Raw genomic sequence first — 115,343 nt, 5'->3', positions numbered from 1 at the left:
ACGTTTAGGCTTAGGAGAATTAAAAAAGGCCATCGCTAACGTTGAGCAAGCGCAAGAGGCAGCGAGTTTTGAAACGATTAGCTCGAAAGTTGATACGGCGTATTTTGAGGAGTTAGCACAGGTGTCAACCCGCTTTACCGCGTACGAGCTTTGGCTCATGTTAACAAAGGGCTATTTAAGTCCTTTATCCGATGAGGAAAAAGTTAATTTAAGCGCGTTCAACGACGTGTCAAAACAAAAGAAATACCAGCATAAAGAAACCATTTATCGCTATCAAGAAATCAATGCGGTTTTAAAAAAATCGTATGAAATGGATGCGGCGAAAGCCACAGGGATGAGAGCAAAATTAGATGCTGTGTTTACACATAAAATCTTTGGATATCTATTTTTCTTCGGGTTGTTGTTAGTGATTTTTCAGTCTATTTTTAATTGGGCATCGGTACCGATGGATTGGATTGACGCTGCGTTTGCATCGCTAGCAGAACAGGCAAAATCAGCATTGCCAGAAGGAAAATTCACCGATTTATTGACCGATGGAATTATTCCAGGAATTGGAGGTGTCGTTATCTTTATTCCTCAAATTGCCATATTGTTTTTGTTTATAGCACTGCTCGAAGAATCGGGGTATATGAGTCGTGTGGTGTTTTTAATGGACAAAATTATGAGGCGTTTTGGAATGAGTGGAAAAAGTGTCATTCCGTTGATTTCAGGGACAGCCTGTGCCATTCCAGCAATTATGGCTACCAGAACCATTTCGAGTTGGAAGGAACGCCTGATAACCATCATGGTGACCCCTTTAACAACCTGTTCCGCGCGTTTACCTGTTTACGCTATTATTATTGCGTTGGTGATACCGGATAAAACGGTTTTTGGCGTGTTTAATTTGCAGGGGTTGAGTTTGTTGGTTCTGTATGTGCTCGGTTTCGGAACCGCAGTGCTTGCTGCTTATATCTTGCATAAAACACTTAAAATAAGAAACAATTCCTTCTTTGTGGTTGAAATGCCAGACTATAAAATACCTTCGGTAAAGAATGTAGGCTTGGATGTATTGGAAAAAACTAAAGCTTTTGTTTTCGATGCCGGTAAAATTATCTTATCCATATCGATAATTTTGTGGTTTTTAGCTTCTCACGGACCGAGTTCTTACGATAGTGTCGAGGCTGATTTGGCGACAAATCCGACATATGCAAACTTGTCAAAAGAGGAATTTTCTCAGAAAGTCGCTTCGTTAAAACTAGAAAAATCTTACGTTGGGATTATGGGGAAAACCATCGAGCCAGTAGTGGCCCCGTTAGGGTATGATTGGAAGATGGGAATTGGCTTAATAGCTTCCTTTGCGGCCCGAGAAGTATTTGTAGGAACCCTAGCCACCATCTACAGCGTGGAGGCCGATGATGAAGATACGTCAACCATTCGTGAAAAAATGGCTGCCGAAGTCAATGAACAAACTGGAGCAAAACGCTTTAATTTTGCAACGGGAATTTCACTGTTGTTATTCTACGCGTTTGCCATGCAGTGTATGGCCACCTTAGCCATTGTAAAAAGAGAGACGAAAAGCTGGAAATGGCCAATGATTCAGTTAGTAGGTATGGGGCTGTTGGCCTATGTTTCGGCGTTAATATCCTATCAAATTTTACGTTAATGCAAGATGTTTTAGCCTATAGTGTAGTTATCGCAGCAGTGTGTTACCTGGTTTGGAAGTTTTTTATTCCAAAACGAAAGAAAAAAGGATGTAATGACAATTGTCACTGCGGCTAATAAACTATTTTTGTCTGTACAGCGTTGTATGGATATGGTACGATTTTGGAAATTTTTAGGATGTTTCTTTGTGGTCTTGGTGACTCAGGCACAAACAGTTCCTAAAAAGTACCGAACAAAATTTTTGAAGGTAGTAAACGACACCCTTCAAGTTGATTCGTTGAGCATCAATCCTCAGTACTTTAAAGTTCGACTGCAAAACGGAGCGGTCCTAGCCCCCACTGAATATAAAGTGAACTTTGAAAAGGCTTTATTAATACTCGACAAAAAGCGCTTTCAGGAGGTTTCCGTAGAATACCTGCCCTATCCCAAATTTTTAACTCAAGTATATTCACCATTCGACGCCAAGCTCATTGTAGAGAGCACGGAAAATACAGGGAAACTGTATAGTGAAACAACGAACTTGACAGGCGTAGAGAGGCCCTTGTTTGACGGACTGAAAGCAAAGGGGTTTATTACGCGGGGACTTACCGGTGGAAACAATCAAAACGCTGTAACCAATTCCTCATTAGATTTAACCTTGGAAGGAAAGCTATCCGATAAAGTTTCGATTCGCGCGAATATTTTCGATACTAATTTTCCGCTACAGCAAAATGGATATTCACAAAATATTACCGATTTTGACAGGATTTTTGTGGAGCTATACAGTAAAAATTGGCGTGTAAAAGGAGGAGATATTAGCTTGCAAAACAAAGAGAGTTATTTCTTGAATTTTGAAAAACAAGTGTCGGGTATTGAGGTAGGGGCACAAGTGTCACCGAATACGAATGCCTTGGTTTCTGGTGCTGTCGTTCGCGGGAAGTTTGCCGTTAATAATTTTGTTGGGACGGAAGGAAATCAAGGACCCTACAAAATTGTCGGAACGAATAACGAACGCGCAATCATCATGGTCGAAGGCAGTGATCGGGTATTTGTCAACGGGGTGCTAGTGAAAAGAGGAGAGACCGCTGATTATGTGATTGATTACAACCTAGGAGAAATTCGTTTTACAACAACATATCCGATTACTAATGACATGCGTATCCGCGTAGAATTTCAATATGCGGAAAGAAACTATACCCGTTTTATTACATATGACAAAGCGAGCTATGCCGGCGAAAAATTTAAAATAGCTGGGTATTTTTACAGTGAAAATGATGCGAAAAATCAACCGGTACAACAAAGTTTGAGCGATGCACAAAAACGTTTGCTGTCTTTGGCAGGTGACAACACAGAGCTGATGGTCGCTCCCAGTGATTTTAAAGAACCGTTTTCGAGTAGTAAAATTCAGTACAAGAAAGCAACTGTAGGTACCCGACAGGTTTTTGAATACACGACGGATGCAACGGCGGAAGTATATGCAGTAACTTTTACCAATGTCGGCTTGAATAAAGGTGATTACAACATCGATAGAGTTATTGCCACAGGAACTATTTACAAATACGTGGGGGTGAATCTCGGGAGTTTTAATCCGGTAATCCAATTGGTAGCTCCAACCAAGCTTCAGGTAGCTGTGGTGCAATCGTCTTACCGTCCATCAGAGAAAGCGATCTTCGATGCTGAGGTGGCACTGAGCTCGAACGATCAAAACTTGTTCTCAACGCTCGATGATGGAAACAACCAAACCTTGGCTACAAAATTACGATGGAAACAACAACTAGCTTCAGGGGATTGGAAAGTACACAGTACGGCTAATTACAAGTTTATTCAAGATAATTTTACTACGGTACAACGCTTTCAATCCGTTGAGTTTAATAGGGATTGGAATATTGACAGTCGCTCGGGAGATCAACATGAATTGGGAGCCTTTTTAACGGCTGCGAATCAGAACCTACAATTGCGCTATGGATATCAGCTACTGCGTTTTTCTAACGGATTTTTAGGGAACAAGCACAGCGTGCAATCTGATTACACTACTAACAGTACCCGCTGGAGGACGAAAGGAAGTTGGCTGCGCAATTCAGGAGTAGCAACTGCAGCTGATTTTATAAGAGCTAACACTAATTTTCGTCAGCAACTCGGCAGCTATTGGTTAGGTACTAAACTCGGGCTGGAGAGCAATGCAAAAAAAGCGGTGACTACTGGGGTATTTGATACAAGGAGCCATCGTTTTCAAGAGTATGATGCCTATATCGGATACGGTGATACCACGAAAGTTTTTGTAAAGTTAGGAGCAAATTATCGAGTAAACGACAGTATTCGCAGCAATGCATTTCGACGCATTAACAATCGTAAAACACTCTATCTCGACAGTAAGTTAATCCACACGGCGCGTACTCAATTAGCAGCCTATGCCAACTATCGTTATACTACCAATACTTTTGAAGAGAACAGGAGTTCATTGAATTCGCGTTTGCGTTACCAACAGCGATTTTTTGGAAAGCTCTTGTTTGTTACGAGTTCCTACGAAACGGCTACAGGAACGTTAGCTCGACAGGAATACGTATATATCAAAACAGAGCCAGGACAAGGATTTTATACCTGGATTGACTATAACAATGACGGAGTTCAACAGTTTAACGAGTTCGAGGTGGCTCAGTTTCAAGATCAGGCGAATTACCTTCGTGTTCCGTTACCTAATATCAACTATGTTCCGACGCAAAAAGTTCGGTTTAAGCAATCGTTGACCCTAAATTTTAAACCTTGGGAAAGCCGAGGTAGCTTTTTAAAACTGCTGAGTAATTTTTACAATCAGAGCTATCTAAGTATTGATAATGAGCGTTTGCGAAGCGAGGGGTTTCACTGGAATCCTTTTAAGTTTGAAGAATCGGGGTTACTGGGCTTGGCGTACAACTTTCGAAACAGTTTTTACTTTAGGAGAAATCTCGAAAATTACAGCGCTATTTATACCTACGGGAATTCTAAAAACAAGCGCCAGTTTACCATCGGTAACCAAGAGAATACTACTAAAATTCACCAGCTAGCAGTATTGCATCGCTTTGGGACCTTTTGGTTGTTTGAAATGAAAGGTGCCCAATCTGTAAACGATTTGACAACCGAGAATTTAGCAAACAGAAATTATCGCATTCACAGTGAGGAATGGCAACCAAAGTTGTCATATATCTACGCTGCCAAACATCGATTGACAGGCTTTTTTATGCAGAAGAAAAAGCAAAATACTATTGGAGGTGCTGCCCTTTTGAATCAACAAAAGCTGGGAGTTTCTTATCGATATACAGGAGAAAAACAACAGCAAATAACTGCTGACTTCACGGTGTTTTTAAATGATTTTACTGGAAATGCTAACAGTCCCGTTGCTTTTCAGATGTTAGAGGGACTGCAGCCAGGAAGGAATTTTACCTGGAATCTTTTGTGGAATCAAAAACTGAATAGCATTCTTAATCTATCACTGAGTTATTTTGGAAGAAAGAGTGAAGATACCCGAGCAATTCACACAGGAGTGGTTCAGTTAAAAGCTATTTTTTAAGTACTTTTGTGGTACTATAATTGCATTACATTTAATATTATTTAACTAAAAATAAAGTTTACATGAAAAAATTAATGTTCGCCGCTGTGCTCTTCATGAGCTCCTTAGGCTACGCTCAACAAGAGGTGAAGATAGATATCGCAGATGCTTTGATTATGAAAACTATCGACGTGTCCTATGAGTATTACATCAGTGATCAGTCATCGGTAGGACTTTCTGCACTATTTAATTTTGAAAAAAAATCGGCAGATTTTAGATACAATGAGAACTCTATGATTTCACCGTATTTCCGCCATTATTTTACAACCAATAGAAATTGGAACCACTTTGGAGAAATCTTTTTAGGGATTAATTCAGGTGAGCGAAAGGTTGAAATCGCCGGAGGAAATCACGTGTATACCAAATATACGGATGCTGCTCTTGGGGTCGTGGTCGGAACCAAGTACATTTCTAATGGAGGATTTGTAGTAGGAGCTTATGCCGGATTAGGACGTAACATGTTTTCAAGTAATTCGTACGCGATAGTGCCGAGAGCTGGAGTAAATGTAGGATATCGTTTCTAAATCTTGGTTTAAAATATTATAAAAAAAGAGGAAGTGTCACTTCCTCTTTTTTTTATGTGTTGTCCCGTCTGAAATACGTTTTCAATTAGGGGTATTTTAAGACGACTCAAGGTTCGTTTTTCTGCTCAGCTCGTAGCAACTTACAAGGAGTAAACTGAGTACAGCTGGAAGCACCCATCCGAGGTGTTCTGCTGACATGGGAATATAGCTGCTGAGGGTACGCAACCAAGTTGGTTTGGTAATGGCTAATAAAAAATCGGGAATACTAAATACTAAGGTGGTCCCAACAACCCATCGAAAAGAGGTTTTAGTGCCCAATTGTTGTGGTAAGCAGTTGAGTACAATCAGTACTATGGTTACCGGATAAATCAACATCAGGGCCGGAATGGCAATTTGTACGATATACTTCACGTTGTACTGTCCGATAACGATTCCGAGCAAACAAGAAACAATCGCAGTAAGCAAATAGGCCTTGTCGGAGTTGTTAAACCTACTTTTAATAAAATCGGCGGTACCCGTAATAATCCCAACGGCGGTAGTAAAGCAGGCTAAAGCGACGAGTACTCCCAGAATCGTTCTTCCCCAGTGCCCCAGTGTGACCTCTGATAAAGAACCTAAAATTTCCGCTCTGGTAGCGTCGTTTGCACTTGCAGTGCTGTATAGGGCACCGTTGTAAATTAGCCCTATATAGATGGTGAGTAAGCCCAAACCAGCAATAATACCAGCCTTGGTAATCAGTGATTTTTTTGCCTGATAATCAGCTTTTGAATTCATGTTCATGGAAATCACCAATACCCCTCCCACTACAACGGCTCCAATGGCATCAAAGGTTTGATACCCTTCCAAAATTCCGTAGACAAATGGTGATTTAAGTTGGCTGGTGACTATGGTGTCTCCTCCAGCAAAAAGTCCGATACTGATAATGGCTAGGAGGATAAAGATGATTAGGGGAGTTAAGAATTTTCCCAATAAATCCAATACTTTTGAACGGTTCATTACGAAGATAAAGACCAAACTAAAGTAAATACTACTCGTTAACAAGGTGCCAGAAGTTGCATAGGGAGCGATGGCCATTTCATGGGTTACGGATGCTGTTCTAGGAGCAGGAAGCGCAATAGAAATGGCATAAACCGTATAACAGTATAAGGCACTAAATACGGGAGATACTTTTTTGGCAAAATCAAACATGGTCCCTTGAAGGCGGGCATGCGCATAGATTCCGAGTATGGGAATTACGACAGCCGTAATCATAAAGCCTGCGCTTACAAGTTCCCAGTTACTCCCTGAGTTCTTACCTAAAAAAGGAGGGAAAATGAGATTTCCAGCTCCAAAAAACATAGAAAATAAAGCAAATCCAGTAACGAGAATTTCTTTGGTTTTATGCATGATTTTAAAAAATTATCTTTGTCGAATATACACTAAAAATGATAGCGAGATATAAAGAGGCTGCGGTTTTTTATACGGTAACAGGTACGGGTGCTCCAGTGGTGCTATTGCACGGGTTTTTAGAGACTTCGTCAATGTGGCAAGAAGTAGTTCCGTATCTGTCAGCAAGCCATAGTGTGATTTGTATAGATCTTTTAGGCCATGGAAAGACCGAATGTGTTGGGTATGTCCATCGCATGGAAGAGATGGCGCAAGCCGTTTGTGCGGTATTGGATGTGTTGTCGATAGAGCGAGCAGCTTTTGTAGGACACTCGATGGGGGGCTATGTCGCTTTGGCCCTCGCTGCACTGAAACCGACAATGGTCACAGCACTTTGTTTGGTAAACTCAACCTCCTCACCTGATAGTGAGGCGCGAAAAAACGTGAGAGATAGAGCGAGTAAAACAGCAAAGAGGAATTATCCACTTTTGGTAAAAACTTCTATTGATCAGCTGTTTGATACTGCTGGTAAAAAACGGTTTAATGCACAAATACAGCAGCTCTGTAAAGAAGCACTCGATATGGGAGTTCGCGGATACATCGCAGCGAATGAAGGGATGAAATTACGAGAGAATACCAGTCGTGTTTTTAGTGAGGTCCCACGAAAACTAATGGTCTTTTCTAAAGCTGACACAGTGTTGTGTTCGAATAGATTGCAAGCAGAGGCTGCTGAGGTACAAGCTGCCGTTACCGAGTTGGAAGGGGGGCATATGAGTGTTATTGAACACCCCAAACTCATTACAGAGCTGATTTACAATTTTCTTAAATAAAATTTCTAGTAACTTTGCAGCACAAATTAATTATATGAAGGTACATCATTTGTCTGTAGAAAATTCTATAGTAAATAAATTTTTAGCTGAAATTAGATCGGTGGATATCCAAAAAGATGCCATGCGTTTTCGTAGGAACATCGAAAGAATTGGAGAAGTGTTGAGTTATGAATTGAGTAAAACACTCTCTTATGATTCTAGTGGAATTCAAACTCCTTTAGGAATTAAAGAAACCGCACTACCAAAGAGCGATGTAGTATTGTGTTCTATTTTGAGAGCGGGATTACCCTTGCACAATGGAGTGCTAAATTACTTCGATGACGCAGAGAATGCTTTTATCTCGGCTTACCGACATCACCCCAATAACGACGAGGCCTTTGAAATTGTTGTGGAGTACTTTGCTTCTCCTGATATCAATGATAAAAATCTTTTATTGATCGATCCGATGTTAGCAACTGGGAAGTCGTTAGTAGCGGTATACGAGGCAATAAAAAAATACGGGGCACCTAAGAAGATACACATCGTATCTGTAATTGGTTCGGAAGAAGGGGTAGCACTCATACGTGAGGCATTCCCTGAAGAAACAGAATTGTGGATTGCTGCTATTGACCCTGAATTGAATGACAAAGGGTATATAGTACCAGGATTAGGAGATGCTGGTGATTTGGCTTACGGGGTTAAGTTATAAGTACCTTTACAGTGAGATAGCCACGATGGAACCCACAATAAAAAGAATGATATAAAGGTCGGCCAACCATTTTCTTTGGATGAGTTCTAGGCCATTAGCTAATATAACAGAAGTCGGGAATAGGAGAAACAAAAACTCCATTCCCGTTTTTTTTGGAATCAATAGAAATACTATTCCAGCAATGGTGATATGGAGGAGTACCAAAATCCAATTTCGCCTAAACTTGTTGAGTACAGCCAAAGCTCTGGGGGTTTTCATAAACGTGGCAAATACGGTAAAAATGCCAATAAAAACCATCGTAAACAAGAAGGAGCTCGATTGGTATAAATGAAACTTAAGATTGAATGACCAAAAGAATAACTCCTGAAATACGCCTGTATTATCATACCAGAAATGATAAGTGAAATAGAGTAATACTGGCGGAATAAAACCTAAAACGGGGATGGTTAAGGTTTGAGGCGTTAAGCGGTGATGCAAATAAATAGAAGCGTATAACAACGGAGCAAATACGATGGTGGTAGGTTCGATAATAAAAGAAATTCCCAGCCATAAGCCACCGTCAAACAACTTGTGTATGATTTTTTTTCCCGTTTGTAAACTGTATACTTTTCTTAAAAAAAGTAAGGTTGTGATGTTGGCATAGAAGAGTGAATTGATTTGAATTTTCGTTAAGAAAAATCCCAATAAGAGCACGTAAAATAAAAATGCGTACGAATTGTCAAAGGTCACTTCGTTCTTTACTATGATAAAATTAACGATGGAAAACACGACGATAAACCAGAAAATTTCCTGGGTAATGCCTAAAACTCCAAGGTTTTTGCCGAATACAGTGATACAATAATAGCAAAGAAACACTAAAAAGAGCACTATAAAGTTTACCGGTTTAGATTTGCTGAAAAAATTGGCTAACATCGATTCTTTTTATATTTTTGCAAACGTAAAGATAATCAAGTTATGTTAGGATTAAATATTTTTAGATTAATTGGAGATTTATTTGAAGTAATATTAATGCCATTCCAGTATTTGCGTTTAACCGTAGCAAAGGCTGACGGAGGTTGGTGGACTTCAAATGCGTTGAACTGGATTTTCTTAATAGTTCTTATCGTTATTTTGGGATATTGGATGAACGAGTGTTTCCGATTTAAGAGAGAAGGAACAGAAGACAGAGCTTAATTCTACACATATTGGGAAGTAAAAATAAATTAAAACGTTTCAGAGAAAATGAGACGTTTAGTAACGTTATTCAACCCACTCGTGAAGAAGTTGTCGGCGATTTCAAGTACAAAGGAAAGTGGAATACTTTCTTTGGTAATGACAATCCGATAGTTTTGGAATTGGGGTGTGGTAAAGGAGAATATACGATTGCCTTAGCGGAAAAAAATCCAGACAAAAATTTTATTGGAATCGATATCAAAGGAGCTCGCTTTTGGAGAGGGGCCAAAACGGCTATCGAAAACGAAATGTCTAATGTGGCCTTTATTCGTACCCAAATAGAATTGATAGATTTTATTTTCGCAGAGAATGAGGTCTCAGATATTTGGATCACCTTCCCAGATCCTCAAATCAAATACAAAAGAACAAAACACCGTTTGACGAATTCTGAATTCTTAAAAAAATACCACGGTATTTTAAACGAAGAAGGAACGGTAAACTTAAAAACGGACAGTGAGTTTATGCATGGATATACTTTGGGCTTACTCCACGGAGAAGGTCATGAAATTTTACATGCAAATCACGATGTTTATAAAAATCACTACTCACCCGAAGAAGTGATCAATACACAAACTTTTTACGAATCGCAATACTTAGCGCAAGGAAAGCCAATTACCTACGTCAAATTTAGAGTAAAGTATTAAAAACGCTCATTATGATGTGGTCGCATTTGGTGTTAGGCTTTGTGACGTCTTATCTCGGATATTTACCTCCGAGCATGTTAAATATAACTGCGAGTAAACTCTGTATTAGTAAAAACAAAGGAGAAGCCCATAAATTTGTTTGGGGAGTATCGTTGGTGGTTTTACTGCAGGTGTTTACAGCTGTTTTTATTTCAGGTTTGCTACAGGAACAACAATTCTTATTGCGCGCATTGCAAAAAGTTGGGGTCCTTGTACTGGGGGTGATCTCAGTGCTTTTCTTGTACAAAGGATGGACTACTAAAGAAATTTCCAAAGAAACCAAAGGGATCAATAGTTTTATACTGGGGTTGATGCTTTCATTGATTAATATGTTCGCCATTCCTTTTTTTATTGTAGAATTTAAATTGTACATGTCATACGGATGGTTGATGCGCGACTTGTATTCGGTGTTGTTCTTTGCTTTAGGAGCGGCTATTGGGGTGTTAGCAGTATTGTATAATTACGTCTTTATCGCGGATAAATTTCAAGAAAACCTTGCCAAATTATTGCGCTTTTTTACCTTGGGTATTGGAATACTGACAGGAATTGTGGCTGTCTACTACGCTGTAAAATTGTATTTTTAGTCCATGGAAAATTCAACTAATTTTTTTGACCGTGTTTATGTTGTGGCGAGGCTTATTCCTTACGGAAGAGTGACGAGCTACGGGGCCATAGCCAAGTATTTAGGAGCTGCTCGCTCTGCACGCATGGTAGGCTGGGCCATGAATAACTCCCATAAACAAGAAGAAGAGGTGCCAGCGCACAGGGTAGTGAACAGAAAAGGAATTTTGACGGGAAAACACCATTTTCAAGGAACCAATTTAATGCAGCAGTTACTGGAGAGCGAAGGCGTAGTCATCGTCGACAATCAAATCCGAGACTTCGATCAGTTGTTTTGGGATCCTGCAAAGGAACTGTAAGGGACTGTTTACTACTGTTTTTGGTATAAATTGGGTTTATACATCCATAAATTTTCACTATTTAAACACTTTATTTTCTAAGCACTAAAGCGTATCTTTGTACTTTAGTAGAATCGATTTAAAACAGGAAGCCTTTTGAGGCTAAACGTGAAGCAAATGAGTTTTAAGAAACAAGATATATACAAGGCGCTAGAAACCATTACCGCTCCTGGTGAAGGGAAAAGTCTAGTAGAAAATGAGAATGTTACAAATGTAGTGACTTTTGGAAATGAGGTTATCGTGGATGTAACCATCGGTAATCCGTCGTTACAGGCGAAGAAAAAAGTCGAAGTGGAAATCATGAAGGCGATTCACGAGCACGTTGATCAAAAGATCGATGTAAAGGTGAATGTAAAAGTGGAAGTGGCTGCTAAGGAGAATCCGAATCAGATTCGAGGGAAAGAAATTCCAAATATTCAGAACATCATCGCTGTAGCCTCTGGAAAAGGAGGAGTAGGAAAATCTACGATCACTTCAAACATGGCGGTGTCTTTAGCGAAAATGGGCTTTAAAGTTGGGGTTTTAGACGCAGATGTTTACGGTCCGTCTCAGCATCTTATGTTCGACGTTGAACGCGAAAAACCATTGGCGGTAAACAGCAACGGTCGATCAAAAATGAAGCCTGTAGAAAATTACGGGGTGAAATTGTTATCACTCGGTTTCTTTACCAATCCTAGTCAAGCGGTTATTTGGAGAGGACCTATGGCTTCGAAAGCTTTAAATCAGTTGATTTTTGATGCTGATTGGGGAGAGTTAGATTTCTTATTAATCGACTTGCCTCCAGGTACAGGTGATGTACATTTATCTATTGTACAAGCAGTGCCAATTAACGGAGCTGTAGTGGTAAGTACACCTCAAAATATTGCCTTGGCAGATGCTAAAAAAGGAGTAGCGATGTTCCAACAAGAGAGTATCAATGTTCCAGTATTAGGAATTGTTGAAAACATGGCGTATTTTACGCCAGCAGAGCTTCCTGACAATAAATATTACATATTTGGTCAAGGGGGAGCAAAGAACTTGGCAGAGGATATTGATACAGCGTTCTTAGGAGAAATTCCTTTGGTTCAAAGTATACGTGAGGCTGGTGATGTAGGGCATCCTGTAGCACTGCAAGAAAATACACCTTTGTCAGAGGCATTTACAGACGTTACCAAAGAAATGGTATCGCAATTACTGAAGAGAAATGCGAACTTGCCTCCAACAGAAATCGTTCGAATTACGACGATGAGTGGATGTAGTACAAAATAACATTCTTTCTTTGTAAAGAATAACGTGATATAGTTAAACAACAATACTCAAAAAACCCGGTTTGAGTAACTTTTGAAAAAGAGTATAAGTAGGGGCTATTATGGCGTCAGAAGAAATTAAAAATAATGTAGAAAAGGCTTTAGAGGAAATTCGTCCATTTTTAATCAGTGATGGAGGTAATATCAAATTACTTTCTATCGAAGATGAAGTGGTAAAGGTTCAGTTGGAAGGAGCGTGCAGCGGATGTTCAGTGAATCAGATGACTTTAAAAAATGGAGTAGAAGCAACTATTAAAAAATACGCACCAGAAATTAAAGAAGTAATTAATGTAGCCTAAGCTGATAATTGTCAGCTAAAAAGCACCAGTTACTTTGTAATTTTGGAAATTGGTGGGGTGTTCGTGTTTTTAAAATACTAGGTCGCTTTTTTACAAGTGACAAAAAACGGCTAGCACCTTACTGTGCAGACTAGATATTCCTGTTTTACGTTGTGAGACAGGAATCTCCGTATAAAAAAGAAAATATTTTTTGAACTAGTATAATGATAAAAACAGATATATTAATTATTGGAGCGGGTCCTACAGGACTGTTTACGGTTTTTGAAGCCGGATTGTTAAAACTTCGCTGTCACCTTATCGATGCCTTGCCTCAACCCGGAGGTCAGTGCTCGGAAATTTACCCTAAAAAACCCATCTATGACATCCCTGCTTATCCTGAAATTTTAGCAGGTGATTTAACAGATAAGTTAATGGAGCAAATTAAGCAGTTTGAGCCAGGGTTTACGCTAGGAGAACGTGCCGATACTATTGAAAAACAAGAAGATGGTTCGTTTATAGTAACCACGAATAAAGGAACAAAACACCATGCACCAGTAGTAGCAATTGCCGGTGGATTGGGAAGTTTTGAGCCTAGAAAACCACCGATCCCTAACATCGCTGATTACGAAGATAAAGGAGTGGAGTACATGATTAAAGAACCTGAACTCTACCGCGATAAAGACGTAGTGATTGCCGGAGGTGGAGATTCAGCTTTAGACTGGTCTATTTTCTTGACTGACGTGGCAAAGTCGGTAACCTTGATTCACAGAAGAAATGAGTTTAGAGGAGCTTTGGATTCTGTTGATAAGGTACAGGAGTTAAAAGATGCAGGTAAGATTACCCTAATCACTCCGGCAGAAGTAAAAGGAATTGTAGGGGATGGTAAAGTTGAAGGCGTACTGGTAGAACAAAAAGGACAAGAGCCAGTTACTTTAAAGACAGATCACTTTATACCACTTTTCGGTTTAGCACCAAAATTAGGACCTATTGCCGACTGGGGACTGGAAATAGAAAAGAATGCCATTAAGGTGAACAATGCACTGGATTATCAAACCAATATTCCTGGAATCTATGCGATTGGTGATGTCAATACCTATCCTGGGAAATTGAAGTTAATTTTATGTGGATTCCACGAAGCGACCTTGATGTGTCAGAGTGCGTACCAACGTATTCACCCAGATAAAAAATACGTGATGAAGTACACTACTGTTGGTGGTGTTACTGGATTTGACGGAACAAAGAAAGAGGCTCCTAAAGCCGTTGTTAAAGCAATAAACTAACTTATTTTATGATAGAATACATAGAACAATTATCTCAAGACAAACTACTTTATTTCGCACTGCCATTATTTTTTATATGTATGATTGTCGAGTATAAAATTGCTCGGGAAAAGTACCATGGTAAAGATACAACCGTATCGCTCTTAATGATGGTTTTTTCAGCTATAGTTGAATTTGTGCCCAAAGTTTTGGCCTTTGTTCTATTTTTCTATTTGCACGAGCTAAGCCCACTAAAAGACGTAGTACAACGTCAGTGGTGGGCTTGGTTATTGTTGTTCTTTGCTGATGATATATCGTACTATTGGTTTCATCGATTAAACCACGAGGTGCGTTTATTTTGGGCAGGTCATGTACCACACCACTCGTCTATTTATATGAATTTAGGAACTGCGCTGCGTCAAGGTGTTGGTGAACGCGTTCATAAATTTTTCTTTTGGATTTGGATTCCCCTTTTGGGTTTTGATCCTTTGATGATGTTTACCATGATGGGGGTGAGCTTGATTTATCAGTTCTTTGTACATACCGAACTGGTAGATAAACTGCCGAAACCTATAGAGTTTATTTTTAATACTCCATCACATCACCGCGTACATCACGCGTCCAATATTCGCTATTTAGACTGTAACCACGCTGGAATACTGATCATTTGGGATCGTATGTTTGGTACTTTTTCAGAAGAGTTGAAAGAGATTGATGCTCCTCAATACGGATTGACGGTAAACATAGAAACCTTCAATCCTATAACAGTAGCAAGCCATGAATACACAGCTATTTGGAAAGATGTACAGCGCGCTGAAAAGTGGAGTGATAAACTCAATTATATTTTTAATTCTCCAGGATGGACTCATGATGGAGAAGATAAAAGGGCAAAAGTCCTCAGAAAAAAGCTATTTGAAGAAGAGCAAAAACAAACGACAAATCAATAAACAAAAGTTAATAGCTACTTATGGATACGCAGGATATTAACATAAAAATTACAGACAGAGAAGGAGTAACCCACGAGGTGGTGGCTCCTACGGATATGGCCATGAATTTAATGGAGGTGGTCCGTTCGTATGAACTGGCACCCGAAGGAACGATCGGAATATGCGGTGGTATGGCCATGTGTGCTTCCTGTCAGTGTTATGTAAAGTCAGATCACGAATTGCCTGAAATGACCGATGATGAAGATGCGATGTTGGCAGAGGCCTTTTACGTAGAAGATAATAGCCGATTGGGCTGTCAGATTCAAATGACACCTGAGCTCGACGGATTGGAAGTCGAGTTGGCACCAGAGAGTTAAAAAAAAAGCTGATAGCATTGCTATCAGCTTTTTTTATGTACTTATTGTAATTCCTTCGCTAATTGGTCTAACCAGGTGGTTAAGCGCTCTTGGGTGAGTTCTGGTTCATTGTCTTCATCTAAGGCAAGACCATAAAAAAGTCCTTGTCCTTCGATTTCAGCTTTTGATTCAGAAAAGTCGTAGTCTTTTATAGGCCAATGTCCTATAATTTTTCCACCATTGGCAAGTACTACCTCTGCCAGCATACCAACACCGTCAATAAAATATTCACCGTAGCCATACTGGTCACCCAAACCAAAGATCGCAACAGTTTTTCCTGAAAAGTTCACTGTTTTAAATTCGTCGTAATAACTTTCCCAGTCACTTTGCAAATCGCCGTCATACCAGGTAGAAAGTCCTAGTAGTAATGTGTCGTATTTTTCGAAGTCGGCAACGCTTACATTGGTAACTTCCATTACGTCAATCTCCGAAGCGGTCCAATTATCGACGATACTATGAGTAATTTCCTCCGTCATACCCGTATCGGACCCATATATTAATCCTATTGTGTTCATATGCATTGTGTTAAAGTGGCAACAGCAAATTCGCGATGTACGAGGTCTCCCGATTTGCTTTTTACCTGTTCTGTAATTGTAGTACTCGATGCTAATTGCAATGGAGAATTTACGAGTAATTGTTTAAATTCCTCAAGAGAATACAGCGTAAATTTATCGCGAACAAAAGGGAGGTCTTCCATAAAAGCTCGTAAGGCAAAACTGATAATGCAGCTCCCTTGTGTTGTGAGCACTCTTGAGATTTCTTTTAAAAACTCCTGTGGGTTTTGCCAGAAATACAAGGTGTTTACACTGAGAATAGCATCCATGCTGTGGTTTTCAAAAGGCAGCTGAGTTCCGTCGTAGACATAGAAAGCCGCTTGCGTTGGCAGTAGCTCCAATTGGTCTCGGTATTTCAGTGCTTCTTGATACATGGTTTTTGAAACTTCCAAACCGTAAAATTTAGGCTGGTCAAACAGCTGAAAGTACTGCGATAAATGTCCGCAATTGCCATGCCCTATTTCCAAGATATTCGATCCCTTAGGAAGCCTTAAAGCATCCATACTAGCCCTTGTCATCGAAATATTGGTAAGATTCATTGTCTTTGCAACCTCAATGCCTTCGGTACCTTCCGGGCAGCTGAGTTGTTGCTCTAACAGCTTGAAATTCTCTTGAGTTGGTTTCATACTTATTGTTCTTTACGCCAAGTAGTAATGTTTTTAATAAGAAAGGCATTCGCTATTACCAACAGCAGTAATACTAAAATCTCTGAAAGGTTAGAAGCTTCGTAAATAACAGCAGTAATGACGTGGTAAAGGTTAAAAATCCCCAAGATAATCGCCCAAACTAAAGAGGTCGTGATAAACCATTTCTTTTGTACTTCTAAGCTCAATAAACCAAAGGTCAAGGCAAGTCCTTCCATGGCAATTCTCCATTGATGTGCCCACATTGGGGTTTCTCCGGTAGCGCCTTCCATAAGCACAGATTCTTTGAAGTATACGGTAGCTAAGCCATAAACGTGATGAAAGATGAATCCAATGGCAATAAAGATCCATAAAAGAGATATTTTAGTTCTCATAGGTATGTAATTTATATCAGTTAATATTTCAGAAGCAGTCGCTTTTTTTCGCGCCTCATCTTCTTCTTTTAATAAAGTTTTTATGTTGTTGTAATCGATTGGGGTTTTTGTAAAGGCACTCTGTTCCTGGACTTCCGGTTTAATTTTGAAATAAACCACCAGGGAAGTACTCGCAATAATAAGCCAGAGTACGTCTACCAGTAAGATATCGAACTGTCCTTGGCTAAATGTTGTCCACAACCAATTGCCAGAAACAATTCCATTGGCTATCGGAACGAGAAACCCGAAAATGGCACCGAGTAATAGACTCCATTTGTTGGTGAAAAAATTGTTGCGTTTGAATCGGAAGAACAGGGTGAATACGAGCCAAGTTCCAAAGAAAAAGTAATAAATAGCCGATTGTTTATCTAGGAATGATCCTGTGCTCAGCTTGACAAATAAGAAAGCCAGAGCCGTTACTGGTAACAGGCTTAAACACATGGCTAGGTAGATATGACCAACTTTGGCAGTGTACAAGCGTTGGCGAAGACTCATGCTCTTTTTATTTCGAGCTTCTACCCAAATAAGAACTCCCGTGATGATGACGAAGCAGGTGATTAAGGCCATGATGAAGTAGATGATTTTCATCGGAATTCCTCCGTAATCGGCAAAGTGCAGTCTGCTCACTACCTTTTGAAAGTCTTCTTTAAAATCGGCTTCTGTCGGATTTTTTACTTCCTCTACGGTACCTGTACGTGCGTCGTAACTGATGCGCCCGATACCGACAAAACGATGGTCGCTGTGCATTTCTCCGAGAAGAACGTACTTCATATTGGTGCCGCCATAATTTTTAATATAGGCATCTGTAAGGTGGAAGTGTTCCCATTGTTGGGCGGCCTTTTGAGCAAATTCATTAAAACTCGGAAGAGCTTGCTCACTTCTCGATTCCCATTGATAGGCTTTTCTTTCTGGTCGTAAATCTTCTAGGAGTTTGGCTTGATCTCCGTTATACAAAAAGTTCGCTGGGACTAAAACCAAGATGCTGATGGCAAAATACGCACCCGTAACAGCGAAAATAAACTGGAAGGGAAGTCCAACGACTCCAAGTGCAGTATGAGCATCGGTCCAAACGCGTTTTAATATAACTTTCGGATTGAACGCGTAAAAATTGGGGATGATTTTTTTCCAATGGACTATGACTCCGGTGACAATAGCAAATAAAAAGAATAAGGATACAAAACCTGCGAGATAGACTCCTATGGATGGGAGCTGATGAAAAAAGTGAAGTCGAAATAAAAATTCACCTAGACTGTATTGTTCATTGTAGTTTTTGCTGGTACCGTTGTTTATATCGGTGTACAGGTATTGCGATGTTTTTCCTTTTTCGCTAGCCAGCGAATCTTTACTAGGTAGTAAATAACTGTAAATATGATCGCTGTGTTCGTTTAAATTAATTTGTATATCCCTCCCAGTCAGTTCGTGTTGCTGGTCTAGGTGGTTGAGTAATTTGTCGTAATCAATACTTTTTCTTTCGGTATAGCTCAGGGTTTTTCCTTCTTCCCAAATTTGGATTTCTCCTTTAAACAAAGCAAAAGCTCCTGCAAAAAAGATGACGTACAACGCAATACTTATCACAATACCGCTCACGGTATGTGTATTGAAAAATACATTGTAGTTTCTGTTGCTCATTATAGAAATGGGTTGTTATGGTTACAAAAAAGATAGAGGGTGTAGAGTAGGGCGATGATGATGAGGTAGAGTCCCCAAACTTTCCAACCATTTTCAAAGAGGTAAGGGATAATCATCAAGGTACACCATACTAAAAATAGGGTTACAATCGACGCTACGAGTACTTCTTGGTGAAAGGGGAGTACTAGCGCCAAGATCATGTGTAGCAGAGCACTTATACAGTAGCCTCCAATTAGGCCTGCTGTAATTTTTGCGCCTTGTTGCCAAGGTGACTTATTCAGGTATTTAGGATTTGCGGGCATCGTTATAGTAAAATTTCAAGGATGATAATAAATAGAAACAGCCCTAACAGTTGTTTAAATCCGATGATTTTTAATGGGGTTAGGACAATGACCAAGCTCAGAATAATGGAAAATAACATCAGGCCTAACAGTGTACCTGAAGTGAGGCCCATGCTCGCTATAGCTAAAATGGCCGCTATAATTAAGCAGGCAATTCCAATAGCCTTGGCTAGCGTAGTGTGTTTTTGTAACCACACCGATACGCTGTTGGAATTTGAAAGTTGCGCTTTTTGGGAGGTGTGATAAAAAGCATAAGAGCTGAGCAAGCTAAATAAGACAAGTAGGGTTATCATATGTTAGTTTTTAAATACAAAGACTCTGAACAACGAATTGTCCAGAGCCTTTGAGCTATTATTCAATTTAGATACATGTTAAAATTTATAGGTCAGGGTTCCTAAGAAAGCTCTCGGAGCTTGTGTATTGATAGTACTCCAACCTGTAAAGTAGGTTTTATCGGTTAAGTTGTTCACTTTTAATCCTACTCTAAAGTCTTTAGCATCGTAGTAAACTCCGGTATTAAATACGGTATAACTCGGTAAGGTAAATACTCCTGATACTGAGTTGTTGATGGTTTTGTGCGAAGATGCTCCGTTAAATCCAGCTCCAATTCCTACGTTTTCGAGGAAAGAACCTTCTTGGAATTTATAGTCTGCCCAGAAGTTGTATAAATTTTGAGGACCTGACTCTTCTGGTCTTCTGTCTAAAAGCTCAGTAACTTCACGTTTTTTAATTTGACTATAAGCATCCGTCACACGCGTGTCGTTGTACGAGTACGAACCTCTAATGTTTAATCCGTCAAACGGATTGGCATTGAGTTCAAATTCTACTCCTTTGCTCACTACTTCTTTTAAGTCAATTCTTCTAGGAAGTAAAACACCAGTTGGGTCGTTTGCCGTTTTATCATTTACGATGATATGGTAGTAGCTCGCACCAAAGTTAAGTTTTCCTTGGAAGAAGTTTGTTTTTATACCTCCTTCAAACTGATTGGCTTTGATAGGTTGGAAGGTAGTAGTAGGCTCAGGACTACTTGGGTTGATTACAGGATCCACATTCATAAATCCATTTTGGTAATTGGCAAATACTGATAATTTATTAGGAATCGCTTGGTATACAGCTCCAAAGTTTGGTGAGAAGGTAGTTTTAGTATAGTCATCATCGGTATGACTGAGATCTCCTTGTTGATCAAAGTAGTCTAAACGAAGACCTACCTTTACTGTTAATTCTTTGGTGATGTTTAAAACGTCAGATACGTATACTGCAAAAGTCTTTGAATTGGTTCTGATATCACGTACTGGAACGCTGCTAAATACATTCTCTAAATTCGCTGTTGAAGGCTGGTAAGTAGCTCCTGGGGTAAACGAAGAGTTGATCACATTTCCTTGTGCATTGATAAACGCATCAAAATAAGGGAAAGCTCGGTATTGCGCTTGTAATTGTTGAGCAATTGCTGCTTGACCATTAGCTGTTAAAGCTCCTAATAACGTTGGGAAGTTAGACGTAGTAGTCAATACAGGGTTCCCACTTTGGTTACGAGAATGTTGAGATCGGTTTACAAAGTCTAATCCGAATACCATTCTGTTTCTCAAATCTCCGATCTTGAAATCACCAATAAAGTTTTGTTGCAGGTTGTAGTTCGTCGCATTCGCGTTTTGCTTGTCAATAACACGAGTAAAAGCTTCTGTACCTAATAAGCCTCCTGCTTCCATTAACATAGGATTTATATACGGATTCACAATTGGTGCTAAAGGTGATGTCGTAAGGGGCTGTAAACCAAAAATGGCAAGTGCTCCTCCATCTATATTGTATTGGTAGTACCCTTTCGCTTCTGCATAGCTACTCGCAAAAACGGTTTGAGAAGTCCACTCATCTGAAATCTTATAATCGACAATGGTACGCGTGTTAAAAGTAGGACTGGTCAAGTACAAATCATTTGAAGTGAATGATTTTGTAGTGTCTAAGTTTAACTCGTCCATATTGGTTGATATCAAAGGTGCTCCTCTACGTAAAAACAACATAGATGGATTGGTTTGCTTGGTACGTGCATATTCAAATCCTACAGAGAAATTTAAACGGTTGTTAACGCGGTATGAAAGCGATGGAGCAATGAAAAACGTTTTTCTAAACCCAGCATCTTGAAAGCTGTCTTGCGTCAAATACGATGCGTTTACTCTGAAATAAGGTCCTCCTGATTTTGCCAATGGGGTATTGATATCGGCAGATACACGATGAGTTCCAAACGACCCTGCAGTATACGAAACACTACCTCCAAATCCTTCATAAGGCTTTTTGGTTACTACGTTAATCAACCCTCCTAATGAAGTGTCCGTACTTCCGAATAAAGTAGCTGAAGGCCCCTTGATTACTTCGATACGTTCGATATAAGAAGGATCAACAGCACTTAGTGTAAATCCAGGCATACCGTCCACTAATTTTGGCTGCGTAGCGAAACCACGAGTAGAGAAGTATCCAGTACCCTCTCCTGGTGCACGTCCGGTAGCTTCCCATAGTTTACTGATTCCTGTAGCATTGTTTAAGGCATCGTCAATATTCGTTACAATTTGTGAATCTAATAGTTCAGAGGTCACCGTTGAATATACCTGTGCGTTTTCGATATCACGTAATGGTAATTTCGAAACGTAGGCGGTGTGCTTACGTGAAAATTTATTATTCCTACTCGATACTTGAACTTCTTGTAGCAATTCATTTCCCTCGTAAATAACGAAGGTGTTGTTCGTACTTGGAGCCGTTACCGCAACTGTTTTGGTTTTAAATCCGATGTAAGAGATGATGATTTGGTGCTTTCCTGCGTTGAGATTTGTCAAATCAAACTTACCATCGATATCGGTTTGAGTTCCTTTGTTAGAGCCCACTAGTTTAATAGCTACTCCTGGTAAAGGTTCGTTGCTGTTGTCAACAATCGTTCCTTGAATACTCCCCGTTTGTGCTAAACTTGTCGCGACGACAAAGAATAACAAAACGGCATTTACAATTCCTTTCATTGTTTTTATTTAGATTTATTTAAAACATTGACGGCAAAGGTAGTTTAAGGAAAAGTAAAAACAAAGTTTGTTTAGATTAAATTTAAATAATATTTGGATGACTGATTGAGATTCCGTAATTTATAGGATTGATTTCATGAAAAACGCCTTTCTTCACAAAAAAGAAAGGCGTTTTGATTTAACTAAGAGAAACTGTATTAGAATTTATAAGTTAAAGTTCCTAAGAAACTACGAGGTGCTTGTGGAGTAATAGTACTCCATCCTTTGTAGTATTCTTTGTCTGTTAAGTTGTTTGCTTTCACGCTAATTCTGAATTTAGAAACTTCGTAGTATACACTTGCATTAAACACGGTGTACGATGGTAACACAAATTCACCAACAGCTGGGTAACCTACCATGGTATCGTAGTCACTAGCTCCGATAAAACCAAATCCAAGACCGAAATCTTTTGCGAATCCGTCTAAGAATTTATAATCTGCCCAGAAGTTGTAGTTCGTTTCTGGTCCAGCTTCTGCCAAACGCTTACCTACTAAATCAGGACGAGATTTAGAAACGGTTACTTTGGCATTGTTATAACTGAATCCTCCGCGTAGGTTTAATCCTTCTATAGGGTTGGCATTTACTTCTAATTCAATACCCTTACTGTTTACAGTACCATCTTGTTGTTTAGCAGCTCCGAAGCCCATAACTTTATTGGTAACATCAATCATATACGCACTTACGGTCGCTTCTAATTTATTGTTAAATAGATTAGTTTTTACACCGAATTCGAGCTGATTTGCACGCTCTAAGTCAAATGATTGTACACGTGTTCCAGCCGCCGGATTAGCGATGTTTACAGGTACGATTTCTGGATTTACGTAGCTGAATCCGTTTTGATAGTTGGCAAACACAGAGAGTTTGTTTAGTATCGGTTGGTATACTGCTCCAAATTTTGGTGAGAATGTTGATTTTGTGTACTCCTTTGCATCGTCAGCAGGGTTGTTAGCGTCTCCTTTGTAGTTGAAACGATCGTAGCGAACTCCAGCCATTACCGTCAATCCTGGCATAATCGTTACAACATCTGAAACGTAAGCACCTAAGATGTTTTGGTTGATATCTGTATCAACATTACCAGCGTTTGCTAATAATCCTGAAATATTACTCGCTGATACTGGTAAACCACTTACTAGTTGTCCCTGTGGGGTTACAGCATTTACTGCTCTCCAGTTTGAACTCTGGTCAATAGTTTGTGAGCTTAAATAGTCAAATCCAACAACAACGCGATTACGAACAGTTGCGATCTTGAAATCTCCGTTGAAGTTTTGCTGAACGTTGAATGTATTGGTTTCGGCGTTTGTTCGCTGTGCGAAGGTTGAGAATACCGGAAGTGCTACAGGATTCGCCGGATTGGTCCAGTTTGCAGGATTCCACAAATAGGTATAGTACCCATCTGATTTTGCTTTTCCTCCTGCTACTAAGGTTTGAGAAGTCCATTGGTCAGAAATCTTATAGGCGATCTCTCCGCGGTAGTTCTGCGTAGGGTTTTTAATAGAAACATCGTTGCTCGTCAACGATTTGTTACGGTCGTAGTTAAGTTGCGTTAAGTTTTTAAATACTAATGGTGCCGATCTGTTTAAGAATAAGAAGGGTTGGTTGGTTTGATCAGTACTTAACATTTCATACCCGAAGTTCAACGTCAATTTGTCGTTCACTTTATACGATAAAGAGGGAGCTAAAAATAAAGATTTTCTGAATCCAGCATCTTGGAAACTATCTTCGGTTTGGTATCCAGCATTTACGCGTAAAGAGATGTTTTCATTGCTTTCTAGGCTCGTATTGATGTCAAAAGTCAATTTTTTAAAACCAAATGATCCAGCACCTACTGTGATGTTTCCACCAGTTCCTCGGTAAGGTTTCTTGGTAACGATATTGATTAATCCACCGTATGATGTTACAGTACTACCGAACAACGTAGCAGAAGGTCCTTTCACTACCTCGATGCGCTCTACATTGTCAGGATTGATAAATCCGTTGGTAATACCAGGAACCCCGTTTACTAATTTGGGTTGTACAGAGAACCCTCTAATAGAGTAGTATCCAGCACCGTCACCACTACGTCCTGTAGATGACCATAGTTTGGTAACTCCCGTCGAGTTGTTCAGTGCTTCCTCAAAGCTTACCACCGACTGAGAAATTAATAATTGATTGGTAACAGTACTGTAAACCTGTGCGTTTTCTATGTTTTTTAAGGGTAACTTAGCTACATAGGCTGTCTTTTTTCTCGAGAACTTGTTTTGTCTGTTGGTGTCAATCGTTACTTCGTTTAACAGTTCATTTCCTTCAAAAAGAACGATGCTAAGGTTTGCGCCACCTTGTGCTTTTACCGTTTTCGTTTTGAATCCGATATATGAAAACTCCAAGGTAACTTCTTTATTAGCGCTAGCTTTGATATTGAAGTGTCCATCGATATCGGTTTGTACACCGGTAGTAGATCCTTTGATAATTACGTTTACTCCCACAAGAGGGTTGCTACTGTTGTCAGTAACGATTCCCCGTATGCCCCCTTGTGCCATGGTTGTCACTACGCTTACTAAGAGTAAGATAGCTGTTGTTAAGCCTTTCATTGTTTTTATTTAGATTATTTATAAGTAAGGCAAAAGTATTGGCTTTAGCTGAATTAACAAATTTTATTTAGATTTATTTTAAATAAAATTGTATCTTGTAAGGTTTCGTTTTAAAAAAAAGCCCCGAACACAGAGGTTCGAGACTTTAGTAATAGCTAGTGATTTTAAGATAGAGTTTATTTTTTGATACAAAAAGTAGCACAGTGCCAAATGAGTTTGTACTCCTTGCCTTTATAGGTACCCGGAGTTTTCTCTTCATAGGTGGTTTCTACTGTGTACTGAGTATCCCAAGGGAGTTTGCATGTAATTTTTCCATGACTATCTGTTGTGAGTTCCTTAGACCATAAGTCTTTTGCGAAAATACTTACCTTTTGATTTTTCATGGGTTTCCCTTTAAACAATACTTGCAAGCTCAATTCACTCTGGGGATTTTTAGAGTAAGTACTGTGATCAACGAGTTCGATACTGGTCGTATTTGTAGCCTTTGTATTGCTGTTACCATTACCAACAGTAACCGTTGCTTTTGCGTGGTACTGAGGTTTAAAAATAGTATAGTTGTGTTTGGTGAAATCCAAAACTTCCATATGCTTATTGTCCAAAACTAGGGTATAGGTCCCTGTGATTTTTGGAGTAAAGGATGCTTGGTAATAATCGTCAAATGGACTTACTCTAAGTGGCGTTTTGTTTCCTTTCGGATCAACGAGCCACAGGCTAAATTCCTTAACACTTTGGAAGCTTTTTCCGGTTACTTTTTCCAAAACTCCGTGGGTGTACTCACCAAATCGGACTTTTACTAGTTGCGGTGTGTCAAGGGTTCCTCTGCTCGGAGTCTCTAGCCAGATATAGTGTGCAAATAGCGGTCCGGTGCTCAATAGGAGTAGCAATAAGATTAATTTTTTCATGGGTTTATAATTAGTAATTAAAATGAATAGGATACTGCAACTCTTCCGTTTATTCCCGGTTCTGATTGCCAGTATAAATAACGGCTGTAGTTGGCTCCTGAATACAAGTATTTGTTAAGGATGTTATTGACATTTACTCCAACTCGCCATTGTTTGTGTTGCCAACTAAGGGCTCCGTCAAGTCTGAAATAATCAGGAAGGTCGGTTTGATTGTCAGCGGCCCAAGCCCAAGTGGAACGATCAATTTGATATTGATATCCTAAGGAAATTCCGAATCCTTTAAGGGTACTCGCTGGATTAAATTGATAGTTTAACCATCCGTTAGTAATGTGTTTCGCATGACCAGCAATACGGTTTCCAACGGTGTTCGGATACGGTGATTTGGATACCTTGGCGTTGGTATTAGCATAATTGAGCAACAGATTGAGCTCTTCCGTTATTTGAGCGTTCATGTCAAATTCAATCCCTTTTGATTCTACTTCACCTAATTGTACACTAAAGCGCTCACCGGTGGCATTGGTAGGGTCGGCGACCGATAGATTGTTTTTGGTGATGAAGTATCCGGTAAGCGTTGAACTTATGCGATTGTCTAAGAATCGGGTTTTAATACCTACTTCGTAAATGCTCCCTTCCACCGGATCAAACGTAACTCCAGGCCTAGGTGTTCCTGTCGGAGCTAAAAACGATTGATCGTACAAACCATAGGCAGTAATTTGAGGAGTAATATCCGCACTTATTCCTAAGCGAGGGGTAACCTTGCTGATAGTTGCTGCGTCTTTTGGCACTAACTCGGAGTAACGACCCGCTAAGGTTACCCGTACGCGATTGCTTAGGAAATGGATTTCATCTTGCGCGTATAACGAACGAATTCTCGTTCCATAGGTATATACATTGGCACGATCTTTTAGTGGCGTACTTCTGTCAAATACCGGAAATACGCGATCTCCATAAGTAGGGTTAAAGATGTTAAAAGGCTGGCTAGGACTGTCCATACTACCTCGTTGACTAAAATCGGCAAAGTATTCTTTTTCAGTAAAGTCAAACCCCGCCATAATATGATGTTCAAAAGCCCCGGTATTGAATTGTCCGTTGGTGTAGAGTTGGAAAAATTGACTCTCAGAAAGGGCATCCCAAATCCCCACTGAACGAATGGCGTCACCGTTGTTTTGTAAGGCGACAATCCAAGCCGACGCTCCTACCTGATTGTAATTCATGGCAACGTATTGGGCTTCTACTGACCATCGGTCGTTAAATTGATGGGTTATTCTGTTAAGTAAGCTTACTTCTTTGATATCTGTTGTAGGGAAATTACTGTCGACCATTGAAAAGTTGCGGTCTACACTTGCATAGCCACTACTTACAGGAGCAAAAGTATAGGCTGCTCCGATCAGTGTATTGACTTTTTGATACGAGAATTCGGTGAGAAAACTGGTTTTGTCACTGATTTTATAAGCTAAGGAAGGAGCAATTCCGACACGTGACGATGTTTCGTAGGCTCGGTGACTACCGGTATGTTGGTACATTGCATTAAAACGGGCTGTTAAGCGCTGGTCTTTGGTGAGGCTACCTCCTAAATCTACTGCTCCTCGGTAGGTATCAAAGCTTCCTCCCATTAAAGAAACACGAGCAATTTTTTCAGTAGTAGGCTTCTTAGTCACTACGTTGTAAAATCCACCAGGCTCCCCTGCAGACATCATAAACCCTGAAGGTCCTTTTACAAATTCGATGCGATCTACCATAAACACATCCTCTGATAAAGGACCCCAAGAGTCCTGGATATTGACTCCATTGCGGAAGGCAGGGAGTCGGAATCCTCTCATATTTAGGCGGGCAAAATGCCCCCAGTGTTCTATATTACTAACACCACTTACATTGCGAAACGCACCTTCAAGAATATTGGTAACCATTTGATTTTCTAATAAATCGTTGGGAATTACTTGAATGTTCTGCGGTAATTTTTGAATGGGTGTTCGCAAGCGCAGTGATGAGGAAGGCTTTTGCGTCTTCTTGTAGTTACCGTCGATAACGACTTCGTCGAGTTCGTTTTTTGATGGTTGGATAGCAACAGTAGGTAGTTGGTGTGATTTTTTGTCGATTGAAAAGAGTACTTCCTTGCTGTTGTACCCAACCATTGAAATAACAAGAGTATAGGTTCCGTTGGAGAGGTTGTTGATGCTGAAGTTACCACGAGCATCACTTATGGTTCCTCTCCGCGTATTTTTTATGAGGATGTCAACGTGCTCTAAGGGAGTTGAATGTTGGTCAGTAATGCGTCCCCGGACGCTGTATTGCGCGTATGTTGATGATAGTCCTAATGCACAGACTATCAGTAGTAGTAAGTTTTTCATTGATTTATTTAGAATTATTTTAAATAAGGCAAATGTATTTGTCTTTTTTGGTATATCCAAGGTTATTTAGAATAATTTTAAATAATTGTTTCGCAGCCAATGAATCACAATTGAATTTAGCTCGATTGAATAAATCTGTATATTTGTAAGAAGAATTTTAATTATGATGGCTTGTATACCCTTTGATGGTTTACTATTACTTCTTAAGTTTCTCATAAAGAGGAACCCTGAGTGATGGAGGTTTAACTACCCGTTTAGTACATAAATCTTTAAATCATAAAAATATTATTATGCCTTTTTATCATAAACTAGGAAAAATTCCACCCAAGCGCCATACGCAGTTCCGCAAAGAAAATGGCGAATTGTATTACGAACAATTATTCGGTACCATCGGTTTTGACGGAATGTCAACCAATATGTACCACGTATACCGCCCAACCATGGTGAAGGCTATACAAAAACAGTACAGCGTAGCACCGGTAATAGCCAAAGAAAACAACATTCAGTCGTACCGATTTAGAGGGTTTCAAGTAGCTCCTCAAGACGACTATTTAGCGAGTAGAAAAGTAGTGCTTACCAATAGCGATTGTAATGTTATATTAGCGGCACCAAGACATTCTACAGACGATTATTTTTATAAAAATACAGATGCTGATGAGGTGATTTTCATCCACAAAGGATCGGGAACACTTCGTACGATGTTAGGAAACATTGAGTTCAGCTATGGTGATTACCTCGTAATTCCACGCGGTATCATTTACAAGCTCGATTTTAACGATACAGACAATCGATTGTTTATCGTAGAATCGTATAGCCCAGTATATACACCTAAACGTTATCGAAACTGGTTTGGTCAATTATTAGAGCATTCACCGTATTGTGAACGCGATATTCGCAGGCCAGAACACTTGGAAACACACGATGAGAAAGGAGACTTTTTAATGAAAATTAAGAAGAAAAATGAGATCATCGAAATGGTATATGCCTCACATCCTTTTGACGTTGTTGGGTATGATGGATTTAATTATCCTTATGCCTTTTCAATTCACGATTTTGAGCCAATTACGGGAAGAATTCACTTGCCACCACCAATCCATCAGACCTTTGAAAGTGCAGGTTTTGTGATTTGTAGTTTTGTACCTAGGTTGTACGATTATCACCCAGATTCAATTCCAGCGCCTTATAACCACAGTAACATCGACTCTGATGAGGTGCTCTATTATGTAGACGGTGATTTTATGAGTAGAAATGACATTGCTCCTGGGCATATTTCACTCCACCCAGCCGGAATTCCTCACGGCCCACATCCTGGAGCTGCTGAGCGCAGTATCGGTAAAACGGAAACAGAAGAATTAGCGGTGATGGTAGATACTTTTAAACCGTTGATGGTTACAGAAGAGGCCATGAAAATAGCCGATGAGGATTACTACAAATCTTGGTTAGAGTAAGATCGTAGAAGAGGACGAGAAGGTAGTACTAAGGCCTTCTTTGTGAAGCAACAAAAACAACAACAGCACGGGTTCTGAAATACGTAGAGAACACCGTACACACAAAATTTAAAAACATGTCAAAAGAGATAAAATCAGTTAATTACGGACTAGAAAAAATATTTGAAGGAGCACAAGACTTTTTACCTTTGTTAGGTACTGACTACGTAGAGTTTTACGTAGGGAATGCAAAGCAAGCAGCTCATTTTTATAAAACGGCATTCGGATTTCAATCGTTAGCTTACAGAGGTTTAGAGACCGGGTCGAAAGATTCAGTGAGCTATGTATTAAAGCAAGACAAGATTCGTTTGGTATTGACAACACCACTTAACAGTAAATCGTCAATCAACGATCATATAGTAAAGCACGGTGACGGTGTAAAAGTGGTTGCACTTTGGGTAGAAGACGCCAAATCAGCATGGGAGGAAACGACCAAAAGAGGTGCAAAATCGTATATGGAACCAACGGTTGAAAAAGATGAGCACGGAGAAGTAGTACGCTCTGGAATTTACACCTATGGAGAAACAGTGCACATGTTCGTAGAACGTAAAAATTATACAGGGACATTTTTACCAGGATTTATGGATTGGAATCCTGACTACAACCCGCCGAGTGCAGGTCTAAAGTACATTGACCACATGGTAGGAAATGTAGGATGGGGACAAATGAATACGTGGGTAAAATGGTATGAAGATGTGATGGGATTCGAAAATTTCTTATCGTTTGACGATAAGCAGATTCACACGGAATACTCAGCCTTGATGAGTAAAGTAATGAGTAATGGTAACGGACGTGTTAAATTCCCGATCAACGAACCTGCCAAGGCTGCTAAGAGATCGCAAATTGAAGAATATTTAGACTTTTACGAAGGTGAAGGTGTACAGCATATTGCCGTAGCTACGGATGATATTATTAAGACAGTAGCACAGTTGAAAGCTAATGGAGTGGAGTTTTTACCACCACCACCACAGTCGTATTACGATATGATTCCTGAGCGCTTAGGGGAGCATATGAAAATAATGAAGGAAGATATTGCTAAGTTGCAAGAACTTTCTATCTTAGTCGATGCAGATGAAGAAGGGTATTTATTGCAAATATTTACCAAGCCAGTAGAAGACAGACCGACCTTGTTCTTTGAAATTATTCAACGTATGGGGGCAAGAGGATTTGGAGCTGGAAACTTCAAAGCACTGTTTGAATCTATCGAGAGAGAACAGCAACTAAGAGGAACCTTATAAGAAGAAATAACCATATAGATACAAACCAAGAAATACCAATTTCTTGGTTTTGTTTTGTCTTGATGAAACAACAAGTAGTACATACCATTAAGTTCGCTTATAAAAATATAAAATCTCCTTACTCGTAAACAACCCTTCATCGTTTAATGTTTATGAATGAGTGATTAATTAATAGTACTAGAAATTATGAGTAAAGAAGATATATTAAAATCCATAGAAGAAAAATACGAGGAACTGGGAGTTCCGGTAGATGCAATGTTGGAAGGGTTGCTTTGGAGTAAGCCTATAACGTATTGGGATTATATCCAAACGGATGCCTTGTTAGGCCTGCAAATTCCAAGAACTACACAGCCTGATGAGATGGTGTTTATTATGTACCACCAGGTTAATGAACTGTTGTTTAAAATGATCCTTTGGGAAATTGATCAGGTGGCGAAATCCGATGAAATCACTGCCGAGAAATTTACCAAGCACCTCATGCGTATCAGTAGATATTTTGATATGTTGTGCAGTTCTTTCACCGTGATGGCAGACGGAATGGATGTAGATCAATACCTGAAATTCAGAAATACCTTGACGCCAGCAAGTGGTTTTCAAAGTGCGCAATATCGCAAGGTCGAATTTGCTTCAACCGATTTGATTAATTTAATCGATGCGCGATTTAGAGCTACCATTGATAGAGATTCATCGTTTAAAAATGCTTACGATCACTTGTATTGGCAGGCAGCGGGTAAGAATTATACGACTGGTCAAAAAACGACCCTCCTACAGTTATTTGAGAAAAAATACATGGGAGAGTTTATCGATTTTATGGAAGATTACAACGATTGTAACTTGTCGTCTAAGTTTAAGCAATTACCTCAGGAAGTACGTGAAGATTCCGCTTTAATAGAGGCTATGCGTCACTACGATTATACCGTGAATGTGAAATGGGTCATGGCACATTACAACGCGGCAGGAAAGTATTTGGGAGGTGATGACACCGCCTTGGAAGCAACTGGAGGTAGTAATTGGAGAAAATACCTACATCCCAAGTACCAAAGAAGAATTTTCTTTCCGTATTTATGGAGTGAAGAAGAACTCAAAAACTGGGGGACATTTTAACCTTATCTTAAAAAACCATCGTTATTTCGCTAACGGTGGTTTTTTATTTTTGGAACAGTAATTGTTATGAAAATTTCATAAGTTTGATAATTATGAAGAAAATCACTGTTTTAGTATTCTTGGCTTGCCTCGTGTTCCGTCAAGGATTTGCCCAAGAAAAAATCACTCCTTTTAAAGGTGGAGAGTGGCTGCGTTATAGGATGAGTTACAGTGGGTTTTTGCGGGCTGGAACGGCAGTTTTAGAATTGAAAGACGAGCAACTGAAAAACAAAAAAGTTATCCACGCCATTGGTAAGGGGTGGACTTCTGGTATGATCAGTTGGTTTTTTAAGGTGAACGATACTTACGAAAGTTACTTTACACCAACGGAAGTACGTCCGTATTTGTTTAAGCGAGACATCGATGAAGGAGGCTACAAAAAGAAACGCCATGTGACCTTTAACTACGAGAATAACACGGCCTATGTTCAGGATTTTATCAAACAGAAAGACAGTGTGATATCTGTGAGGAATCCTCAAGATATGATCTCTACTTTTTACTTCCTAAGGAGCCAAAACACAACAAACTTAAAGACAGGTGACGAAATTAACGTCTCGATGTTTTTCGATGACAAAAGCTATCCGTTTAAACTGAAGTTTTTGGGGTACGAGACCTTAAAGACGAAGTTTGGGAAGGTGAAAACTCAAAAATTTAGACCTTTAGTACAGGCAGGACGCGTATTTAAAGCGCAAGAGAGTGTGACGGTTTGGATTACTGCCGACGATAATAAAATACCGATCAAAATGAAAGCTTCTCTGGCAGTAGGTTCACTGAGAGCAGAGTTGGAGGCTTACAAAGGTCTTGCAAATCCATTTGAAATCATTGTTGACTAGTAGAAAGTTGTTTAGGGCTTGTTAAATTGTAAAGAAGCAACATAAATATTTGTATTTTTGCGATTATTGGCCAATAAAAAACAACCATTTTTTGAAAAGAACAATCCTACTACTCGTATCGATGGTAGTCTTTTTTGCTTGTAAGGAGGAGGCGAAAAAGGAACCCATTGTTGAAAAAAAAATTGCAAAACCTAAACCCGTACTGCTATATGGGTATGACATAGCAGATTATCACGTAACCCACGATACTATAAAAAACGGAGAGAGTTTCGGGGTGATCTTAGACAGACATCACGTACTGTACCCCAAAATCAATAAAATTGCTGCTACCATCAAGGATACTTTTGACGTTCGCCGCATCGGGGCAGGGAAACCCTATGTAGTACTGAGTTCAAAAGATTCTTTAAAACAGGCCAAAGTATTTATTTACAAACACAATAAAGTAGCTGCAACGGTAATCGATTTTAAAGATTCTACCATTACTGCCTACAACCATCGCAAAAAAATTAAAGTACTTGAGAAAACCATTGCTGGTGAAATTAAAACCAACCTGTCTTTTACCATGGATAGTTTGGGGTTACGACCAGGGTTGACCAATAGAGTGGCAGATATTTATGCTTGGACCCTAGATTTTTACAGATTGCAAAAGGGCGATAAATTTAAATTGATCTACGAAGAAAAATTTATTAACGATACGGTATTTGTTGGATATGGAGAGGTAAAAGCAGCCATTTTTAAGCACAAAGGAGAAGATTTGTACGCCTACCAGTTCGTGGCAGATACGGTAAAGAATGTAGCGGAGTTTTACGACGAGAAAGGGAATATGCTTCGCAGTACTTTTTTACGCTCTCCTATTAAATTCCAATATAGAATTTCGTCGAGGTATAATTTGAGAAGGAGAATCAAACTATACGGTAACCGAATTCGTCCACACAAAGGAACTGATTTTGCGGCACCTTATGGTACGCCTATTATGACTACAGCAAGTGGAACAGTGGTGGAATCGGCCAGAAGAGGAGGAAACGGAAATTACGTAAAGGTAAAACACAACAGTACCTATACCACCCAATACCTGCATATGAAACGTCGAAATGTTCGCGTTGGAGATTACGTAAAACAAGGAGCTATTATCGGTTGGGTTGGAATGACTGGTAATACGAGCGGGCCACACGTATGCTATCGCTTTTGGAAATACGGACGTCAAGTGGATCCATTTCGCGAAAAATTACCCTCGGCAAAACCTTTAAATGACAGTATAAAACCTAGGTATTTTAAGTATATAGCACCTCTAAAAAAGCAATTGGAAGGAATTAAGTATCCGGAATTAGCAATAGATACCTTATTATTGAAGAAAAAAACAGATTCCCTACCGAAGGGACATGAAATTATAGAGAACTTTTAACTATGGCATTAAAGAACATTAACCCTACTCAAACGGCGGCCTGGATAGAATTGGAAAAACACTATTCAGAAGCAAAAGAGTTTCAGCTCAAAAAATTATTTAAAGAAGACGCGAATAGACAAGAAAATTTTACACGCAACTTTGATGCCTTGAGTTTCGATTTTTCAAAAAACTTGCTCAATCAAGAAACACTGAAGCATTTGGTGGATCTCGCTGAAGAAGTGGATTTAAAAGATGCTATTGAAAAGTATTTCACAGGTGATAAAATCAATGCTACTGAAAAGAGGGCGGTGCTTCATACGGCACTCCGAAGCAATTCAGAAGCTCCAATTTACGTCGATGACAAAGATGTAACGCCAAAGATCAGAACGGCACTGCGTAAAATTAAAGCCTTTAGTAATAAGGTGATCTCAGGAAAATGGAAAGGGTATACAGATAAACCAATTACAGATATTGTTAATATAGGTATTGGTGGATCAGATTTGGGCCCTATGATGGTGGTTGAAGCGCTTAAATTTTATAAAAATAAATTGAATACGCATTTCGTCTCTAACGTCGACGGTGATCACGTATTTGAAACAATTAAGGACTTGAATCCGGAAACGACCTTGTTTGTGATCGTTTCAAAAACCTTTACCACGCAAGAAACTCTGACGAATGCGAATACGATTCGAGATTGGTTTTTAAAATCAGCGACGGTATTTGATGTAGCTAAACACTTTGTTGCGGTATCTACCAATTTAAAGGCTGTAGTTGACTTCGGAATCGATAAGAAGAATGTATTCCCGATGTGGGATTGGGTTGGTGGTCGCTTTTCACTTTGGTCAGGAGTTGGTTTATCCATCGCATTAGCTTTGGGCTTTGATCAATTCAGAGCCTTGCTAGACGGTGCTGAAAAAATGGATCAGCACTTTAGAAATACCGAGTTCTCAAACAATATTCCTGTCTTGATGGGACTTATTGGTTTGTGGTACACCAATTTTTACGATTGTGAATCGGAGGCTATTTTGAGCTATTCTCATTACTTATCAAAGTTTCCTGAATACTTACAGCAGGCTTCTATGGAGAGTAATGGTAAAGGTGTTGATCGCAATGGGAACCCCGTAACCTATCAAACAGGGAGTATTGTTTGGGGAGGTGTCGGAACCAACATGCAACATTCATTCATGCAATTGTTACACCAGGGAACTAAGATGATTCCTGCTGATTTTATTGGATATAAAGAATCTTTATATAAAGAAGAGGAGCATCACAGCAAGCTAATGGCTAACTTTTATGCTCAACCTCAGGCGCTTGCCTTTGGAAAAACCCGTGAAGATGTTCATTTGGAACTCAAAGTAAAAGGTGAGTTGGATCAATTAAGTACGCTTTTACCCTTCAAAACCTTCACAGGAAACCGTCCGTCGAACATAATTCTCTTCGAAAAATTGACGCCCGAAACACTCGGAATGTTAATTTCTATGTATGAACAAAAAGTGTTTGTCCAAGGAATTTTATGGAATATTTATTCTTTTGACCAATTTGGAGTGGAATTAGGTAAAGAATTGGCTAAAAAAATACTGGAATCGCAAAAAATTACAAATTAGCAAACTTAAAGGAATGTTAAAAAACTTAACATTAAGTTAATATTGGGAATCTCTAAAAATTGGAATTTTGCTCCAGCTATTTAATAACAATTAGATTAGACAATGAGAAATTTTAAAAATGTATTACTGTTAGCCTTGTTCTTTGTGACAGCAACAGTTTTAGGACAAACTAAAATCACGGGTACTGTGGTTGACGAAATGGGAGAACCATTACCGGGAGCCAACGTAGTATCTAAAGGTACTTCTAATGGTACTTCTACTGATTTTGAGGGAAAGTTTATGTTAAACGTAAAATCAAACTCAGGAGTAGTTGTGATTTCATTTGTTGGTTACGAATCAAAAGAAGTAGCTTTTACTTCAGCTGATTTAGGAACTATCGAATTAGAGCCTTCTAATATTTTAGGGGAGGTTGTAGTTCAAGGAGTAATTGACGTTGTAAAAGACAGACAAACTCCTGTTGCTGCTTCTACGATTAAGGCAGCTATTATTGAAGAGAAATTAGGATCTCAGGAATTCCCAGAAGTTTTAAGATCTACTCCTTCAGTATATGCTACTAAATCAGGAGGAGGTTTCGGTGATGCTCGTATCAACATCCGTGGTTTCGATCAAAGAAACACTGCGGTTATGATCAACGGTATGCCGGTTAACGATATGGAGAACGGATGGGTATACTGGTCTAACTGGGCTGGTTTATCTGATGTAACTTCTGCTATGCAAGTGCAGAGAGGTTTAGGTTCTTCTAAGTTAGCGATCTCTTCAGTTGGAGGTACTATTAACGTAATTACTAAAACTTCTGAGCAAAGAGAAGGTGGTAGTGTATCTGCTGGATTTGGTAATGACGGTTACATGAAGTTCAAAGCTTCTTACGCTACTGGAAAAATGGATAACGGATTATCTACTTCTGTATTATTCAGTAGAACACAAGGAGACGGATATGTTGACGGAACTAAATTTTTAGGACACAACTACTTCATCGCTTTCGGATACGAAATCAATGATGATCACTCTTTAGAGTTTACTTTTACAGGTGCTCCACAATGGCACCACCAAAGAACTTGGGGAGAGTCTATTTCGACTTATCAAAAGTTCGGATCTAACGATGAGCCAAACATCAAGTACAACAGTGCTTGGGGATATTTAAACGGAGAAGAGTTCTCTTTCAGAAGAAACTTCTACCACAAGCCAGTAATGTCGTTAAACTACGATTGGCAAATCAACGAGTCATCTAAGTTATCGTCTATCATTTACGCGTCTTGGGGACGTGGAGGTGGAACAGGTCCTATTGGAAATGTTAACGGAACTAGAGATTTTAGCTCTACTTTAAGAGACCAAAACGGAATCGTTCGTTTCGACGATATCGTAAAGTGGAACTCTGGAGGAAGTGTACCTGATTTCGGAGCTGACAGAACAAGCACTATCAACGACAGAAGTAACGGTTTAACAAGAAGAGCTTCTATGAACTCTCACAACTGGTACGGAATGATCGCTAACTTCCACAACGATGCTAACGAAAACTTAAGCTGGGATTTAGGAGTTGATTTAAGAACTTACAAAGGAATTCACTACAGAGTAGTTAATGATTTATTAGGAGCTACTGGATATGTAGATAACAGAGATAAGAACAATCCTAACAGAAACATCACGCAATTTGTTGAGGCTTCACCAAGCTTTAACCCATGGCAAAACATTTCTGAGCAAGAAAAAATCGAGTACTATAATGACGGTGACGTAAACTGGATCGGTGTATTCGGTCAAGTTGAGTACAAGAACGACGATATTTCTGCTTTCCTTCAAGGGGGTGCTTCTCGTCAGGCTTTCCAAAGAGTTGACTACTTTAACTTAGCTCCTGCTGATCAAAAGTCAGGATTCAAGAGCTTGTTAGGTGGAAACATCAAGGGAGGTATCAACTGGAACATCAACGAGCAACACAATGTATTTGCAAATACAGGTTACTACTCTAAGCAACCATTATTTGACGCTGTGTACACGAGCTTCGTTAACAACAACGTAAACCCATTCTTAACAAACGAGAAGATTTTCGGAGTTGAAGCAGGATACGGTTTCAAACATGAAAACTACAACGTAAAAGTTAACTTATATAGAACTTCTTGGAAAGACAGATTCTTAAGAGCTAACGGAAGTGCTAGAAATAACTTCGTACAAGTAAACGGAGTAGAGCAAGTACACATGGGAGTTGAAGTTGAGGCTTTAGCTAACTTTGGTCCATTAACTGTTGAAGGTATGTTCTCTTACGGTGACTTCCAATACAAAGGAAACGCTATCGGAACTGAGTACGATCAAGATAACAACTTAGTAAAAGCTGATATTCCTTTCTATTTAGACGGTGTTAAAGTAGGTGATGCTGCTCAAACTACTGCAAGATTAGGATTCACTTATAAAGTAACTGAAGGATTGAAATTTGACTTAAGTCAGTTCTATGCTTCTAGATTATATTCTAGAATCAACCCAACTGATTTTACTACAATCGCTGCTAACCAAAGAGGTTCATTAGAATTACCAGGACACGCATTAATCGATGCTGGTGTTTCTTACAAGTGGAACTTAGGAGGTAGAAAATCAATCAACTTCAGATTCAACGTTAACAACTTAGCGAACGAAACATATATTTCTGACGGATTTACCAACCAACACGTAGATGCTAGTACTACTTCTACTTGGAGAGGTATAGATACTCGTAACAGAGTGTACTTCGGATTCGGAAGAACTTGGAATGGTTCTGTGAAGTTTAACTTCTAAGAAATACTACCAATTACCATCTAAAAACCACCCAATCGGGTGGTTTTTTTTATGCTTGTAGCGAATACTTGACGGAGCTTGTAACTGTTAGAGAAACCTTAAACAGTTGTTAATAAAATTAACATATCGTAAATTTTCAGTAGATTTGTGCGCATAAAATTTTAGCAGAATTATGATAAAGAACATTCGATCATTGAGTTTGTTTTTGGTGTGTTTGTGCACCATTACCCCCCTAGCCAATGTTTCTGCTGCCAATACTTCTGCGGAAGTAGCTTTAAAGGCGGTGGTATCTTATTCATTGAATGCACCTAATTTTTCTTTTCCCCTAAGTAATTCAATACATACGATTCGTCAAGAAGAGGAAGCTAGTTATACGCTGACTGATGAAGATTACGCAATGGTTGGAAATGGAGGATTTAGTAATTTCGATATTCGTGAAGGATATGATGAGGAGACCATTACAGCACGATTGGCAAAAATCAGTACGATTTTATTAAAGAGGTTCCCGCAGTACAAATCGGGACAAAAAGTCGCTGTCACCTACAATGTGTGGATGCCAGGTGATGATGTTATGGTTATGAACGTAGTTCATGACGGAGAAAAGTACGTATTGCAAAAGCAATAATAACGGACATAAAAACGATTACAAGAACCATCTAATGTATTTAGGTGGTTTTTTTGTGGTTAAAATTCAGTAAATTTGCGATAACAAAAACGACAGACATGATTATGAAAACTATCCACTCGTATTGGGCTTATATAGTGCTAGCACTTTTAACTTTTACCGTAATTAACGCCGTTATTGGTATGGTTAAAAAGAAGGAGTTCACACATAAAGAATTCCGATTGGGATTACTCACCTTGATCACAAGTCATATTCAACTTTTGATAGGTTTAGGTTGGTATTTTATGTCTCCTTGGTACAAGGCTTTAAAGTCAAATGGAGGAGAAGTAATGAAGGATGCTGGTGCGCGTTTATTGGCACTCGAACATCCTATAGCGATGATTGCAGCGATTGTTTTTATTACTATCGGATGGTCTAAGCACAAAAAGCAGGTAAAAAGTGAATCAAAGTTTAAAACCTTTAGCATTTTCTACGGAATAGCTTTGTTATTAGTTTTAACAAGAATTCCTTGGAGTAATTGGTTTTAACGTAATTATATAGTCCCGCATCCGCGGGATTTTTTATTTTTGTGTTTTTAGTTTTTAAAAGTCTCTAATAGACTTTTTGATATTCATTTTAAATTAAAAGTATTCGTGAAAATTATCAGTCATATTCTGTCTCCTATATTCGCTTTAGTATTTTTTATACTCTTGTTGATTTTTCATCCATTGCAGTGGATAGGGTTAAAAGTTTTTGGTGGAAAGGGACATCAGCGCGTCGTTAACATAATGAATTGGTTTCTGAATAAGTCTCTATTAATTTTGGGGATTCGCGTGAAGGTGAATAATGAGCACACATTGCCAAAAGATGCGACTTTGATTTTCGTTTCTAACCATCAATCGATGTTTGATATTCCGCCGATTATTTGGTATTTCCGCAAGCATTGGCCAAAATTCGTTTCTAAAAAGGAGCTAGGGAAAGGAATCCCTAGTATTTCATTTAATTTAAAACACGGGGGTGCTGCCCTTATTGATAGAAAAGATGGTAAGCAGGCTTTGGCTGAGCTTGGAAAGTTTGCCAAAAGGATTAATAAAAATACCTGGTCTGCTGTGATCTTCCCGGAAGGAACGCGAAGTAGAAAAGGAGCTCCAAAGCCTTTTGCGGCTAATGGGTTAAAGATGATAGTAAAATACAATCCTGAAGCGTACATTGTACCCTTGTCTATTAATAACTCATGGAAGGTTTTCCGATATGGAAAATATCCTTTAGGTGTAGGGAGTCCTATTACCATTGATACACATGCGCCTATTAAGGTTTCGAGCAAGCCGTTTAACGAATTGTTAGCAACGGTAGAAGAAACTGTGAAATCAGGGGTGCATGCTTAATGAGAACAAACAACAATAAATTATAAAACCCCTTAAATACTATGTCTATACAGAACATTAGAAAGGAAGTAATGCAAACGCTGGAAAAAAATATTGACAGTTTTGTAGACAAATTTTTGATTCCTATTGAGAAGATTTGGCAGCCAACAGATTTTTTGCCAAACTCACAGCAGGACAATTTCATTGAAGAGGTTCAGGAAATTAGAGAGATCTCAAAAGAGTTGGACGACGACTTTTGGGTGGTACTCGTCGGAGATACGATTACGGAAGAGGCGTTGCCTACCTATGAGTCTTGGTTATTAGACTTGGACGGTGTCACGCAGCAACCAGATAACGGTTGGGCGAAATGGGTTCGCGCTTGGACAGCAGAAGAGAATCGTCACGGTGACGTACTTAACAAATACTTGTATTTGTCGGGAAGAGTGAATATGCGCGAGGTAGAAATTACTACGCAACACTTAATTTCTGACGGTTTTGATATCGGTACTGCCACGGATCCTTATAAAAACTTTGTTTATACTTCTTTTCAGGAATTAGCTACGTACATATCACATTTAAACGTGGCGAAGATTGCAAAGAAAAAAGGACACAAGGCATTGGCTAAGATGTCGAGAATTATTGCTGGAGATGAGATGCGTCATCACTTAGCATATTCGGAGTTTGTAAAAGAGATTTTTGCGATTGACCCCAGTGAAATGATGTTGGCTTTCCAGCATATGATGAAACATAAAATTGTGATGCCTGCGATGCATTTACGCGAATCTTTCGGTGAGAAGGGGAGTTTGTTTGACGATTTTTCTACCGTAGCACAGCGTATAGGTGTATATACAGGTTTTGACTATGTTGATATACTCAAGAAGTTAAATGAAACTTGGGAAATTGATAAAATAGGAAATTTATCGCCAGAGGCTGAGAAGGCACGAGATTATTTGATGAAGCTACCAGAGCGCATGTATCGAATTACAGAGCGTATTGTGGTTCCTAATACCAAATTTAATTTTAAGTGGATGATTCCTGCTTAAAATTCAAAATATCGACACTATAAAAATGCCCTTTGTTAAATTCAAAGGGTATTTTTTTGGAATTAGCCTTTCCTATAGAAATCAAGGAGCATAGTTGAAGAAAAGCAAAGAATAAACAGGTTGTTATTATTGCGTTCAATTAAATAGATAAGTAAGCAGCTATCATTGATGTGTTCTTTGTATATCTCCAGCTCATCGAAAAGACTATTGGATATTGCCCGTTGTTCTTGAATTTCAGTAAGTACATCATTTGTGGTGTCCACAAATATTTTCAATTCATAAGGCGCCCATTTTTCTGCAAGCTGATGAACAATTTCAAAATAGCTGGCTTTTGCTAATTGGGTCCAAACAATTTCCATGATTCGTTAACTTATGTGGTGTAATACTTCATCCCAGACTTCATCGTGATTGAAAGTCTTGTGCTGGGCAATTTGTACAAAAGCGATGTCTATTAGTATTTTCTCGCGTTCATTTTGATTGGTAGTTTTTGATAATTTCATGGTGATGGAATTTAGGTACTGATTCGTTACTGCTTTCTTTACGATGGGATGATGGCAAAGAAGATTTTTAAGTTTTGTAGGAGGGCCTTGTGGATGTTGAATGGGCAATGGCGGGGCTAGGGTAGCGAATGGCGATACCAATTGTTTTCCGTTGCCTTGCATTTCCTTTGTCAGACGAGACACTTGTCGTTTCTGCGGGTTAGTGATTACGCATATTAAATGAGTAAAACTCCCCGATTGCTGTTTGGTATGGAGTGGATCTTTATTGAAAAGTAGGCGCATACTCCGAGTGCTACGAATGATCTTATGTAAGGTTTTTATTGTAAGCACTCCAGTATCTCCGGGGGAAGGATTATAGATAAAAGCTTCTTTTGTATTAACTAAGCTCTTCAAATACTGGACTACCGGTTGGCAATACTCCAGTTTGCGGTTTGTTATGAGCTCGTTTAGTAGGTGTTTTTTAGCATCTAGCTCTTTAGTAGTAGCTAATTGCTTGTTACTGCTTTTACTACGCAGTATGTTTCGTGTTTTTTTTAACATTTTTTTCATAGCACTTTTTTTAATTAATTGTTCAGGGTTAGTTTACCCATCACCTAGGTGTATTCTTTGCGCTGATGTACATTAGATACCACAGCTCAAATCACTCGTAATAGTCTCTTTCCCCGTAATTGTTTTTTTTGTAAGAGATTCATTTGTCACTTTTCCCAGCTACTGTTTTTTGCAATGGATTTATTAGTTTCTTTCCCCGTAATTGTTTTTTCTGTAGGAGATTCATTTGTCACTTTTCCCAGCTACTGTTTTTTGCAGCGGATTTATTTGTCTCCTTTCCCGTAATTGTTTTTTTGTAGGAGATTCATTTGTCACTTTTCCCAGCTACTGTTTTTTGTAGCGGATTTATTTGTCTCCTTTCCCGTAATTGATTTTTTGTAGGAGATTCATTTGTCACTTCTCCCAGCTACTGTTTTTTGTAACGTATTCATTGGTCACTTTTCCCTGCAACTGTTTTTGCAACGGATTTATTTGTCACTTTTCTCAGCAACTGTTTTTTGCAGCGGTAGGGTGAAGATAGAAGAAGATAAGGTAAAGTCAAATAGGGGTGTTTAGAATGGGGTTTTTGGTGTAACTGGTGGGTAGTTAGTGGTTTAGTGAAGGATAGCTAGAGGTGGTTTTGAAGGGGTTAAAGAACAGTAAGGATATAAAAAAATGAACTTCTTTCTGAAACAGAAGCTCATTCCATGATAAAGATAGAAGTCCAGGAAGTAAAAAATCGAAGCTCCTATTAAGGCTGGTTTTAACAACGTAAAATGAAGGTGCTTACGTCAAAGTGAAGGCATCTCTATCTGCTAAGAAATTCAACTTTTTTCTCAGTTCATCTTGGCTGTTTTTATCCAAGGCAACCAATAGGGTGGTTGCGGTTCCTGAATTATCGTAAGCGAGCTGATCGCCTAGGGCATTGTAGCAGGCAGAATTTCCTGAATAATCAAAATTATTACCATCGAGGCCTATGCGATTGACACCTATGGTATAACTGAGGTTTTCTATTGCTCTGGCTTTTAATAGGCTATCCCATGCTTGCACACGAACGGTAGGCCAACTCGCTACATAGAGCAAAAGATCGTAATGTTCGGTATTTCTTGACCAAACGGGAAACCTTAGATCATAGCAAATAAGCGGACAAATGCGCCAGCCTTTGTACTTTATAACTTTACGTTCATTCCCTGCGGTATACACTTTTTCTTCGCCTGCAAGTGTAAAGGAATGCTTCTTATCGTAATACGCAACCTCTCCATTGGGGTATACAAACAACAGGCGATTGTGATAGCTAGGCTCTGTACTACCTTCTTTAATCACGATGCTGCCGGTGATGGCTGCATTTTTTTCTTTCGCTTGGGTTTTCATCCATGCTAAGGTAGTTCCGTCCATGGTTTCGGCAACGCTGGCTGGCTGCATGCTAAAACCGGTACTGAACATTTCGGGGAGCACAATTAAATCGGTATTCGAAGGGAGTGCTGCAATTTTCTCGGCTAAGAGCAACCGATTTTTCTCGGGATTTTCCCAGGCAATATCCGTTTGGATAAGAGCAGCTTGCAAAGTCGTATTCATCTTTATTCTTTTTGGTAACTCCCTCAAAATTACACAACTTTTTTCAGTCTGTCCCACTGAAGGTAACGATAATTTGGAGCTAAAAATCAAGGTGTTTTTCAGGGACTTAGAAAACATGGGTATTAAATAAAAATTGTACTTTGCTTTATTAAATAGGAATCATGCAGTCGTTTATTTCAGAAACTTTGGAAATCATTGTTCAAAAAGAGCAATCTTTTGAAAATGTAGAACTTATATTGCCTTCACAGCGTGCGGGAGTATTTGTAAAAGAGCTACTAAAACATAAAATTTCAGCAGGATTTCTACCTAAAATTCGAAATATAGGTGACTTTATTGAAGAAGTTTCTGAAATGCAGAAAGTCGATTCTATTCAACTGCTTTTTCATCTGTACGGACTGTACAAGGAAGTCGAAGAACAGCCCGATAACTTCGCGGCCTTTTCAACCTGGGCATTTACCGTTGTTCAGGACTTTAATGAAATTGATCAGCACCTAATTGACCCGAAAAAAATATTCGAATACCTCTACGATGTGCACCGCATTCAGCAGTGGAACTTATCAGAAGAAACTCAAGAAACAGAATTGTTGAAAAATCACCTAGCTTTTATGGAAAAGCTATATCAGATTTACCAAAAATTTTACTCATTTTTGTTGGAGCGAGGTATAGGTTATCAGGGAGTTATTTACAGAGAGTCAGTCAAGAAAATTGCAGATTTTATACAAAAAAAGAAGGACACTCGTTATTATTTTATCGGGTTCAATGCCCTGAATGCTGCTGAGGAAACCTTATTCCAAGCCATGTTAGAAGCGGGAGTTGCAGAAGTGTATTGGGATATAGATGAAAGTTTTTACGAAAGCACTCATCAAGCCGGAAGTTTTTTGAGAAAATATGCAACCCGATGGCCGTACTACAAGCGGCATGAGATAGCGAATGTAGTTTCTAATTTTAAAAAAGAGAAACACATAGAAGTCATTGGGGCCTCTAAAAATATTACCCAAATAAAGTATGCAGGAGAATTGTTATCAAAGCTTCCGAACTTTAATAATACGGCGCTGGTATTGGCTGATGAGAGTTTGCTTCCCATCACCTTGAATTCGTTGCCAGAGGCAGTTAAGGCAGTCAATATTACCATGGGATATCCGTTGAAAGACGTTCCTACTACGGCCTTAATTTTTTCCTTGTTTCGTTTGTACTTAAATCAAGATAAACTGCAAAAGGGAAAAAAGGACATGTTTTATTACAAGGATGTAATTTCTGTGCTCAAGCATCCTGCAATTTACAAGTTGTTATACGTTTCTGACACCAATATTTCAGAGCAGTTTACCGAGCAAATTGTGGCGACAAACACTACTTTTGTCAGTTATACCAAAATCGTTTCGTTTTTCGCAGAATTGGAAGGTAACTCTAAAAGTACCCTGCTGAGTTTGTTTCGTCCTTTTAGTAATATTCAGGAGTTTCTCAACCGAATCATTCAAATGCTAGAAGTGCTGAAAGACGGTGCCAATGAACTGGAAAAAGAGTACTTATTCCGATTTTACACTGCTTTTGTTCAGCTTCAAAATCTTCACGATTCCTTCCAATACATTCAAGACCTTAAAACCTTACAGCAGTTTTTTCGTCAGCTCATTCAATCGGAAAGTTTGTCGTTTCAGGGAGAGCCATTACAGGGCTTGCAATTAATGGGGGTGTTAGAAACGAGGGTGTTGGATTTTGAAAATGTTATCATCACGTCTGTAAATGAGGGGATATTGCCCGGAAATCACCAACAGAATTCCTTTATTCCCTACGATATCAAGGTGTCTTTTGGATTGCCTACCTACAAAGAGAAGGATGCGTTGTTTTCTTATCACTTTTTTAGACTCTTACAGCGAGCCAAAAATATTTACCTTCTTTACAATACGGAACACGATGTATTTGGAAGTGGGGAAAAGAGTCGTTTTATTACGCAACTGCAATTGATGCGAGGCGATATACGTGAAAAAAGCGTCAGTCCTAAAATTCACAATACGACCCCAATTGTAAAGGAAGTTCAGAAGAATGCTGCCGTCTTAGAAAAACTGCAACAGTTGGCGAGCAAAGGGATTTCTCCTTCGGCTTTGACAAACTTCCTGTACAATCCGATGGCCTTTTACAAACAAAAGGTTTTAAAAATCAAAGAATTTGACGATGTTGAAGAAACGGTTGCAGCAAATACGATGGGGACTGTGGTTCACGATACTTTAGAAGCTTTGTACAAACCTTTTGAAGGAAAGTTCATCACCGTTGAAAATATCGCAGAAATGCAACAAAAAACCAAGGCTTTGGTCGTTCATTATTTTGGGGAGCACTTTAAAAATGGTGATATCACTACAGGGAAGAATAGGTTGATTTTTGAAGTTGCCAATCGCTTTGTCGTAAATTTCTTGACGCGTGAAAAACAACTGCTGTCTGACCCTGCCAATGCCTTAAAAATCATAGCAACGGAGCAAACACTCAGTACAGAGATTGTGGTGGAAGGGCTCGATTTTCCAGTAAAAATACACGGACAGGTAGATAGGATTGATGAACTAAACGGGGTGCTCAGAATTATCGATTACAAATCGGGAAAGGTAGATGCTTTAAACTTAAAAGTAGTGGACACGGAGGATTATCGTGAATTAAAGCACCACAAAGCCATTCAGGTAATGTTGTATACTTTTTTGTATACACAACACGTACAACACGACTTTAAAAAACCGGTCGAAGCAGGTATTTATTCGTTTAAAAACTTACAAAAGGGATTCTTGAAAATGAACTTTTCATCCAATTACCGCAGTCCTGATCACGCTGTTACTCAAGAGCGTTTGGATGATTTTTTAGTTGAGTTAAAAGGATATATTCGAGAGATTTTTCAGATGGATCTTCCGTTTGTTGAACCGGATGATCTAAAGTACTAAAGTGCCAAACTTACAATTACCCATGTTTGGGTGCCGTGAGGGTAGCGCAATACTTCTTCAAAACCGATGGCTTTGTGCGCATTTAACGACCGTTGGTTGCAGCTGTCAATTTCGGTGATGATATGGTCGTACTCCTGTTGAAAGTTGGTTTGCATGGTTTGGTAAAGCTTTCTAAAAACACCTTGACCTCGGTACTCTTTATGAATGCAAACCTGCCCCATTACCATATAACGAGCAGTTCCATAAGCACTTTGGTCTATGTGATCAAACATGGGTTTCAATACTGCAATATCATTTCTAAAAGAAGCAGACATAGACAGAGTGTAGCCAATTACTTTTCCTCGATCAACGGCAATGCAGTGAGGGTGTATTTTATGCATGGCTTCTAATTGTTCAAAGCTGTGCTGTACGGTAACGAATCCTTGCTGTAACTTAGTCTCCTCATTTAATTGCTTGGGGAGATTTTCGGTTTGCAGTGCTTGAATTTCGAGTAATTCCTGTGCGGTTTCGGTTTTTTTGTAAAGCATAGTTTTCAACGTGTTAGGGGTGTGCATTTACCCAAATTTCTCCGTCTTCAAAAAATTCTTTTTTCCAAATAGGAACGGTTTCTTTGAGTGTGTCGATAGCGTATTGACAGGCGTCAAAAGCGGCTTTTCTATGCGGGGAGGAAACGGTGATAACAACCGGAATAGCTCCTACCTGTAACAGTCCTTCTGCGTGATGTATGGCGATTTTTTTAATGGGAAACTGCGACAAGGCCTGCTGGGCTATTTTTTCCATCTCTTTTAAAGCCATAGGCTTGTAAGTGCTGAACTCTAGTTGAGTAACCGATTTGTTTTGCGTGGCATTTCGCACGGTTCCAACGAATACGGCGATGCCCCCGCAGGTAGGATCGTCAACAAAGTCGTAGCAGGGCTGAAGTGCTAATGGATCAGCCGAAATGAGTATTGAATACTGTTCCGTCATAGTTTAACAAATATATAAGTTTTGTTGCGATGTAGGTACTGTGGAAAGTGGTTTTAAATAAGTACATTTGTTGGAGTGACGCATAACAGAAAACTATGTTTATAATCAATCTCACGTATAAGGTTGCTTTAGGTCAGGTAGAGCAGCATTTAGAAGCTCATATAGACTTTTTAAACAGCCAGTATCAAAGAGGTACTTTTTTAGCCTCTGGACGGAAAGTACCGAGAGATGGCGGCATTATCTTAGCCCGAGCCGAGAGCAAAGAAGCAATAGAAGCCGTGGTGCAACAAGATCCGTTTGTTAGCCTTGGTATTGCGGCTTATACCATCGTGGAGTTCGAGCCTTCGAAAACTTCAAAGGAACTGGAGGTCCTTTTAGAGCAAAAAATTAATAAATAATCAGACGAAAACAATAACACAACATATGAAAACACTAAACGACTATAATTTCAACAATCAAAAAGCATTGATAAGAGTAGATTTTAACGTGCCGTTAAATACTGATTTCGAAGTTACAGATGCAACGAGGATTCAAGCAGCAAAGCCTACTATCATCAAAATATTGGAAGACGGTGGTAGTTGTATTTTAATGTCTCATTTGGGGCGTCCTAAAGGAGTGGAAGATCAATACTCACTGCGTCATATTGTTGATAAAGTAACGGAAGTTTTAGGAGTGAAGGTTACCTTCGTAGCAGATTGTATCGGTGATGAAGTGGCTACAGCTGTAGCGAAGTTACAACCGGGTGAGATTTTACTGTTGGAAAACTTGCGTTTTTACGGAGAGGAAAAGTCAGGAGATGTCGGTTTTGCTGAAAAGTTAGCCGCTTGGGGTGATGTATATGTAAACGATGCTTTTGGTACAGCACACAGGGCACATGCTTCTACTGCAGTGATTGCTCAGTTTTTTCCAGAACACAAATGCTTTGGTAGCTTATTAGCTCAAGAAATCGACAGTATTGATAAAGTATTAAATAATTCAGAAAAACCGGTAACAGCGATTTTGGGAGGGGCTAAAGTTTCTTCGAAAATTGGTATTGTCGAAAATATTTTAGAAAAAGTAGATCACATCATTATTGGAGGTGGAATGACGTTCACCTTTATTAAGGCCTTAGGAGGTGCTATAGGAAACTCTTTGGTAGAAGATGATAAGCTAGACCTAGCACTGGAAATTTTAGAGAAGGCTAAGGCCAATAATACCGAAATTCACTTGCCAGTAGATGCACTTATTGCAGATGCTTTTGCAAATGATGCCAATACGCAACTCGTTGCGACGAATGAAATTCCCGAAGGATGGATGGGCTTAGATGTAGGACCAGGAACTACCAAGAAGTTCGCTGAAGTCATTGCGAATTCGAAAACTATTTTGTGGAATGGACCGCTTGGTGTATTTGAAATGGAAAACTTTTCAAAAGGAACAATCTCCTTAGGAGAAGCGATTGCTACGGCTACGGCTAACGGAGCGTTCTCGTTAGTTGGAGGAGGTGATTCTGTGGCAGCTGTAAAGCAATTTGGTTTTGCGGATAAGGTGAGTTATGTATCTACTGGAGGTGGTGCTATGTTGGAGAGCTTGGAAGGAAAAACCTTACCGGGAATTGAAGCCATTATCGGTTAAGAGCATCACTTTGAGTTACGTGATCTTTGATAGGAATTAAATACAAATCTGATAATAAACTTATGAAATATACAACACTTCCCAATACCGATGTCAAAGTATCTAAAATATGTTTAGGTACCATGACTTGGGGAAATCAAAATACGGAAGCAGAAGGACATGAACAAATGGATTATGCCTTAGCGCAGGGGGTTAACTTTTTTGATACAGCAGAACTCTATGCGGTACCGGCTACTCCAGAAACCTATGGAGCCACTGAAAAAATTATCGGAACCTGGTTTAAAAAAACAGGGAATCGCGACAAGGTAGTACTGGCTTCAAAAATTGCTGGGGCAGGAGCGTATACGGCGCATATTCGAAAGGATGGGTTTAGTAAACGAGCCATTACAGAAGCTATTGAAGGAAGTTTACAACGCTTGCAAACAGATTATATAGACCTATACCAATTGCACTGGCCAGAACGCGGTGTAAATTGTTTTGGTGTACGTGATTATCCCTATGCCTCTGCTAGTGCAGAAGCGGAAAATCACTTGGAGATTTTGGAAACCTTGAACGATTTTGTAAAACAGGGAAAAATTAAGCACATTGGCTTGTCAAATGAAACCCCTTGGGGAACGATGAAGTACTTACAAACGTCTGAGCAACATCAGTTACCAAGACCTGTTACTATTCAAAATTCGTACTCTCTAATTCATCGATCGTATGAATACGGTATGTCTGAAGTGTCTTTGCGTGAAAATGTAGGATTGTTGGCGTATTCACCATTGGCTTTTGGAGTACTCTCAGGAAAGTATGTAGGAGGGAAAACTCCTGAAGGGGCCCGTGTTACCTTATTTCCTAGATTTAATCGTTACTCATCGGCACAATCAGAAAAAGCGGTAATTGCTTATCAAGAAATTGCTGAAAAGCACGGATTGACACTAGCACAGTTAGCCTTGGCCTATGTAAACCAGTTGCCGTTTGTTACCAGTAATATCATTGGGGCAACCAAAATGGACCAACTCAAAGAAAATATTAACTCGATCCATATAGAGTTATCAGATGAGGTATTGTTAGAAATTGAACAAGTGCATCAGATGATGCCCAATCCGGCACCTTAGAAATTTAAAAAACCGATGAAATCTTCATCGGTTTTTTGTTTTTATTCTTTTAATTCAAAGTCGGTTACTTCAAAAATTCTATCCTTGAGATTGCCTCGAACAGTTGCAGTTCTGATGCTGTTGCAAAAGCCTTTGTCAGGGTCGTGAGCATCTCCGAAATCATCGATATGAACTCCTTTTACAAAATAGGCTTTTCCCTCAAAGCGAATGGCTAAATCACATCCTTTTTGGGTTTTTAAACCAAATTGACATTGACCACATGAGGCCTCTACAGTTTGCCTAGTATTGGGGGTACTGCACTGGTAACTCAGTAGTCCGAGCAAAACAGCTAGGATTCCATTTTTCATGGTTAGTATCCTATTTTCGAACGCAATCGCTGCAATACCTCTTTGGCAACTGTACGTGCTTTTTCTGTACCTACTGCCAGCGCTTTATCCAATTCTTCACGGTTTTCCATGTAGTAATTGTACTGAGCACGCTCTTTTGCAAACTTCTCGATCACTAATTCGTACAATGCCTTTTTAGCATGTCCATATCCGTAGTTTCCTCCTTCGTAATTTGCTCTCATTTCCGCAATCTGCTCTTCATTCGCAAGCAGTTTGTACAAAGCAAAAACATTGTCAGTATCCGGATCTTTCGGCTCTTCTAATGGAGTACTGTCCGTTTGAATTCCATTAATCTGCTTTTTTAATTTCTTGTCTGGCAAGAAAATATTGATGTAGTTATTTCTCGATTTACTCATCTTTTCACCATCGGTTCCAGGAATTAACTGGGTGTCTTCATTAATTTTAGCCTGTGGTGGAACGAGCGTATCACCTATGATATTATTGATTCTATTAGCGACATCTCTGGTGATTTCCAAGTGCTGTAACTGGTCTTTCCCTACCGGAACTACCTCTGCATCGTATAATAAAATATCGGCAGCCATTAGCATTGGATAGGTAAACAATCCTGCATTTACATCAGCAAGGCGATCTGCTTTGTCTTTAAAGCTATGTGCTAAAGTCAAGCGTTGAAATGGAAAATAACAGCTCAAATACCACGATAGCTCTGTAACTTCTGGAATATCACTTTGTCTGTAAAAAATGGTCTTTTCGATATCAATCCCGCAAGCAAGCCAGGCTGCAGCAACACTGTACGTGTTTTCACGTAGCTCTGCTCCATCTTTAATCTGCGTTAAAGAATGCATGTCCGCAATAAAGATAAAAGATTCATTACTAGAGTCATTTGCCATTTGAATAGCGGGTAAAATAGCTCCCAATAAATTCCCTAAATGCGGCGTTCCTGTACTTTGTACTCCTGTTAAAATTCTTGCCATTGGATATTTTTCTAAATAAAATTATGGATTAAACGTTCTTGTAAAAGTTTACAAGACGAGCAAAAATAAGGTTTAAATTTTTCAAACAAAAGAAATTACTACATTCGCAGGTATGAAGTTTTTAAAAATTCCGTTTTTACTTATTTGGCGCATTTGGTTTTATGTACTCATGTTTAGTACCATTTTACTGATGTTGCCTTTTTTACTGATTTTAACTTCTCACGAGAAGTATTATCCCGTGTTTTGGAAAATGATCAGAGCTTGGGCCTACGTGCTGGTATACGGAATGGGATTTCGATTGAAAATATCAAAAGAACAAGAAATACTGAGAAATCAGAGTTATATGTTTATCGCGAATCACGCTTCTCTGCTAGACCCGTGGGTAATGATCATTTTAAGTAAAAATCCCATTGTTTTTGTGGGAAAAAAAGAACTGGTAAAGATTCCGATTTTCGGGTTTTTCTACAAAAAAGTAGTCATTATGGTCGACCGTGATTCTGGTAAGAGTAGAAAGCGCGTATACGAAATGGCTAAAAAGAAACTGCGAGGTGGAACGAGTATTGGAATCTTTCCGGAAGGATTGGTGCCTACTGAAAATATTGCCCTTGCCCCCTTTAAAAACGGAGCTTTTAGTTTGGCTATTGAGCATCAAATACCTATCGTACCTCAGGTGTATTATGATTGTAAACGCTATTTTTCATGGGATTTTTTTAAAGGAGGTCCTGGAACCTTTCGCGTAAAGCAATTTCAGTTTATTCCTACAAAAGGACTGAGCATGGACGATAAGAAACAATTGAAAGAACAGTGTTATTCCTTGGTTAGTAGTGAGTTGTTGTCGGATAAAAAATACATGGAAGACACCAATCGAGAAGGAAATGATAAGGAATTTGCGTCACCGCTATAACCTTGGAAACTCGTGAATCTGTTTCACTTGGAATTATCGCAAAAAGGAATGACTACCGAATCGAGGCGGTTATAAAAAAATTAGTATATTTAAAACATAACTAACTACTTCAACATAATGGGTTTGCCTGTATTCAAACCCCGTACGGTCAGGTAAAATATACGTGACCGGCATCGTATTATAATAGTGTTAAAACCCCTATCTCAATCCCTACACATTGTAATATTGATAACACACGCGTATGATTAAAATTATCTTAATAGATGATGAAAAAGATGCTCTTGAAGCATTGGAGTGGAAAATTAAGAAATGTAAACACGTCGATGAATTAGCGATAGTCAAATGCAGTTCGCCAGTTGTAGCGATAGATCTGATTAACGAATACCATCCAGATATTGTTTTTTTGGATATTCACATGGTTGAAATGGACGGATTTACGTTTTTAGAGAGGTTTCCTAAGAGGTCGTTTGAAGTAGTGTTTACTACTGCTCACGACGAGTACGGTATTGCCGCTGTAAAGGCAGAGGCCCTGGATTATTTGTTAAAACCTATCGATTTAGATGAGTTACAACTGACCTTTTTAAAAATAGACCGCTATTTGACTCAAAAGTACCAAGGAGAAAAACTCGTTGTCGATCGTATTAATATTGCCGCTGATGGAAAGGTGTATTTGGTGGCAAAAGAATCTGTGATGTACCTGCAGGCGGATAAGAGTTATACGACGATTTTTTTGAAATCAGGGAAAAAGATTATTGCCACGAAAACACTGAAGGAGATTCAAAAACGCTTTGATTATCCAGAGTTTTTTAGAGTGCATAATTCCTATGTGATCAACCTGAATTACGTTACGGAATACAACAAAGGACATAGTGAACTTACCTTAAGTGATGGTACTATTGTAAGCGTAAGTAGGAGAAAGAAGAATGAACTCATAGAGAAACTCCACCTAGACAAATAATGCTTTTAGATATAAATTCAGCTTTCTATTCTTGGATACGAGGCGGTATGTTGGTACTGTTTATCTACCATTTTATGTTTTATTTACAAAACAAAGGAAGGTTACATAAGTATTATAGTGGATACCTGTTTTGTTTGGTAGTGTATCTCGTCCGAGACGCTTTCCCTCAGGAATCTATGCAGTTGAGCTATCAGTATATCAGTTTTTCTATTCAGTATGTGGGGTATGTGTTTTTTATTCATTTTTGCCGCGAGCTGACAAAGAGCTATGAGTATTTCCCAACCTTAGATTACGGAGTTACACTCTTGTCAAAGCTGTTGTTAGCGATTGCAATGGCCCTGGTAGGGGTACAGTATTTCTACGGATATGAGGTGCAGAAACAAGTTGTTGCCTATACTGTGCCTTTTGCAACAGCCTGTGCTTTTTATGTTTTTTATCTACTTTCAAAGGTGAGTCGTGACCAAGTGTATTACCTGCTATTTGGTTCCATGTTCTTTTTAATTTTTGCGAATATCAGCTCAGTGAAAATGATTTATGGAGAGTATTTTCTCCTCGGATTTAAGGTGCATCGCATGTTTTACTATTTTTTAGGAGCTATGGTTCAAAGCTTGATCTTTGCCTTGCTAATCGGAAATAATTTTCGTGAAATTTTAAAGAAAAAGCAGGAGGCCGAATTGCAGTTGCTACGTCAAGAAAATCAGATTTCTAAGCTGAAAATCATCGCCTTAAAAAGCCAGATGAATCCTCATTTTTTGTTTAACTCTCTCAATTCTATCAATAATTTTGTAATTCAAAATAAGGTGGAAGAGGCGTCCAATTTTATTACTAAATTTTCTGCTTTGGTACGCAAGGTATTGCAATCCACTAATGAAGATGCAATTAGTTTGGCCGATGAGTTGACGGTAGTAGCCATGTATGTAAAGCTCGAACAAATGCGGTTGAAAAATAGTTTTACGTATGAAACCGTTGTAGATACCACGGTAGAGCTAGAGTCCTTGCAAGTGGTTCCGTTATTTTTACAACCTTTTATTGAAAATGCAATTTGGCACGGGCTCAGTTTACAGGCTGGTAAGAAAAGTGTGGTGATTAAAATTCAACAACGTGGTGCTTGGGTGAGTATACAGATTCTCGATAATGGAATTGGCCTGAATAAAGGTAGGCAGAATACTACGAAAACCAAAAAATCATACGGTATCGCCATCGTACGAGAGCGCATGGAACTTATGTATAATAAGGACATTGTGATTCAGTTAAGAGATCGTATGGAAGACGGGGAACAAGGTACCGAGGTATTGCTCGTATTCCCCGTGAAACTGCGGGAACTCGAAATACTGTAGCTTTTATCCACCAGTTATTGTTGCTTCATTGTCTTTGGTTGACGTTTTACTTCCACTTATTTATTCCTAAAAATTACAGCTCTTTTGTTTTGTACCTTAGTTAAACGAAAAGAAAGGGATTGTGATTTTAGGGGGATTCACAATTTTGATAGAGAAGAACTGTGGTTAGGCAGTTCTTCTTTTTAGTTAAATAATTAAATTAAATTTAAAGAAAAAGTTAATAAAATATAAATTGATAATTTATTGATTGTATTGGTTAGGATTATATTAATAATAAGGGGCTTTAGTTTTTAGTTTTGAATAACCAATTATAAATCAACAAATTATGAGACTAAACACTATTTTTTTACCCTTCTTATGCTTACTAGTCTTTGCAAACCTGTCCGCAGTGGCCCAAGATTGCCACGTAACGCGGGAGAATGAAAAAGTATTTTCAAAGCACCCAGAATCGAAACGCGCTTTTGAGGAATTTAATGCCTTTACCGAACGATTTATTGAAAAACATCGGAATAGCTTACGGCAAAAGGCAGCAGCTAGTTATACCATCCCAGTCGTATTTCACGTTTATGGTAGCACACAGCACGGTCAAACCGTGACCTACGATAAAATTAAGGTAGCACTCGAAAAATTAAATGACGATTTCAATGGTAGAAACGACGATTTTAATACCATTGACCCCGTGTTTGACGGTCGAAAATCAACCTTGAGCATAAATTTTGCGTTGGCTAAAATTGATCCTAATGGTGGTAGTACCAATGGAGTAGTTTTCTATCCAGAAAAAGCTGGATATGGAAACGGAGGTGGTTACGACGACCAGATTGCTGCGGATGCTTGGGACAATTACAAGTATATGAATGTGTATATCATGGGCGATTTGTACGCCGACGGAAAGGCGACGAATTCAGGAGTCGCTTGGTATCCGAATACCTCAATGTCGAATAACAATACCGCGAGAGTTGTGTATAACGGTCGCTATTTACACGGCAATACGAATAAGGAATTTGCATCGGTATTAACCCATGAATTTGGACATTGGTTGAATTTGATTCATACCTTTGAAGGCGGATGTAACGATCCTAATGGAGATTATGTATCCGACACTCCCAAGGAAGATTCAAATTCTGGTGATGACGGATGTACCGTAGGAGCCAGTGATTGTGGTAATTTAATCAATTACGAGAATTATATGGGCTATGATTCTGCAGCAGGCTGCGCAAAAATGTATACCCAAGGACAGGTAAATAGAATGCTGGCAGCTCTAGAGCATCCGGCGAGAAAACCACTTTGGCAAGCGGCAAACTTAGTAGCTACGGGGGTGAATTTGAACAAAGGAAGCTTGGTGGTTTCGGATAAGTTATTGGAAGAAGCTCTTGCCAATGACGGATCTTTAGAAGCCAAAACCCCTTCCGTTTCTCTGACGGGAGCTACCTTTGCCCAAAGTTCAGGAAACATGACTTTAGGGACGCATTTTGAGGCTAATTTACCTCAAGGAGTGACTGCGCAAATCTCAGTACTCAGTGCTACAGAAGTTAAAGTGAGCTTCGCTGGAAAGGCGGTAAATCACGCGAAAAGCGATAACATGGCCGCTTCTATAAAATTTAAAGATGCCGCGATTAGTGGGGGAATTGCTAGCCTAAATACCGATAAGATAAGTTTTTCATTTTCATTTTATGACCCGTATAAAGTAGTGTATTTTGACAATCCAGATTATACTGCTAATGCAGGGAAAACCTGGACTTTTTTCCGCTTGCACGAATCAAGTGTCAACAGTTACGGAACGTTTTTCGAGAACAATGCCTTAAAATTAGAAACCTATAAAAAAGCACTGGTCTGCCAAACCGGAACGCGAAATCCTACACCAATTGCAGCCAATACAGTTATCGACAGTCAGAGTTCGTGGGTAGCAGGAGGTGCTTATCCAGATTTACACGTAATCAGAGATGCATCGTATACAGCTTGGGATGGTAAAACTGCCTATATAGGATTTCAATTACAACTCTATCCAGGAAAAGTAAATTACGGATGGTTTCGAGTACAAGTGAATGCTGATGGTTCTTCGTATACCTTATTGGATTACGCTTATAGCACAGAACCTTTTGGAGCTATTAAAGCAGGGAGTAAAACCTGGGATGGGACTCCGGTGCCAACCTGTGATGACGGTATTCAAAATGGCGATGAAACCGGAGTTGATTGCGGTGGTTCGTGTGCACCATGTACGCCAACACTTACCTATTGTTCTTCGAAAGGAAATAGCACTAATGACGAGTTCATCAGTAAAGTTCAGGTAAATTCGTATAGCAATACGTCTACAGGGAGCAGTGGTGGCTATGGTGATTATACAGCGACTAGTGTGGTGAATTTACCACAAGGGCAAGAAGCTAGTATTACCGTTACTCCTAGTTGGAGATCAACCGTGTATTCGGAAGGCTATAGTGTTTGGATAGATTACAATCAGGATGGAGATTTTGAAGATGCGGGAGAGCAAGTATGGTCTAAAGCAGCAACGAAGGATACATCGGTTACTGGGAGTTTCACCGTCCCAACTACAGCTACTTTAGGAGCGACGAGACTTCGTGTCAGTATGAAGTATAACGGAGTACCTACAGCCTGTGAGAATTTCAACTACGGAGAAGTAGAGGATTACAAAATAACGATTACGGAAGCTGCAGCTCCTAGCTGTAATGACGGCATTCAAAATGGAGATGAAACCGGAATCGATTGTGGAGGATCATGTGCTCCGTGTACGGGTAATTCAGGAGTAGTATATGTAGACGTCGCTGATTTTACAGTAAGTGCCAGCGATACCTGGAAGTTTTTTAGAATTGAAGCTGGAGACAACAAGGATTACGGTGCTTGGTACTCTAGTAACTCAGTACGATTGGTAACCTATAACAAGCAAGTAGTTTGTGAAGGGAGTTCTAACCAGGCAAGCTACCTCGCTGAAGGCAGTACTGTAGGAGCTGCAAGTAATTTTGTAGCGGAATCACACAGTTATATCGTTAGCAATAGTAGTTATACAAATTGGAATGGTAAAACCGGATTTATTGGATTCCAATTCACTGTAAATAACGCAACCCATTACGGGTGGTTTCACGTACAAGTAGCATCGAATGGCTTGTCGTATACCGTTTTAGATTACGCGTATCAGACGCTCGCAAATACGCCTATTGTCACGGTTAATAAAGGAGTGACAGGACCTGTTAAGCGCCAGGATGCTTTGGGAGAAGTACGCATTTTTCCAAATCCATTTTCGTCATCAACAACACTGGACTTATCCAGTATTCAAGGTGAAGCAGCTGTGCAAATTCAGGTATTTGATATGCTCGGAAAACAGCTGTATACCAAAACGGTACCCGCAAAAACTCAAGCAGTACAACTAACAGAAACTGCCTTGCCTAAGAGTGGGATATACTTGCTTAAAATTAAGTCTAGGGATTTCTTGAAAACAATTAGCGTACTAAAAAAATAACGCAGAAGTTTACAAGGGTTTTTGATCTGCTTGAAGTTCTTCAAGCAGATTTTTTTAGTCCCATTTTTGAAAGGGATAACTGCTGAGGTTTGAATTGTAGTACTTTTCAATACCTGTGACTTCTACACCTAGCCATTCAGGCTTTTCAAAGTGCTCTGTTTCTGTTTGGAGTTCTACCTCTGCCACCACCAAACCTTCATTCATACCCAAAAAAACATCCACTTCATAGGTGTGTTTGCCTACGGGGATTAAATAGCGGTATTTTTCAATGATAAAATCTTCGCAGAGTAGTAATAAGGCCTCTGCTTCTTGCAAGGGAATTGGACGTTCCCATTCAAAACGAGTAGTTCCTTCAGCGTTTGAAGGCCCTTTTACGGTCAAAAAACCTTCGGTATCTTTGATGCGTACTCTGACAACGCGTTCTTTATCGGAATTTAAAAAGCCTTGTTTGATGTAGTTTTTTTTCGATGCTATGTCTCGAAAAACCATCGAGTTGACTAAAAATTTGCGTTCAATCTCAACTGCCATAAAAAATCAAAATCAATTTTGTACGAATGTACTACAATTTATCGTTATTAGTAATATCTTTGATTTTGATATGAAGAAAGTATTGTTGTTTTTCTCCGTTTTGTTCAGTGTTTTTGCCACGGCTCAAACGGATTATAGTGATCGTTGGGAAGATTTGTTTTCCTATACCAATGTAAAGGATTTTATCAAATCGGGAGAGGTGTTTTACGCAGTGACGGACAATGCCGTATTTTCTTATAATACACGGACGAAAGCGATAGCTAAAATATCGTCAGTACAAGGGCTCTCAGGAGGTACGACCTCCGCAATTTACTACAGTGAGTCTACTAAAAAATTGGTGATAGGTTACGAAGATGGATTATTGGAAGTGATTGATGAACGCGGTCGTATCACTACCTCACCTGAAATAACGAACTTCAACCAAACAGGAGAAAAGAGTATCAACCACATTTATGAATACAATAATAGGTTGTATTTGTCAACTTCCTTTGCTATCGTAGTGTACGATTTAAACAAGTTGGAATTCGGTGATACCTATTTTATCGGAGCGGGTTCCACAGTTGAAAAGGTAAATGAAATAGCCGTCTTTGATAATCGTTTTTACGCGGCAACAGCTCGTGGAGTCTATTTGGCCAATGTAAACAACCCTAACTTGATTGATGCCACTAGTTGGAGTTTACGGTTTTTAGGTGATTATACAGGGATTCACGTATTTGGGAGTCAGTTGTTTGCCAGTACGGGAAATCAGTTGATGGCTGTGCAAGGACCGGCGGTAACACCCGTTCGAACTTTTACCGAACCCATACAAGGATTGAAAGCTTCGGCTTCTAGTTTAGGAGTTGCACTAAGGTCACATGCCGTTTTTTTAAATGCCGGGTTAGGGCAGATTCAGCGCGTAGATCGCGTAGGTGCCTTCAATTTTAGTTTGCATCAAGCGTATGAAGAAAACAATGAAATTTATTTGGCAACAACGACCTATGGAATCCTAAGAACCCGAGTTGGGACCGTTGGTACCTTGGAAGAAGTACATCCTGAAGGTCCTTTGTTTAATGATATTTTTAGTATTGACGCTCATAATAATAATGTTTGGGTAGTTTACGGAGGTTACGATGCCACCTATACCCCTTTGCAAAATAGGAGAGGATACTCCCATTACAATGGTAAGAATTGGTTGAATTCTCCGTTTAATCCCAGTCAACCTATTGGTGATTTAGTAGCGGTTACCATCGATAAAACTAAAGAAAACTCGGTGTTTTTAAGTGCCTTTGGAGATGTGAAGGGAGCCGGTATTAGTACGGCTTTGACAGGAGGTTTGTTAAAAATAGACAACGATGCAATTACCGCTTTCTACAATCAAACCAATAGTCCTTTGCAAGATATTGAGCCGGCCGATCCTAATCGGGTAACCGTTAGGGTTAGTGGTACAGCCTTAGATAATCGAGGAAATTTATGGGTGACCAATCTGGCGGTTTCCAACAAGCTTAAAAAGCTCAACCCCAGTGGTAATTGGCAAAGTTTTGATTTGGAGTCTATCGTGACTTCTAGGAGTAAACCTGGAATGAACGAAGTGGTTGTTGACCGTTCCAATACAGTTTGGATAGGTACCCGACGTAATGGAGTTTACGCCTTTAATGAGGCTGGTGATAAAAAGAAAGCATTGACTACTGAAGCGACCAAAGGGAGCTTGCCAAATTTGAATGTTCGAACACTCGGAGTGGATAGAAATAACAGGATATGGTTAGGAACTTTAACAGGGTTGGTCGTTTTTAATAATGCCTCAGGTATTTTTGACAATGCAGTCAATGACGCACAACCCGTAGTGATCGTAGATGAAGGAATTCCCAAAAAATTATTGGGAGACCAAACAATTAACAGCATAGAAATTGACGGTGCTGATAACAAGTGGTTCGGAACTGAAAATGGAGGTGTACTGTACACCAATCCTACTGGACAGCAAACAATTGCCAGTTTTAACAAAGACAATTCACCCTTACCATCGAACAAAATTGTAAAAATTAGGGTAGATGATATCACCGGAAAAGTGTATTTCGCTACCAATAGAGGAATGGTAGCCTACAATAGTAAGGTGGCGCCTTTTGGTGAACAGCTGGGCGAGGTATATGCCTACCCAAATCCAGCACTCAAGAATCATTCAACAGTTACTATTGACGGTCGTAATGGTACGCATCTTCCTAAGGGAACCAATGTAAAAATATTGGACATGTCAGGAAACTTGGTTTATGAAACAAATGTAGTGGAAGGACAGCAATTGTCAGGAGGAAGAGTTACTTGGAACAAGCGAAACTTAGCGGGAACTAAGGTGGCCTCTGGCGTTTATATTGTGTTGCTAACAACGGAGGATAACTCAGAATCCGCGACTACGAAAATAGCAATTGTGAACTAATGGGGATCGTCAGTACCAAGGCTGTAGTGTTCAGTGCTTTAAAGTACGGTGATACGAGCTTAATAGTAAAGTGCTTTACCTTCGAAGATGGTTTGCGCTCTTATATGATTAGAGGAGTACTCAAATCGAAAAAAGGGAAACTTAAAAAGGCCTATTTCCAACCACTTACCTTACTGCAAATAGAAGCGAACCACAATGATAAAAAATCATTAAACAGTTTGCGAGATGCGCAAATAGCAACGCCTTATTACAGCATACACACGAGTATTAGTAAACAAACGATTGTGATGTTTCTGGCTGAGGTACTCGCCGGAATTATTCGGGAAGAAGAACGAAATCCATCGCTGTATACCTATCTAGAAACGGCATTTGTTTGGTTGGATACCCACGATGATATTGCCAATTTTCACCTCTTGTTTTTAGTGAATTTATCGAGGTTTTTAGGGTTCTATCCAGATGTTAGCGATATGCATTACGATGCGTTTAGCTTGGTCGAAGGACGCTTTATTCCCAGTCCCTATGAAAAATTAACACTTACCGGAAGTCAATTAGTACTCTTTAAAAGGCTTTTAGGCATAAATTTTGATGCAATTCATACAATTTCTTTAAATAAGAAAGAGCGACAATCCATCTTACGCAGTATAATTCAATATTTTGAGCTACATTTGGACGGATTTAAAGCTCCTAAATCATTAGATATATTAGAAACAGTGTTTAGCTAGTCATGAAAAACCTTATAGTAGTACTATTTTTTTTAGTAAGTATACCCCTATTTGCTCAAACTGTAACGATTATTGATGCCGAGACAGGGAAACCTATTGAAACGGTTGCTGTTTTCAATCGAGATAAGTCGAAATCAGCGGTAAGTGATGAAAACGGTCAGGTAGATGTCGATGCCTTTACACGAAATGAGGTGTTGATATTTTCTCATGTGGCCTATGCAGAACACCGATTAAAAAAGCGCTTGTTGGAGCTCAATGATTATCAGGTATACCTGTCTAAACAATCAGAACAGCTCGATGAAGTGGTGCTGTCACTGTTTAAAAACAAAGAAAAAACGAATAGAATTGCAGAGCAAATAGCCGTACTTTCTGCTAAGGATATAGAAAAAGTTTCACCGCAGACTTCAGCTGATTTATTGGCAAGTGTACCGGGAATTAAGGTGCAAAAATCTCAATTTGGAGGAGGAAGTCCGGTGTTGAGAGGAATGGAAAGTAATAGGGTTTTACTCGTTGTCGACGGGGTGCGCATGAACAATGCCATTTACCGAAAAGGACACTTACAAAACTCGATTACCGTAGCGCCCAATATGTTAGACCGTACGGAAATCGTGTTTGGACCTTCATCTGTAATTTATGGATCTGACGCGCTAGGAGGGGTGATTCACTATTATACGAGAACGCCGAAATTGTCTGATAAAGGAGAGGTGAAAGGGGAGCTGTTTTCTCGATATAGCAGTGCTAATAACGAGACGACTAACGTAGTTTCTACCGAGCTTCGCTTTAAAAAATGGGCTTCTTTTACGAGTATTTCTCATAGTAATTTTGGAGATCTCCGCATGGGGAAAAATAGAAGACACGGTTTTGAAGACTGGGGAAAGGTGTTTCATTATTCAGAGAATTTTGACGGTAACTACCAGGCCAACCCTACAGTAAATAACGATGTCAACCTACAGCGAAATACCGGTTTTCATCAAACGGATGTATTGCAAAAGTTTTTTGTACCGATATCAAAACGCACAGATTTAAAGGTAAATATCCAATACTCGACCTCTTCTGATATTCCGCGCTTCGATCGTTTAACAGAATTGAAAAGCGGCCAATTAAAGTTTGCAGAATGGTATTACGGGCCTCAAAAGAGATTACTCGTATCACCGCAATTAGATTTTACCCTCGGTAAAAAGTGGTTGGATAAAGGAATTATTACTTTGGCGTACCAAAATGTTCAAGAAAGCCGAATGAATCGAAAGTTCGGAAGTTTGAATAGAACGTACCGCTTTGAGGATGTCGATATTTTTAGTATCAATGGAGATTTTACAGTGCCCTTGGCAAAGAAGCGTAATTTTGGGTACGGATTTGAAGTGGCGTACAACGATGCATCTTCAAATTCTTACGGAAAGACCTTAGCCGTTCAAAACAATAAGGTGGTGGGCTATGCAGGCGATTTTGCGGTACAGTCGAGGTATGCAGATGGCGGAAGTACGTATTTGAGTTCCGCATTGTACATCGACTATCGTCAGGATATCAATAGCAAGTCGACCTTAAATACTGGTTTGCGATTGACCAATACCAATTTAACTGCAAAGTGGTTGGACGAGCAATTTATAAAGCTTCCTAACAATGATATTAGCTTAAACAATACCGCTCTAACTGCTACTGTGGGGTATGTGTACAAACCCAATAGAACATGGCAGTTGAATGCCGTACTTTCTTCTGGATTTCGCTCACCCAATATCGATGATGTAGGAAAGGTTCGCGAGAAAGCAGGAAGAGTTACTGTTCCTAATATCGATTTAAAGCCAGAACACGCGTACAATGGTGAAATAGGAATTCAAAAGTATTTTAACGATCGTAAATTTCGTATTGGTGCCAATGTTTATTATACCTTGTTAAATAATTATATCTACAGAGAGGCCTTTAGCTTAAATGGAAGCTCAACTATTTTATTTGATGGAGAGGCAGGAGATATTGTTGCCAACGTAAACAAAGGAACGGCTTATGTTACTGGGTTTACCTTGAGTTACCAAGGAAAGTTGTTTTCCAATTGGAGTACTACTGGTTTTATTACGTATACCAAGGGAGAAAGCTACGATTTAAAAGAGCCCATGTCATCAATACCACCGTTGTTTGGAAGGTTTGAAGTAAACTACGTAGGAGGACGCTTTGAAGGAGGAGCAAACCTGGTATTTAACGCCAAAAAGGATATCAAAGACTATAACTTAACAGAAGGAATCGATAATCAAAACCAAACACCGGTAGTAGACCCGAATGCGACAGAAGATGTAGATAAGTATTACGGAACACCGAGTTGGATGACTGTCGGACTTTTTGGAAAGTATTCTGTAATGCCTGGAATTTCTGTTCAGGGAAGTGTGCAAAATATTTTTGATGTACACTACAAAGAGTTTGCTTCAGGAGTTTCTGCCCCGGGAAGAAACTTTTCATTGGCCGTGCATGTAAATATGTAATTATTATGATAAATATATTTAAAATAGTGAGTTGGTTAGAAGGATTGTCATACATCCTTTTACTCTTCGTTGCCGTACCTATTAAATACCTACAAAACGACCCTAGTTATGTGAAAATGTTAGGAATGCCTCACGGATTACTATTCGTAGGATACATCGTTTTAGCAATTATGCTCAAGTATGAACTCAATTGGAGTGGGAAAACTTTTGGAATTGTCAGTGTTTTATCAATACTTCCCTTTGGAACCTTTTTCGTAGGAAAGTACTTGAAATAATGTTACCCACCTGAAACAGGAGGAATCAGCGCAATAGTATCGTTTTCCGCTAGCGTGGATTGCTCCTGTGCATAGACTTCATTAATTGCAAAGGCCAATGACTTTAGGGCCTCCATAGCAGGATACTTTTTGTACAGTTCCGATTTAAATACCGATAGCGAACAGTTGTCAGGGACTTCCATGGTTAGCGTATTGCTCCCGACGATGTCACGGGTGATGCCAAAGGTGAGTACAGCTACTTTCATAGGTCAAAAATAGCGATTTTTTTACAGAGATGCTCCTTCTTTTCTGGATTGGAGTGAGCGAACTACAAGGTCAGGGAAATCTGTAAACCCACCGTCTACTCCTGCTTCAAAATACAATACTTGTATCATTTCGTCAAAGCTTTCAAATTCATCGAGCTGATCAGCTCTAAGGGTATAGGTGTGAACCGCTAAGCCTAATTTGTGTGCCTGTGCAACCAGAGGGCTAAAGGTCCAGCCCGTTGCCTCTTTTGAATGAAGAAGTTGCTTGTACCAGGGGCCTATGCCATCGGCGTAACTCGCGAAGTACTTTAATTGTTGTGTTTCTTCAGGGTGTTCTATGAGTTGTACTAAAAATAGGTCTGATTGTAATTCCTTGCGGACGCGTTCGAGTTCCTTGGCGTCAAAACACTGAAATATACAAGGATCGTCTTTCGTGTGATAGCCGTGAGCATCGAGTATAGAAAGGGTGATTTTCGCAATATCTTGCCCTTCGTTGTGATGAAAAGCGGGATTCTTAATTTCAGGATATATTCCGATAGTATTGCCCGTACTCTCATTCAGGCCTTGTATCAGCGCTATTTCTTGTGCAAAAGAATGGAGGCGAAAAGTACCTACCCCTTTTGGAAAGCGCTTAGGATATACCTGTTGACCCGTTTTCGGATTAAAACGTTCCATCACTCGTAAACTTTGCAGTTCTTCGAAAGTGAAATCAATAACGTAATACCTTCCATCGGCTCTGTGTCTGTCTGGATATCGGGTGGCCACATCGGTGACATCGTCTAAATAGATATCGTGAATTACGACGGGAATACCATCTTTACTCAATACCAAATCTTGTTCGATATAATCGGGTTGCATGGCATAGGCCATGGCTTTGGCTTCCATACTGTGTTCTGGGAGGTATCCGGAAGCTCCGCGATGTGCGATGACCAGTTTTGTTGACATAGGCGTTGGTTTGGGTGTTTGACAGCTTGCCAGACCGATTAGCAAGACGATTGACCAAACATAAAAAAACCCCGACGAATACACGTCGGGATTGTTGCGTTTAATAAGCTCTTTTATCATTTCCTTCATAAAAATTAATAAAGGCTTGGTTTACAACTCGGTGACCACCATCCGTAGGGTAGTCTCCGGTGAAATACCAGTCTCCTAGATTTTCAGGACAGGCTTTGTGCAGTCCACTAACAGGCTGATAAATAACTTCTACCTGGGCTTTAATCTCAGGCGTTTTTAGCATTTCTGCGATTTTTGCTGAAATTTGCTCATTGGTAAAAGGAGCGTATATTTCTTTTACGTAATTGACTATTCTGTGGTCTTCAAAACTCTGTTGAGCAATACACTTTTGATAAACGTCGTAAACAACGTGGTACTGATTGGTTTCTTTCAAGAGCTCTAACGCTGCTTTGAAAGCGATAAAATCACCAATTTTTGCCATGTCTATACCGTAACAATCCGGATAGCGAATTTGAGGAGCAGAAGAGACAATTACAATTTTCTTAGGCTGTAAGCGGTCTAAGATTTTGATAATACTTTTCTTTAAAGTAGTTCCTCTAACAATACTGTCATCGATGATAACTAGGTTGTCTGTCGGTTTTACCACGCCGTAAGTAACGTCGTAAACATGGGCTACTAAGTCATCCCTACTACTGTCGTCAGTAATAAAAGTTCTGAGCTTAGCATCTTTAATGGCTATTTTTTCGAATCGAGGTCTCGTAGAGAGTATCTCAATAACGCGTTCTTTTGACAACTTTCCATTACCGGCCAAAATCGCGTCGGTTTTTTGTTGGTTGAGTACGTCTTCTGCGGCTTCCATCATTCCGAAGAACGAGGTCTCAGCGGTATTTGGAATATAGGAGAATACGGTGTTTTCTATGTCGTGGTCTATAGACTTAAGCACCTCTGGGAAAACGTATTTTCCGAGGTTTTTACGCTCTTCATAGATAGAAGCATCACTTCCTCTCGAAAAGTAAATACGCTCGAAAGAACAGGCCTTCTTTTCGCGTTGGTCCATTACTGGAGCCATGCTGGTAGTTCCGTTCTTCTTGATAATTAGAGCATGTCCACGTTCTATTTCTTTAATGGTATCGATATCCACATTAAAAACAGTTTGAATCACGGGGCGTTCAGAAGCCACGACAACCACTTCGTCGTCTTGGTAATAAAATGCCGGACGAATGGCTGACGGATCGCGTAAGACAAAAGCATCTCCGTGTCCCAATAGTCCTGCCATAGCATAACCACCATCCCAATTGCGTGAAGATCGTTGTAAAATGCGTTGGATATCGAGGTGTTCCTCTATAAATGGAGAGGCATCTTTTTTATTTAACCCTTCTTTTTTGGCTTCTAAATAAGTCTCTGCCACCTGATCTTCCAAGAAATGACCAATTTTTTCCATTACAGTCACGGTGTCTGTTGATTCTTTAGGGTGCTGCCCTAATTCGATCAACTCTTTCATCAACTGATTAGAATTGGTCATATTGAAGTTACCTGCGACGATTAAGCTTTGGTGACGCCAGTTACTTTGACGTAAAAAGGGATGCACATTTTCTATGCTGTTCCCTCCAAAGGTACCGTAGCGTACGTGTCCTAAAAAGAGATTTCCGATGTAGGGCATATTTTCTTCTTGCCATTGTACATCGTCAATTTTTCCGGGATTTTTTTCAAAAACACCATTGATGCGTTGGTTGATTTGACCAAAGATGTCTTGAATAGGTTGGGTTTTGTTCGAACGGATTCTACTGATATAACGAGTTCCAGGTTCTACGTTAAACTTTATACTTGCAAGTCCAGCACCATCTTGACCTCTGTTGTGCTGCTTTTCCATAAGCAAGTACATTTTGTTAACTCCATAAAATGCGGTTCCGTATTTTTCCTTGTAGTACTCGAGAGGTTTGAGTAATCTAACCATGGCAATACCACATTCATGTTTTAAAGCGTCGCTCATTGTTACTGTTATTTAAGTGTTTAGTTGTGTTTTTTGTTGTGTTGTTGTATAAAAAAATCCGCAGGATTTCCTGCGGATTTTCATTATGATAATTCTATGTCGAATTGCGTTAACTCTTTAAATGCTTGTAAGCGCTCTTGCACTTCTTCAGCACTTAGTTCTTCCATGCGTTGCGTTCCGAATTTTTCTACACAGAACGACGCTAAGTTAGATCCGTAAATGATGGCGTTTTTCATATTTGCAAAAGAGATATCACCTGTTTTTGCAAGGTAGCCACAGAATCCACCGGCAAAGGTGTCTCCTGCTCCAGTAGGATCAAACACTTCTGCTAACGGAAGTGCAGGAGCAAAGAACATTTTACCTTCGTTAAACAACAAAGCTCCGTGTTCTCCTTTTTTAATGACTACGTATTTAGGTCCCATCTCGTGAATTTTCTTCGCGGCATTTACCAACGAATACTCACCACTTAACTGACGTGCTTCTTCGTCGTTAATAGTAATTACATCAATGCGTTTTAAAACCTCGTGTAAATCATTTAACGCGATGTCCATCCAGAAATTCATCGTATCTAAAACTACTAATTTCGGACGAGCACTCATCTGATCTAAAACAGAAGCTTGCGTTAAAGGGTGTAAGTTACCTAACATTACAATCTCAGCATCTTTAAATTGCTCAGGTACTACTGGGCTAAAGTGCTCCAATACGTTTAATTCAGTGACTAAGGTATCACGTGAGTTCATATCGTTGTGATAACGACCACTCCAGAAAAAGGTCTTTCCGTCTTTTACAACTTCGATTCCTTCTGTATTGATTCCTTTTCCTTCCATCATCGATAAATACGAATCTGGAAAATCTCCTCCTACTACTGATACAACTCCTGTTTGAACACCAAACTGAGAAGCTGCTAATCCTACAAACGTTCCTGAACCTCCTAAAATCTTATCGGTCTTACCAAAAGGTGTCTCGATAGCATCGAATGCTACGGTACCTACTGCTAATAATTTACTCATACTTTTAAAGAACAAATATTGATATCAATTTTGTCTGTTTTTGCTTTAAAAACTAACAAAGTCGTATCATTTAGTTTACTAATGTTATTATTAGGCACAAAAGTGCCAATTTTATCGTAATTTTGCACCTTTAATACAAAACCAGTCTACGACTGTGCAAAAATAGTTTTAAAAAATGACTATCAAAGAAATACAAGAAGAAATTATTGATGAGTTCTCGATGTTTGACGATTGGATGGAGCGTTACGAATACATCATCGAGTTGGGAAAATCACTACCAATAATTGACGAAGCGTATAAATTGGATGAAAACCTCATTAAAGGCTGCCAGTCTAAGGTTTGGTTGCATTCTGAACTTCAAGGTGATGTGCTGAAATTTACGGCAGATAGCGATGCTATTTTGACCAAGGGAATTGTGGCATTATTATTGCGCGTATTCACGAATCAAAGTCCAAAAGATATCATGGCAGCGGATACCGCTTTTATCGATGAGATCGGATTGAAAGAACACTTGAGCCCTACGAGAGCGAACGGTTTGGTGTCGATGGTGAAACAGATTAAAATGTACGCTATTGCCCAACAGGCAAATTTATAAGTATTGACCAAAAAAGAATAACGTAACAAGAGTATAAGGTATGACCGAAGAAAATTTAGAAGAGTTAGGAGATAAAATTGTACGTGTTTTAAAAACAATATTTGATCCTGAAATTCCCGTAGATATCTATGAATTAGGATTGATCTACGACGTGTTTATCTCCGAAGAAAACGATGCTAAAATTTTAATGACTTTGACATCGCCCAATTGTCCCGTAGCCGAAACCTTACCGGTAGAAGTAGAGGAAAAGGTGAAAACACTTAAGGAAATTAATAATTGTGAGGTAGAAATCACCTTTGATCCAACATGGACGCAAGACATGATGAGTGAGGAAGCAAAGTTGGAATTAGGACTCCTTTAATAGAGTGAAATGGCTGAGGAAATTGTAAATAGAGTCGCGAAGAGCAATTTGATGACCATTGACCTGGAAGATTTTTATCCGTCAGGTGCAAGGGTCGTTTTCGATATAAAAGACTGGCTGTACGAAGGCTTGATTTTAAGAGAAAAAGAATTTAGAGCCCACGTAAGTGAACACGACTGGACTCAGTATACCAATACCTACGTAGCGCTTACTTGCGGTACCGATGCAATTATCCCTTCGTGGGCGTATTTGTTACTGACAACGGCCTTGGCAACATCAGCCAAGAAAGTGGTGATTGGTGATTTGGTACTTTTGGAAACTGTTATTTTTCAGGAGTTGTTGGCCGAATTACCCTTGGAAGAATTCCGAGATAAACCCGTAATCATAAAAGGATGTGCTAATAAACCTATCCCTTCTTCTGCATATGCCTTTTTAATACAGCGATTACAGCCTGTAGTAAAGAGCTTACTCTTTGGAGAAGCTTGCTCTACAGTACCATTGTACAAGAGAAAAAAGTAAAATAGAAGGATAATCATGAAAAGAATTGAGTGGATTCTTTTTGCAGTATTAGTAGGAAACACCTTAGGGGGATATTCGCAAGAAAAGACTAAGCAAGAAAAAACGAAGCAAGAAAAGACAAAACAAGACAGTGTACCCAAAGTTTGGGATGTTACCGGAAAAATGACCTTCCTGTTAAACCAATCTTCTTTTTCGAATTGGGTAGCTGGGGGTAGTAATACCGTGGCTGGTAATATTGCGTTAAATTACGATTTCAACTACCGTAAAAACCGTTGGCGTTGGGACAATAAGTTTACCATGACCTATGGTTTGAGTTATGTAGATGGCCAGGGTATGCGTAAAACGGACGATCGTTTTGAGTACAATTCTCTGCTCGGTTTAAAAGCTGGAAAGCATTGGTTTTTTTCGTTTTTGAGTAATTTTAAGTCTCAGTTTACCCGCGGGTACGATTACAAAAAGAATCCCGCATTGCCAATTTCTGATTTCTTATCACCTGCGTACTGGAGTTTTGGACCCGGGATGCTCTGGAAAAAGTCGGACGATGCAAAACTCAATATCGCGCCGGCCTCTACACGATTTACGTTCGTTTCAGACGAGTTTTCTGGTAAATACGGGGTGCCAGAAGGTGATAATTCTATTTTTGGACTCGGGTTTAACCTGTCGGCCTACTTTAAGTTTTTTGTGATGAAAGACGTCTTGATGGAAAATATATTTGCCATGTATTCGGACTACCTCGATCATCCACAAAATGTTGATATTGATTATCAAATGAGATTTTTTGTTAAAATAAATAAGTATCTTTCTACTAACGTAGCCTTCCATACTATTGTGGATGACAATGCGTCGAGTAAAGTACAATTTAAACAAATCTTCGGTTTAGGACTAAATTATGTGTTTCATAAAAGGTGACTTTTTGAAAAACTTGTTGTCTTAAACTGTGGTAAAAGACTACTTTCGTAGTTTCAAAAAATCAAAATTTATAGACAATGAAAAAATTAGTAGCTATTGCGTTATTTTTTGCAGTATGCACCGTAAAGGCACAAGATCAGAAAGAGGAAACGCAAGGAGGATGGAAAAAAGGAGGAACGGTTTCGTTCTTGTTTAACCAATCGGCATTTAACAATTGGTTAGCCGGAGGAACCAACAACATTTCAGGAACCTTAGGATTGAATTATGATATCAATTACGCCAAAGGAGATTGGACTTGGGATAATAAAATTATCGCATCGTACGGTTTGACCAAATTGCGCGGAGAATCTGCTAAAAAAACAGACGATCGTTTGGAGTTAAACTCATTAGCGGGTAAAAAAGCTTCAGGACATTGGTATTATTCAGCATTTTTGAATTTCAAAACGCAGATGTCTTCAACGGATGTGAACGGCGTTCAGCAATCACACTTCTTTTCACCTGCCTACTTCCAGTTTGGTCCAGGTATGTTGTGGAAAAAATCAGATAATTTAAAGGTGAATATTGCTCCTGCAACGTCTAAGTTAGTTGTGTTGAGCTCTGATTTAGCACCGGCATTCGGAGTGGCTATGGGAGAGTCAACGAGATACGAATTGGGAGCTTCTATTAGCGGATACTACAAGTTTACAATTATGGAGAATGTCTCTATCGAGAATATTCTTAATTTGTACAGCAACTATTTGGAAGAGGCTAAAAATGTAGACATCGATTATACTGTAAACGTCGTAATGAAAATCAATAAGTATTTATCGGCGAACTTAGCGCTCCAAGCTATTTATGACGATAATGCTTTTGAAGGATTCCAAACAAGAGAGGTATTCGGTTTAGGAGTTAATTATAATTTCTAAAAAAAATTAATACAATACAGGATAAGGAGTTACAGAAATGTAACTCTTTTTTTTGTTTTATAGTGTTGGTTTTTAGGGTTTTATGTTTTTTTAGTGGGCGAACCGTAGTTTTTGGCACGCAATTTGGAATCTCATAAGCATAACCATAAAAACTATAGCTTATGAAACGTCTACAATTACTATTTCTGATATTAGTTTCAGCAACCTTTTTCTCATCGTGTACTGTTGTAAATGACGATCCTATTGATACGGCCATTTCATTGCGCGAGTTGTTAGAAGGACAAGATCTTTGGTATATAGATTATCACAGAACGGCAGGGACAGGAAATGTTCCATTTGTTTCAAAGGCTTTTACGTTATCATTTTTAAATGGTAGGTTGTATGCCAATAATAATATGGTGGACGTTGGGAAAACTGGAAATGGATTTGGAGTAGCAGTAGGATCCTATGCAACGTCAAACAGGTTTGTAAATTTGAATCACGGACTGGACGGGAGCTTCGAGTTTGAAGTAGTACAGTTATCCAATACCGAAATAAGAATTGATTGTACTTCACGAAATGTAAGTTACTACTTGATTGGATACCAACGTGGAAATTTCGATTACGATAAGTTGTTTTACGATAATATTGAGTATTTTCTTCAAGAATACATGGCTTGGGAACGTGTAAAAACAGCAGGAGGAAGTCCGAATGTCTTTGATAAAGAACATTATTTACAATTTACCCCTAAAAATAATGTTACATTTTACTCTTCTCATGATCCTTTTGGCATGAATGTTGATAATATAAAATGGGATTATGTGGGTGGTTATGAGGTAGCTAATATCAATGGATATCCTAAGTTGAAAATTTTAACACTTAATTATGATGGCGGAGATACGGAAAAATTTGAGTTGAGCGTTATTAATGATGAAAGGATAGCATTGTACCACCTCCGATCACAAACGACCTATACCTTTGCAGGAAGAGGATTTGTGCAGTATTTGAGAAGTAAAGGTACATCGAGTGCGAAAGCAGTGACGAAATACGAAGGAAGAAAGCGCTCGATCATAAAAAGAAAAACAGTTGAAAGAAGAGTTTTAAAATAAAGTTTGGTTAGTTGATTTTTGGTTGGTTATTTTTCGATAGCCAATTGAAATAAACCGCCCCCACAGGGGCGGTTTTTCTTTTTTAACTTCATTATTCACACGAAATAAAGTACCTTTATAGGAAAATAGTAACGATGAGTAAGACTGCTTTAATTACTGGAGCTAGTTCGGGAATTGGGAAAGCTACCGCCCAAATATTTGCAAAAAATGCTATCAACCTTATCATTTGTGGTCGACGCCTTGAAAAATTACAGGCGCTAAAAGAAGAGTTAGCACCACTCGTAAAGGTGTGTATTTTGACCTTCGATGTTCGAGATCGCAATGCGGTAAAAACAGCGATTGAAGGAATTCCAGAGGAGTTTCAGCACATAGATATCTTGATAAACAATGCGGGAAATGCCCATGGCCTACACTCCATTCAAGAAGGGAGCTTAGACGATTGGGATGCAATGATCGATGGAAATGTCAAAGGACTTTTATACGTGTCCAAGGCTGTGCTTCCGCAGATGATTGCCCGTAATGCAGGGTTTATAGTGAATATAGGGTCTATTGCAGGTAAAGAAGTGTATCCGAATGGGAATGTTTATTGTGCTTCAAAATTTGCCGTCAATGCTTTGAATAAAGGAATGCGTTTGGATTTAAATGCACATAATATTCGCGTAGCGGCCATACATCCAGGATTGGTAGAAACCGAGTTCTCGGAAGTGCGATTTAAAGGAGATACTGAACGAGCTTCTGGAGTTTATCAGGGGTATAAAGCACTGCAACCCGAAGATATTGCCGATATTATTCACTTTGTGGTAACGAGACCTTATCACGTCAATATCGAAGATTTAATAGTTTATCCAACGGCACAAGCAAGTGCAACCATAGTTAAAAAAGATGCCTGAGTTTTCAAAAGTAATCGCAGGTTGCATGTCCTGGGGAACCTGGGGAAAAAACCTGTCAACCAGTGAAATGCAACGTCAATTAGCACAGTGTATTGATATCGGAATTCACAGTTTCGATCATGCCGATATTTACGGTGATTACAGTACAGAGGCCGCTTTTGGAAAGGCCTTTCAAAACAGCGGTATTTCGCGTTCGGAGTTACAACTGATATCAAAATGCGGTATTCAGTACACAGGCGAGGCGCGTTCGAACAGAGTGAAGCATTATGAGTATACTAGTGAGTATATTGTGTGGAGTGTAGAACAGTCACTCCAACATTTGCACACCGAGTACCTCGATTTATTATTACTCCACCGACCGAGCCCACTTATGAGACCTGAAGAAATTGCTGAGGCTGTTGAAATATTGAGGAAAGATGGAAAGATTCTCGACTTCGGTGTGTCAAATTTTAATCCTGCACAGACCGCCTTGCTGGAAAAGTACACTGCTGTGAGTACCAATCAAATTGAAGTGTCTCTAACGAATTACGAGGCTATATGGGATGGAAGTTTGACCCATATGCAATCTTCGGCAATACGTCCTATGGCCTGGAGTCCTTTAGGATCGTATTTTAAAGAGACGAGCGCACAACAAAAACGACTTCAAAAAGAGGTGCTGTTTTTGGCGGAGAAATACAGTATTACAGAAAGTCAAGTACTGTTAGCCTGGTTGTACAAACACCCAGCAGGAATTCTACCCGTGGTAGGAACCACAACCATCAGCAGATTAAGAGAAGCTCTAGAGGCAGCGGAAATTGTATTAAGTACTGAAGATTGGTTTGCCTTATTGGTGGCCAGTCAAGGACATAAAGTACCCTAAACGATGATTAACAAACGGCTTTTGATCAAAAATTTACTCTCGCGAAATGACGAGAATAGCTTTTATGATAAAAAGCAGAAGATTTCTTTTACTTCTAAAGAAGGAAAAGCCAAGTTTGTAAAGCATGTTTGCGCGTTGTCAAATTCCAACCCAGATAACAATTCGTATATCGTAATAGGTGTAGAAGATGAGTCAAATGCTATAGTTGGCGTCGATTTTTTCGACGATAGTAAAATTCAAAATTTAGTGAATGCCTACCTCGTGAACCCTCCAAAAATAGAGTACGAAAACGTTCCGTTTCCGAGGTTGCCCAGGTATAAAGTGGTAGGTTTGGTTACTATTTATCCCAAAAAGCCTATTTCATCCTTGGCAAAGACGGCTTGGAAGTATTATAAAGGGACTGTATTTTACCGGAGAGGAAGTAATTCGGTGCCTGTTGAAGGTGCCTTTCAGTTAAAGAATACCAATAGGCCCATCGTAGAAGCGCTCGAACGAAATGCCAGAAATAATATAGAACTAACACTGGATGGAGTTTTTGATTTTGTCAATCGTCACAAAGCGGCCTACAACCCAAAATACAAAGTGTTTAAGGAACAATTTGTGGTTTGTTGGGCAGGGAAAAAGACGAGGGTCGGTGATGAAACATTTTATTCTCGCGTCGATATTGAGCTGATCAATGAACAAGTGCGATTGTTTTATTCCAATTTAGACGATGTACAAATTTATTTTAACGAGCACTCGTTTATTATCACAGAATTCTTGATGCTCGGTATTGATAAAACAGAAAAACGCTACCCTTTAGAGAAGACGATTATCAATTTTAAAGACAACGGGCTACACGATATCGTTACTGAGTTCTTATTTGAACCTCCGAAATTCGATAAGAAAATACTGTACCATATTTACAATGCTAACAATGCGATTGTCGCTAAAATAGCCAAAGGGGTTACTTTGAGTGTATTGGAGTTCGAAGACGTACAACGAATGCCTACTAGCTATTTGATTTGTTATTTGAATGGATTTTTAGAAGCTCCGAAATACCTGAGAAAGGTCAAGACGTATATTCGCGATTTGGACGATAAAACTACTTATGTAAAGTACAAAGATGCTATGCGTGTACTGCGCAAGGTAAAGTACAGCTAAAAGCCCGAAGAGATATTCGGGCCCTAATTGAATGCTAGTCTCTTTTGTAATAGGCTATGATGCTGGCCTTAGCCAAAGCGTTGTTGTTGAGGTAATACCCCACAATAGCTGGTGTGGTCTTTGCATCTAGTCCGAGCTTTTTAACTTTTAATGCATATACCGTAATAATATACCTGTGATCACCATGCCCTTTTGGAGGACAAGGCCCTCCGTAACCTGGCTTGCCGTAATCAGTAACGCTTTGTACACTTCCTGTAGGACTTAATTTTAGTGCGATATTCCCTGCATTGGCGGGTAATTCGCGAGTGTTTGCTGGCAGGTCAAATACTAACCAATGCCACCAACCACTGCCCGTTGGAGCGTCAGGGTCGTACATTGTAACGGCAAAACTTTGGGTGCCTTTTGGAGCGTTGCTCCAGCTGAGTTGTGGAGATTCGTTTTTTCCAACGCAACCAAATCCATTAAATTCTTGTGTTATCGTTGCTTGTCCACTGAGCGTTTTACTGCGTAAAGTAAAAGTTTCCTGAGCGAAAATCGATAGGTTACTCAATAGGAGCAGGGCGAACAGTAAATTAAATTGTTTCATGATATGATTTTTTTATGCAAAGTTAAGTTCAATGTCGGTGTTCAGGGAGTTTCCAAAAGCCCAAAAACTAGCGCTAAAAGCCCAGTTATTGAAACTTTTTTGGAGTACAACCAAATTTGTTTTTAAAGGCATTGATAAAGGAAGATAAACTTTCGTATCCCGCGGCCTCATAAACGTCGGAAACCCGTTGTCCTCGATCTCTCAATTGATAGGCAGCAAGAGTCAACCGCTGTTCTTGAAACCATTTTATGGGAGATTGCCCATAGGTTTTGACAAATTCACGTTTAAAGTTTGAAACACTCATATGTGTTAAAAATGCGAGCTCTTCCAACCGTAGTTTCTTGTATTTATAAGCATCAACTACCTGTATCAGTTGTTGTTTAGCAGGCGAGTTTAGGTGATTAAATCCATAGAGGAAGGCCGCTCCGTGGTAGTGGTATAGGTAAACGATAAGCTCTTCTAATTTCAGTAATAGTAACTGGGGTTGCAGGTCTTCAGGGAGTTTTAAAACATCTTTTATCCCCGTGACAAGACCTCGAATATAAGCGGTTTGTTTAAAGGAATAAACTCCTTGTGGTTTCGAAGGTTTTCTCGGGCTGATCTGATGTTTTAATAGGATGTCATACAAACTCGACGCGTCAAAAAAGAGCAGGGTACTTTGATAGGTTTCGTTTTTGGCGAGTTTTTCGGTCATCAAGCAATGACCAGCTCTCATCAGTAAAAATGAATTCGAAGCAATCGATAATTTATTTGTTGGGGTGAGTACTTCTTTGGTACCCACTTCCAAAAAGCTAAACGCATGTTTGCTGAGTTGGATTTGTTGTTGATGTAGTTCTTGGAAAGATTGATAGTGGTAAGCGCTTATCTTACTAGGCTCATGTATCAAATTTTCTGGGATGCCAACTGCACTCATGTTTGAAATCTTTGGTAGATTAAAGATACAGAACTCTGCTGATATATCCTTATCTTAAAATAGGTAGTGATTAGATTTTTTAATCCAAAATGTTGTCGGACGAATTTCCAAACAAAGGAGTTGTCAGGTGTTTTTTTTACAAAGGAAGCCGTACCTAACGTAGAACTCCCATATTCGTTGAAGACTACGGGAGTTATGTATTTTAAAAAGGTTAATCCATCATGGCAACAACTCTGGCAGGTGCTGCTGAGGCTCCTACGATTTTTAGTGGAAAAACAGCTACTTTAAACCCTGAATAAGGAAGAGCGTCTAGGTTTACCAATTGTTCCATATGGCAGTATTCTTTATCTTTTCCTACGAGATGTGCTTCCCAGAATAACTCGGGATTGTTTGTTTTTTTAGCTTGTTCTATCATGTAGGGTAATGGTAAATCCCATCCCCACGAATCAATTCCCATAACTTTAATACCTTGGTCGATAAGCCAGTTGGTGGCTTCGGCACTAACGCCTGTACCTCTTTTGTGAAAATCTTTGGTTCCGTTAAATTGATCTCTCCCAGTTTTAATAAGTACTATCATATCGGGGTGAAGCTCTAGTTTTTGAGTCTGTAAAAATTCTTGAATGTCCGATACTGTTATCGGGTCGAAATCGACCTTGTGTTTCATGTCGATAACAAGCCCTTCACCATAGCACCAATCTAATGGGATTTCATCAATAGTTTTTGATTTTTTTCCTCCGGTGGTAGGAGAGTAATGCCAAGGAGCATCGATATGTGTCGTAGCATGCACTCCCATTTTTTCAATGGTATCGTCTGCCCATCCAACAAAGTCTTTGGGAAATAACTTAAAGGGAAGGCCCAAAATACGAATCAACCATTTTGCCTTGCGATGAGGTTTGTGTTTTATTTTAACCTTCATAAACCAAGGGTCCTGTTTGTTGTATTGTATAGGTTTTGATAAATCGATAATTTTCATGCTTGTGAATTTTGGTACTTATTAACAAATGTAAACTAAAAATCCCCACTAAAAAGTGAGGATTTCTTTGAATTTATCTATTCTGGACTCATTTCAAAAATTAGCTGTCCTCCTTTGATGAGGTCGTGATGTGATACCTGCTGATTTTTGAGTTCTTTACCATTGAGAAGTACGCGTTGTACATAGGGGTGCTTCTCGTCTTGATTTTTTGCGATAATTTCCAGTGTTTTCCCACCGGGTAATTGTAATCGAGCTGTTTTGACATTAGGGCTTCCCAGTGCGTAATACGGAGATCCTGGTGTTACTGGATAAAATCCGAGCGCACTAAATACGTACCATGCGCTCATTTGACCTGCATCGTCATTTCCACAGAGTCCAGCCACTGTAGGTGCGTACATGCTGTCCATAATCATGCGAACGCGCTGTTGTGTTTTTTTAGGATGCCCCGTCCAGTTGTACAAATAAGGAATGTGATGTCCTGGCTCATTTCCGTGTACGTAATTTCCTATGATTCCATCACGTGTAATATCTTCGTGTTTGTCGATGTATTTATCAGCAATGGGTTCGGTAAACAAACGATCGAGTTGCTGGCTAAAGCGTTCTTTACCTCCCATAAGTTCAATCATATGATCGATGTTTTGAGGGACGTACAAACCGTAATTCCAGGCGTTTCCTTCTATAAACCCTTGTCCGTGAGTATCCATCGGATCAAATTCCTTTTTGAATTCGCCATTGGATAGTTTAGGACGCATAAATCCGGACTTACTATCGTAAACATTGACGTAATAGTGAGCTCTTTTTTGGTAATTTGCTGCGATGCTATCGTTGCCCAAGTGCTGGGCAATTTGTGAAATACACCAGTCATTATAAGCGTATTCCAGTGTTTTGGAAACAGAAGAGTGGCTTTTATCTTCGGGTACATAGTGGTGTTTGATATAATCTCCAAGGCCGTCAAAATAACTAGTCGTAGCGGTATTGGTAGCTGCTACTAAGGCGTGATGAGTATCAAAATCCCCTACGTTTTTTATCAGAGCATCGGCGATAACTGAGGTTGCGTGATATCCGATCATACACCAGTTTTCGTTGGCGTAATGACTCCAAATAGGAAGCATTTTGTGAACGCTCTGGTCGTGGTGCGCCAACATAGATTTTATCATGTCGTTATTGCGCTCTGGTTGGATGAGGTTGTAGAGAGGGTGTAAGGCTCTGTAGGTATCCCAAAGAGAAAATATACTGTAGTTGGTAAAGTTTTTTGATTCGTGAATATTTTGGTCGAGGCCTCTGTAGTTACCATCGACATCTTCATAGATAATGGGGGATAATGAGGTGTGGTATAGGGCGGTGTAGAAGGTAGTTTTGTCTGACTCTTGGAGGGTGGTCACTTGAATTTTCGATAATTCTCGCTCCCATTTTGCGTTTGTCTGCTTTTTCAGTTGTTCAAAGTCCCAATGGGGTACTTCGGTATTTAGGTTCAACAATGCTCCTCGAGTACTTACGGGTGACAAGGCAAATTTAACATTGATTTTTTCGTCCTTTTCCGTGTCGAAGTTAAAGTAGACTCGCAGGTTTTTTCCAGCCATTTCAGGGAAATTGTGCTCTTGATCAAAGCGCCTGTAAAATCCGTCATAGGTTTCCTTGTCGTATTTTTTATGTCCATAGCTCTTGAAGGGCTTGGAAAATTGCATGGCGAAATACACTTTTTTGGTTCTGGCCCAACCCTTGGTTTGTCGATATCCTGTGACCAAGCTATCATTTTCTACGCGTATAAAGGTCCATACGTTTTTGTTGTCGTGATGGTATACATTATACACGAGGTCGAGGAGTATGTGGGCATCCTTTGTTTTTGGAAATTTGTATTGATGAAAACCGACGCGCTCACTTGCCGTAAGCGACGCTTCAATTTGGTATTTGTCGAGTAGCACGCGGTAGTATCCTGGGCTTGCGGTTTCATTTTTGTGAGAAAAAGTAGAATAGTAGCCCTCTGGTTGCTCTTGGGTAGGGAAGGGGTTTAATTGGAGTTTCCCAGTGGTGGGCATGACTAAAAAATCGCCCAGATCTGCATGGCCGGTTCCGCTGAAGTTTGTGTGGGCAAAACCGATGATGGTAGTGTCTTTATATTGGTAACCCGCGCAGTATTCGTAGGTTTTTGAATTGTATTTCCCTGCCTCTGAAAACATCGGTTCAAAATTGGTTTGCGGACTGAGTTGTACCATGCCAAAAGGAGCGGTAGCACCCGGGAAAACATGCCCCATTTTACTAGTACCGATAAAAGGATTTACATAAGAGGTAAACGAACTTGTTGTGGTGGTTTTAGGTAGCTTTTGAGACTCCGTACTGCACTGTATACTGCACAAGGTAGCTAGTAGGAGCCACAGGTATTGCGTTTTTGTTTTCATTAGAATGTTAGTTGTGTTGATAAAGAGGTAAAAATAACAGAGAAGTAAGGTAAAATCGTATTAAAAAGCACTGCTGTTTTAAGTTATACAACTTGGAGCAGAATGTTGGATATTAAACAAAAAAAGCTCTGATATTCAGAGCTTTTTTAAACGGTTTAGGCTTTGCCGCCATCGAGTTTGTCTTGCCATTCTTTAAGGGCTTTCCATTTTCCTTGATAGGCCATTTTAGCTTGTTTTGGCCAGGTGTCAGGTTTGTGCATTCGAAAGCGATCACCTCCGTTGAGCAGTACTTCTTTACAGGTTGCTACTGAGGCTTCAGATAACAATTTCCAGGTTCCTATATTAGCTTCGGAAAACAGGGCGGCAATTTTAGGACCGATCCCTTCAATAATTTTCAGATCGTTTTCTTTTACTTTTTTACCAAAAGCGAGTTTGGCAGCATCGGCATCAAACACGATTTGCTTCGGAGTCTTTGTGGTGGTGGTTTTGGCTGGCGCTGTTTTGTCTTTTTGAGTTGTTTTTGATTTCTTAGCAGGGCTCTTTTTTTTCTGAGTTTCCTGAATACCTTGTTTAGGTGCTGTTGTAGTGGGTTCGGCTGCCGTATTCTTTAGGAGTGTGGTTTTGAGCTCTTCTTGTTGACGCTTGCACAACTCCAGTTGATCTAAGAGGTCGCGTTTGTCTTGTTTACATTTTTTTAGAGCGCTGTTAAGATCCTCCACGTCGCTTTCTAGCGTTTTTACTTTAGCAGCATCCCCAGAAAACAATTGTCCGAGTAAGTATCCTAAAATGGCTGTGATGAGTCCTACTAGTATAGGAATTAGCCAGCAAGGAAGGTGAATAAATAATGTGTGCATTGATTTGATATTTAGTTAATGGTTACTTCAATTCGTCGATTTTGAGCTCTTCCTTCAGGGGTTTTATTAGAAGCTTTAGGCTGGGTTTGTCCTTTGCTTAAGGCTTGAATATGTTGGCTTAAAATGCCGTTGTCGATAAGGTAGTCGCGCACAAAATTTGCGCGTTGTAATCCCAAAGAAGTATTGCCTGTCGAGGTACCGGTATTGTCTGTATGTCCTGTAACGGTAATGTTGCGTTGTTCCTTGTCGATGCAGTTACTAAGGAGGGCAAATGTTTTTTTCTGAGTACTGTCGAGTACTATGTTGGCGCGTCCTGTATCAAATTGTAACACGATGGGAGTCTTGGCAAGACTGTCGCAGAGCGATTGCCAATAGTCATGTTGGTCTTCTCCAGGAAGTGAGGTATGAGATGCGATGATAATGGGACCGTGAAAGATTCCTGATGTATCCGGAACCATGTTTTCGTGCAGTTTTCCTTCGGTAAGGATACGGGCGGCAGGAATTCCTAATTGAATGAGCACGTTTTTTACAGTGGTGGCTCTGGCGAGCCCTAAGTTAGGAAAGGCAGAATTATTGGTTTCTTTATGGGTGTAGTATCCGGCAATAGTTACCTGTTGCGGGATGCTGTCGTTAAACTCTTTGAGTAAGTTCAAACCGTGAATCACCGCTGGGAATACCGAATCACTAAGGTGGAAATCGGAGGTTTTAAACGTGAAATTGTCAGGGCTTTGATAGTGAAAAATTGCTGAAGGAGCATTGATAGAAAAAGGAATATAAGTGGTAGCTGTCTTAGCGAGTGTCGGTGGTTTTTGTCCTGTTTTGGGAGGTGATTTTTGAGTTGTTAAGGTGTCTTTATCACTGTGCCATGAACAACAACAAAAAAACCAATGAGCGAGGCTTCCGAGAAAGATTGTGAGGAAAATACCCAAAAAATAGCGTGTTTCTTTACTCATGTGTTAAGGGTTTAAAATATTGATTGTTAATTTATTAAAAAAATATCAAAAATTAAAATCGGCATTTTAACAGTATTTTTTAAGTAAATGCTAAATAAATGTTAACAGTGTGAAAAAGGTGAAACATTCTTTTTTTTCGGCAGTCTTATAGACAAACGAAACCTTAAAATTCAACCTTTATGAAAAAATTAATTTTTAGTGCTTTATTGATCTTAATTTCAGTGAGTACAATCAATGCGACGAACAACTTAGAAACCAAAGCAACGACCAATTCAGAAGCGGTAATTAGCTACTCGGAATTAAGTACTTTATGTAAGCTAATCAGAGAAGGAAACTACGAAAGTGTAAAGGCTTTATTAAACAACGGAACCAACATCAACAGAAAATCTATGGGGATGACTCCAGTGATGTTTGCAGCGCGTTATAACAAAGTGAAAATTCTTAAGTTATTAATCGAAAAAGGAGCGAACCTAACGAAGAAATCTGACAGAGGACATACGGCAATGGACTATGCAAAAATGTCTAAAGCAACAGAAGCTCTTGAAATTTTAAAAGCAGCTATCGAGAAATAAACGTACTAAAAAAATGTATATATAGAAGACCGTCTTTTTCAGACGGTCTTTTTTAGTTAATTTTACAGAAAATTTGAAATATGACCTTACTAATAATTTTTGCAACGATTTCTATTTTGTTTTCGTTTTTATGTTCCATTCTAGAAGCGGTATTGTTAAGTGTAACCCCGACTTTTATTAATTTGAAAAAGAAGGAAGGAAAAGCTTTTGCCACGCAGTTAGAAGCTCTGAAGAAAGATGTTGACAAACCGTTGATTTCGATTTTAACAGTGAATACCATAGCACATACGGTAGGAGCTATTTTGGTTGGAGCCCAAGCGAAAAAGGTATTTGGAGATGACGGAAATGGAGTAGTAGTAGTGTCGATTATTATGACGTTCTTGATTTTGGTAGCCTCTGAAATTATCCCAAAAACAATTGGTGCTACTTATTGGAAATCCCTAGCGGGAGTTTCGACCAAGGCGTTGACGATTTTAATAGTAATTTGTAAGGTTACCTTACTGCTTTGGTTTTTGCAATTGTTTACTAAAATGTTTGGTAAGGGAGGACACGGAGAAAGTGTGTTGAGCAGGGAAGATTTCTCCGCGATGACAGAAATTGCGGAACAAGAAGGTGTTTTTCAGGAGAATGAAAGTACAGTGATCAAGAATATGTTGAGTTTTAAGGAGGTGCAAGCCAAGCATATTATGACACCTAGAACGGTATTGAAATTAGCAGATGAAAATCAAACCATACAGTCGTTTTTTGAGCAAAATCAACCTTTGCGATTTTCAAGGGTACCGGTTTACGCAAATACTCCTGATGCCATATCGGGCTATTTTTTGAAAGACGAGTTGTTTTTAGCCTTGATTAATGGTAATGGGGAAGCCCCTTTAAAGTCGATTAAGAGAGATATTATTGTCGCAAAACGAGATTTGTCCATCCCGAATTTATTTGAGCAGCTTATCGAGCAACGTGAGCACTTGGCTTTAGTTGTTGATGAGTTTGGTGCAGTAAGTGGATTGGTAACCCAAGAAGACGTTATTGAAACATTGCTAGGTTTTGAAATTATGGACGAAAGTGATAATGTCGCCGATTTGCAAAGTTACGCTCGTAAGAATTGGGAACAACGAGCCAAAAGACTCGGAATTATAGAAGAAGATGCTTCAAGTGAAGAACAATCATAAAACGAAAAAGCGAGTACTAAGAGTATTCGCTTTTTTGTTGAACATCAGGATCGTATTAATAAATATATCCGTATTCACGGAGTTGGTTTTGATCTTTTAATTTAAGTAGACTGCCATTTTTTAGTACCCGAATACTATCTGCTAACTCCAGTACAAGCTCGTAGTTGTGATCGGTAATGACAATTCCTTTGAGGGCTGATTTTTCTCTGATAGCATCGGAAATTGTTTTCACGTTTATTGGAGAAATACCATTGAAGGGTTCGTCGAGTAGTATAAAAGCTGCTTCGGTGTTCAGTATCATCAATACCTCAATAATCCTGAGTTCACCCCCTGATAATTCCTTAACTTGGCTAGACAGATACGGCGCAATATGTGGATTGGTATACAGTTTTTTGACCTCACTTTTAGCACACATGACCGTTAGTAGCTTTTTGATGGTCGCATTTTTGGGTAAAAAGTTAGATTGAGGTAGGTATTGAATACGTCGGTGTTGTAAGGTTCCGTTTTTAACAATTTTAGTATTGATTTTTTGGAATTTGAAGTCTGCTTTTACAGACCCGAAAATTATTTTTAGCAAGGTTGATTTCCCTGTGCCATTTCTGCCTAATAAGGCGATAATATCTCCAGTTTTACAGGAAATAAATAGATTGTTGAGCAAAGGCACGCCATTTTGCGTTTTTGTTAAGCTGTCTACGTGAAGATAATGCATGTTACGGTTGTTATTGAAGAAATGCTAAGACTGAGAAAGATCGTGGTTAACCACAACTTGATTTTACTGAGACCTAAATTATAGTAAAAATAATACTCGTCCTTTAATGAGAGTTCGTATATGAAAAGATGAAAGGCGAGGTGCATGAGTATAAATATAAAATTGAAATTCATTACCATTTGTTGCGTGGTGAATTGCAATTTAAAAGCCGTTTTAAAAAATACAGCTACCGTGAAAGTAATGAGCATGGAGGAAGGGAGGCTTCCCAACATAATTTTACGTTGAAAAACGGAAATAATTCTTAAAAGTCGCATTTTTTTAAACAAAAAAACGAAAAATTTGTAATAAACCGTCAAAGTTAGTGCCCCGAAAATATAAAGGAATGTTAAAGTTGTCGAGAAGGGAAATGGGGAAGAGCTTGTGATAGCATTGTAAAAAACTATTTTAAGCTACGTTGTTTTTGATTTTTAGGGAAGAGGGGGCGGTGGTTCTCGAATTATAAAAAAGCAGCTAGTTCGTAAAACTTCTCGAACTAGCTGCTTTTTGGTACAGAGCGCCTGTCTTTGTCAAGCCCTGCTCATTTACCTGTTTTGTGAACTTATAAGGTTAAAACTTTATACCGATTAAAAACCTGTTCTCAGCCTGACCGTTGAAGTTGGAACGCACGTAATCAAAGCGTAACAAACGCCATTTTCCAAACCCAATATTGTCTAATCCGACATTGAACTCAGTATAGGGCTTGTTACCTGCGGTATAAAGTCCTTTAAAGCCACCTACTAAATGAAAGTTCAGCTGGTTAATTAATGGGATTTTACTCAATATGGCTCCTTTAAAATTTTGTTCTACATGTACCTCTCCAAATTTGTCGTTAGTACTGAGTTGGTAATAAGGCAATGCTAAAAATCCGTTGAGATAATTGTCGTTGGGAGCGATTAGCAAGCGATTGCCATTAAAGTGTGCATAATCCATAAATGGAAGGTCTTTTTGTTCTAAGAAAATCCCTCCACGGAGTTTGTATTTAAACTGTCCCCAAGTTCCTAGGTTAAAACGCTGGTCCAATCTAGTTTCAAAGTAGTCAGAGTTCCACTCGTCATTGCTAGCTCCAAAGTTTTTGCGATACCCCAAGTACAATCGCGGGTATTTGTTGGAGTTTAGGTTTACCTTAGATTTTGGATATGACATGTATTTTTGGTCAAATCGAATGGTGAGGCCTAAGCGCAAGCTCCAAATAGAATGAGCTTCAAAACTACTGCTAAAGTTATTCGGTTGCTGAGGGTTATTGCTCGTGTAATCCACATCTTTTTGAGGGAACATCACGTAATTAGTGGTGTTGAACAAGGGGTTTCGCTTTGCGTATTCCAAGCTCGAAGAAAGTTTAAAACCGTTAAACAACTCTTCGCTATAGCCGATCTTAGCAAAGCGTTTTTCATAAATTTTTAGGTAGTTGCGTTCAAAGAGCACCGAACTTACGGTATTCCAGAATTTGCTGATAGGAGCGTTGCTATTAAATTGGCGGGTTGTAATTCCTCCTGAAACGTAGTAAAAAGGTCGGGTAATTCTGTTTCCGCTGTAAGAGAAGTATCCTACAGGGCGAAACTTTTTATCAGAAAAGCCATAGTTTCCAGCAATGCCAAAACCATAGGACTTTTTATCTTTCAATTCTTTCGTAAAATCGATATTGATTCCCGTGTTCCAACCTTGTACTGTGTTGAAGTTTATTCCAAAAACAGGTGATGATACATTTACCGACCATTTTTTGTAACTGTTGTCATAGGTGTATCCCATAGCTAAATTCATCAGGTTGAATTTATTGCTCTTCGCATCGATGGAGTCGAGGTATTTTTTCGATTTTCGCACGACTTTGATACTGTCTTTAAGCTGGTAGTCTGCAACTTCTTCTTTGGTTAGTGGAACTGTTCTGATTTGATTCCAATAGCTAGTGTCTTTTTCCGTGGCGTTTTTAGAAAAGGCCAACACCTCATTACTAAACGATTTTTTTGTAAAATCAGGCTCGAAATTGTAGTTCGAATACGCGGCAGAAAAACGCCCGTCAAAATTGATACCCAGCATCCCCGCTTTAAAATCGATGGTTTGCGTGGCAATAGCCCAGGTATTGTTCTGTTTGTTAAAACGGTAGTTTTGTTTGATAAATAGATTTTTAATCATGGGAATCCCCGCCTGTGCTCCCGTTAAATTTACATCTGCTCCGTAAATAGACCAGTCGTCTTCCACGATGTAAAGATGTCCGTTAAAAACAGGATCATTCTGGCGCTTGGGAAGTAGCTTAATCTTATTGATTAACTGACCGTTTTTATCGTAGAAGGTTCCCGCTAGCTTGTAGTTGTAATAACCAAAGGCACTGTTAGCAATCGGTGAAATCATTTGACTTTGACCGAGGTCGAAAGTATTGTTGTAAAAATCGAAATTTACATCCTCTGCTTGGTTAAAGCTGATACCGTTGTCTTGTCCAGAAACTTTAGAGGCCACGATGTATTCGTTGAATTTTTTAGGATTGTCTTGCGATTTGATCTTCGAAATGGTTTCAGAAAGGTATACAATACCGCTTCTAGTAGAATCGAGCCCTCCGCCAAAGTCTCCTACTTCTTGACCCAAAAAACGCTTTGGTGCATTCTTTATTTTAAATAAACCTCGTGAATAAAAGTCGGCTGTAAAAGATCCGGTTTTCGCTCGGTTTTTTTTCTTGTTGGCAATGGCCTGACGGATAATGTTATCCGCAGGGTTTTCATTGGCATCAATCTGCACTTCTTCCAGAGATACTTGCTCTTCTTGAAGTTGTACATTCAGCGTAGTGGGGGCCGTACCAACCGTTACTTTTTTCTTTACAGTTTTGTATCCGAGGAATTGAAAGGTGATTTCGTACGTGCCGGGTTTGGCTAGGTTTAAGCGATATTCCCCGTTGTTGTTGGTTGTGGTTCCCAGACCACTGTTTTCAATATAGACACTTACAAAAGGGAGTTCTGTATTTTTTGTGTCGGTAACTTTTCCTTTAACTTGAGCAATAATACTGCTCGTAAGCAGAAAAAAAATAAGCGTAATGGTTCTATTCATATTCTAGTTAGTAAAATTAGTTTGTAAGCAAACTTACTTGTTAAAAACCAGCTTGCTAGCTAATTTTTTGTTAAAGAACTTACAAATATTTCTTATCGTATAGACGCTTATTTTTTTTCTTTGGTTGCCTACATTAATTCTTTTTTTTGGTTTTCTTTTTTCCGAAGAGTCCTCCGAGAACATCTTTTACCTTGTCAACGGTTTTGTCCGTTCCTTTGGTATCTCCTTTGGTTTTGTCTTTTTTGGTACCTCCCAACAAGCTATTGAGCGTATTGTTGACGAGCTTGTTTTTTTTCTTTTCAATCAGCTGTTGGCTCAACTTAGTGATCGATGATGCGAGGTCAGTTTGTACGCTAGGATTGGTCATAGAACCTTTAATAGCAGCTGTAATCGGCACTTTGATATTCTGATCTTCCGGACTGAGCTTACTCAATATTCCTGAGGCTTCCTTTCCGAGGTACTTTGCAGGAACTTCAAGATTAACAGTATAATCCATACTCTGGTCAAAACCATGTGTACCTCCGATACTGATACCGATATCCTCATAGTTTAATTTAAAGGGGGCCACCTTCACTTTTCCTTCCGAGAAAGAAAGCTGGGTTTTTACCTTGCTGAGATCGAGTTTACTGAGGTCAATAAACGATAGCTTGTCGTTTAATAAGCTGAGTGCTTTGGTTTTTTCTGGGTTAATTTTGCTGGCTAATAATTCGGCCAGGGCATTTCCTGAAATACTGTTTAGGTCCGGTGTAAACTCTTTGGTAAGCTTACCTTTCAAGGCGATTTCAGAGTTCAGTTTACCGTCAACGGCTCCAGCAATAGGACTAATAGATTGCAAGAGGTCCATACTGGTAAACGATTGCGCGATGTCAAAGGTATTGATACCTAATTTCATGTCGAAAGTAGGTGTTTTTTGTTGCGTACTGATTTCTCCGTTAAAGGCAACGCGACCCTTAAACATATTTGCAGAAACGTTTTGCAATACTGCTTTTTGATCTTTTATCAAGAGTGTTCCTCGTACATTTTTAAGTTCGAGGTTATCGTATACTACTTTTTGAGCGTTTGCAATTAGTTTACAGTCTAAAAATGCAGGGATTTTTAAACTTTCACCAGGAGCCGGAGTCTCTGGTTCTTCAGGACTGTCTTCTTTGCTTGGAGGGGCCTGCTCTGAATTAGCCTGCATAAAGTCACTTACGTGAAACTCCTTGGCATCTAAAGCGAAGGTTCCTTGTAAGGTTCCTTTGGCTAATAAAAAGCCTAAGAAGTTTTGTAATTTACCCTTGGCACTGAAATCACTTTTTCCTGAGGTTGCTTTAAACTCAGTTAACGAAATTGTTTTTGGGCTAAATTGAACTGTAGATCGTTGTATTTTTATAGGATTTACCACGTCTTTAGAAGAAAACTCAAAATCGTTCAACCCGATGGTTCCCGTGTTTTTTATGCGTTCAACGTTGTTCTTTTTGATGGCTTCTACATCGAAGCGCGTTTGTAAATCAGCATTGACAATACCTTGCAATTTAGTGTTTTCAGGAAGTGGATATGCTTTGTGGATATTTCCTAGATTAACGCTCCCCTTTAACGAGGCGTTTACATAAGGATTGCTCAGTAAGTTGCTAGCCTTTCCAGAGCCAGAAAATTTATCTTGGTCTATTTGAAAGGCCAGGTTATTCACTGTCACAGCAGTGTTTTTTAAATTTCCTGTTTTGTTGTCTATGTGGACATCGATAAAAATATTTTCGATGCTTTTAGGTAATTCAGGGTATTTGAACGAAGCGTTAGTAGCATTCATAGCAATATCGAATTTTGGAATGCGTTTTTCGTCTATAATACCGTTAATAGCTCCTTTAACACTAAAGTTTCCAGTGGTCTTTACTTGGTTGATGTTTTTGGCATATACCTCTGGTAAGAGCGCTAAAAAGTTTTTAAAATCCGAAGAGGGGGTACTGAAATTCAAAGCAACTTCTTGATTGTGGTCATTGAGTTTTACAAAACCGTCAAAAACAAGAGGTAGCTGATTGAGGTGTGCCTCGTTTTTCAAAAATGAAAACTTCATGTTCACCAAATCCATGGCGAGTACGGCAGTCAGGTCAATATGTTGTTGTTTGGCGTATGAAACACCATCCATAGCCAGTGAAATAGCAGCGTTGGTACGCGTAGAAAGTTCGGAGTTTTTTTGTGAGAAATCTCCGCTCCCTCTGTGCTGTAGGTCCTCGACGAGCACACTAATTTTGGAAACGAGATCTTCGTATAAAACACGGGTATCTGTTATGCTGTACTCTTTGATAGACAGACCAAAATTACTCGGTTCGGTATCGGTGGTAGCGGTGGTTTCTTCGACGGTTGTTTTTTTGGCGATATCGTAGTTCGCTTTTCCTTGTGCATTGGTATGGATATTCACTTGAGCACCATCAATGCCAAAGGACTGTATGGACAATTGCTCAGAGCTCGCCTTAAAGAGTTCCGTTAATCGTAGTTTTAAGTTGATACTTTTTGCGTATACTAAGGTGTCGCCTTCAAAAGGAGCGTGGTTAATCACGGATACTCCGCTTAATTGTACAGAAGCGTTGGGGAAATTTCTTAATAAACTCAGATCTCCGTCTTTGAAATCAACGGTTGCGTTGAGGTTGTTGTTAACGGTTTCTTTTACGAGCCCGATAATTTTATCTTGAAACAACAACGGAATGCTCACTAACAGGATGAAGAGCACTAAGAGGAGTCCACTAATAATTTTGATCGCTTTTTTCATGGAGGAAAAGGGTTTATAATTAAGATACTAACGGACAAAGTTCAGTATTTATTTGTTAAGATAGCGCTAAGAAAACTATAAAAATAAAAGAATTGATAATTTTGCATTTTAAAATCTTGTAAGGTGACACAAAAGCAACGGTATTCTCAGTTTATTAAAGAACAAGCAACTCGGCTTGGTTTTTTGGGCTGTGGTATAGCCGAAGCTACCTTCTTGGAAGCTGAAGCACCGCGGTTGGAAGCGTGGTTAAAGGAGGGATACCAAGGTGAAATGCACTATATGGCCAATCACTTCGACAAGCGTTTAGATCCGAGGTTGTTAGTTGACGGTGCAAAATCTGTCATTTCATTATCGTATAACTACTTTCCAGAGCAACAACAGGTTTCGGAGAGTTATAAGTTGTCAAAATACGCTTATGGGCAGGATTATCATTTTGTAATCAAAGAAAAGCTGCGCGAGTTGTTGCAGCTCATCAACGATGAAATAGGTGAAGTTTCCGGTAGGTGTTTTGTCGATTCTGCTCCCGTTTTGGAGCGAGCTTGGGCGGAACGTGCTGGGTTGGGGTGGAATGGAAAACACTCACTGCTCATTCAAAAGCAGCAAGGGTCATTTTTCTTTTTAGCTGAGCTGATTATCGATTTGGAATTGGAGTACGATGCTCCCTTTCAAACCGACCACTGTGGAAAATGCACGCGTTGTATTGATGCCTGTCCTACTCAGGCTATTTTGCCCAACAATACTATTGATGGAAGTAAGTGTATTTCCTATCTAACCATAGAACTGCGCGATGCAATTCCTACTGGGTTTCAAGATAAGCTAGACGATTGGATGTTTGGCTGTGATGTGTGTCAAGATGTATGCCCGTGGAACCGCTTTTCAAAACCGCATCAGGAACCTTTATTTCAACCTCAAGAAGGCTTGTTGGAAATGGATAAACGAGACTGGCAGGAACTCACGCAAGAGACCTTTAGTAAAGTATTTAAAAAATCGGCCGTTAAACGAACAAAATTCGCTGGGTTGTCGAGAAACATCCAATTTATACAAAAAAAAACCACCTAATTGTACATCAGATGGTTTGCTATTTAATAAGTATCGGTATGTTATAAAAAATCTCCAAAGAAAAACCAGTTTAATCCTTTTTTAAGTTTATTGTTCTCGTTTTCTTTTTCATTTTCTGGACTCGCATTTTTTGCCATTTCTTCTTCAAATAAATCCACGACAAATTCATCGTATCCTTTTTGAACCTCTTCGCTTAAAAATGCTTGGAAGTACAATTCACTCGCTTTTTCACCTTTCACCTGTTCAATTTCTAACAAGGTTTTGTACAAAGGCTCAATTTTGTTGATAACACTCTCTGGAATGGCCTTACGACGTCCAGTAAATCCAGTAGCTTCACCGGCTTCATTTCGTTCGATTTCGAAATCGGTAATCACCCAGTAATAACGTCCTGTACGCGACAAGTTTTTAACAATGGCATGAAAATTCTCTTCTTTCTTTAAGGATTCCCACAACACTTTAAAAACCACTTTAGGCATGTCTGGGTGGCGAATAATATTGTGAGGTTCACCAATAAGTTCCACTTTGTTGTACTCAGAGGCTTCTTCAAAAGCGTCGTTCATATACAAGATGGTTCCGTGTAAATCAGTTTTACTGATGATAATTTGGGATTTATCCCATTTTACTTCTTCATCAATAATTTTTGAGGGTCTGGGGGACAAGTTAGTATTCATTGCTTTTATGAGTTTTAATTTTAAAACAAAAATAACTCTTTTATAACAAAAAACATAGGAGAAACCCCTAATGATTCGGGTTTCGTCCTATGTTAAATATCAACGATATACTTAAGGAAAATAGTTAATTATTCAAAGTCTCCGAAGAAAAACCAGTGCAATCCCTTCTTAAAATTACTCTTCTGTTCTTCGGGCTTTGTATCTTTTTCTTTTTGATATTTTTCTTTTTTGCTTTCTTCCTCAAAGAGGTCTACTACAAATTCGTTATAACTCTTGCCGACTTCTTCATTGAGATAAGCGTTAAAATACAATTCACTCGCTTTTTCGCCTTTCAATTTTTCGATGTCTAATAAGGTTTTGTATAGCGGTTCAATTTTTTGAATTACGCCTTCCGGAACGGCTTTTCGTCTACCGGTGTAACCGATCGCTTCTCCGTTTTCGTCTTTGTCAATTGTAAAATCGGTAATTACCCAATAATACCTTCCAGTACGGGTGAGGTTTTTTACAATTGCGTGAAAATTTTGTCCTTTTTTTAGGGCATCCCACAAGGCCTTAAAAGCAACTTTAGGCATGTCGGGATGTCGGATGATATTGTGAGGTTCTCCTACTAATTCAATAGCTGAGTATTCGCAGGCTTGGGTAAATACCTCATTTGCGTAGAGGATGGTTCCGAATAAATCAGTTTTACTGACAATAGTTTTTGTTTTATCCCATTGTACTTCTTCATCGATAATTTGTCGCGGGGTCGTTTCCATACTTTTGGTTTTTTGGTTATTACGGAACAAAAGTCTATCAATTAATGCGAATTAAATATGACTTTTATCATGTTGCAAATTATTTTACTTCATTACAAACCGTATATTTGCAGGTTCAAACAAACAACAAAGTATTATGAGCGAATCAAGAAAACGACGTGAAGCACTGTTGTATCATGCTAAGCCTCAACCAGGGAAGATTTCAGTTGTACCTACTAAAAAGTACGCGACACAACACGATTTGTCACTGGCCTATTCACCAGGGGTAGCAGAACCTTGTTTAGAAATTGCAAAAGACAAAAACAACGTATATAAATACACTTCGAAAAGTAATTTAGTAGCAGTAATATCGAATGGTACTGCTGTACTCGGATTGGGAGATATCGGTCCGGAAGCCTCTAAGCCAGTAATGGAAGGGAAGGGGTTACTGTTTAAAATTTTTGCAGACATCGATGTTTTTGACATCGAAGTAGACGCTACAGATGTGGATAAATTTGTAGAGACTGTAAAGGCTATTGCACCTACTTTTGGAGGGATTAATTTAGAAGATATCAAAGCTCCAGAGGCCTTCGAAATCGAAACGCGCTTAAAGGAAGAACTCGATATTCCTGTAATGCACGACGATCAACACGGAACGGCGATTATCTCTGCAGCGGCGCTTAAAAATGCTTTGGAGATTAATGGGAAAGACATAGAAAAGGTACAAATAGTAGTGAATGGAGCAGGAGCTGCAGCAATCTCATGTACTCGTCTTTACTTAGCTTTAGGAGCTAAACGCGAAAACGTTGTCATGTGTGATAGCAAGGGTGTTATCCGTAAAGACCGCGATAATTTAACTTCGCAAAAAGCGGAGTTTGCAACAGACAAAGATGTCAACACTCTCGAGGAAGCAATGCACAATGCAGACGTGTTTATCGGATTGTCAAAAGGAAATGTCGTTTCACCAGAAATGTTATTGTCTATGGCTAAAAATCCAATCGTGTTTGCTATGGCAAATCCAGAGCCGGAAATCGCCTACGATTTAGCTATTGAAACTCGTGATGATATCATTATGGCAACCGGTAGGTCGGACAATCCTAACCAGGTGAACAACGTTTTAGGATTCCCGTTTATCTTTAGAGGAGCCCTAGATGTTCGCGCCACGAAAATTAACGAAGAAATGAAGATGGCAGCGGTACACGCTTTAGCTGATTTAGCGAAGAAGTCCGTGCCAGAGCAAGTAAATATCGTATACGATGAGGTGAGCTTATCGTTCGGGAAAGATTACATCATTCCGAAACCTTTTGACCCTCGATTGATTTATGAAATTCCACCAGCAATTGCCAAAGCAGCCATGGAGTCAGGAGTGGCTAAAGAGCCAATATTGGATTGGGATAAGTACCGTGAGGAACTCATGGATCGTTCAGGAACAGGAAGCAAGGAAATCCGTTTATTACACAATAGAGCTAAAAAAGATCCTAAGCGTGTCGTGTTCGCAGAGGCAGATCACTTAGATGTGTTGAAAGCTGCACAGCGTGTTTACGAAGAGAAATTGGGAATGCCAATTTTATTAGGTAAAAAACAGGTGATTGTAGAATTGATGGAAGAACTCGGATTCTCGGGTGACGTTCCGATCATCGATCCGAAAACTGACGAAGAAGAGGAGCGCAGAACGCGCTATGCACAATTGTTCTGGGAAATGCGTCAGCGTAAAGGAATTACTTTCTTTGAAGCTGAGAAATGGATGCGTGAACGCAATTATTTTGCGGCAATGATGGTAAATACTGGAGAGGCAGACGCCTTGATAACGGGGTATTCACGACCTTATGCTTCTGTGGTGAAACCGATGTTGGAACTCATCGAAAAAGACAAAGGTGTAACCCGTGTGGCAGCGACGAACTTAATGCTGACCAAGCAAGGTCCGATATTCTTAGCAGATACTACGATTAATATCAACCCAACTGCCAGAGATTTGTCAAAGATTACACAGTTGACTTCGGTACTGGCACGTATGTTTGGAATGAAGCCAAATGTAGCAATGCTAGGGTTCTCTAATTTTGGATCTGCAAAATCGGAGAGTTCTAAAAAAATCCGTGAAGCAGTAGCCTATATTCACCGCAACTATCCGAATGTGGTGGTAGATGGTGAATTACAAGCTGATTTTGCTTTGAATCCTGAGTTGTTAGCAAAGGAGTTCCCATTCTCGAAACTCAACGGTAAAAAAGTGAACGTTTTGATATTCCCGAATCTCGAAGCGGCAAATATTACCTACAAACTCATGAAGCAGGTAGACGGTGTAGAATCTGTAGGGCCTATTTTATTGGGAATGAGTAAACCGGTACACATAATTCAATTAGGAGCAAGTGTTGACGAAATGGTAAATATGGCTGCTGTGGCAGTGGTAGATGCTCAAAACAAAGCCTTGCAACAACAAAATGACGATATTTCTAAAGACCTTGATAACGAGGGTTTTTAAAAACAAATAATTTTTCTACTTTAGACAACGCGAAAAAAAAGGAATAGATGATTACACAATTAAGGGGAAGACTTGTTGAAAAAAATCCAACCGATGTAGTGATAGACTGCAACGGTGTTGGATACTTAGTACATATTTCTTTACAAACGTTCTCTGCCTTGCCGGTAGAGGAGAATGTCGTGTTGTACACACATCTGTTCATTCGAGATGACGCACATACTTTATACGGTTTTAGTACCAAAACAGAACGCGAAGTTTTTTTGCTTCTAGTATCGGTTTCTGGGGTAGGTCCTAGTACTGCCAGAACCATGCTTTCGTCAATGACTTCAGAGGAAATTCAACAAGCAATCGCATCGGAAAACGTCAAACTAATCCAATCAGTAAAAGGAATTGGAGCCAAGACAGCGCAACGAGTGATTGTTGATTTGAAAGATAAAATTTTAAAAACCTTTGATTTAGGCGAAGTTTCTGTAGTACAAGACAATACGAATAAAGAAGAAGCGTTATCTGCTTTAGAGGTTTTAGGATTTGTTCGAAAGCAAGCCGAAAAAGTTGTGAATAATGTATTAAAAGAAACTCCAGAAGCTAGCGTAGAACAGCTTATTAAACTGGCGTTAAAAAACTTATAAGAGAGTTGAAAAAGTCATTTAGGAATAAATTATTTACAGCACTTACTTTATTAGTAAGTGTTGTTTCGTTTTCACAAAGTGGTACTACTAATAACACCCAAGGTCAAAAAAAAGACACAGTAATACCGCTGAAATACAATTTTAAGTACAATCAGAAAGGGAAGTTGTTTTTGAACAACCCCTCCAAAATCCAAGTAACTTATGACAAGGCGCTCAACAAGTTCATGATTGTAGAAAAAATTGGTGATTACTTCGTAGGTGTTCCTATTTACATGACTCCCCGAGAGTACGAACAGTACCGTTTAAAAAACGATATCAAGTCGTATTTTAAAGAAAAAATTGACGCTACAGATTCTCGAAAGAAAAAAGGAAAGAAGGCGAGAAAGAATTTATTGCCAAAATACTATGTAAATTCTAAGTTTTTTGAATCTGTATTCGGAGGAAATACCGTAGAGGTCATCCCGAGAGGTCAGGTAAATATCAAACTAGGAGGGGTGTATCAAAATAATGAAAACCCTCAAATATCCATCGATCAACAAAGTAGTTTTACCTTTGATTTTGATCAACAAATTAGCGCTAGCTTACAGGCGAAAATTGGTAAGCGATTAAAAGTAACCGCAAATTACGATACGCAGAGTACTTTTGATTTCCAAAATTTAATCAAGTTGGAGTACACGCCAACGGAAGACGATATTATTCAAGGAATTGATGCCGGTAATATTAACATGCCTATTAAAAACTCCTTGATCAACGGTGCACAGGCCTTGTTTGGGGTAAAAACCGAACTTCAATTCGGGAAAACCCGTGTGACTGCAGCTTTCTCACAGCAAAATTCTCAGTCGAGAACTGTGGTAGCCGAAGGAGGTGCCACCATAGAAGATTTTGAATTGCGAGCTACAGATTACGACAACGATCGACACTTCTTTTTATCGCAGTATTTTAGAGAAAACTATACCGAGGCATTGAAAGATTATCCTCTGATCAATAGTCCTATCAATATTACGCGTATTGAAGTTTGGGTGACTAACCGAACGCAAAGTGTTACGGACTACAGAAGTATAGTCGCTGCAGCGGATATTGGAGAATCAAATACCTCGGCCACCTCTGACAATCTCGTAAACAATACCGTAATTGATCCAACCGTAGTGCCAATCACTGCTGCAGGTAAAAATTTACCGTATAACGAGGTGAATAAAATTAGCCAGTTACTTACTGATAACGGACCTGTACGTGATGTGGCAACCATTCAAAATGCCTTTAATGGGGTCGGAATTACTCCAGTAACGCAAGGAACGGACTTCTCATATTTACAAAATGCGAGAAAACTACAATCAAATGAATATAAATTGCATCCGCAATTAGGATATATTTCGTTGAATAGAAGACTGAATGATGGAGAAGTACTCGCGGTAGCCTATGAATATACCGCAGTAGGAGCCACTCAAGGGGCAGCTTCTTCTACCCAAACGGTTTTTAAGGTAGGTGAATTTTCGAATGATGGGGTCGTAGCTCCAAAAAACTTAGTAGTGAAACTCTTGCGCAGTGAGATTTTAACCACTACTCGACCTACAGATCCTAGCAAAGCATTTCCTACTTGGCGTTTGATGATGAAAAATATCTATGCCATTGGAGCTTATCCACTGCGAAAAGAAGGATTTCGTTTCGAGCTACTCTACCGTGACGATCAAACGGGAACCTTGCAAAACACCTTACAGAATGCAAGTACTCCAGATTTAGCGAAAAGACCTTTAATGCAGATATTTCACATTGATCGCTTAGATCAGAGTCAATCGGTTATTTCAGGTGGAGATGGTTATTTTGATTATGTAGAAGGAGCAACGGTAAGTTCAGACAAAGGGTATATCATATTCCCAGATCCTGAACCTTTCGGAACACCGTCTTATTTGAATACGAGTTTAAATACTGCCGATAGAACTAAGTACATTTTCAACGAGCTTTATTTGACCACGAAAATTCAGGCCAAAAACGAATACCAAAACAAAGACAAATTCTTCTTAAAAGGATACTATAAAACGGAATCGAGTAGAGGGATTTCTCTTGGAGCTTTCAATATTCCGAGAGGATCTGTAAAAGTTACTGCCGGAGGCCGTGTTTTGGTGGAGGGAGTTGATTACGTAGTAGATTATCAGCTGGGACGCGTTCAAATTTTGGACCCAGGTTTAGAGGCTTCAGGAACTCCGATTAATGCAACTGTTGAAAACAACACCTTCTTTAATCAACAGCGAAAAACCTTTATCGGTATTGATGTAGAACATCGTTTTAATGAGAATTTTACCATTGGAGGTACCTTCTTAAATGTGACGGAACGCCCGATTACCCCAAAAGTGAATTTTGGTGGTGAACCCATTGACAATACCATGCTCGGGTTCAATTTGGATTATTCATCGGAGGTACCGTATTTAACGAAGTTAGCCAATAAGTTACCTTTTGTTGAAACAGATGCCCCTTCAAAGGTTTCTGTTCGAGCCGATATGGCCTACTTACTACCAGGCTCACCGAGCGGAATTGATGTAAACGGAACAGCGACCTCTTATCTAGACGATTTTGAAGCTTCTCAAATACCGATTAACCTGAGTGCTCCTCAACAATGGACACTTGCGAGTACACCGGAATCACAAGGTTTGGAAGCAGAAGGAGCGCTCGTAAATAACTTGGCTTACAACAATAAACGTTCAAAGATTGCTTGGTATAACGTAGATCAACTTTTTTACGGAACGACTAACAGACCGGGAAGTATTGATGAGAATGAATTGGCCCGTGATGAGGTTCGTCAAATTCGTTATGAAGAACTCTTCAATATTGACTTAGATATCACCCAGCAAAATATTGTTCGTACGCTTGATTTAGCTTACTATCCTAATGAACGTGGACCGTATAACTACAATACCAACACAGCAGATGTTGATATTGATGTGGCCAACAACAAAGTGACCATGAAAAAACCCGAAGAAACTTGGGGGGGAATCATGCGCCCACTAACGACCAACAATTTTGAGCAAGCCAACGTTGAGTACATACAGTTTTGGTTAATGGATCCGTATGATAATTATTCGATTACTGCGGAAGAAGGATTGCCAGCAGGGGTAGACCCAAAAAATCCAGCCAATCAAGGGAAGTTATTTATCAACTTAGGAAATATTTCGGAAGATATTTTACGTGACGGTAGTAAGCAATACGAAAACGGACTTCCGGAAGACGGTGCAAAGAACAACGGTTCGAATGTACGTGGATCTGTTTGGGGATATACTCCTATCAATCCATCCATTTTATACGCGTTTGCGTCGGATCCTAATGCGCGCGTTAATCAGGATGTCGGTTTGGACGGATTGAACGATGCGGAGGAAAAAGCAAATTTTGGAACGGGAACTGGTTTCCCAGCAGAATATCGCGCACTTGCCGATCCATCAGGAGATAACTTCCAATTCTTTAGAGGAAGCGAGCTAGATGCAGCCAATGCTTCTATTTTATCGAGGTATAAAAATTACAACAATACCCAAGGAAACTCACCGACTCCAGGGCAATCACAGGAGAGCTATCCTACGTCTTCCACTACCTATCCCGATACGGAAGATATTAACAAGGATCAGACCATGAATCCAGTGAGTAGTTATTACGAATACGAGATTCCGTTGAGTAGTGCAGAGTTAAACAAGGGAATTGGATTTAACAATATCGTGGATGTTAAAACGAGTTCAGTAACCTTGACAAATGGAACTACGCGTTCTACACGTTGGTTCCAATTCAGAATTCCAGTAAAAGGAGGTACGCCAATTAATGGTATTTCTGACTTTAATAGTATCCGATTCGTACGTATGTTCGTAACTCAGTTTAAAATGCCTGTTGTACTTCGTTTTGCAGAGCTAGAACTGGTGCGTAGTGATTGGCGTCGTTACACTAAAAACTTAACTAACCCTAGTGACTTACGTGACTTCGAATTAGGAGTGGTAAACATCGAACAAAACGGTGATATCTACCAACTGCCTCCGGGAATTCAACGTGAGCAATTGCAGGGGACTAACCGTATTCAACGACAAAATGAACAATCAGTAACCGTTCGCGTTAAAAATTTACCTGCGGGAGAAACGAGAACGATTTATAAAAACATCTCCATTGATATGCGTCGTTATAAAAACTTACGCATGTTTTTACACGCCCAAGCCATTCAAGGGGGAGTTTCTAATGATGAAATGGCAGCAGTAATCCGACTAGGAACCGACCTAGAGGATAACTATTACGAAATTGAAAAACCATTAAAGCTGTCCACTTCTAACAGTTCACCTTTGGAGGTATGGCCAGAAGAAAATAATTTAGACGTTATCGTCAAGGAACTGGCGAACCTAAAAGTAGAACGTACAGGGAGTGCTACAGCAGTGTACTCGAGTACTAGTTCAAATGGACTAAAGATTTCTGTTAAAGGGAATCCTACCTTGGCACAGGTACGCACGGTAACGCTGGGAGTAAAAAACAACGCCTCGTCAACCAAAACTATTGAAGTGTGGTTTAACGAATTGCGCTCAGTGGGATTTGATAACAAAGGCGGATGGGCCGCAGTGGTGAATGCCGATGCCAACCTAGCAGATGTAGCAAATATCTCTTTAGGAGGGCGCATGTCTACCATTGGATTTGGAAATGTAGAAGACCGCGTTCAACAGCGCAGTTTACACGAAACAAAACAGTACAACGTAGCAACTAACGTACAGCTCGGAAAAATGATGCCGAAAAAATGGCATTTACAAGTACCGATGAGCTATAGTTACGGAGAAGAATTTAAAGACCCGAAGTACGATCCACAGTTTCAAGATGTAGAACTTAAAGATGCGATTGATAAAAACCCAAATAGTAAAAATGCTCAGGATTACACGAGGAGAAAGAGTATTAGTTTTATCAATGTAAAAAAGAATAGAAATCCGGAGAGTAAGAAAAAACAAAAGTTTTACGATGTGGAGAACTTCTCAGTATCGTACTCGTTTAACGAAGAGTTTCACAAAGATTACAATATTGAAAAGTACGTCAATCAAAACCTGATGGCAGGAGCGAGCTACAGCTTTAACTTTAAACCATTTGTTGTGGAGCCGTTTAAAAACTCGAAAACGTTTAGCAGTAAATACTTGCGATTTATACGAGATCTAAACATCAATCCGGTTCCGAAATCGATTGCCGTTAACTCGAGAATTACGAGAAACTACAGTACGCAACGCTCTAGAAACTTGATCGAGGGCTTACCGGCGCAACCAGAATTGAAACAGCGCAACTTCTTGTTTGATTGGGATTATACTATCGGATTTGACTTGACCAAATCGCTCCAATTGAATTTCAATGCGAACAATAACTATATCTACGACGGTTTTGGGCGCAATGAAGATTTAGAAATTTACGATAAGTTTTTCAATATTGGTAGGCCTAATAGCTACCAACAAAAGCTCAATGCGACCTATAAAATTCCGATTAACAAATTACCGTATTTGAGTTTTGTTACCGCAGATTACGGATATACAGCCGATTTTGACTGGAGAGCTTCTGCAGAGAGCGTTGTCGATAAGGTAGGTAACATGATTCAGAATGCGAATACTCACAATATCAATACGACCATTGACTTTGGAAGGTTCTACAAGATTTTGAATCTCGAAAAGCTCTTGGTAAAAAAGGCTAAGAAAGCTCCAGTTAAAAAAGGATCTATCAAATTGGGTAGCCAACAGACGGCCGGAAAACTCAAGCTCAAGAAAAACGCGAGCATTGGGCAAAAGGCACTTAAAGGCTTATACGATGTGCTAACTTCAGTGAAACGCGCTAAAATTAGTTATAGCCAAAACAACGGTACCTTACTTCAAGGATACAAGCCTTCAGTTGGATTTTTAGGAAGAAACAACTTTGAAGGAGGACAGGCACCGACCTTAGGATTTGTTTTTGGTAGTCAATCGGATATTTTACAGACAGCCATAGAAAACAATTGGTTAGTGACGAGTAACCCAGGAGATCCGTATTACAGTAAAAATTACGGAAGAACCAGTAACAATAAGTTAGATTACAATATTTCGATTAAGCCATTAAAGAACTTAACCATCGATTTACGTGGTAACAGAATTCGTACAAGTCGCTTAAATCAGCAGCTAGATATCATTCCGGATGGAAGTGGAGGTTTCCAACAAAATCCGAATATCAAGGCTTTTGAAACTGGAAACTTCAGTATTAGTCACTTTATGTTAGGAACGATGTTTACAGATGGAGAAACGCTTTACCAAAATTTCCGTCAATACAGACAATCGATTACGACTAGGCTAGCGGCGAGTTCAGGATTGGCTGTAGGCAACTTTAAATCGAATGGGCAACAAGTAATGTTACCAGCGTTCTTGGCGGCCTATTCAGGTACGGATCCTAACTCGGTAAACACAGGAATTTTCAGAAACATCCCGATTCCGAACTGGACCTTGAGGTATAACGGGTTGATGGGCTTTAAATGGTTCAAAAAGAACTTCTCATCATTTACACTTACCCACGGGTACAAATCGTCGTATACGATAGGGAATTACACCAACAATTTACAATATGGAGACGCGAGTAATCCAGGCTTGAATACTTCGGAAAACTGGCAACCGCAAACACTTATTTCCTCGGCAACGTTGATCGATGAGTTCTCACCGCTGATTAAAGTGGACTTCCGAATGAAAAACTCTTTTTCGTTTAAAGGGGAGATTCGAAGAGACCGAAGTTTAACCTTGAACTTCAATAACAATACCATTACAGATATAAATGGTACAGAATACGTAATTGGATTTGGATATAAGATCAGAGATGTTAAATTTGTAACCCGATTTACAGGGAAGAAAGAAACGTTGAAAGGAGATATTAATTTAAGAGCAGATATCTCTTTGCGCGATAACCTCACCCTCATCAGAAGTGTGGATACAAACAACAATCAGGTGACCGGTGGAGAGCGGTTGTTCGGAATTAAATTTTTGGCAGATTACAATTTGAGCAGAAACTTAACAGCTTCGTTCTATTACAATCACCAAACGTTTAACTACGCGATATCGACGACCTTCCCAAGACAAGCTATAAACGCAGGATTAAACATCGTATATAACCTAGGAAATTAAACACAAACAAAATAAAACAAACAATACAATGAACATTCCATCAGAATTAAAGTATACCAAAGACCACGAGTGGGTAAAGATTGAAGGAGATACGGCAGTAATTGGTATTACTGATTTTGCACAAGGTGAATTAGGAGACATCGTTTACGTAGATGTCGATACCTTAGATGAAACGGTTGAGATCGAAGAAGTATTCGGTTCTGTAGAGGCCGTAAAAACTGTATCAGATTTATTCATGCCTTTGACAGGAGAGGTAGTTGAATTTAACGAAGAGTTAGAAGACGAACCAGAATTGGTAAACTCTGATCCTTATGGAAAAGGTTGGATGATTAAAGTAAAGATTGCAGATACTGCACAATTAGAAGGGCTACTATCTGCCGATGCTTATCAAGACCTTATTAACGGATAAGAAAATTAAGGTGACTATAGCGATACTAATTACGATTGGTATCGCTATTCTTTGCTTAGTGAAACTCGGGCCTCCACCAATCCAAGTTAAATACGCTGATAAAATACAGCATTGTATTGCCTATTTTACGTTGTCATTTGCCTGGATGTACGCACTTGTAACAAACATGCGCTCATTAATTGTAATAGTCATACTTTGTGTGTTTTACGGCATAATTATTGAGGTTTTACAAATGACCATGACGGAGTATCGCAGTGGAGAACTCTTAGACGTTTTCGCAAATACTCTCGGAGTACTTTTAGCTTTAGCAATTTTTAGGTCAGTTTTTTATAAAAAGCGCAGTATTTAAAAATTTAGCTTGTAAAAGTTGAAATAATTTAATTAAATTAGCGAACTATTAAAAACATTAAGGATGGAAATTAAAAAAAATCCAAAATCAAACTTAGAAAACTACAGTAAGCTGTTTGTTCAGTTAGGTTTGGTTTTAGCTTTATTAATAACGTATGTTTCGATTGAGTACAAAACGTACGATAAAACATATGAGGGGTTAGGATCAGCAGAAATGGCTGAAGATGTAGAGGATGAAACACTTGAAATCCAAATCGAAACTCCACCACCACCACAAAATACACCACCACCACCAGCACCAGAGAAAATCGAAGTTGTAGAAGACGAGGAAGAAGTTGAAGAAACGATCATCGAATCTACAGAAACGGATGAAACGGAAGCTGTTGAAGTGGAAGAAATCGTTGAGGTGGAAGAGGAAGAAGAAGTAGTGGAGGACGTACCGTTCAACATTATTGAAGATGTACCTGTATTCCCAGGATGTAAAGGATCAAAAGCGCAAAAGAAAGCTTGTTTAAATAAGAAAATGCAAAAGCACGTTCAGCGTTATTTTGATGCTGAATTAGCAAACGAATTAGGTTTATCACCAGGTAAAAAGAGAATTTACTTAATCTTTAAGATTGGAAAAACTGGAAATATCGAAGATATCAATGCCAGAGCTCCACACCCAAGGTTAAAGAAAGAAGCAATCAGAATTGCTAAAAAATTACCTAAAATGCTTCCTGGTAAGCAAAGAGGTAGACCTGTAAGAGTAGGATATACCTTACCAATTACCTTCAATGTAGAATAATAGTCTATTACATATATGTTAAAAAAGCAACCATTTTGGTTGCTTTTTTTTTGGCATGCTTCTTGATTTTTATGAATTCATTAACACCAATTAGTATACTATGAAAATGCCAAAAAAACAACCCAGAAAACAATTGGAAAAATTCTCAACTGTATTTATGCAAATAGGATTGCTATTGACCCTGTTTGTCGTATACAGTGTATTGGAGTTTCAAACGGAAAAGAAAGAAGATCTCATCGAGGTTACTGGTGAACGCATTACCGATTATGAAATGCCCGCCGACCAAGCAATTGAATTTCGCCGTGTAGTTCCTAAAAAGGCGACACCACCACCGACCTTAGAACAACCTAAGAAGCTAGATTTTACAAAACCTAAAGTGGTTGACAATTCTTTTGATGTCCCAGAGTCTTTAATTCCTAAAGATGAAGAACCCCAAAAGATCGATATTACTAGCCTACCGGATGAACCAGTAGAGGAACCTATCGATGAAAGTGAAGATCCTTTACCGTTGCTAGGATTGCAACACGCACCTGTTTTTAGAGGTTGTGAAGGACTTTCAGAACAAGAAGGAAGAAAGTGTTTAGAGCGTAAGATGAAAGCCCATGTAGGACGATATTTTGACGCTGGACTTGCCGAAGACCTCGGAATGAGCCCTGGAAAATACAGAATAGCAACCCAATTTGTAATCGATAAGAACGGGAAAATATCCGAAATAAAAATTCGAGCACCTCATGCCGCTTTGAAAAAAGAAGTGGAACGCGTGGTAAAAAAATTACCCAAGTTTAAACCGGGAATGCAGCAAAGTAAACCAGTTAAGGTTAGATATACTTTGCCCATTACATTTCGAGTGGATTAAATAAGTTTTGACGTAAATTACAAAATTTACTTTGATGTAGTTTTTTGTTTTTCAGCAGGTTATGTGTGCGGCTATTGAAATGTTAAATGTTAGAAATAAGTAAATTTTTTGTAAAAATAATTTGTGATAAAGGAAAAGATTACTATCTTTGAAACGTGGTTGAATAAACCACTTTCTTTTTCTTTTTCATAGCAATTTTTCCCACTCAATCTTTTTGAGTGGGTTTTGTTTTTTTAAGAGCTTCTTGTTTATTGCTTCTTGGTAGAGTCTCTGATGACCAAATCTGTTTTAATAACCTTAGTAATAGGAGTTTCGTTGGTATTTCGCTGTTCTAAACGATTGATTAGTAATTCGGCAGCTGTAGCACCCATAATTTCACCGTGTTGGCTAACAGTGGTCATTTTGGGGCTCGAATGACGTGCGAGTATTCCGTTTGAAAAGGAAACAACTGAGAAGTCTTCAGGGATGCGATAACCCTTTTTAATGGCGGCCTTCATTGCAGCAACCGCCGACGATTCATCCGTAGTAATCACACAGTCTATAGGGTGGTTGTGGATGATGGGGGTTAGGAGTTCCTCGTATTTTTTATAATCCTCTTCCACAATGTTGACTACGATATTTTTGTTGAGGGGAATACCCAAATCTTCTAAGCCTTTTACATAACCTAAGTAACGGCGTTCTCCAATTTTTAAATGACTCATGGTTGAGATAAAGGCAATGTTTTTACAGCCGCTGTCATACAGGTGTTTAACCGTATTTACGGTCGCTTCAAAATCGTTGGTGATTACCTTGTCACAAGGAACGTCTTGCGCTACACGATCAAACATAACCATGGGAATTCCACGGTGAATCGTATCTGTAAAATGCTTGTATTTACGATTGACTAAGGTTTCTTCAGCCAATGATAAAATAAGTCCGTCGATACTACCATTGGAGAGCATTTTAATAGTTTCGACCTCCTTGTCGAAAGACTCATTAGAGATGCATGAAATAATTTTATACCCTTGCTCTGTAGCAACGCGTTCGATTCCTTTAAACACCTGAGCTAAGAAATAATTGAGCATGTTTGGAATTAAGATTCCGATGGTCTTTGTTTTCTTGTTCTTTAAATTAACCGCTGTTACGTTGGGTTGATAGTTGTTTTCTTTTGCAAACTTCTGAATTTTTTCTTTCGTTTTTACACTGATTTCATAACTGTCATTCAGCGCTTTTGAGACGGTAGAGATAGAAACATTCAGTTGTTTTGCGATATCTTTAATGGTGAGCCTTTTCATAAATTAAGAACAAAGTATATAACAATATTACAAAAATCCTAGCAGATTTTTTCGAATACTTCACTTTGAAAAGAGGTGGCCTCCTTTTACAGTTCGAAGTTCGTAAATGAGGTAGCCAAATAAAAGAAGGTATTCCAAGGCTATAATCCACAAATGTTCTTGCCACGGGGTATTGGCATAGGCCTGATAACTCAATATTAAAACGGCACTCCAAACAATCGGAAAGGTATACCGAGTGAAGACAGTTAGGATTAAAGGAGTGGCTACGTACCAAGGATGAACCGTGGTACTCGTAAAATAGTAGAAACTCAAACCGAACAACATAGAAACCAAGAGGTATTGGGGATCCTTTCCTTGCTTTCGAAACGTTAAATAGCCTAAAAATAACAGGGCTAATACGGGCATGATTTTACCTATAATGGCAATCTCATTATAACCTCTAAACCAGTAGCCAATGGCACGAGCTATGTAGTACAAACTGGCGTTGAATTCGAAATTTCGAAACCAGAGCCCTACAGAGTTGCTGTAATTAGCGATAAATGCTCCATCGATAAAAGGTATAAAGAAGAGGAGGGTGCTCAGAAGTACCATTCCTGTATATCCAATAGTTTTGAGTAATCCTGTTTTCCAGTGCTTCTCTGCGTTGAGGAAGTACGGAAGAAATAGGGGTAAAAATAGCAGCGGTATCAGTTTTACAGCCACAGAAGCCGCTAATAAGAAGGCAGAAAGTAGCCACTTGTTCTTTAGTAAATAATAGATACTAGCCACCATGAAAAAGAGCATTACGGGCTCAAAGTGTAAATTTCCTGTGAGCTCTATGATCACAAACGGATTTAGCGCATACCAATAAATTTGAGACTTGGGCATTTGTAAGTCTTGGAGTATCTTCTTACCGTAAATGATAATACCGATATCAGCGAGTATAATAAGTGCACGCATAATACCTACGGCTCCTAAAATACTGGTGCCGCTCAAGGTACTAGCAATCCAAAAACACAGTTGATTAATAGGAGGGTAATTGGTGTAATGACTCCCGTTTAAACTTCCCATGCCTTCATAGAGTTCCACTGCTTGTGCAATGGGGTATTCGTGTTGTTCAATAAATGTTTGAGGTAAGGATAGATAGGGGTTGTAGCCCTGAGCGAGCATACGTCCGTCCCAGATAAATCGATAAAAATCTTGCGATAAGTTGGGGAGGGCAAATAAAAAGGCCAAGCGGAAGAGTACTGCTGCAGCTGTTAAAAATGCAGCGTCCTCTTGCTTATCGCGATACAAGAAATAGCTCGCGGTAAACAAACTAATCCACAGGGCGGCAAAACTCCAATAGGAGGTGCGCTCTAAAAAATACGCAAAGTAAAAATACAGTGCTGTGAGCAACACGAGGAGTATACTCGCTTTGTATTTTTCTAGAAAGTGCATTAGGCCTTAGAAAAAATAGATTTAAAGAACACATATCCAAATCCGATAAACAACATGAGGTGGAATGGAAATAAACCAAAATCTCCTCCTTGATCACCTACGATAAAAGCGCTGTACATACCAAAGGCAAAGTAGAGGGCCAATAAACCTTCTATAATGACATTTGTTGAAGGCTTTTTACGGATGTATTTGTTGTTTTTCCAACTGTCGGTTAGTGATTTAATATTGAATTTCGGCGTGCGTACAAACTCACTTTTTTTACCGAAATGACCTTCGAGTACTGCAATGGTATTGTGTAGTGAAAAGCCCATGGCAATGGAGAAAAAAGAGAAAAAGGCTCCGATGTATTTGATAAAATTGACAAAGCCACCACCATAGGTTCGCTTGTACATAAACCAATAACAAATAAAGAAGATTAGTGTACTAACAATAAAGAAACTCATAACTAAAAAATAAATCTTTAAATGTTCGTATTCGTTTTTGATATACAGCATAGGAATACTCAATACTGCGACTAAAAAGATACAGGTGAACATTGAACTGTTCAACAAGTGAAGCATTCCGTGAATTTTTGTTTTCAGAGAAATGGTATCGCTTACCAAGATGCGTTTGAGCATCTTTTGAAAATTTTCGGCACCTCCTTTATTCCAGCGAAATTGCTGTGAGCGCGCTGCACTGATAATTACGGGGAGCTCAGCAGGTGTTTCCACGTCTTCCAAATACTTAAATTTCCATTTTTTCAACTGTGCGCGATAACTGAGGTCTAAGTCTTCTGTCAAGGTATCTCCTTCCCAGTTTCCGGCATCGTAAATACACGTTTTACGCCAAATTCCCGCAGTTCCGTTAAAATTGATAAAGTGCCCTTGGCTATTGCGTCCAACTTGCTCTAATGTAAAATGGGCATCGAGCGCAAAGGCTTGTATTTTTGTAAGGGTTGAGTAATTTCTATTGATATGTCCCCAACGCGTTTGGACAACTCCAATAGCTTGATCTTTAAAGTAAGGAACTGTTTTTTCTAACCAGCAAGGTTTAGGTAAGAAGTCGGCATCAAAAATGGCGATAAATTCTCCTTTGGCGATGGCTAATCCTTCCTTGAGTGCTCCGGCTTTGAAGCCCTGTCTGTTTTCTCTGCGAATGTGTTGAATGTCTAGTCCTGTAGCTTGTAATCGTTTTATATGTGCTGCTGTAGAAAGGACTGATTCATCTGTTGAATCATCCAAAACTTGGATTTCTAACTTTTCACGAGGATAGCGAAGCTTGGCAATATTATCTAAGAGGCGTTCCATGACGTATAGCTCATTAAACACCGGAAGTTGTATGGTGACAAAAGGAACTTCTTCAGGGTTCGTCAAATCGAACTTAGAAGCATTGTCTGTTTTTTTTCTCGCTTTCAGATAATTAAAAAGTAAATTTAACTGAGCCAAAGCGTACATTAGTATCAATACTAATGAGATGGTGTACACCGTAATGATGACGTATTCTAAAACCATTATTTAAAACTGTATTTAAATATCCAACCTAAAATTTTAACGCCTGCAAATATAGTACCTTTGACGGTTCCTGAAACTTTTGAGACTCCTATTCTGTTTCTGTATTTCATAGGAACTTCTTCATAGCTATATTGCTGTTTTAATGCTTTCAATTGCATCTCAACTGTCCATCCATAAGTCTTGTCTTCCATGTTTAAGTTGAGCAATTTAGGGTATTTGATGGCTCTAAACGGACCGAGGTCTGTAAACTTTGCGTTAAAAAATATTTTCATTAAAAATGTGGCGAGCCAATTGCCAAATACCTGTTGCGGAGTCATGGAGCCCGCTTCGCGCAATGTTTTGGTTCGGGCACCAATAACAAAATCGATACCACGTGTCGTTATCGGATCGATAAGCTCAGTGAGCTGCTCGGGGAAATCCGAATAATCACCATCTAAAAAGACTACGATATCAGGCTTTGTTTTTTGTTGAGCTATGTAGTCCATTCCTTTTAAACAGGCGTAGCCATATCCTTTACGCTTTTCGGAAAGAACTGTGGCGCCTGCTGCACGAGCGTTGGTTTCTGTAAGATCAGTTGAATTGTTACTCACTACAATGACTTCATCAACCACGGTAGGGATGTCGTTAATTACTAAGGCAATTGAATCTTGTTCGTTGTAGGCTGGGATGATAACTTTAACTAGTGGTTGCTGCATTTTACTGTAAATCCTTCAAATCATTTTCCTTTTTAAATGAGGAAAAATCGGTCCATTCATTTATTTTTTTTCCGTCTTTGAACTTGACGGCTTTTACTAATTTGTTTTTCTTGTACAACAAGCAATATCCATTTTTTTTGTCGTTTTTTAGCTGACATTTATGGTTGACATATCCTCTGGAATCGTAGTACAACCACCACTTGTTTTGCTTGCCATCAATAAAATGTCCTTCTTTTTCTTTTGACGAATTCTTGCGGTAAAAGTACCAATAATTTACGGGAAGATCATTTTTATAATGTCCTTGTTTTTTGATCACACCATTTTTGTAATAATACTTCCAATAGGCGGTTTTCTTACCTTGGTCAAGCCATCCTTCTAGTTTGAGCTGTCCGTTGCTATAAAACTCTTTGTGATATTTTTTTTGCCCAAAACAAGAGAGGTAAAAAAGGGAGAAGAACAGCAAAAATACTGCTGTAAACTTCTCCGCTTTTATAGATATTTGATTCACGTTAGCTTATTTTTTATTTACTAATTTCAACAGGTCTACGTCGTTCCCTAACAGTACATCAGTTGGGTTAATACGACCTTCTTCTGGTCCGTTTTCGAGTTTTAATACACCTCTCGGACACACTGCTGAACACACCCCACATCCTACACAACTCGCGCGCACTATGTTTTCTCCCTTTTGAGCATATGCACGAACGTCAATTCCTTGCTCACAGTAAGTAGAACAGTTTCCACAAGAAATACATTGTCCTCCGTTTGTGGTAATTCGGAATCGAGATTTAAAACGCTGTACCAATCCCATATACGCCGCTAGTGGACATCCGAAGCGACACCATACACGGTTTCCAAAAATAGGGTAGAATCCCGTTCCGATAACTCCGGCAAACCAAGCGCCAATCAAGAAGCTATACGAGTCTTTAATCCACTGTGATTTGATGCCTAAGAATGATGAGGCTCCTGAAAAATAACAGTACAGAGTAACCACAGTCATCACTAGTGAAAAGACGAGTACGGAATGAATTACCCAGCGCTCCAATTTCCAGGCGTTTAGTGTTTTGTTTGAGTGTTGACGGTACGGATCTCCTAATGTTTCTGCCAATCCACCACAACCACATACCCATGAACAATACCAGCGCTTACCAAAGAAGTAGACCATAACAGGTACGATGACTAAGGTGAGTAAAACTCCCCATACTAAAATAAAAATACCGATAGCACCACTGTTTTTTAACGAGTCTAAGTTCCATTCGAAGAAGAAATCATAGTCTAGTGGAAAGGCATTTTTAAAGTCGTATCCCGGAAGGTTTAAGCTCGCCATTATTTCTGGAATTAAAAAAGCAAACACTATCTGGAAAAACAAAACAGAGGTAGTTCGTACAATTTGATAGTTGTTGTGACGGTATTTAATGTACATGCGAACCGCCATGACAATCATAATTACACAATATAAGAATCCGTATACAAACCACTGACTGGCAGCACCGCCGTTTAAAGCTTTGCTAATAGGGTCTAGAATAAATGTCCAGTTCACCACGTAATCTGGTAAAAAGTACAAGAGGATGTAGAACAAAACAAGGTAGCCTAAAACTAACCAGGCAATCCAGCCTCTGTTCGTACTAGCCTCGAGGTAAATACCATTGTTTTTAATTCCTTTTGGGCCCAATAGTATAAAATTCGGTAGGATAAAAAGTAAAGCTCCCAGTATTCCTAGTCCAAAGGTTCCTAACCAAAGTAATCCAGGATGTTCTTTTACAAAGCCTTTTCCTGCTCTTTTGGCTAGGTCATAGCTTAAGGTGTGTGGTTTACCGTAAATTTTGTATTGAAATTGAGCGCCTTTTAAGTCCCAATTTTTTTCAGCATCGTATTTGGCGATAAGCTCGTCGTAATACTGGTTTGAATTGGCAAATGCTGTCCGTGCTCGTGAGGAAAACTCGAAAATATTCAAGGCTTCGTCAGTGACTACTGCATTGCTTAATTCGTCTTTTATACGTTCGCTTTTATATCCTTTCTCTTGCAGGTACTCCTCCAATTCAGCAGAAGTTAAGCTGAAGGATCCTGAAAAAAGACTTCCTGTAAATATGCTTAGTCCTAGTAAAAAAATTACAAGACCTATTTGTTTTATTGCTTTCATATCTTAATTTCTGCTAAAAATGCGTTTCCAGCTTTTCTTTTTTAATTGAATGTTGGTGCTTTGTTCTCTGTTGAATTTTGACACAATTTCCCGCTCGTGAAGTTGGTAAAATTCCGGGTCGAAGTTGGCGTCTGCTAAATGGGCCATTACCTTGTCAACAGTTTGTTTTTCCAACAATACCTTGTTGAAAAACTCGTGACGCATGCGAATTCCAAAGGTGTTGATACCAATAAATTCGCGAGTCTTTTTGTCAAAACTGATATGGATGCATTTTTTTCCGCTACTGTGTTCCCAATAAAATCGTTCTTCATGGTCTTTTGGTTGCGCCCAAACCCAACCGTAGGTCTGGTATTCGATATCAATAAATTTTGCCGAATTAAACCAAGGGCCTGGCTTGTAGGGAGTCCTGTTGTCACAAATGGTTTGTGCGACCGTTTCTCCCATCATGCGTCCGGTATACCAGACAGCTTCTATGGGGCGCCTTTGACCAATGGCTTCGTGTTGTTCAGCACAGTCTCCGATAGCATATACATCGGGTATGTTGGTTTCCAAGTGTCGATTGACGAGCACACCGCGGTTGGTTTCGATGGCTGAAGATTTTACAAATTCAATATTTGGAGATACTCCAGCGGTCAACCCGACAACATCACAGGCGATTTCTTCACCGGTTTCAGCGATAATGACTGAGGTTACCTTGCCCGCACTATTGGTTTTGATCTCTTTTAAATTCACTCCCAGTCGAAGGTCGATATGATTTTCTGTGATTTCACGATTAATCATAGCCGATTCTTGTGCAGGGAGTACTCCATTCCAAAAACTTTCTTCACGAACTAGAAAAGTGACAGGTATTTGGCGGCTGTGTAACATTTCGGCTAACTCGATTCCAATGAGTCCACCACCTACAATCACTGCGCGTTTACAGGTATTGTTGTCTGGAGCATACTGCTCAAGTTGTTCGAGATCTTGTTTGTGATACATGCCCATTACTCCTTTGGCATCTTGACCAGGCCAACCAAATTTGTTGGGTTTCGAACCCGTAGCGATAATCAATTTGTCATACTGCATCATTTCACCTGACGAAAACTCGATTTGGTGGTCGTCACTGTGTATGTGCTTGACGTATCCTTTTTTGAGATTGATCCGATTTTTTTTCCAGAAGTAAGGCTCATACGGCTGTGTGTGTTCAAACTTCATGTGGCCCATGTATACGTACATAAGGGCGGTTCTAGAAAAAAAGTAGTCTGTTTCGGCAGAAACAATAGTAATCTGTTTGTCTGATAATTTACGAATATGACGAGCCGCAGTGACTCCTGAAATACCATTACCAATAATTACAACGTGTTCCATAAAAAAGTTGATTTGCACATTAGGTCGAACTTAAAGTTAAGAACTTAATGAATAGCTTAAATTTAGAATCAGTATAAATAACACGGTGTTGTAAGTAGAGAAAATTTTGAGCGACCTAGTTGGTAACTTAAAATTCAAAGACCATGAAAACAAAACGTGTATTACTCGCTATAGCTATGTTAGGATTAGGTTGGCAAGGATTTGCGCAATCGGAAGAAGATAGCAAAAGTAATATTCAAACATATACGCCCTCAAAATTGTTGAATAAAGGACAATGGGATATCAAGTTCTTTAATAATCTCTATACAGAAACCAAAGCCAATTTCAACGGTAAGACCGCTGACAAGCCTCGCGAAAACTATTTTACATCAACAGTAGAAGCATTTACGGGAATATCT

General features: G+C 39.3%; 98 protein-coding genes (2 of these 98 only partly in view). 56 read left to right on the top strand and 42 right to left on the bottom strand.

All coding sequences use genetic code 11. The features are described from left to right. From feoB to ACKTS5_RS19515, 3 genes are all read left to right on the top strand, one after another. A protein-coding gene (feoB, locus tag ACKTS5_RS19525; RefSeq protein WP_408045568.1) for a ferrous iron transport protein B crosses the window boundary here: on the top strand, positions 1–1,642 show its 3' portion. The gene continues 461 nt to the left of window position 1, outside the view; only the last 1,642 of its 2,103 coding nucleotides appear in the window; its start codon lies off the left edge, out of view; its stop codon occupies positions 1,640–1,642. A 93-nt stretch (positions 1,643–1,735) separates the two neighbouring features. Beyond that, entirely contained in the window at positions 1,736–5,164 is a 3,429-nt protein-coding gene (locus ACKTS5_RS19520; RefSeq protein ID WP_408045567.1) for a hypothetical protein, read from the top strand. Positions 5,165–5,226: 62 nt separating this feature from the next. Beyond that, on the top strand, positions 5,227–5,727 hold the full coding sequence (locus tag ACKTS5_RS19515) for a hypothetical protein (protein ID WP_408045566.1): 501 nt from the start codon (positions 5,227–5,229) through the stop codon (positions 5,725–5,727). Between the two features lie 96 nt (positions 5,728–5,823). Here ACKTS5_RS19515 and brnQ read toward each other — a convergent pair whose 3' ends face one another. Continuing rightward, positions 5,824–7,113 carry a branched-chain amino acid transport system II carrier protein gene (gene brnQ / locus ACKTS5_RS19510; protein WP_408045565.1) on the bottom strand — a complete coding sequence of 430 codons (1,290 nt, stop codon included), beginning with the start codon at positions 7,111–7,113 and terminating at the stop codon, positions 5,824–5,826. Positions 7,114–7,151: 38 nt separating this feature from the next. Here brnQ and ACKTS5_RS19505 point away from each other — a divergent pair, with 38 nt between their 5' ends. Together ACKTS5_RS19505 and upp are read left to right on the top strand one after the other, a co-directional pair. Further along, a complete protein-coding gene (locus tag ACKTS5_RS19505) occupies positions 7,152–7,922 on the top strand; it encodes an alpha/beta hydrolase (protein ID WP_408045564.1) in 771 nt (256 codons plus the stop codon). A gap of 34 nt (positions 7,923–7,956) precedes the next feature. After that, the gene (upp, locus tag ACKTS5_RS19500) at positions 7,957–8,610 is read left to right on the top strand and encodes a uracil phosphoribosyltransferase (RefSeq protein ID WP_408045563.1); all 654 of its coding nucleotides are present in this window, start codon (positions 7,957–7,959) and stop codon (positions 8,608–8,610) included. 6 nt (positions 8,611–8,616) lie between these two features. On the opposite strand, the gene ACKTS5_RS19495 is transcribed toward upp, so the two are convergent. Continuing rightward, the gene (locus tag ACKTS5_RS19495; protein ID WP_408045562.1) at positions 8,617–9,522 is read right to left on the bottom strand and encodes a DUF6427 family protein; all 906 of its coding nucleotides are present in this window, start codon (positions 9,520–9,522) and stop codon (positions 8,617–8,619) included. Positions 9,523–9,564: 42 nt separating this feature from the next. On the opposite strand from ACKTS5_RS19495, the gene ACKTS5_RS19490 reads away from it, so the two are divergent. The 9 genes from ACKTS5_RS19490 to ACKTS5_RS19450 all read left to right on the top strand — a co-directional run bounded on the left by ACKTS5_RS19490 (position 9,565) and on the right by ACKTS5_RS19450 (position 15,590). Continuing rightward, the gene (locus tag ACKTS5_RS19490) at positions 9,565–9,783 is read left to right on the top strand and encodes a DUF6341 family protein (protein ID WP_408045561.1); all 219 of its coding nucleotides are present in this window, start codon (positions 9,565–9,567) and stop codon (positions 9,781–9,783) included. A gap of 11 nt (positions 9,784–9,794) precedes the next feature. Next, positions 9,795–10,466, top strand: coding sequence for a tRNA (guanosine(46)-N7)-methyltransferase TrmB (gene trmB, locus ACKTS5_RS19485; protein WP_408045560.1), 672 nt, complete (start codon positions 9,795–9,797; stop codon positions 10,464–10,466). Between the two features lie 11 nt (positions 10,467–10,477). Beyond that, on the top strand, positions 10,478–11,089 hold the full coding sequence (locus ACKTS5_RS19480) for a hypothetical protein (protein WP_408045559.1): 612 nt from the start codon (positions 10,478–10,480) through the stop codon (positions 11,087–11,089). Between the two features lie 3 nt (positions 11,090–11,092). Beyond that, positions 11,093–11,425 carry an MGMT family protein gene (locus tag ACKTS5_RS19475; RefSeq protein ID WP_408045558.1) on the top strand — a complete coding sequence of 111 codons (333 nt, stop codon included), beginning with the start codon at positions 11,093–11,095 and terminating at the stop codon, positions 11,423–11,425. A gap of 156 nt (positions 11,426–11,581) precedes the next feature. Continuing rightward, complete coding sequence (locus ACKTS5_RS19470; protein ID WP_408045557.1) at positions 11,582–12,712, top strand: Mrp/NBP35 family ATP-binding protein; 1,131 nt, start codon at positions 11,582–11,584, stop codon at positions 12,710–12,712. Between the two features lie 100 nt (positions 12,713–12,812). Then, entirely contained in the window at positions 12,813–13,049 is a 237-nt protein-coding gene (locus ACKTS5_RS19465; protein WP_408045556.1) for a NifU family protein, read from the top strand. 203 nt (positions 13,050–13,252) lie between these two features. Beyond that, positions 13,253–14,308 carry an NAD(P)/FAD-dependent oxidoreductase gene (locus ACKTS5_RS19460; RefSeq protein ID WP_408045555.1) on the top strand — a complete coding sequence of 352 codons (1,056 nt, stop codon included), beginning with the start codon at positions 13,253–13,255 and terminating at the stop codon, positions 14,306–14,308. Between the two features lie 8 nt (positions 14,309–14,316). Continuing rightward, positions 14,317–15,234 carry a sterol desaturase family protein gene (locus ACKTS5_RS19455; RefSeq protein ID WP_408045554.1) on the top strand — a complete coding sequence of 306 codons (918 nt, stop codon included), beginning with the start codon at positions 14,317–14,319 and terminating at the stop codon, positions 15,232–15,234. 20 nt (positions 15,235–15,254) lie between these two features. Beyond that, entirely contained in the window at positions 15,255–15,590 is a 336-nt protein-coding gene (locus ACKTS5_RS19450) for a 2Fe-2S iron-sulfur cluster-binding protein (protein ID WP_408045553.1), read from the top strand. Positions 15,591–15,631: 41 nt separating this feature from the next. Here ACKTS5_RS19450 and ACKTS5_RS19445 read toward each other — a convergent pair whose 3' ends face one another. From ACKTS5_RS19445 to ACKTS5_RS19405, 9 genes are all read right to left on the bottom strand, one after another. Further along, positions 15,632–16,144 (bottom strand): flavodoxin, encoded by a 513-nt coding sequence (locus ACKTS5_RS19445; protein WP_408045552.1) that lies wholly within the window; start codon positions 16,142–16,144, stop codon positions 15,632–15,634. Next, positions 16,141–16,809, bottom strand: coding sequence for a class I SAM-dependent methyltransferase (locus tag ACKTS5_RS19440; protein ID WP_408045551.1), 669 nt, complete (start codon positions 16,807–16,809; stop codon positions 16,141–16,143). Before ACKTS5_RS19440 ends, ACKTS5_RS19445 begins: the two co-directional genes overlap by 4 nt. Positions 16,810–16,811: 2 nt before the next feature. Then, positions 16,812–18,869, bottom strand: coding sequence for a PepSY-associated TM helix domain-containing protein (locus ACKTS5_RS19435; RefSeq protein WP_408045550.1), 2,058 nt, complete (start codon positions 18,867–18,869; stop codon positions 16,812–16,814). After that, positions 18,869–19,171, bottom strand: coding sequence for a hypothetical protein (locus tag ACKTS5_RS19430; protein ID WP_408045549.1), 303 nt, complete (start codon positions 19,169–19,171; stop codon positions 18,869–18,871). The genes ACKTS5_RS19435 and ACKTS5_RS19430 overlap by 1 nt, the downstream gene beginning before the upstream one ends. Positions 19,172–19,173: 2 nt before the next feature. Further along, on the bottom strand, positions 19,174–19,503 hold the full coding sequence (locus tag ACKTS5_RS19425) for a hypothetical protein (protein ID WP_408045548.1): 330 nt from the start codon (positions 19,501–19,503) through the stop codon (positions 19,174–19,176). 78 nt (positions 19,504–19,581) lie between these two features. Next, a complete protein-coding gene (locus ACKTS5_RS19420; RefSeq protein ID WP_408045547.1) occupies positions 19,582–22,209 on the bottom strand; it encodes a TonB-dependent receptor domain-containing protein in 2,628 nt (875 codons plus the stop codon). Positions 22,210–22,406: 197 nt separating this feature from the next. Continuing rightward, positions 22,407–24,815 (bottom strand): TonB-dependent siderophore receptor, encoded by a 2,409-nt coding sequence (locus ACKTS5_RS19415; RefSeq protein WP_408045546.1) that lies wholly within the window; start codon positions 24,813–24,815, stop codon positions 22,407–22,409. Positions 24,816–24,991: 176 nt separating this feature from the next. Then, a complete protein-coding gene (locus ACKTS5_RS19410) occupies positions 24,992–25,717 on the bottom strand; it encodes a DUF4198 domain-containing protein (protein WP_408045545.1) in 726 nt (241 codons plus the stop codon). A 17-nt stretch (positions 25,718–25,734) separates the two neighbouring features. After that, the gene (locus ACKTS5_RS19405) at positions 25,735–28,065 is read right to left on the bottom strand and encodes a TonB-dependent receptor domain-containing protein (RefSeq protein WP_408045544.1); all 2,331 of its coding nucleotides are present in this window, start codon (positions 28,063–28,065) and stop codon (positions 25,735–25,737) included. A gap of 290 nt (positions 28,066–28,355) precedes the next feature. Between ACKTS5_RS19405 and ACKTS5_RS19400 the strand changes: the two genes are divergently transcribed. From ACKTS5_RS19400 to ACKTS5_RS19370, 7 genes are all read left to right on the top strand, one after another. Then, entirely contained in the window at positions 28,356–29,513 is a 1,158-nt protein-coding gene (locus tag ACKTS5_RS19400; protein ID WP_408045543.1) for a homogentisate 1,2-dioxygenase, read from the top strand. 116 nt (positions 29,514–29,629) lie between these two features. Next, a complete protein-coding gene (gene hppD, locus ACKTS5_RS19395) occupies positions 29,630–30,790 on the top strand; it encodes a 4-hydroxyphenylpyruvate dioxygenase (protein WP_408045542.1) in 1,161 nt (386 codons plus the stop codon). Between the two features lie 186 nt (positions 30,791–30,976). Further along, positions 30,977–31,894 (top strand): tryptophan 2,3-dioxygenase family protein, encoded by a 918-nt coding sequence (locus tag ACKTS5_RS19390; RefSeq protein ID WP_408045541.1) that lies wholly within the window; start codon positions 30,977–30,979, stop codon positions 31,892–31,894. Between the two features lie 92 nt (positions 31,895–31,986). Continuing rightward, positions 31,987–32,766, top strand: coding sequence for a DUF3108 domain-containing protein (locus tag ACKTS5_RS19385; protein ID WP_408045540.1), 780 nt, complete (start codon positions 31,987–31,989; stop codon positions 32,764–32,766). A 91-nt stretch (positions 32,767–32,857) separates the two neighbouring features. After that, positions 32,858–34,168, top strand: coding sequence for a M23 family metallopeptidase (locus ACKTS5_RS19380; RefSeq protein WP_408045539.1), 1,311 nt, complete (start codon positions 32,858–32,860; stop codon positions 34,166–34,168). Between the two features lie 2 nt (positions 34,169–34,170). Then, positions 34,171–35,754 (top strand): glucose-6-phosphate isomerase, encoded by a 1,584-nt coding sequence (gene pgi / locus ACKTS5_RS19375; protein ID WP_408045538.1) that lies wholly within the window; start codon positions 34,171–34,173, stop codon positions 35,752–35,754. Positions 35,755–35,856: 102 nt separating this feature from the next. Next, positions 35,857–38,511, top strand: coding sequence for a TonB-dependent receptor (locus ACKTS5_RS19370; RefSeq protein ID WP_408045537.1), 2,655 nt, complete (start codon positions 35,857–35,859; stop codon positions 38,509–38,511). A gap of 575 nt (positions 38,512–39,086) precedes the next feature. Here the strand turns inward: ACKTS5_RS19370 and ACKTS5_RS19365 are convergent. Then, positions 39,087–39,146, bottom strand: coding sequence for a hypothetical protein (locus ACKTS5_RS19365; protein WP_408045698.1), 60 nt, complete (start codon positions 39,144–39,146; stop codon positions 39,087–39,089). Between the two features lie 94 nt (positions 39,147–39,240). Between ACKTS5_RS19365 and ACKTS5_RS19360 the strand changes: the two genes are divergently transcribed. The 3 genes from ACKTS5_RS19360 to ACKTS5_RS19350 all read left to right on the top strand — a co-directional run bounded on the left by ACKTS5_RS19360 (position 39,241) and on the right by ACKTS5_RS19350 (position 41,522). Continuing rightward, positions 39,241–39,663: a hypothetical protein gene (locus tag ACKTS5_RS19360; RefSeq protein WP_408045697.1), complete on the top strand. Its 423-nt coding sequence runs from the start codon at positions 39,241–39,243 to the stop codon at positions 39,661–39,663. Between the two features lie 105 nt (positions 39,664–39,768). Then, entirely contained in the window at positions 39,769–40,500 is a 732-nt protein-coding gene (locus tag ACKTS5_RS19355) for a lysophospholipid acyltransferase family protein (RefSeq protein ID WP_408045536.1), read from the top strand. A 41-nt stretch (positions 40,501–40,541) separates the two neighbouring features. After that, on the top strand, positions 40,542–41,522 hold the full coding sequence (locus tag ACKTS5_RS19350; RefSeq protein ID WP_408045535.1) for an acyl-ACP desaturase: 981 nt from the start codon (positions 40,542–40,544) through the stop codon (positions 41,520–41,522). Positions 41,523–41,584: 62 nt separating this feature from the next. On the opposite strand, the gene ACKTS5_RS19345 is transcribed toward ACKTS5_RS19350, so the two are convergent. The 3 genes from ACKTS5_RS19345 to ACKTS5_RS19335 all read right to left on the bottom strand — a co-directional run bounded on the left by ACKTS5_RS19345 (position 41,585) and on the right by ACKTS5_RS19335 (position 44,125). Then, positions 41,585–41,881 (bottom strand): hypothetical protein, encoded by a 297-nt coding sequence (locus tag ACKTS5_RS19345; protein ID WP_408045534.1) that lies wholly within the window; start codon positions 41,879–41,881, stop codon positions 41,585–41,587. Between the two features lie 6 nt (positions 41,882–41,887). Beyond that, positions 41,888–42,571: a hypothetical protein gene (locus ACKTS5_RS19340; RefSeq protein ID WP_408045533.1), complete on the bottom strand. Its 684-nt coding sequence runs from the start codon at positions 42,569–42,571 to the stop codon at positions 41,888–41,890. A 765-nt stretch (positions 42,572–43,336) separates the two neighbouring features. Continuing rightward, entirely contained in the window at positions 43,337–44,125 is a 789-nt protein-coding gene (locus ACKTS5_RS19335; protein ID WP_408045532.1) for an amidohydrolase, read from the bottom strand. A gap of 161 nt (positions 44,126–44,286) precedes the next feature. On the opposite strand from ACKTS5_RS19335, the gene ACKTS5_RS19330 reads away from it, so the two are divergent. After that, positions 44,287–47,040 (top strand): PD-(D/E)XK nuclease family protein, encoded by a 2,754-nt coding sequence (locus ACKTS5_RS19330; protein ID WP_408045531.1) that lies wholly within the window; start codon positions 44,287–44,289, stop codon positions 47,038–47,040. Here ACKTS5_RS19330 and ACKTS5_RS19325 read toward each other — a convergent pair. Together ACKTS5_RS19325 and ACKTS5_RS19320 are read right to left on the bottom strand one after the other, a co-directional pair. Beyond that, on the bottom strand, positions 47,037–47,567 hold the full coding sequence (locus tag ACKTS5_RS19325) for a GNAT family N-acetyltransferase (RefSeq protein WP_408045530.1): 531 nt from the start codon (positions 47,565–47,567) through the stop codon (positions 47,037–47,039). The two genes, ACKTS5_RS19330 and ACKTS5_RS19325, sit on opposite strands and share 4 nt — an antisense overlap. Before the next feature lie 13 nt (positions 47,568–47,580). Then, complete coding sequence (locus tag ACKTS5_RS19320; RefSeq protein WP_408045529.1) at positions 47,581–48,006, bottom strand: molybdenum cofactor biosynthesis protein MoaE; 426 nt, start codon at positions 48,004–48,006, stop codon at positions 47,581–47,583. A 95-nt stretch (positions 48,007–48,101) separates the two neighbouring features. Between ACKTS5_RS19320 and ACKTS5_RS19315 the strand changes: the two genes are divergently transcribed. The 3 genes from ACKTS5_RS19315 to ACKTS5_RS19305 all read left to right on the top strand — a co-directional run bounded on the left by ACKTS5_RS19315 (position 48,102) and on the right by ACKTS5_RS19305 (position 50,717). Continuing rightward, positions 48,102–48,404 (top strand): YciI family protein, encoded by a 303-nt coding sequence (locus ACKTS5_RS19315; protein WP_408045528.1) that lies wholly within the window; start codon positions 48,102–48,104, stop codon positions 48,402–48,404. 25 nt (positions 48,405–48,429) lie between these two features. Then, positions 48,430–49,617, top strand: a complete 1,188-nt coding sequence (locus ACKTS5_RS19310; RefSeq protein ID WP_408045527.1) for a phosphoglycerate kinase — start codon at positions 48,430–48,432, stop codon at positions 49,615–49,617. Positions 49,618–49,679: 62 nt separating this feature from the next. Then, the gene (locus ACKTS5_RS19305; RefSeq protein ID WP_408045526.1) at positions 49,680–50,717 is read left to right on the top strand and encodes an NADP(H)-dependent aldo-keto reductase; all 1,038 of its coding nucleotides are present in this window, start codon (positions 49,680–49,682) and stop codon (positions 50,715–50,717) included. A 41-nt stretch (positions 50,718–50,758) separates the two neighbouring features. Here the strand turns inward: ACKTS5_RS19305 and ACKTS5_RS19300 are convergent, their stop codons facing one another. Further along, positions 50,759–51,064: a DUF6370 family protein gene (locus ACKTS5_RS19300; RefSeq protein WP_408045525.1), complete on the bottom strand. Its 306-nt coding sequence runs from the start codon at positions 51,062–51,064 to the stop codon at positions 50,759–50,761. A gap of 2 nt (positions 51,065–51,066) precedes the next feature. Then, a complete protein-coding gene (trpS, locus tag ACKTS5_RS19295; RefSeq protein WP_408045524.1) occupies positions 51,067–52,035 on the bottom strand; it encodes a tryptophan--tRNA ligase in 969 nt (322 codons plus the stop codon). A 112-nt stretch (positions 52,036–52,147) separates the two neighbouring features. On the opposite strand from trpS, the gene ACKTS5_RS19290 reads away from it, so the two are divergent. The 4 genes from ACKTS5_RS19290 to ACKTS5_RS19275 all read left to right on the top strand — a co-directional run bounded on the left by ACKTS5_RS19290 (position 52,148) and on the right by ACKTS5_RS19275 (position 58,703). Then, positions 52,148–52,939, top strand: coding sequence for a lysophospholipid acyltransferase family protein (locus tag ACKTS5_RS19290; protein ID WP_408045523.1), 792 nt, complete (start codon positions 52,148–52,150; stop codon positions 52,937–52,939). A 241-nt stretch (positions 52,940–53,180) separates the two neighbouring features. After that, on the top strand, positions 53,181–53,897 hold the full coding sequence (locus tag ACKTS5_RS19285; protein ID WP_408045522.1) for a LytR/AlgR family response regulator transcription factor: 717 nt from the start codon (positions 53,181–53,183) through the stop codon (positions 53,895–53,897). Further along, on the top strand, positions 53,897–55,234 hold the full coding sequence (locus ACKTS5_RS19280) for a sensor histidine kinase (protein ID WP_408045521.1): 1,338 nt from the start codon (positions 53,897–53,899) through the stop codon (positions 55,232–55,234). Before ACKTS5_RS19285 ends, ACKTS5_RS19280 begins: the two co-directional genes overlap by 1 nt. A gap of 325 nt (positions 55,235–55,559) precedes the next feature. Then, positions 55,560–58,703, top strand: coding sequence for a M43 family zinc metalloprotease (locus ACKTS5_RS19275; protein WP_408045520.1), 3,144 nt, complete (start codon positions 55,560–55,562; stop codon positions 58,701–58,703). A gap of 54 nt (positions 58,704–58,757) precedes the next feature. On the opposite strand, the gene ACKTS5_RS19270 is transcribed toward ACKTS5_RS19275, so the two are convergent. Continuing rightward, a complete protein-coding gene (locus tag ACKTS5_RS19270; protein ID WP_408045519.1) occupies positions 58,758–59,231 on the bottom strand; it encodes a CYTH domain-containing protein in 474 nt (157 codons plus the stop codon). Positions 59,232–59,301: 70 nt separating this feature from the next. Between ACKTS5_RS19270 and porZ the strand changes: the two genes are divergently transcribed. Genes porZ through ACKTS5_RS19250 form a run of 4 tightly spaced genes read left to right on the top strand, consistent with a single transcriptional unit; the run spans position 59,302 to position 65,097 of the window. Next, entirely contained in the window at positions 59,302–61,635 is a 2,334-nt protein-coding gene (porZ, locus tag ACKTS5_RS19265; protein WP_408045518.1) for a type IX secretion system anionic LPS delivery protein PorZ, read from the top strand. After that, the gene (gene recO, locus ACKTS5_RS19260) at positions 61,635–62,357 is read left to right on the top strand and encodes a DNA repair protein RecO (protein ID WP_408045517.1); all 723 of its coding nucleotides are present in this window, start codon (positions 61,635–61,637) and stop codon (positions 62,355–62,357) included. Before porZ ends, recO begins: the two co-directional genes overlap by 1 nt. A 2-nt stretch (positions 62,358–62,359) precedes the next feature. Beyond that, positions 62,360–64,822, top strand: a complete 2,463-nt coding sequence (locus tag ACKTS5_RS19255) for a TonB-dependent receptor (RefSeq protein WP_408045516.1) — start codon at positions 62,360–62,362, stop codon at positions 64,820–64,822. Positions 64,823–64,827: 5 nt separating this feature from the next. Beyond that, entirely contained in the window at positions 64,828–65,097 is a 270-nt protein-coding gene (locus ACKTS5_RS19250; protein WP_159628392.1) for a DUF3817 domain-containing protein, read from the top strand. A gap of 2 nt (positions 65,098–65,099) precedes the next feature. Here ACKTS5_RS19250 and ACKTS5_RS19245 read toward each other — a convergent pair whose 3' ends face one another. The 4 genes from ACKTS5_RS19245 to ACKTS5_RS19230 all read right to left on the bottom strand — a co-directional run bounded on the left by ACKTS5_RS19245 (position 65,100) and on the right by ACKTS5_RS19230 (position 69,296). Next, positions 65,100–65,342: a MoaD/ThiS family protein gene (locus ACKTS5_RS19245; RefSeq protein ID WP_408045515.1), complete on the bottom strand. Its 243-nt coding sequence runs from the start codon at positions 65,340–65,342 to the stop codon at positions 65,100–65,102. 21 nt (positions 65,343–65,363) lie between these two features. Next, positions 65,364–66,416, bottom strand: a complete 1,053-nt coding sequence (gene glpQ / locus ACKTS5_RS19240; RefSeq protein ID WP_408045514.1) for a glycerophosphodiester phosphodiesterase — start codon at positions 66,414–66,416, stop codon at positions 65,364–65,366. Further along, positions 66,388–68,286: an amidophosphoribosyltransferase gene (locus tag ACKTS5_RS19235; protein ID WP_408045513.1), complete on the bottom strand. Its 1,899-nt coding sequence runs from the start codon at positions 68,284–68,286 to the stop codon at positions 66,388–66,390. The genes glpQ and ACKTS5_RS19235 overlap by 29 nt, the downstream gene beginning before the upstream one ends. An 83-nt stretch (positions 68,287–68,369) precedes the next feature. After that, positions 68,370–69,296: a PfkB family carbohydrate kinase gene (locus ACKTS5_RS19230; RefSeq protein ID WP_408045512.1), complete on the bottom strand. Its 927-nt coding sequence runs from the start codon at positions 69,294–69,296 to the stop codon at positions 68,370–68,372. A 175-nt stretch (positions 69,297–69,471) separates the two neighbouring features. Here ACKTS5_RS19230 and ACKTS5_RS19225 point away from each other — a divergent pair, with 175 nt between their 5' ends. The 9 genes from ACKTS5_RS19225 (at position 69,472) to ACKTS5_RS19185 (ending at position 76,565) form a co-directional block, all read left to right on the top strand. After that, positions 69,472–69,891, top strand: a complete 420-nt coding sequence (locus ACKTS5_RS19225; protein ID WP_408045511.1) for a SufE family protein — start codon at positions 69,472–69,474, stop codon at positions 69,889–69,891. A gap of 40 nt (positions 69,892–69,931) precedes the next feature. Further along, the gene (locus ACKTS5_RS19220; RefSeq protein ID WP_408045510.1) at positions 69,932–70,252 is read left to right on the top strand and encodes a DUF59 domain-containing protein; all 321 of its coding nucleotides are present in this window, start codon (positions 69,932–69,934) and stop codon (positions 70,250–70,252) included. A 9-nt stretch (positions 70,253–70,261) separates the two neighbouring features. Next, on the top strand, positions 70,262–70,771 hold the full coding sequence (locus ACKTS5_RS19215; protein ID WP_408045509.1) for a DUF2480 family protein: 510 nt from the start codon (positions 70,262–70,264) through the stop codon (positions 70,769–70,771). Positions 70,772–70,786: 15 nt separating this feature from the next. Then, positions 70,787–71,680: a DUF3078 domain-containing protein gene (locus ACKTS5_RS19210; RefSeq protein ID WP_408045508.1), complete on the top strand. Its 894-nt coding sequence runs from the start codon at positions 70,787–70,789 to the stop codon at positions 71,678–71,680. Between the two features lie 77 nt (positions 71,681–71,757). Continuing rightward, a complete protein-coding gene (locus ACKTS5_RS19205) occupies positions 71,758–72,585 on the top strand; it encodes a DUF3078 domain-containing protein (RefSeq protein ID WP_408045507.1) in 828 nt (275 codons plus the stop codon). 161 nt (positions 72,586–72,746) lie between these two features. Then, the gene (locus tag ACKTS5_RS19200; protein WP_408045506.1) at positions 72,747–73,673 is read left to right on the top strand and encodes a hypothetical protein; all 927 of its coding nucleotides are present in this window, start codon (positions 72,747–72,749) and stop codon (positions 73,671–73,673) included. A 134-nt stretch (positions 73,674–73,807) separates the two neighbouring features. Then, positions 73,808–74,563 carry an SDR family NAD(P)-dependent oxidoreductase gene (locus ACKTS5_RS19195; protein ID WP_408045505.1) on the top strand — a complete coding sequence of 252 codons (756 nt, stop codon included), beginning with the start codon at positions 73,808–73,810 and terminating at the stop codon, positions 74,561–74,563. Next, complete coding sequence (locus tag ACKTS5_RS19190; protein ID WP_408045504.1) at positions 74,556–75,422, top strand: aldo/keto reductase; 867 nt, start codon at positions 74,556–74,558, stop codon at positions 75,420–75,422. The genes ACKTS5_RS19195 and ACKTS5_RS19190 overlap by 8 nt, the downstream gene beginning before the upstream one ends. A 3-nt stretch (positions 75,423–75,425) precedes the next feature. Then, on the top strand, positions 75,426–76,565 hold the full coding sequence (locus tag ACKTS5_RS19185) for an ATP-binding protein (protein ID WP_408045503.1): 1,140 nt from the start codon (positions 75,426–75,428) through the stop codon (positions 76,563–76,565). Between the two features lie 34 nt (positions 76,566–76,599). Here ACKTS5_RS19185 and ACKTS5_RS19180 read toward each other — a convergent pair whose 3' ends face one another. From ACKTS5_RS19180 to ACKTS5_RS19155, 6 genes are all read right to left on the bottom strand, one after another. After that, positions 76,600–77,151: a YbhB/YbcL family Raf kinase inhibitor-like protein gene (locus ACKTS5_RS19180; RefSeq protein WP_408045502.1), complete on the bottom strand. Its 552-nt coding sequence runs from the start codon at positions 77,149–77,151 to the stop codon at positions 76,600–76,602. 85 nt (positions 77,152–77,236) lie between these two features. Continuing rightward, entirely contained in the window at positions 77,237–78,064 is an 828-nt protein-coding gene (locus ACKTS5_RS19175; protein ID WP_408045501.1) for a helix-turn-helix transcriptional regulator, read from the bottom strand. A gap of 211 nt (positions 78,065–78,275) precedes the next feature. After that, on the bottom strand, positions 78,276–79,037 hold the full coding sequence (locus ACKTS5_RS19170) for a cyclase family protein (protein ID WP_408045500.1): 762 nt from the start codon (positions 79,035–79,037) through the stop codon (positions 78,276–78,278). Positions 79,038–79,114: 77 nt separating this feature from the next. Further along, positions 79,115–81,433 carry a GH92 family glycosyl hydrolase gene (locus ACKTS5_RS19165; protein ID WP_408045499.1) on the bottom strand — a complete coding sequence of 773 codons (2,319 nt, stop codon included), beginning with the start codon at positions 81,431–81,433 and terminating at the stop codon, positions 79,115–79,117. Between the two features lie 155 nt (positions 81,434–81,588). Beyond that, positions 81,589–82,287 (bottom strand): hypothetical protein, encoded by a 699-nt coding sequence (locus tag ACKTS5_RS19160; protein ID WP_408045498.1) that lies wholly within the window; start codon positions 82,285–82,287, stop codon positions 81,589–81,591. Between the two features lie 11 nt (positions 82,288–82,298). Beyond that, positions 82,299–83,240 (bottom strand): OmpA family protein, encoded by a 942-nt coding sequence (locus ACKTS5_RS19155; protein WP_408045497.1) that lies wholly within the window; start codon positions 83,238–83,240, stop codon positions 82,299–82,301. A 179-nt stretch (positions 83,241–83,419) separates the two neighbouring features. On the opposite strand from ACKTS5_RS19155, the gene ACKTS5_RS19150 reads away from it, so the two are divergent. Then, positions 83,420–83,812 carry an ankyrin repeat domain-containing protein gene (locus ACKTS5_RS19150; protein WP_408045496.1) on the top strand — a complete coding sequence of 131 codons (393 nt, stop codon included), beginning with the start codon at positions 83,420–83,422 and terminating at the stop codon, positions 83,810–83,812. Positions 83,813–83,892: 80 nt separating this feature from the next. Beyond that, positions 83,893–84,978 (top strand): CNNM domain-containing protein, encoded by a 1,086-nt coding sequence (locus tag ACKTS5_RS19145; RefSeq protein WP_408045495.1) that lies wholly within the window; start codon positions 83,893–83,895, stop codon positions 84,976–84,978. Between the two features lie 55 nt (positions 84,979–85,033). On the opposite strand, the gene ACKTS5_RS19140 is transcribed toward ACKTS5_RS19145, so the two are convergent. The 3 genes from ACKTS5_RS19140 to ACKTS5_RS19130 form a co-directional block, all read right to left on the bottom strand. Next, the gene (locus ACKTS5_RS19140) at positions 85,034–85,687 is read right to left on the bottom strand and encodes an ATP-binding cassette domain-containing protein (protein WP_408045494.1); all 654 of its coding nucleotides are present in this window, start codon (positions 85,685–85,687) and stop codon (positions 85,034–85,036) included. A gap of 606 nt (positions 85,688–86,293) precedes the next feature. After that, positions 86,294–88,756 carry a DUF5686 and carboxypeptidase regulatory-like domain-containing protein gene (locus tag ACKTS5_RS19135; RefSeq protein WP_408045493.1) on the bottom strand — a complete coding sequence of 821 codons (2,463 nt, stop codon included), beginning with the start codon at positions 88,754–88,756 and terminating at the stop codon, positions 86,294–86,296. Positions 88,757–88,889: 133 nt separating this feature from the next. Beyond that, complete coding sequence (locus ACKTS5_RS19130) at positions 88,890–91,499, bottom strand: AsmA-like C-terminal region-containing protein (protein ID WP_408045492.1); 2,610 nt, start codon at positions 91,497–91,499, stop codon at positions 88,890–88,892. A 123-nt stretch (positions 91,500–91,622) separates the two neighbouring features. Between ACKTS5_RS19130 and queG the strand changes: the two genes are divergently transcribed. After that, entirely contained in the window at positions 91,623–92,558 is a 936-nt protein-coding gene (gene queG / locus ACKTS5_RS19125) for a tRNA epoxyqueuosine(34) reductase QueG (RefSeq protein WP_408045491.1), read from the top strand. A 41-nt stretch (positions 92,559–92,599) separates the two neighbouring features. On the opposite strand, the gene ACKTS5_RS19120 is transcribed toward queG, so the two are convergent. Both ACKTS5_RS19120 and ACKTS5_RS19115 read right to left on the bottom strand, forming a co-directional pair. Then, positions 92,600–93,229: a PAS domain-containing protein gene (locus tag ACKTS5_RS19120; RefSeq protein ID WP_408045490.1), complete on the bottom strand. Its 630-nt coding sequence runs from the start codon at positions 93,227–93,229 to the stop codon at positions 92,600–92,602. A gap of 128 nt (positions 93,230–93,357) precedes the next feature. After that, complete coding sequence (locus tag ACKTS5_RS19115; protein WP_408045489.1) at positions 93,358–93,984, bottom strand: PAS domain-containing protein; 627 nt, start codon at positions 93,982–93,984, stop codon at positions 93,358–93,360. A gap of 136 nt (positions 93,985–94,120) precedes the next feature. On the opposite strand from ACKTS5_RS19115, the gene ACKTS5_RS19110 reads away from it, so the two are divergent. The 7 genes from ACKTS5_RS19110 to ACKTS5_RS19080 all read left to right on the top strand — a co-directional run bounded on the left by ACKTS5_RS19110 (position 94,121) and on the right by ACKTS5_RS19080 (position 106,583). Beyond that, complete coding sequence (locus ACKTS5_RS19110) at positions 94,121–96,439, top strand: NADP-dependent malic enzyme (protein ID WP_408045488.1); 2,319 nt, start codon at positions 94,121–94,123, stop codon at positions 96,437–96,439. 47 nt (positions 96,440–96,486) lie between these two features. Then, entirely contained in the window at positions 96,487–97,068 is a 582-nt protein-coding gene (gene ruvA / locus ACKTS5_RS19105) for a Holliday junction branch migration protein RuvA (RefSeq protein WP_408045487.1), read from the top strand. Positions 97,069–97,073: 5 nt separating this feature from the next. Next, complete coding sequence (gene sov / locus ACKTS5_RS19100) at positions 97,074–104,183, top strand: T9SS outer membrane translocon Sov/SprA (protein WP_408045486.1); 7,110 nt, start codon at positions 97,074–97,076, stop codon at positions 104,181–104,183. A gap of 28 nt (positions 104,184–104,211) precedes the next feature. Then, on the top strand, positions 104,212–104,592 hold the full coding sequence (gcvH, locus tag ACKTS5_RS19095) for a glycine cleavage system protein GcvH (protein WP_408045485.1): 381 nt from the start codon (positions 104,212–104,214) through the stop codon (positions 104,590–104,592). Then, a complete protein-coding gene (locus ACKTS5_RS19090; RefSeq protein WP_408045484.1) occupies positions 104,564–104,941 on the top strand; it encodes a VanZ family protein in 378 nt (125 codons plus the stop codon). Before gcvH ends, ACKTS5_RS19090 begins: the two co-directional genes overlap by 29 nt. Positions 104,942–105,004: 63 nt before the next feature. Further along, positions 105,005–105,727, top strand: coding sequence for an energy transducer TonB (locus ACKTS5_RS19085; protein WP_408045483.1), 723 nt, complete (start codon positions 105,005–105,007; stop codon positions 105,725–105,727). 100 nt (positions 105,728–105,827) lie between these two features. Continuing rightward, on the top strand, positions 105,828–106,583 hold the full coding sequence (locus tag ACKTS5_RS19080) for an energy transducer TonB (RefSeq protein ID WP_408045482.1): 756 nt from the start codon (positions 105,828–105,830) through the stop codon (positions 106,581–106,583). Between the two features lie 248 nt (positions 106,584–106,831). On the opposite strand, the gene ACKTS5_RS19075 is transcribed toward ACKTS5_RS19080, so the two are convergent. The 7 genes from ACKTS5_RS19075 to ACKTS5_RS19045 are packed head-to-tail and all read right to left on the bottom strand — an operon-like array spanning position 106,832 to position 114,945. Then, on the bottom strand, positions 106,832–107,857 hold the full coding sequence (locus tag ACKTS5_RS19075) for a LacI family DNA-binding transcriptional regulator (protein ID WP_408045481.1): 1,026 nt from the start codon (positions 107,855–107,857) through the stop codon (positions 106,832–106,834). Between the two features lie 60 nt (positions 107,858–107,917). Continuing rightward, the gene (locus tag ACKTS5_RS19070; protein ID WP_408045480.1) at positions 107,918–109,276 is read right to left on the bottom strand and encodes a mannosyltransferase; all 1,359 of its coding nucleotides are present in this window, start codon (positions 109,274–109,276) and stop codon (positions 107,918–107,920) included. Further along, positions 109,276–110,766 (bottom strand): cellulose synthase family protein, encoded by a 1,491-nt coding sequence (locus tag ACKTS5_RS19065; RefSeq protein ID WP_408045479.1) that lies wholly within the window; start codon positions 110,764–110,766, stop codon positions 109,276–109,278. The genes ACKTS5_RS19070 and ACKTS5_RS19065 overlap by 1 nt, the downstream gene beginning before the upstream one ends. Beyond that, positions 110,766–111,461, bottom strand: coding sequence for a glycosyltransferase family 2 protein (locus tag ACKTS5_RS19060; protein WP_408045478.1), 696 nt, complete (start codon positions 111,459–111,461; stop codon positions 110,766–110,768). The genes ACKTS5_RS19065 and ACKTS5_RS19060 overlap by 1 nt, the downstream gene beginning before the upstream one ends. A gap of 1 nt (position 111,462) precedes the next feature. Next, positions 111,463–111,969 (bottom strand): toxin-antitoxin system YwqK family antitoxin, encoded by a 507-nt coding sequence (locus tag ACKTS5_RS19055; RefSeq protein ID WP_408045477.1) that lies wholly within the window; start codon positions 111,967–111,969, stop codon positions 111,463–111,465. Positions 111,970–111,975: 6 nt separating this feature from the next. Beyond that, positions 111,976–113,598 carry a 4Fe-4S binding protein gene (locus ACKTS5_RS19050; protein ID WP_408045476.1) on the bottom strand — a complete coding sequence of 541 codons (1,623 nt, stop codon included), beginning with the start codon at positions 113,596–113,598 and terminating at the stop codon, positions 111,976–111,978. A 3-nt stretch (positions 113,599–113,601) separates the two neighbouring features. After that, positions 113,602–114,945 (bottom strand): NAD(P)/FAD-dependent oxidoreductase, encoded by a 1,344-nt coding sequence (locus ACKTS5_RS19045; protein WP_408045475.1) that lies wholly within the window; start codon positions 114,943–114,945, stop codon positions 113,602–113,604. A gap of 143 nt (positions 114,946–115,088) precedes the next feature. Here ACKTS5_RS19045 and ACKTS5_RS19040 point away from each other — a divergent pair, with 143 nt between their 5' ends. Beyond that, positions 115,089–115,343 carry the 5' portion of a hypothetical protein gene (locus ACKTS5_RS19040; RefSeq protein WP_408045474.1) on the top strand. 612 nt of this gene lie beyond the right edge of the window, so the window shows 255 of its 867 coding nt (coding positions 1–255); the start codon lies at positions 115,089–115,091; its stop codon lies beyond the right edge, outside the window.

Source organism: Tenacibaculum litopenaei, assembly GCF_964514025.1.
GTDB classification, from domain to species: domain Bacteria; phylum Bacteroidota; class Bacteroidia; order Flavobacteriales; family Flavobacteriaceae; genus Polaribacter; species Polaribacter litopenaei.
Note: the sequence above shows the minus strand (reverse complement) of the source record. Positions and strands in the feature narration are given on the sequence as shown.

Coding starts and splice junctions, on each gene's coding strand:
- ACKTS5_RS19340 (WP_408045533.1), bottom strand. CDS start 42,571: ATGAAAAAAATGTTAAAAAAAACACGAAACATACTGCGTAGTAAAAGC.
- ACKTS5_RS19090 (WP_408045484.1), top strand. CDS start 104,564: ATGCTTATCAAGACCTTATTAACGGATAAGAAAATTAAGGTGACTATA.
- ACKTS5_RS19060 (WP_408045478.1), bottom strand. CDS start 111,461: ATGCAGCAACCACTAGTTAAAGTTATCATCCCAGCCTACAACGAACAA.
- ACKTS5_RS19290 (WP_408045523.1), top strand. CDS start 52,148: ATGAAGTTTTTAAAAATTCCGTTTTTACTTATTTGGCGCATTTGGTTT.
- recO (WP_408045517.1), top strand. CDS start 61,635: ATGGGGATCGTCAGTACCAAGGCTGTAGTGTTCAGTGCTTTAAAGTAC.
- ACKTS5_RS19305 (WP_408045526.1), top strand. CDS start 49,680: ATGAAATATACAACACTTCCCAATACCGATGTCAAAGTATCTAAAATA.
- ruvA (WP_408045487.1), top strand. CDS start 96,487: ATGATTACACAATTAAGGGGAAGACTTGTTGAAAAAAATCCAACCGAT.
- ACKTS5_RS19190 (WP_408045504.1), top strand. CDS start 74,556: ATGCCTGAGTTTTCAAAAGTAATCGCAGGTTGCATGTCCTGGGGAACC.
- ACKTS5_RS19155 (WP_408045497.1), bottom strand. CDS start 83,240: ATGAGTAAAGAAACACGCTATTTTTTGGGTATTTTCCTCACAATCTTT.
- ACKTS5_RS19120 (WP_408045490.1), bottom strand. CDS start 93,229: ATGAATACTAACTTGTCCCCCAGACCCTCAAAAATTATTGATGAAGAA.
- ACKTS5_RS19110 (WP_408045488.1), top strand. CDS start 94,121: ATGAGCGAATCAAGAAAACGACGTGAAGCACTGTTGTATCATGCTAAG.
- ACKTS5_RS19440 (WP_408045551.1), bottom strand. CDS start 16,809: ATGAAACCAACTCAAGAGAATTTCAAGCTGTTAGAGCAACAACTCAGC.
- ACKTS5_RS19345 (WP_408045534.1), bottom strand. CDS start 41,881: ATGGAAATTGTTTGGACCCAATTAGCAAAAGCCAGCTATTTTGAAATT.
- ACKTS5_RS19360 (WP_408045697.1), top strand. CDS start 39,241: ATGAAAACTATCCACTCGTATTGGGCTTATATAGTGCTAGCACTTTTA.
- ACKTS5_RS19080 (WP_408045482.1), top strand. CDS start 105,828: ATGAAAATGCCAAAAAAACAACCCAGAAAACAATTGGAAAAATTCTCA.
- ACKTS5_RS19175 (WP_408045501.1), bottom strand. CDS start 78,064: ATGAGTGCAGTTGGCATCCCAGAAAATTTGATACATGAGCCTAGTAAG.
- ACKTS5_RS19450 (WP_408045553.1), top strand. CDS start 15,255: ATGGATACGCAGGATATTAACATAAAAATTACAGACAGAGAAGGAGTA.
- ACKTS5_RS19455 (WP_408045554.1), top strand. CDS start 14,317: ATGATAGAATACATAGAACAATTATCTCAAGACAAACTACTTTATTTC.
- brnQ (WP_408045565.1), bottom strand. CDS start 7,113: ATGCATAAAACCAAAGAAATTCTCGTTACTGGATTTGCTTTATTTTCT.
- ACKTS5_RS19070 (WP_408045480.1), bottom strand. CDS start 109,276: ATGCACTTTCTAGAAAAATACAAAGCGAGTATACTCCTCGTGTTGCTC.
- ACKTS5_RS19165 (WP_408045499.1), bottom strand. CDS start 81,433: ATGAAAACAAAAACGCAATACCTGTGGCTCCTACTAGCTACCTTGTGC.
- glpQ (WP_408045514.1), bottom strand. CDS start 66,416: ATGAAGGAAATGATAAAAGAGCTTATTAAACGCAACAATCCCGACGTG.
- hppD (WP_408045542.1), top strand. CDS start 29,630: ATGTCAAAAGAGATAAAATCAGTTAATTACGGACTAGAAAAAATATTT.
- ACKTS5_RS19390 (WP_408045541.1), top strand. CDS start 30,977: ATGAGTAAAGAAGATATATTAAAATCCATAGAAGAAAAATACGAGGAA.
- ACKTS5_RS19075 (WP_408045481.1), bottom strand. CDS start 107,857: ATGAAAAGGCTCACCATTAAAGATATCGCAAAACAACTGAATGTTTCT.
- ACKTS5_RS19145 (WP_408045495.1), top strand. CDS start 83,893: ATGACCTTACTAATAATTTTTGCAACGATTTCTATTTTGTTTTCGTTT.
- ACKTS5_RS19220 (WP_408045510.1), top strand. CDS start 69,932: ATGACCGAAGAAAATTTAGAAGAGTTAGGAGATAAAATTGTACGTGTT.
- ACKTS5_RS19065 (WP_408045479.1), bottom strand. CDS start 110,766: ATGGTTTTAGAATACGTCATCATTACGGTGTACACCATCTCATTAGTA.
- ACKTS5_RS19480 (WP_408045559.1), top strand. CDS start 10,478: ATGATGTGGTCGCATTTGGTGTTAGGCTTTGTGACGTCTTATCTCGGA.
- ACKTS5_RS19490 (WP_408045561.1), top strand. CDS start 9,565: ATGTTAGGATTAAATATTTTTAGATTAATTGGAGATTTATTTGAAGTA.
- ACKTS5_RS19415 (WP_408045546.1), bottom strand. CDS start 24,815: ATGAAAGGCTTAACAACAGCTATCTTACTCTTAGTAAGCGTAGTGACA.
- ACKTS5_RS19515 (WP_408045566.1), top strand. CDS start 5,227: ATGAAAAAATTAATGTTCGCCGCTGTGCTCTTCATGAGCTCCTTAGGC.
- ACKTS5_RS19310 (WP_408045527.1), top strand. CDS start 48,430: ATGAAAACACTAAACGACTATAATTTCAACAATCAAAAAGCATTGATA.
- ACKTS5_RS19170 (WP_408045500.1), bottom strand. CDS start 79,037: ATGAAAATTATCGATTTATCAAAACCTATACAATACAACAAACAGGAC.
- ACKTS5_RS19335 (WP_408045532.1), bottom strand. CDS start 44,125: ATGAATACGACTTTGCAAGCTGCTCTTATCCAAACGGATATTGCCTGG.
- ACKTS5_RS19285 (WP_408045522.1), top strand. CDS start 53,181: ATGATTAAAATTATCTTAATAGATGATGAAAAAGATGCTCTTGAAGCA.
- ACKTS5_RS19235 (WP_408045513.1), bottom strand. CDS start 68,286: ATGAGCGACGCTTTAAAACATGAATGTGGTATTGCCATGGTTAGATTA.
- ACKTS5_RS19225 (WP_408045511.1), top strand. CDS start 69,472: ATGACTATCAAAGAAATACAAGAAGAAATTATTGATGAGTTCTCGATG.
- ACKTS5_RS19520 (WP_408045567.1), top strand. CDS start 1,736: ATGACAATTGTCACTGCGGCTAATAAACTATTTTTGTCTGTACAGCGT.
- upp (WP_408045563.1), top strand. CDS start 7,957: ATGAAGGTACATCATTTGTCTGTAGAAAATTCTATAGTAAATAAATTT.
- ACKTS5_RS19465 (WP_408045556.1), top strand. CDS start 12,813: ATGGCGTCAGAAGAAATTAAAAATAATGTAGAAAAGGCTTTAGAGGAA.
- ACKTS5_RS19430 (WP_408045549.1), bottom strand. CDS start 19,171: ATGCCCGCAAATCCTAAATACCTGAATAAGTCACCTTGGCAACAAGGC.
- ACKTS5_RS19160 (WP_408045498.1), bottom strand. CDS start 82,287: ATGCACACATTATTTATTCACCTTCCTTGCTGGCTAATTCCTATACTA.
- ACKTS5_RS19230 (WP_408045512.1), bottom strand. CDS start 69,296: ATGAGTAAATTATTAGCAGTAGGTACCGTAGCATTCGATGCTATCGAG.
- ACKTS5_RS19300 (WP_408045525.1), bottom strand. CDS start 51,064: ATGAAAAATGGAATCCTAGCTGTTTTGCTCGGACTACTGAGTTACCAG.
- ACKTS5_RS19420 (WP_408045547.1), bottom strand. CDS start 22,209: ATGAAAGGAATTGTAAATGCCGTTTTGTTATTCTTTGTCGTCGCGACA.
- ACKTS5_RS19140 (WP_408045494.1), bottom strand. CDS start 85,687: ATGCATTATCTTCACGTAGACAGCTTAACAAAAACGCAAAATGGCGTG.
- ACKTS5_RS19445 (WP_408045552.1), bottom strand. CDS start 16,144: ATGAACACAATAGGATTAATATATGGGTCCGATACGGGTATGACGGAG.
- ACKTS5_RS19505 (WP_408045564.1), top strand. CDS start 7,152: ATGATAGCGAGATATAAAGAGGCTGCGGTTTTTTATACGGTAACAGGT.
- porZ (WP_408045518.1), top strand. CDS start 59,302: ATGAAGAAAGTATTGTTGTTTTTCTCCGTTTTGTTCAGTGTTTTTGCC.
- ACKTS5_RS19495 (WP_408045562.1), bottom strand. CDS start 9,522: ATGTTAGCCAATTTTTTCAGCAAATCTAAACCGGTAAACTTTATAGTG.
- ACKTS5_RS19115 (WP_408045489.1), bottom strand. CDS start 93,984: ATGGAAACGACCCCGCGACAAATTATCGATGAAGAAGTACAATGGGAT.
- ACKTS5_RS19325 (WP_408045530.1), bottom strand. CDS start 47,567: ATGCTTTACAAAAAAACCGAAACCGCACAGGAATTACTCGAAATTCAA.
- ACKTS5_RS19315 (WP_408045528.1), top strand. CDS start 48,102: ATGTTTATAATCAATCTCACGTATAAGGTTGCTTTAGGTCAGGTAGAG.
- ACKTS5_RS19475 (WP_408045558.1), top strand. CDS start 11,093: ATGGAAAATTCAACTAATTTTTTTGACCGTGTTTATGTTGTGGCGAGG.
- ACKTS5_RS19050 (WP_408045476.1), bottom strand. CDS start 113,598: ATGAAAGCAATAAAACAAATAGGTCTTGTAATTTTTTTACTAGGACTA.
- ACKTS5_RS19255 (WP_408045516.1), top strand. CDS start 62,360: ATGAAAAACCTTATAGTAGTACTATTTTTTTTAGTAAGTATACCCCTA.
- ACKTS5_RS19200 (WP_408045506.1), top strand. CDS start 72,747: ATGAAACGTCTACAATTACTATTTCTGATATTAGTTTCAGCAACCTTT.
- ACKTS5_RS19185 (WP_408045503.1), top strand. CDS start 75,426: ATGATTAACAAACGGCTTTTGATCAAAAATTTACTCTCGCGAAATGAC.
- ACKTS5_RS19370 (WP_408045537.1), top strand. CDS start 35,857: ATGAGAAATTTTAAAAATGTATTACTGTTAGCCTTGTTCTTTGTGACA.
- ACKTS5_RS19215 (WP_408045509.1), top strand. CDS start 70,262: ATGGCTGAGGAAATTGTAAATAGAGTCGCGAAGAGCAATTTGATGACC.
- ACKTS5_RS19435 (WP_408045550.1), bottom strand. CDS start 18,869: ATGAGCAACAGAAACTACAATGTATTTTTCAATACACATACCGTGAGC.
- ACKTS5_RS19320 (WP_408045529.1), bottom strand. CDS start 48,006: ATGACGGAACAGTATTCAATACTCATTTCGGCTGATCCATTAGCACTT.
- ACKTS5_RS19280 (WP_408045521.1), top strand. CDS start 53,897: ATGCTTTTAGATATAAATTCAGCTTTCTATTCTTGGATACGAGGCGGT.
- ACKTS5_RS19135 (WP_408045493.1), bottom strand. CDS start 88,756: ATGAATAGAACCATTACGCTTATTTTTTTTCTGCTTACGAGCAGTATT.
- gcvH (WP_408045485.1), top strand. CDS start 104,212: ATGAACATTCCATCAGAATTAAAGTATACCAAAGACCACGAGTGGGTA.
- ACKTS5_RS19210 (WP_408045508.1), top strand. CDS start 70,787: ATGAAAAGAATTGAGTGGATTCTTTTTGCAGTATTAGTAGGAAACACC.
- ACKTS5_RS19460 (WP_408045555.1), top strand. CDS start 13,253: ATGATAAAAACAGATATATTAATTATTGGAGCGGGTCCTACAGGACTG.
- ACKTS5_RS19195 (WP_408045505.1), top strand. CDS start 73,808: ATGAGTAAGACTGCTTTAATTACTGGAGCTAGTTCGGGAATTGGGAAA.
- ACKTS5_RS19150 (WP_408045496.1), top strand. CDS start 83,420: ATGAAAAAATTAATTTTTAGTGCTTTATTGATCTTAATTTCAGTGAGT.
- ACKTS5_RS19130 (WP_408045492.1), bottom strand. CDS start 91,499: ATGAAAAAAGCGATCAAAATTATTAGTGGACTCCTCTTAGTGCTCTTC.
- ACKTS5_RS19400 (WP_408045543.1), top strand. CDS start 28,356: ATGCCTTTTTATCATAAACTAGGAAAAATTCCACCCAAGCGCCATACG.
- ACKTS5_RS19180 (WP_408045502.1), bottom strand. CDS start 77,151: ATGAAACAATTTAATTTACTGTTCGCCCTGCTCCTATTGAGTAACCTA.
- ACKTS5_RS19245 (WP_408045515.1), bottom strand. CDS start 65,342: ATGAAAGTAGCTGTACTCACCTTTGGCATCACCCGTGACATCGTCGGG.
- ACKTS5_RS19385 (WP_408045540.1), top strand. CDS start 31,987: ATGAAGAAAATCACTGTTTTAGTATTCTTGGCTTGCCTCGTGTTCCGT.
- trpS (WP_408045524.1), bottom strand. CDS start 52,035: ATGGCAAGAATTTTAACAGGAGTACAAAGTACAGGAACGCCGCATTTA.
- ACKTS5_RS19470 (WP_408045557.1), top strand. CDS start 11,582: ATGAGTTTTAAGAAACAAGATATATACAAGGCGCTAGAAACCATTACC.
- ACKTS5_RS19425 (WP_408045548.1), bottom strand. CDS start 19,503: ATGATAACCCTACTTGTCTTATTTAGCTTGCTCAGCTCTTATGCTTTT.
- ACKTS5_RS19405 (WP_408045544.1), bottom strand. CDS start 28,065: ATGAAAAACTTACTACTACTGATAGTCTGTGCATTAGGACTATCATCA.
- ACKTS5_RS19045 (WP_408045475.1), bottom strand. CDS start 114,945: ATGGAACACGTTGTAATTATTGGTAATGGTATTTCAGGAGTCACTGCG.
- ACKTS5_RS19275 (WP_408045520.1), top strand. CDS start 55,560: ATGAGACTAAACACTATTTTTTTACCCTTCTTATGCTTACTAGTCTTT.
- pgi (WP_408045538.1), top strand. CDS start 34,171: ATGGCATTAAAGAACATTAACCCTACTCAAACGGCGGCCTGGATAGAA.
- ACKTS5_RS19350 (WP_408045535.1), top strand. CDS start 40,542: ATGTCTATACAGAACATTAGAAAGGAAGTAATGCAAACGCTGGAAAAA.
- ACKTS5_RS19270 (WP_408045519.1), bottom strand. CDS start 59,231: ATGGCAGTTGAGATTGAACGCAAATTTTTAGTCAACTCGATGGTTTTT.
- ACKTS5_RS19205 (WP_408045507.1), top strand. CDS start 71,758: ATGAAAAAATTAGTAGCTATTGCGTTATTTTTTGCAGTATGCACCGTA.
- ACKTS5_RS19250 (WP_159628392.1), top strand. CDS start 64,828: ATGATAAATATATTTAAAATAGTGAGTTGGTTAGAAGGATTGTCATAC.
- ACKTS5_RS19085 (WP_408045483.1), top strand. CDS start 105,005: ATGGAAATTAAAAAAAATCCAAAATCAAACTTAGAAAACTACAGTAAG.
- ACKTS5_RS19330 (WP_408045531.1), top strand. CDS start 44,287: ATGCAGTCGTTTATTTCAGAAACTTTGGAAATCATTGTTCAAAAAGAG.
- ACKTS5_RS19410 (WP_408045545.1), bottom strand. CDS start 25,717: ATGAAAAAATTAATCTTATTGCTACTCCTATTGAGCACCGGACCGCTA.